A 113,517-nucleotide genomic window follows, 5' to 3' on the forward strand; every position below is an offset into this window, starting at 1 on the left:
CGCTTGCAGGGCCGGAGCCGCAGCGGAAGCCGATGCCGATGTGCCGGGGTGGCGCACCGTCAGGTTCCGCAATTCGTAAGTCGGCATGGAATACTTTTAAACCTTACTTCTTCAGCAGGCCGGCGTTTTGGGCCGCGGCTTCGATCGCGGTGTAGTTCTCGGCCTTGGTCGGGATGAACTTCGACGCGCGCTGCAGATCCATGATGATCTTGTCCTGCGGGTTCTTCGGATCGAGGGCCAGGAAGGCGTCGGTGATCTTCTTCTTCAGGTCCGCGCTCATGTCGGTGCGCACGCTCCAGTTGTAGTCGAAGTAGCCGGGGGTGGTGTAGAACACGCGCACCACGGCTGGATCGACCTTCTTCTCGGCGACCAGTTTTTCCCATACCGAGATATTCAGCGCGCCGGCATCGACCTTGCCGCCGGCGACAGCGGCGACGGTGGCGTCATGCGCGCCGGAGAAGGCGATGCGTTTCAGATCGCTGTCCGGATCGATTTTCGCGGCCAGCAGGTAGGAGCGCGGCATCAGGTGGCCGGAGGTTGACGACTCGGAACCGAAGCTCAGGGTGCGGCCTTTCAGGTCTTCCAGCTTGTTGATGTCCTTATTGGTGGTGATGAACACCGAGCGGAATTTCTCGTCCTCCGCGCGCTGCACCAGCGGCGTGACCTGGTTCTTGCTGCGGTCCTTGGCCTGCACGAAGGTGAAGCCGCCGAACCAGACCATGTCCACTTTTTTGTTGATCAGCGCTTCGACCGACGCCGCGTAATCGGTGACCGGGGTGAATTCGACCTTCATGCCGGTCTTCTTCTCCAGGTACTCGCCCAGCGGCTTGAACTTGCGCTGCAACTCCGTCGGCGCTTCGTCGGGGATGGCGGACACGCGCAACACGCGGTCGGCGGATTGCGCCTGGGAATGTGCAGCGGCCAGCAGCAGGCCGGCGGCCAGCAGGGATTTGAGCGTGTTCATCGGGGAAAATTTCATTGTCGGTGCCCTATGTAAAGAATTTATGTTTCTATTTATTACTTCAATGAGCTGTTAACTCGGCCGAAAGTGAAAAGCCGCACGGTCATCGGCCACGCGGCACTTCACAATGGATATTCAGCTATCATAACAAAAAGTTTGTCTACGGCAGGGGAGACCACTGGCGGGACACTCACCTTCAGTTAAAGGCAGAGTCACCATGCAAAAGTCCCGCCCTCACGGCAGCGATGCGGTCATCGCCGAAATCAGCGCCGGTCTGCTGGCTCCCGACGCGAATACCTCGCCCAAATACCTGTACGACGGCCTGGGCTCCAAGCTGTTCGAGGCGATTTGCGAGCTGCCGGAGTACTACCCGACGCGCACCGAGGCCGGCATCTTCGCCGCGCACGGCGCCGACATGGCGCGCGATATCGGCATCGGCACCTCGCTCATCGATCTGGGCGCCGGCAATTGCGCCAAGGCGGCCGGCCTGTTCCCGCTGCTGCAACCGGCGCAGTATGTGCCGGTCGATATCTCGCGCGATTTCCTGCTCGATGCGGTCTCGCGCTTGCAACAGCGCTTCCCGCACATCGACATGACGCCTCTGGGACTCGATTTTTCCAGCGGCTTCTCGTTGCCGGACAGCGTGCGCCATCGGCGCCGCCTGTTTTTCTATCCTGGTTCGTCGATCGGTAATTTTTCGCCGGAACAGGCCAAGACTTTCCTGCGCGGCCTGCACGCCAACGCGGGCGACGACGGCGGCCTGCTGATCGGCGTGGACCTGATCAAGGACAGCGCGGTGCTGGACGCGGCCTACGATGACGCGATCGGCGTCACGGCGGCCTTCAACCTGAACATGCTGCGGCACGTGAATCATTTGATCGGCGCCGATTTCGACGTGCGCCAGTGGCGGCACCTCGCTTTCTTCAATCCGGAGGAGAGCCGCATCGAGATGCACCTGGAGGCGCGCAGCGCGTTGACGGTGCATTGGCACGGTGGCGAGCGCCGCTTCGCCCAGGGCGAGCGCATACACACCGAAGACAGTTATAAATACACGCGGCAGTCCTTCGTCGGCTTGCTCGAGCAATCCGGGTTCGCCACCACCCGCGTCTGGACCGATCCGGCGGGCTGGTTCGCCGTCATCCACGCCCGCGTCATCCGCGACTGACAGGAAGAGACACGATATGGACATGCGTTTGCCGCAGCAGCCACGGTTCGCCCCACTCGGCGCCCGCTTTGACACCGTGCGTCAGCGCTCGCTGCTGCTGGCCGAGCCACTGACCGACGAGGATTGCGGCGCGCAGTCGATGCCGGACGCCAGCCCGATCAAGTGGCATCTGGCGCACACCACGTGGTTTTTCGAGACTTTTATCCTCGAGCGCATGGAGGCCGGCTTCCAGCCTTTCCATCCGGCGTTCCGGGTGCTGTTCAACTCTTATTACAACGGCGTCGGCGAAAAGCATCCGCGCGCCCAGCGCGGCCTGTTGACGCGGCCGGCCATGGCGCAGGTGCGCGCCTACCGGGCCGATGTCGACGCGCGCGTGGCGCGGTTGTTGGCGTCCGAACTCGATGCATCGCAACGGGGTCAGCTCGAGATGCTGATCACGCTGGGGTTGGAGCACGAGCAGCAGCACCAGGAACTGATGCTCACCGACGTCAAGCACCTGCTGGCCCAAAGCGCCTTGCTGCCCGCGTATATGGAGGCGCCCGCGCCTGCGGCGCTGGTTGCGCCGCAATTGTCGTGGGTGGACTTCGACGGCGGCCTGACCGAGATCGGCTACGACGGCGAGGACTTTTGCTTCGATAACGAGCAGCCCCGCCATAAGCAATATGTGGCGCCATTCCAGCTCGCGTCCCGCCTGGTGACCAATGGCGAGTACCTGGCGTTCATCGCCGCCGGCGGCTACTTCAACGCGGCGCTGTGGCTGGCCGAGGGCTGGGACTGGGTGCGCAGCCAGAATTTGAAGTGCCCGATCTACTGGCAGCAGGACGACAACGGCAACTGGCGGGAATTCACGCTGCGCGGCGACCATGCGCTGGACCCGAACCTGCCGGTGACCCATCTTTCACTGTTCGAGGCTGACGCCTACGCCCATTGGGCCGGGGCCCGCCTGCCCACCGAGGCGGAGTGGGAGCTCGCCGCCGAGCGGGCGCCGATCGACACCGGCGAACTGCATCCGGCCGCCGCCGCTGCCGCCTTCGATGAGGGACTTCTGCAGATGTTCGGACATTGCTGGCAGTGGACCAGCAGCAGCTACTCGCCGTATCCGGGCTACCAGACCGCGCCCGGCGCGCTGGGTGAATACAACGGCAAATTCATGCTGAACCAGTATGTGCTGCGCGGTTCGTCGTGCGCCACGCCAGCCGGGCACGCGCGCGCCAGCTACCGCAATTTTTTCCCGGCCGGCGCCCGCTGGCAGTTCACCGGCATCCGGCTGGCGCGGCAAGCCTGAGGGATAAAGCCTGTCATAAATGTCATACGAACGATCTTAATTACCATAAGCGGGTTAAGTTTCATCCGTGCGCCCCTATTCGCTTGCTATTGGTAGTGAGGTAAATGATAATTTATGCATCGTTCGATTCCACTTTTTTATCTTTCTCTATTATGCCTATCCTCATACGCCGATTAACTCCCGCAGACGCCGCAGCTTTCCAGTCATTGCGCCTTTCCGGCCTTCGTGAAACCCCAACTGCTTTTACCTCCAGCTACGAAGAGGAGTGCAATACGCCGATCCCCGTGACCGAGGCTTACTTCGAATCCGAGGCTGGCCGCAACCGTTTTGGCGCCTTCGACGGCGACCGCCTGGTCGGCATGGTCGGTGTCGGCCGCGAATCGCAGATCAAGCTGCGTCACAAAGCCTACATCCGTGGCATGCAGGTCGATGTCGCCTATCGCGGCACCGGCGTGGGCCGCCAGCTGATGGAACACGCGATGGAGTTCATCTCGACGCTGGAGGGCGTGACCAAGGTCACCCTGGCCGTCACTGTCGGTAACGCGGCGGCGATCACGTTGTACGAATCGATCGGCTTCAAGGTCTATGGACGCGAGCATTGCGCCCTGATCGTCGACGGCGTGCCGTACGACGATGTACTGATGGATATCCAGCTGTAAGCGCAGCTTACGACATAAAACCGTCAACGCCAGCGATGTATTCTTGCGTGCAGGATGAAAGTTAGGCTATTATTGAGAATAATTCTCATTCATTATGTCTAATGTTGGCCGCATCCATCCACTCCGAACAGGTCAAATCGATCTATGACGCCCATCACGGCTGGCTTGAGTGCTGGCTGCGCAAAAGGCTGGGCAATGCTTCGGATGCGGCGGATATCGCGCAGGATACCTTTCTGCGGGTGTTGGCCAGGGAGATGGCGATCCGCGAGCCGCGCGCGATGCTCACCACGATCGCGCAGGGCATGGTGGCCAATTTATACCGGCGCCGGGACATCGAGCTGGCGTACGAGCGGGCGCTGACCGCCTGGCCGGAGCAGCACGCGATGTCGCCCGAGACCCGCGCGATCATGCTCGAGACCCTGGTTGAAATCGACGCTTTGCTAGACAGCCTGCCGCCGCTGGTGCGCGAGGCGTTTCTGCTGTCGCAGCTCGATGGCATGGGGCAGGCCGATATCGCCGAACGGCTGGGCATCTCGCTGGCCACTGTCAAGCGCCACATCGCCAAGGCCATGCTGCACTGCTGTTTCGCCGACTGACATGACGACACCCCCGATTTCCTCCGAAGTGCGCGCCCAGGCCGTGGACTGGCTGGTGGAGCTGCAATCGGAGCCTGCCGACGATGACCTGCGCCTGCGCTGGCGCCTGTGGCGCGACGCCGATCCCGCGCACGCGCGGGCGTGGGCGCGCGTGGAGGCGTTCGGCGACAAGCTCCAGAGCCTGAATCCCGACATCGCGCACGCCACCCTGAACGGCGCCCGTTCGGAGCGGCGCAAAACGCTCAAAACGCTGGCGCTTCTGATGGGCGTGGGCGCCGCCGCCTGGATGGCGGAGGAGCAGACGCCATGGCGGGAATGGTCGGCCGACCATCGCACCCGTGTCGGCGAGCGCTCGGTGCTGATGCTCGACGACGGCACGCGGGTGCGCATGAACGCCGATACCGCGCTTAATATTCGTTACACCGGCAGCGCGCGCAAGCTGCAGCTGCTGCGCGGGGAAATTCTGGTTACCACCGCGCACGAACCCGTGTACGAGGGTGCTGCGGCGCGTCCCTTTTCGGTCGACACGGCAGAAGGCTCGGCGCTCGCGCTCGGAACCCACTTCCAGGTGCGCCGGCTGGACGGCCGTAGCGTGGTCTCCGTGTTGGACGGCGCCGTGGAGATCCGCCCGGCGGCCGGTGGCGCCGTCACCGCCGTCAGGCTGGACGCTGGCCGGCAGGCCGGCTTCACGCGTTCCGCCGTCGGCCCCGTGCAGGCGGTGGACGATGCCGTCACGGCCTGGATCGAAGGCATGCTGGTGGCGCAGGACATGCCGCTGCCCGAATTTCTGGCCGCGTTGAACCGCTATCGTCCCGGGAATTTGCGCTGCGCGCCATCTGCCGCGCACCTGTCGGTCAGCGGAACCTACCCGCTGGCGGACAGCGACAAAGTGCTCGACATCCTGCAAACCACGCTGCCGGTGAAGGTTGAGCGCTACACCCGCTACTGGGTCACGGTCGGCCTCAAAAAATAAATCACATTAGTTGAGCTGTTTTGGTTTCTCGCGGGGCAATGGGGATAAGAAGCCTTTTTATCCTAGCCATCCAGGAATCCAGATATGCACCAGAATTCACCCTCTTTAATCGAGAAAACCAAGCGCCGCGCCATCGCTTGCGCCATCGGCCACGCGCTGCATGCGTTCCCGGTCGGCGCGATCGCCGCCGCGCCGTTGGCCATGATCGCCGCCGCAGCGCATGCCCAGGAAGCCGACAGCCTGCGCAACTTCACCATCCCGGCCGGCCCGTTGGCCGGCACCTTGAACCGCTTCGGCCGCGAGGACGGCATCATGCTGTCGTTCTCGACCCAGGCCACCCAGGACATGCAAAGCCCGGGCCTGAGCGGCGTCCATACGCCTTCGTCAGGGCTGGCGGCGCTGTTGAAAGGGACCGGACTGGCCGCCACGCGCCAGTCCAACGGCGGCTACGTGATCGCCGTGTCTGGACCTTCTGCGGCGCAGGTCGAAAACGCCGCCGCGCTGCCGATGGTGCATGTGGTGGCGCAGACGCAGGGCGCGACCACCGAAAACTCCGGCTCCTATACGGGCCGCGCGACCACCATCGGCAAAATGGAACAGTCGATCCGCGATACGCCGCAATCGGTCAGCGTGATCACGCGCCAGTTCATGGACGATAAAAACCTGGTGACCCTGGACGAGGTGATGGCGCAGGCCACCGGCGCCACCCGCTCGCAACGCAATTTTGGATCTCACACCTTCACCATCCGTGGCTTTGCGATGGACACCTACCTGGTCGACGGCGTGGCCGGCACGGTGTTCGATCCCACCGGGTGGATGCCGACCGATATGGCGATCTACGACCGCGTGGAGGTGCTGCGCGGCGCCGCCGGCCTGATTGTCGGCGCCGGCGATCCAAGCGGCGCCGTGAATTTGGTGCGCAAGCGTCCGCGCAAGGAGGCGCATGTCGATGTCAACCTGAGCGCCGGCTCGTGGGACAACTACCGCACCGAAGTCGATGCCGGCGCGCCTCTCAGCGCCGATGGCACCTTGCGCGGCAGGGTGGTGGTGGCGTATCAGGACAAGCACACCTTCCAGGATGTGACGCGGTCGCGCGAGCCCTTGCTGTATGGCGTGATCGAGGCCGATCTGGGACGCGACACCACCTTGACCGTTGGTGCGCGCCGGCAGGAAAACACCATCGACGGGTACACCGTCTTCGGGCTATCGCGCTACAGCGACGGCGGCGCGCTCGATGTGCGTCGATCGACGTCGATGGCGCAGGACTGGAACCAGCATGACGCGACCTTCAACGACGTCTTCGCGGAGGTCGAACACCGCTTTGGCGCCGGCTGGAAGGCACGCCTGGCCGCCAACTACAACGACGGTGGTTTTGAGCAGAAGGTCGGCATCACGCGCGGCGCCGTCAACCGCGCCACCCTGCGTGGCGCCACGCTCTACGACCTGTATTTCAAGAATCTGGACGTGTCCAGCTACGGCGTGGACGCCAGCGTGAACGGCAGTTTTAGCGCGCTGGGTGGCCGGCACCAGGTGGCGGTGGGCGCCAACTGGTCCAAGCAGGAGCAGAACAACAAGACCGCCGACATCCGGACCAATATCCCGGTCAATATCTTCAACGTCAACCACGCGGCCGTGGCCGAGCCGGCGCGCCCGGCATGGACGGTCGATGCCGATACGCGGGACCAGCGCTACGGCGTCTACGCCAGCGCGCGGCTTGAACTGGCGGAACCACTGCACCTGCTGCTGGGCGGGCGCGTGAGCTGGCAGGATTATTTGCAGGTCAACCGCCTGACCGGCGCCAAGCTGGCCGATTATCGGCAGGACCACGAGTTCACGCCGTACGCGGGTCTGGTGTACGACTTGAACGCGCAATGGTCGCTCTACACCAGCTATGCCGACACCTTCCAGGTGCAGAGTACCTTTCTGAGCGCGGACGGCGCGCCGTTGAAGCCCGCCGTGGGCGCCAACTACGAGGCTGGGATCAAGGGCGAGCTGTATGACGGCCGTTTGAACCTGTCGCTGGCGGTGTTCAAGATCCGCAAGGACGATCTGGCGGTGCTCGACGAGGCCAACCTGGGCCTGTGTCCCGGCTCGCTGTCGACCAGCGATTGCTATCGCAACGGCAGCACCCTGCGCAGCAAGGGCGTGGAGCTGGAGGCGAGCGGCGAGCTGGCGCCGGGCTGGCAGGTATCGGCCGGCTACACCCATGTCACCAGCCGCGATGACGCGGGCGCCAGCATCAGTTCCGAGACCCCGCACCATTTGCTGCGCGCGTCCACCAGCTACCGCTTGCCGGGCCAGTTCAAGGCGGTGACCGTGGGCGGCGCGGTCTCCGCGCAAAGCGGCTATGCTTTCCCGGCGTCGGACAATACCGCCGTGACGATGGGCGAGGGCGGCCGCGCAGTCTGGGATATGAACGCGGCCTACCGCATCAACGACAAATGGACGGCGCAGCTGAACCTCAACAACCTGTTCGACCGCCGCTACTATTCGATGCTGGGCTCTCTGACGCGCGGTAACTACTACGGCGAACCGCGCAGCGTCGGCCTGATGCTGCGCGGCTCCCTGTAATCGCGGCGCGGTGGCGGTATGAGGGATAGTTGGCGTCTTTCGATGGGATGGCTGCACACGTGGGGTGGCCTGATAACGGGCTGGCTGCTGTGCGCCATCTTCCTGACCGGGACGCTGAGCGTGTTCCGCGAGCCGATCACGCGCTGGATGCAGGCCGCGCCGCAGGTCGCCGCGCCCGCGCAGCCGATTTCCGCAGGGGCGTCGGTCCAACAAGCGCTTGGCTATCTGGCGGTGCAGGCGCCCAAGGCCCGCTTCTGGCGCGTCGAGCTGCCCGCGCGTCCGGACGAGGCGCTGCGGCTGTTCTGGCGCGACAAAAGCGGCGAGCGGCAGCAGGCCATCGACCCCGCCAGCGGTGCGGTGCTGCCCGCGCCGTGGGGGCGTGAGACGCAGGGCGGCCGGTTCTTCATGACCTTTCACTATTCGCTGCAGGCCGGCCTGACCGGGTTCTGGATCGTCGGCGTGCTGTCGATGGGAATGCTGGTGGCATTGGTGTCGGGCGTGATCGTCCACAAGCGCATCTTCAGCGACTTCTTTACTTTTCGACCCGGCAAAGGGCAGCGCTCCTGGCTCGACGCGCACAATCTGTTTGGCGTATTGACCTTGCCGTTCCTGTTCATGATCACGCTCACCGGGCTGGCGATTTTTTATTCGAGCTTTATTCCGCTGCCGCTGCGCGCGGCCTACGGCAGCGACGAGCAGGCGTACGAACGGATGGAGCACGATCTGGCGGCGGAAGCGCCGGCGCCGCGCCGCAAGATGACGGGCACGCCGGCGCCGTTGCCGCAAATAGCGCCCTTGCTGGCAAAGGCGCGGGCGCTGCTGGGCGGAGAGGTGCGCATGCTGGTGATCGAACGGCCCGGCGACGCCAGCATGGCGGTCAGGGTGTTCGGCCGCGCGATGGACGACGGCGATACTGGCCGCGTCCTGAACCAGCCTGGCGTCGTCCTGTTCGATGGCGTCAGCGGCGCGGTGCTGCAACTGAAGAAACCAGACCCGGTGGAGGAATCGGTGGGACAAGCCACGCATCGCGTGATGGAACATCTGCATTACGCCCGCTTCGGCGGCTGGACCATGCGCTGGCTGTATTTCATGAGCGGCCTGGCAGGCACGGCGCTGATGGCGACGGGAACCATCCTGTATCTGATCAAGCGGCGTCAGAAGAGCGGCGCCGAGTTCGGTTCCGCGACGGCTGGCGTCTACCGCTGCATCGACGCTATCAATACCGCCTCAATCAGCGGCGCGATGCTGGCCTGCATCGGCTATTTTTACGCCAACCGGCTGATGCCGGCGGATCTGTCGGCGCGCTCCGGCTGGGAGATCGGCGCCTTCTTCATGGTGTGGCTGGCGACGCTGCTGCACGCGGCCCTGCGTCCGCGCGCGTCGGCGTGGATCGAGCAGCTGGCGCTGGGCGCCTTGCTGTGCGCCGGCCTGCCTGTGCTGAACGCGCTGACGACCGGGCGCCACGTTGGAAGCTATATCGCCGCAGCCGATTGGCAAAGCGCCGGCGTCGAGCTGACCGCCATCGGTTTCGGCGTGCTGCTGGCGACGGCGGCGCTCAAGGTCCACCGCAAGGGACGCAAAACATGACTGCAAAACGCAAGGGCGCCGTGACCGGGCGATATCGCTGGATGGTGGTATCGCGCTTGCTGGCGGCGACCGTCGGCGGCTACGTGGTGGCGTCGCTATTCGGCGCGCTGACGGCGTTCGGCCTGCCGATGCTGTCCGGCCTGACCCTGGCCGACGGCGTGGTGCTCGGCACCATGCTGGGCTTCGTGGTGCATGCGGGCTTGTTCGTGTTCGCGTTTTCACCCGTGCGCGCGGGCAGGGTGTGGGGATGGCTGCTGGGCGCAGCGCTGGTGATGGGCGTGATGCTGTGGGCGGCCGGCGGAAACGCGTTGTTCCCGCCGGCGCCACATTAAAAAAGCTTAGGCCGTTACCGCGCCTTTGGCTTGCGCCGCTTCGATAGTGTTCAGCTGGCGGTTGACCGCGCTGAGCACCGCCTTGAACGAGGCGGTCAGGATGTTGCTGTCGGTGGCCGCGCCGAACAGGGTCGGGCCGTTGGCCAGGCGCAGTTCCACATAGCAGGCCGCCTTGGCGTTGGCGCCCGAGCCGATCGAGTGCTCGTGGTAGTCCATCAGTTTGATGTCCAGGCCGAGCGCGTCGACGAAGGCGTCGATCGGGCCATTGCCGCCGCCTTGCAGCGCCATCGGCGCCTGGCGGTGGGTCAGGTTGATGTCGATCTGCACCGGCTCGTCGCTGCTGGTGTCTTCCACCATCTTGTGCGAGTTGTAGGCGTACGGCGAGTTCTGCTCGAAGTACTCCTTGTTGAAGATGTCGTAGATGCCATCGGCGGTGATTTCCAGGCCCGTGGCGTCGGCCACCGCCTGCACCGCGCGGCTGAACTCAATCTGCAGGCGGCGCGGCAGCACCAGGCCGTAGTCCTGCTCCAGCAAGTAGGCCATGCCGCCTTTGCCGGACTGGCTGTTGACGCGGATGACGGCGTCGTAGCTGCGACCCAGGTCGGCCGGATCGATAGGCAAGTACGGAATCTCCCAGATCGCGCCTTCCTTCTGCTGCGCGAAGCCCTTTTTGATCGCGTCCTGGTGCGAGCCGGAGAAGGCGGTGAACACCAAGTCACCGACGTACGGGTGGCGCGGATGCACCGGCAACTGGTTGCACTCTTCGACGCACTTGCGCACTTCGTCGATGTCGGAGAAGTCCAGGCCAGGATGCACGCCCTGGGTGTAGAGGTTCAAGGCCAGGGTGACCAGGTCGACATTGCCGGTGCGTTCGCCGTTGCCGAACAGGCAGCCCTCGACGCGGTCGGCGCCGGCCATCACGGCCATCTCGGCGGAGGCGACGGCGGTGCCGCGATCATTGTGCGGGTGGACGCTGATGAGCAGCGAATCGCGGCGCGCCAGCTTGCGCGACATCCATTCGATCTGGTCGGCGTAGACGTTCGGCGTGCTGCATTCGACCGTCGACGGCAGGTTGATGATCATCTTCTTGTTCGGCGTCGGCTCCCAGATCGCGGTGACGGCGTCGCAAATATGCTTGGAGAAATCGAGTTCGGTGGTGGAGAACGACTCCGGCGTGTACTCGAAGCCCCAGTCGGTTTGCGGGTGCTGCTTGATCAGCTCTTTGACCAGGGTGGTGCCGGTGGTGGCGATGTTGGTGATCTCTTCGCGCGACATGCCGAAGACGACCTTGCGGAACACCGGCGCGACCGAGTTATACAGGTGGACGATGGCGCGCTTGGCGCCGGCCGCCGCTTCCACCGTGCGGCGGATCAGTTCATCGCGCGACTGCGTCAGCACGATGATGGTGACGTCGTCCGGAATGCGGTTTTCCTCGACCAGTTTGCGCACGAAGTCGAAATCCGTCTGCGAAGCCGAAGGGAAGCCCACTTCGATTTCCTTAAGGCCGATCTTGACCAGCAATTCGAAGAAGCGCAGTTTTTTCTCGGGGCTCATCGGCTCGATCAGCGCCTGGTTGCCGTCGCGCAGATCGGTGCTCATCCAGATCGGCGGCTTGGAGATGATGTTGTTGGGCCACTGGCGATCGGACAATTGAACTGGTGGGAAGGCGCGGTACTTCGCTGCTGGGTTCTGCAACATCATGGGGTGCTCCTGGGTCTTTTAAATTGGGAAGTGCTGGGATGCCGGCGGGTGCTGGCGCTGCGTGTGGCGAAAGGCTGCCGGGCGGCCACGGAACGCTAGGCCAGGCAACCGATCGGTAGTTTTAGCAGTAGCAGTGCCGGGCCAAACGCACGCGCGTCAGCCAGCAGCGCGATCGAATCGCAGGTGCGGGATGGAGCATGGGTGGCCGTGGTGAGCATCGGTGCGGACTTTCCTGGGTTTTGAAGACGGGTGCGGCTTGTGGCCGGCACGGGGTGCGTTGAAAACGCGGCTGGAACGCGGATTAAGCGCGTGCTAGTAGGCGCGCTGCTAGCGATAGGCCAGCAGACGGCAGCAGGAAAGCGGATAGGTGCAGATGCGAAGTCATAGGCCTTAATGTACGAGATCGCCTGCATGGCTGTCAAGGGAATTGATGCGCCACGTGAAAACGCGCGGCTAGTTTGCCAAGTCGCTGGTCGAGTGTCCACAGCCTGGCGGCAGGGGTGAGCAGGGTGGATGCCAATAAAACCAAGTCAACCAGCCCGCATCCTAAGCCGTATAGCGTTTCGCGTTCAATGAACGCCGTCTTGGCGCAGCAGGATATCCAACGCGGCGTTACGGCGCCGGAAGTGGTCGACCCATACCGAAGTATCGACAAGCACGGCACTCATCAGGTCGGCTCGGCTGGGCGGCGGGGCACGTCGGCCATGTCTGGGGCGGCGCCGCCTAAAGCCGCCAATCGCTTGGCGGCTTGGACCCGCACAAAGGTTTTTATGGCCTCGCGAAACAGATCTGCCTTGTCCATGGCTGGGTCCGCGACCTCCAGAGCCCGCTTGTAAAGCTCGTCGTCAATCGTGACAGTGGTTCTCATGGCGCTCCTGAATCAATCGTGATGTTGAGCCGCATCTATTTTAGCATCGTTAAATCTAGACGATGGCTTGGTTCCAGGTCGGGCGGCTATGTTGATGTTTTTGCCATATTCCCATACTATCGACGTCTCATCTTTAAAGGATTCCCAATGTATCGATTTGTTCGCGCGGCAGTGTTGATGGTGTTGATTGGCGCGGGCAGCGCGCAGGCGGCGCCGCCCAAGCCGGTGGCGACGCCGGAGGACGCAGCAGCCATCGCGGCGGTGGCCGCCGACTTCCAGGCGGCGCTCAAGGCGAAGGATGCGCGCAAGCTGTCATCGTTGATGCTTAACTCGAACATCCTTTTCGCCTCGCCGGCGACCGACAAGCAAGTGTCCCGAATCCGCAAGGAGGTCGATCCGAACTTCGACGGCGTGCGCGCCGGCGGCTACAACGATTTTGTCCAATTCGTCAAAACAGAGAAGCGGCAGGTCGAAGAAAAGTTTTACGACTTGAAGATCACCCAGGACGGCGATCTAGCCTGGGTGATGTTCGATTACGAGTTCCTGTTCGACGGCGTGGTGCAGAACCACGGCGTCGAGGCCTGGCAGATGGTCAAGCGCGACGGGCTGTGGAAAATCTATTCCGTCACCTGGTCGGCCAATTACAGGGACAAGTAGGACAGATCAGAGCAGCAGGCCGCCCGAGGCTTCGATGCGCTGGCCGGTGATCCAGCCGGCGTCCCCCGTCAGCAGTGTCGCCACCACGCCGGCGATGTCGTCGGCGCTCGCGTTGCGGCCCAGCGCCGTCATGCTGGCCAGCTGCGCATTCATGGCGGCATCGTCGCGCACCTGGCCCCCGCCGAAGTCGGTCGTGGTCGGCCCCGGGGCGACGACGTTGACGCTGATGCCGCGCGGGCCCAGTTCCAGCGCCATGTAGCGCGTCAGCACATCGATCCCGCCTTTGGCCGACGCGTAGGCGGCGTAACCGCCGAAGGTGAAACGGGCCAGCCCCGACGAGGTGTTGATGATGCGGCCTCCGTCCGCAATCAACGGCAGCAGCTTCTGGGTCAGGAAGAAGGTGCCTTTCAGGTGGGTGTTGATCATCAGGTCGAATTGTTCCTCCGTGGTCTCGGCCAGGGAGGCGTGGATGCCGCCGCCGGCGTTGTTGACCAGGTAGTCCAAGCGCTCGCGCCCCCAGGTGGTTTTCAGCGCCGCGCGCACGCTGTCGGCGAAAGCAGCGAACGTGCCGGCGGCGCCGACGTCGAGGCGCAAAGCGACCGCGCGGCGGCCCAGCGCCTCGACCTCCTTGACCACGGCGGTGGCCTGTTCTTCGCCGTTCAGATAAGTGATGATCACATCGACGCCGCGCGCGGCCAGTTTCAGCGCGTGGCTGCGGCCGATGCCGCGGCTGGCGCCGGTGACGAGGGCGATGCGGTTTGCTTGGGTGATCGTGTTCATGGATGCTCCGGATGGATGAAAGAGGTCCCCCACTTTACCGTTCTGTTTATCGAAGATAAATCGTTATAAAATGAATGAACTGTTTCGTCAAAAAGAACAATCGCATGGATCTGGGTGAGTTGAGGGTATTTTGTCGCGTCGCCGAACTGGCGAGCTTCACCCGGGCGGCCGAGGAGCTGGGCCTGGCCAAGGGCCGGGTCTCGACCTTGGTGCAGGCGCTTGAGGCGGAGGTGGGCGGACGCCTGCTGCAGCGGACCACGCGCAGCGTGCGGCTCACGCCCGACGGCGAGGCCTTCCTGGCCCGTTGCCGGGAGCTGCTGACCGAGGCCGACCAGTTGCAGGGGATGTTCCGGCCCGCCGCCGGCGCGCTGCGCGGCAAGGTGCGCATCGACATGCCCGGCATGTTCGCGCAGGAGCTTGTGATGCCGCACCTGCAGTCGCTGCTGGCCGAGCATCCGCTGCTCGACCTGGGCATCAGCGTCAACGACCGCCGCATCGACATGGTGCGCGAAGGCTTCGACGCGCTGGTCAGGATCGGGCCGCTGCCCGATTCGGATATGGTGGCGCGGCCGTTGGGCGCGATGGCGATGTGTAACGTCGCCAGTCCGGCGTATCTGCGGCGGCACGGCATGCCGCGCACGCTGGCCGACCTCGCGGGCCATCGCATCGTCCATTACTCCGCCAGTCTGCGCAGCGACGGTGCGGCCTTTCGCTACGTGGCGGATGGTGCGGTGCGCGAGGTGCCGATGCGCGCGGCGCTGTCGGTCAACAGCTCGACGTTCATGCAGGCGGGCTGCCTGAACGGACTGGGGATCATGCAGGTGGCGCTGGCGACCAACCGCCGCCTGATCGACAGCGGCGAGTTGGTCGAAGTGTTGCCGGAATTTCGCGCGCCGCCGATGCAGGTGTCGTTGATGGTGCCGCAGCGGCGCCACATCGCACCGCGCGCGGAGGTGGTGTTCAACTGGATCGCCAGTATCACGCGGCCGCACCTGGCGCCGATGCAGGTGTAGGCCGCGTTCCCCGTTAATCGGGCAGGTCGGCGCAGGCGACCGGGTACTTGAGCATGCGCACTTGCCCCTTGACGCGCAACGGCGCGCTCTCGGCCTGCCTGCGCAGCGCGACGCTGGCGTCGAGCAGGGCCCCGGCCGGCGGCGAGCGGTCCTCGCAGCGGCTGAACAAATTGGCGGGTTGGTCCAAGATGGACCAGTGGGCGCGTCCGAGCGGAGACGCCGGCGCGGCCGCCAGCGCCGCGACGCCTTTGTAGCTTTGCGCCAGCTGCGCCATCATCCAATTGAACGGCGCTCCGGCCAGTTCGGGCGCATCGTCATAGCCACCGCCTATGTCGGCATGCGCGCCGGGGAACCACACCTCCCGCACGTCGGTGTGGGCCGGGGCGAGGGCCGGGCACAGCAGGATCGGCTGGAAGCGGGTGCGTTTTTCGTCCAGCGACACGGCGTGCGCCAGCCGGTGGATCGGCGGATAGGAGTCGGATTTATAACGGTCGCCGTTTTTGCGGTCCGCACGCTCCTTGCAGGCGTCGAACTCCTTGAAGGACGAACCGGGAACGGTGTCCCACACACCCAGGAAGGCGATTTCGACCGGGCGCATGGCGAGGCCCAGTTTGCGGTCGATGTCTTGCGCCAGCAGCGGCGCCTGGCCGGGTTGCCATGCCAGCCATTGTTGCGCATAGTCGGCGTCGTTTTTGTCCTTGACCAGTTCCAGGATGTGGTTGCCGGTGCGTAGTCCGCCGCCATCGGGCAGGCCTGCCGGCACGCCCGCGTAGGAGAGCAGGCCCGCCAGCGCCCTGGCCTGATGGGCGCCGCGACTATAGCCGATGATGAACAGGTCGTCGCCGGCGCGGTAGTTGCGCGCGATGAACTCGTAGCCGCGCAGGATGCGCGGCTCCATGCCGAATCCCAGCAGGGAGCCGAGCACCGGCGTCTCGGTCGTGCCTACCCCCTCGACGTAGATGCCGGTGGTTTGTGCCTGCTTGCCGCGCTGGATCGCCTCGAACGCCTTGCGGACATGGGTGCCGGAACCGTGGTCGTTGCGTGTGCCATCGAGGAAGACGAAGATGCTTTTGTGCTGGGTGGGATCGCCCTGTAACGGAATCTCCGCCACCGACGGGTCGCTCATTTCGGGCGCCGTGGCGCAGCCGCCGGCCAGGGCGGCCAGCGTGATGACGGTTGCACAGGATAGGCGGGTGCTACGACTGTTCATGATGTCTCCACGGTGGATGAGGTGGAAATTCACTATACAGTTATTTCATTTTTTACAAGAATAAAAGCGCTGGAATTGTTGAGCAACGTCAATAAACCCGCGCCGGGCTATCAAAAAAACAACGGAAGCGGCATGCGGGTCGGGCGATGCGCCCGACCCGCAGCCGATTAGTGGCCTTCGCCGGCTTTGAACATGGTTTTAGCGTAGATCAGGCCCAGGCCATAGCCGCCGTGCGCGATCGAGGTGGCCACGGTTTCGTTGTAGGTCTCGCCGCGCGCCCAGTCGCGCTGCAGTTCGAGCAGATACTGCAGCGAGGTCATTGGGCGGGCGCCCAATTGCACCATGCGTTCGACGGCGCGTTCGTGCGCTTCGTCGGAGACGTCGCCGCTGGCGTCGGTGATGACGTAGACTTCGAAGCCCTGGTCGAGCGCCGAGAGGGCCGGGCCGACGATGCACACTGACGTCCACAGGCCGGCCAGCACGATCTTGTCCTTGCCGATGGCGTTGACGCGGTCGGCGATGCGTGGATCTTCCCAAGTGTTCATGGTGGTGCGGTCGATCGCCACTTCGTCCGGGAAGACCGATTTGATTTCGTCGAAGATCGGACCGGAGAACGACTTTTCGGCGACCGTGGTCAGGATGGTCGGAACGGCGAAGCCTTTGGCCGCCTTGGCGACCAGCGCGACGTTGTTGCGCAGCTGGACCGGGTCGATCGACTTGGTGGCGAACGACATCTGCGACTGGTGATCGATCATGATCAGCGTGTGGTTGGTTGGGTTCAGCAGGGTGTTGCCTGGTTTGGCGATGGCGGTTGGCATGGTAAGCTCCTAAGTTATGTTGAATAATTTCGATAGAGTGGTTTGCGTTTTTCGCGGCTTTTATTTCGCGTTGCTCGCTGCTGGAATGAAGTATCCGCGACGACGGGGAAAAGTAAAAGCGGAAAAATTACGGGTCTATGTTCGAAAATATCGACAATGACTTCTGGAGCGGGATCGGGATGGTGAAACACGCGGCCAAGGCGGGCGCCCCGGCCGGTTTCAGGCGTGGTTACTCGACGCGCACGCGCGCCGCGCCTTCGGCCATGCGGCCGATGACGGCCGCTTCGCCGAAGCCTTCGCGGCGGAACAGTGCCAGTACCTCTTCGACGCTGCCTTCATCGCACGAAACCAGCAGCCCGCCCGAGGTCTGCGGGTCGGTCAGCAGCATGTGCTGCGCCTGCGATACGCCGGCGCCCAGCTCCACATCCTTGCCGTACGCTTCCCAGTTGCGGCCCGAGGCGCCGGTGAAGTAGCCGTCGTGCGCCAACTGCTCGACACCAGGCAGCAGCGGGATCTTGGCCATCTCCAGATGCGCTTCCAGCTTGGCGCCGCGCGCCAATTCCAGCAGGTGGCCCAGCAGGCCGAAACCGGTGACGTCGGTCAGCGCGTGCACGCCGGCCATCTCGGACAGCGCCTTGCCGGGCTTATTCAGCTTGGTGGTGTTGGCGATCATGGCCTTGTAGCCGTCGGCGTCCAGCTTGTCCTTTTTCAGCGCGGCCGACAGCACGCCCACGCCCAGCGGTTTGCCCAGCACCAGCACGTCGCCGGCCTTGGCGTCGGCGTTGCGTTTGACTTTGGACGGGTGCACGAGGCCCAGCACCACCAGGCCGTAGATCGGCTCGACCGAGTCGATGGTGTGGCCGCCGGCGATCGGGATGCCCGCTTCGGCGCAGATCGATTCGCCGCCCTTGATGATCTGGCCGATGGTTTCGATCGGCAGTTTGTTGATCGGCATACCCACCAGGGCCAGGGCCATGATCGGCGTGCCGCCCATGGCGTAGACGTCGGAGATGGCGTTGGTGGCGGCGATGCGGCCGAAGTCGAACGGGTCGTCGACGATGGGCATGAAGAAGTCGGTGGTGGCGATCAGCGCCTGTTCGTCATTGAGCTTGTAGACGGCGGCGTCGTCGGCAGTCTCGATGCCGACCATCAGTTCCTTCGGCACCGGGAAGCCGGTCGAATTTTTCAGGATCTCGGACAGCACGCCCGGCGCGATTTTGCAGCCGCAGCCGCCGCCGTGGGAGAAGGAGGTCAGTTTGATAGCGTCGTTGCTCATTTGTTCATTCCTTGGTTGGACTTGTTCGGTGCGCATTTGTTGATAAGCAGATTATCCACTAACTCCAGTAACGCCGCCCGTTCGGCGGCCGGCGCGAACAGCGGTGCGCGGGCGTCGCACTGGGCGCGCAGCAGTGCGTGAAAGGTCGGATCTTCGATGGAGCGGTCGATCAGGCGCGCCAGCGCGGCGGCATCGCCGGGCGGGAAGTAGCCGGCGTAATCGTCGCCCAGCATCCCGCGATTGCCATTGATGTCGCTCGCCAGCACCGGCACGCCGGCGCTCACCGCCTCGATGATGACGTTGGCGCCGCCCTCCATGTGCGACGTCAGCGCCATCGCGTGGCTGCGCTTGAGGCGCTGGCGCGTGGCGCCGTGCGGCATGGCGCCGAGCCAGTGATAGCGCGGCTCCTTGTTTGCGGTGACCTGGGCGGCGGTGGCCAGCGCCGGCTCCAGCGCGCCGCCGATGTGAATCAGGCGCGCGGCCGGCGACGTCACCAGCGCGGCGGCGCGCATGAAGGTGTCCGGGTCTTTTTCGGCGCGCAAGTGGCCGATCATGCAGATGTCCGCATGCCGCCTGGTTGCCGCAGGCGCCGGCCGCAGCGTGGCGGCCGACTGGTAGATGACGTGGGCCTTGGCGTGCAATGGCGCGGGCAGCACTTGCAGGCCTGCCGCTTGCAGCAGCACCAGCGCGCCGGCCTGCTCCAGCGAGCGCCGCGCGCTGGCGTCGCTGTCGATGTCGCGATACAGGTCGGTGCCGGTCAACAGCAGGATGGAGGGGCGGGCCGGCCACGCTTGGGTCCACGCGTCCAGCGACGCCGCCGAACGGCGCGCGTGTAGGGCGATCAACAGGTCGGGTGGTTCGCCATCGGGCGAGGGCGCCTCGGCGTCGGGCCAGTGCAGGCTGATTGTGACCCGGTAGCGCGTGCGCAGGAAACGCGCCCAGCGGCTGGCGCTTTGCCAGTTGCCGTTGTTGGCGCGGGCCGACGCCGGGCTGACGATCCAGATATGCTGTCGTGTCACTGGTGTTTTGCTTAAAAGTCGTTACAATCGCCCCATGAATTCCAGCCCAACCTCGTTCCGGAACGCCAGTCCGCAGCAATTGGCGCAGTCGCTGCGGCATGCGCGGGATTATACGCTGCTGCTGTTCGATTGCTTCGCCGCCGCCGGCATGGACGTGCCGTCCCGCGTGCCCCAACTGCGCATCCTCAATCCGCCGCTGTGGGAGCTGGGCCACATCGCCTGGTTCGCCGAATGGTTCATTTTGCGCGAGGCGACATCGAGCCACCCGGCTGACGGCAACGGCAACTGCCTGCTGAGCCGGGGCGACGACTGGTTCGATTCGGCGCTGGTGCCGCACCGCAGCCGCTGGACGCTCGACCTTCCTGCCACCGGCGCGCTGAAGACCTACTGCCACGAGGTGCTGGACCGGGTGCTCGACAAACTGTCGCGCGAGCCCAACACCGACGAGGCGCTGTATCCCTACCGGCTGGCGCTGGCGCACGAGGATATGCATGGCGAGGCGCTGCTCTACACCTTGCAAACGCTCGGATTGCCGGCGCCGGCGAAGGCCGCCGCGCCTGCACCGGCGCTGTTCGCGCCGTCCGAGATCGGCTTCCCCGGCGGGACCATCGAGATGGGCAGCGCGGGCGGCGGCTTCGTGTTCGACAACGAGCGCGCCGCGCATGCCGTGCGGGTGGCGCCGTTCACCATCGACAGCAGTCTGGTGACCAACACCCAGTATGCCGATTTCGTCGCCGACGGCGGTTACGACAACCGCCAGTTCTGGAGCAACGCCGGTGCGGAATGGCTGATGCGCCAGGAGCGCTCGGCGCCGCGCCATTGGCAGCGCGACGGCGGCGTATGGCGCACGATGCGCTTCGGCGAGCTGACCACGTTGGGCGGCGCGGAGCCGGTGCGCCATCTAAACCTGTACGAAGCGCAGGCCTACTGCGCATGGACCGGGCGGCGCCTGCCCACCGAGGCGGAGTGGGAGTATGCCGCGTTGTCGGGGCACCCGGCGTTCCGTTGGGGGCAGCTGTGGGAGTGGACCTCGACGCCGTTCGAGCCGTATCCGGACTTCGCGCCGGACCGCTACCGCGAATATTCGCAGCCTTGGTTCTCGACCCACCAGGCGCTGCGCGGCGCCTCGTTCGCGACGCAGCCGAGGATGGTCTCCCCCAAGTACCGCAACTTCTACATGCCCGAGCGCGACGATATGTTCGTCGGCCTGCGCACCTGCGCCTGGCAAAAGTAACTACGCGGTTGCAAGGTTGCTCTGCTATCCTTTTCTCTTTTTTTGAAAAGGGCGCACGCCATGAAGTTCAAGCATCTCCTGATCACCGGCAGCGTACTGGGCGCCCTCGGCGCGGCGGTATCGTCTTTTGCCGCCGACGCCAAGGCGGAAGCCAAGGTCGTCGTCATCCGGGCCGGCAAACTGGTGGACGTGGTGGCCGGCACGGTGCTCAAGGACCAGACCATCGTCATCACCGGCGAGCGTATCACCTCGGTCGGGCCGAGCGCCTCGGCCAAGGTGCCGAGTGGCGCGCAGGTGATCGACCTGTCGTCGCAGACGGTGCTGCCGGGCTTGATCGACATGCATACCCATTTGACCGCCAACGCCTACCTGGGCGGCTACAACGCGCTGGGCGTGTCCGACACGCGCGCGGCGTTGTACGGCGTGCGCTCGGCGCGCAAGACCTTGGAGGCGGGCTTTACCAGCGTGCGCAATGTGGGCGCGGGCGGCTTCGGCGACGTAGCGCTGCGCGACGCGATCGAGGAGGGCGATTTCATCGGACCTCGCATGCGCACCGCCGGTTATGCGATCGGCATCCAGGGCGGCCATTGCGACGAGAATTTGCTGCCGCCGGATATGAAGATCACCGGGCGCGGCGTGGCCGACGGACCGTGGGAAGCGCGCGCCAAGGTGCGCGAGATGGCCAAGTATGGCGCCGACGTGATCAAGATCTGCGCCTCGGGCGGCGTGCTGTCCAAGGGCGACGAGCCGGGCGCGCAGCAGTACACGCTGGAAGAGATGCAGGCCATCGTCGGCGAGGCGCACAAGCTTGGCCGCAAGGTGGCCGCGCACGCGCACGGCGCCAGCAGCATCCGCGATGCGATACTGGCGGGTGTAGATTCGGTCGAGCATGCGAGTTTGATCGACGACGAGGGCATCAAGCTGGCGCGGGAGAAGGGCACGTATCTGGTGATGGATATCTATAACGACGACTTCATTTTGCAGGAGGGCGAGAAGGCCGGCATGCTGCCGGAGTCGATCGCCAAGGAGAAGGTGATCGGTCAGCTGCAGCGCGATAACTTCCGCAAGGCGTTTACCGGCGGCGCGAAGATGGCGTTTGGTAGCGATTCGGGCGTTTATCCGCATGGCGACAACGCCAAACAGTTCGCGTACATGATCAAGTACGGCATGACGTCGATGCAGGCGATTCAGGCGGCGACGATCAACGCGGCGGATTTGTTGGGGTGGAAGGATCGTGTGGGGTCGATCAGCGCCGGTAAATTCGCCGACATCATCGCGGTCAAGGGCGATCCGGCCGAGAATGCGGCGGAGTTGACCAAGGTGTCGTTCGTGATGAAGGGCGGCGAGGTGATTCGCCGGTGACAGGGAAACCCGCAAAGCCAGGCGGGGACTCGGCGTCCCCGTCGTACCCAACAGGGTACGACCCCAGCGTCCGGGGTGCGGGTTCAGGTACTTCGATAGTCGCTTAGATCAGTGATTCGGCCAGGTCGGCCAGGTCGTTGGCGTAGTCGATCTCGATCAGCTCTTTACGCGCCACGCCGCTGCGGTAGGCGGCGGTGGCGATCTTCGGCGTGACGCCGCGCAGCAGGCGTGGGTCCAGCAAGCCAGGTACCACGTAGTCCTTGCCGAAGCGCGCGTCGGCGCGCGCCATGTCGGCCAGCGCCACCACGCAGGCGCGCTTCATCTCCTGGTTGATCGTCGAGGCGCCGCAGTCGAGCGCCGCGCGGAACAGATACGGGAAGCACAGCGCGTTGTTGATCTGGTTCGGATAGTCCGAGCGGCCGGTGGCGATGATGGCGTCGGGCGCCACTTCGCGCACCAGTTCCGGACGCAGTTCCGGCTCCGGATTGGCCAGCGTGAAGACGATCGGGTGCGCATTCATGCGCGTGATGTCGGCTTGCGATAGCACGCCCGGGCCGGAGACGCCCAGGAAGACGTCGGCGCCTTCCATCACGTCCGACAGTCTGGTGGCGGTGGTGTCCTGCGCCCACGCCGCTTTTTCGCCGTCCAGCGCGCGCACGGTGGTCAGCACGCCCTTGCTGTCGCAGACGAAGATGTTGTGCTTTTGCGCGCCCAGGTCGACCAGCAGGTCAAGACAGGCGATGGCCGCCGCGCCGGCGCCGGAGCAGACGATTTTCACGGTGGCGATGTCGCGGCCCGTCATTTCGATCGCGTTGAGCATCCCGGCGCCGACGACGATGGCGGTGCCGTGCTGGTCGTCATGGAAAACCGGAATCGACAGGCGCTCGCGCAGCTTGCGCTCGATGTAGAAGCATTCCGGCGCCTTGATGTCTTCGAGGTTGATGCCGCCGAAGGTCGGGTGCAGCGCGGCGATGATCTCGACCAGCTTGTCCGGGTCGGTCTCGTCGATCTCGATGTCGAAGGCGTCGATGCCGGCGAATTTTTTGAACAGAACCACTTTACCTTCCATCACCGGCTTGCCGGCGAGCGCGCCGATGTTGCCCAGGCCGAGCACCGCGGTGCCGTTGGTGATGACGCCCACCAGGTTGCCCTTTGCGGTGTACTCGTAGGCCTTGGCCGGCTCGCGCTGGATTTCCACGCAGGGGGCGGCGACGCCGGGCGAATACGCCAGCGCCAGGTCTTCCTGGGTGCCGACGCTCTTGGTTACTTCGATGGCGATCTTGCCGGCCTTGCCGGCGCGGTGGTAGGCCAGTGCTTTCTGTTCGATGGTGCTCATGTTGTCCTTATTTTTGGTGACGCTCTATATGCGAAAAACGCCCGCACGGGCCAAGGCCGGTGCAGGCGCAAATTGCTGGGATTCGTTACATCATGGGTACAGGCCGCGGACCTCGCGGGCTTGCAGCACGCGCGTGCACGCCAAAATGAAGGTGGCGGTGCGCAGCGTAACCTTCTTCTCTTGTGACACGGACCACACGGCGTTGAACGCCTCCTGCATGATGCGCGTCAGGCGGGCATTGATTTCGTCCTCGCTCCAGAAGAAGCTGGAAAAATCCTGCACCCATTCAAAGTATGACACAGTTACGCCGCCGGCGTTCGCCAGCACGTCCGGCACGATCAGCACGTCCTTGTCGGTCAGGATGTCGTCCGCTTCCGGCGTGGTCGGGCCGTTGGCGCCTTCCAGGATGATTTTGGTGCGGATGCGCTGCGCGTTGTCGGCCGTGATCTGCTGTTCCAGCGCGGCCGGGATCAGGATCTCGGTTTCGATGTCCCAGAAGGCGTCGCGGTCGAGGAAGGCCTCGGCGCCGGCGAAACCGGTGACGCTGCCGCATTCGGCCACGTGGTGGTGCAGGCGGGCGATATCGAGGCCGCCCAGGTGCACCACGGTGCCGGTGTGATCCTGCACGGCGACGACCTTGGCGCCGGCGTCGGCGAACATGGTGGCCGCCACGCCACCGACGTTGCCGAAGCCCTGGATGGCGACGCGGGCGCCTTCGATGGCGACGCCGCGCTTGATGGCCGCTTCCCGGCCGACCACGAACACGCCGCGGCCCGTCGCTTCGCGCCGGCCCAGCGAGCCGCCCAGCGAGATCGGTTTGCCGGTGACGACGCCGGTCGACAGGTTACCTTCGATCATGGCGTAGGAGTCCATCATCCATGCCATCACCTGTTCGTTGGTGTTGACGTCGGGCGCCGGGATGTCCTTGTTCGGTCCGATGATCAGGCTGATTTCGCTGGTGTAGCGGCGCGTCAGGCGTTGCAGCTCGCCGCGCGAGAGGGTCTTCGGGTCGACCCGGATGCCGCCTTTGGCGCCGCCGTACGGCACGTTGACCGCCGCGTTTTTGACCGTCATCCACGCCGACAGGGCCATCACTTCCGACAAGGTCACGTCCTGGTGGAAGCGCACGCCGCCCTTGCCCGGACCGCGCGACATGTTGTGCTGCACGCGGTAGCCTTCGTAGTGGGCGATCGAGCCGTCATCGCGCTCGATCGGCACGTCGACGGTGAGGATGCGCTTCGGGCGCTTGAGCGTTTCGACCCAGCGCGACAGGCTGCCCAGGTGGGGCGTGACGCGGTCGATCTGCTGCAGGTAGACGCCCCATGGACCCAGATCTTCCGGGTTGAGGTAGGAAGGCAGTGCGTGCTGTTGGTGTGCGGTGGTCATGCTCGGGCTCCGTTGGATTTTGTTTTGATGAGCGCTGCTTTTGGCGGCGATCAGTGCGACGAATCATAGGGCGGAGCCGTTCGAACGGGCCAATGCTGTATGCGCATTCGACTATGCGTTTCATGCATAGTTATTAAAAAATAATCAAAACCTCAACGCTCCGAGACGGCGATGCGGTGTTTGCGGCCGCTGTCGTTGTGCTGCCGTTCGAGGAAATCCCATAGCCGTTCGACGATGGCCTTGCCGCGCCGCTGCGGCGAGGGCCGCTCGCGATACAGGCGGATTTCCATTTCGATTTCCCACTCCGCGCTGTCGTTGTCGGCGCGCGCGAGCAGCTTTTGTTTGAGCTCGCGCGTGACGGCCGATTCGGGCAGGAAGGCGATGCCGCTGCCTTCGAGCGCCATCATCTTGAGGCCTTCGGCCATATCGGTTTCGTAGTGCGGCACCAGGTGGAGCGGGGTCTTGGCGTCGCCCAGGATCAGCTCCACCATGCGGCCAAGGTAGGCGTTGTTGGTGTACGATAAAAACGGCAGCGGGGCTTTTTTCGTGCCCGGCAAGGTGAAGGCGGGCACCTTGTTCTTGTCGCAGCGCGCGTAGGGGCGCAGCGATTCGCGGCCCAGCACCAGCATGTCGTAGCGGCCCGGGTCGAGCTGCACCGGCTGACGCGGATGGTGGTAGCACAGCAGCAGGTCGCAGCCGCCTTCGACCAGCTGCAGCACGGCGTTGTGCACGTTGAGCGCCATCAGGCGGCTGCTGATCGGCGCGAAGTCGCGGCCCAGCGCCGTGAGCCATTTGGGCACGAACGTCAGCGACAAGGTGTGCGGCACGGCCAGGTCGATGCTGGTCTGCGCGGCGGCGCGCTTGGAGCGCAGCATGTCGCGCGCGCCGTTGATCTGCGCGAGCATCTCGAGCGCCTGCTCGTAGAACACGGTGCCGGCCGGCGTCAGGCGGGTGGGGTAGGAGGTGCGGTCGACCAGGTCGGTGCCGAGCCAGTTCTCCAGCGACTGGATGCGGCGCGAGAAGGCCGGCTGCGTGACGTGGCGCAGCGCCGCCGAGCGGCTGAAGTTATTGGTCTCGACCAGGGAGATGAAGTCTTCCAGCCATTTGGTTTCCATTCGGGGTATCCCTTATTGCTTACTGCGGAGTCGACGTGATGCGGCGCATCGGCGTGCACACATACGCCAGCGCCGCGCACAGCACCAGTATCATGCCACCGCCGGCGAACAATTGCGACAGCGGGATCATCGTCAGCAGCCAGCCGGTGGCGCCGGCCGACAGCGGCGCGAGGCCCATGAAAATGAACATGAAGATGCTCATGGCGCGGCCCATCATATGCCCCGGCACGCGGCGCTGGATCCACGTGAAGACGTTGATCTGCATGAAGCCGGCCAGCACGCCGATGGCCAGCATCAGCAGCGCCGCCTGCCATACCGCGTCGACCGCGCCGAGCGGCATCACGAGCAGGCCGACGGCGCCGTCGATCAGCAGGATCAGGGTGCCGAAGGTGGCGAAGCGCAGGCGCGCGCCGCCCATGGCCGCCGCGCCCATGCCGAGCAGGGTGCCGGCGCCGTGCACGCCCATGAGCAGGCCAAGAGTGGCGGCGCCGTGCAGCGCGGCCGACAGCACCGGCAGCGCCACCTGCATGGTGCCGCCGATGAACAGCGAGATGGCGCCCCAGTAGATGAAGCAGGTGCGCAGCGGGACGTCGCGCCACACCATCGCCAGGCCGGCGCCGACGGCGCGCAGCACCGAGGCCGGCGCCTGCTCCGATGGCGGCGCGTCCAGCAGGCGCACTTTCGACAAGGTCCATGCCGATACCAGGAAGCTGAGGCAATCGAGGCCGAACGCCAGCGCCAGGCCGCGCGCGTCGGCCACCATCGGGCCGGCGCCGTGGCCTTGGACGTGGCCCTGGCCTTGGTCCGCGCCAATCGCCAGCAGGCCCGCCGCGATCAGGGGACCGATCAGCATCGACAGCTGGCGCAATCCCATCAGCATGCCGTTGGCCGCCTGCAGCTGCTCCGGCGCGATCGCCAGCGGCATGATCGAAGTGCCCGACGGGATGCCGAACGCCTGCGCCAGGCCGATGCCGAAGGCCAGTGCGTAGATGACCATCAAGGTCAGATGCGGCGTCATGACGACGGTGAGCGAGACCGCTGCGCCCACGTCCAAGGTGTGCGCGGGCTGGTGGTCGAGCACCAGCAAGGTGAGGACGGCGAGCAGCGCGGCGTTGGCGTACTTGCTGAGCATGAGCACGCGCTTGGGCGAGTGGCGGTCGACCAGCGCGCCGCCGACGAGGATGAAGACCGCGCGCGGAATGCTCATCAGCGCGATGACGAGGCCCAGCGCCACGGTGTCGCCGGTCAGCCTGAACACCAGCCAGGGCAGCGCGATCATCGTCAACTGGTCGCCCAGCATGGAGATCACGCCGCCGCGCAGCAGCCATTGGAAGTTGGGGTCGCGCATCAGCGCGGCACGCGGCGGGATCGGTTCGGACATCGTGAGCTCTTAAGAGTTGGAGGCGTTCATGCCGGCGATCAGGCCGAGCGCCTCGCTAAGGGCGTCGAATTGTTCGCGCGGGCAGTTGCGCAGCAAGTCTTTGCTGATCTGTTCGGCGACGACGACGGCGTTGTTGAGCAGTTCGCGGCCGGTGGCGGTGATGGCGGCGTAGGCGACGCGGGCGTCGCGCGGGTCTTGCTGGCGTTCGACCAGGCCGATTTTTTCCAGCGGCAGCAGGGTGCGGGTGACGCCGGACGCGGTCAGTCCCTGGCGTTCGGCCAGGTCGACCCGGCGCAGGCGGCCGCCGGGCGCGCGGTTCAGGTAGTGCAGCAGCATGAAGTCGCCGAAGCTGATGCCGTGGTAGCCGCCCAGCACCTGGTCAAGGCGGCGCACCAGGGTGGCTTGGGCGCGCGCCAGGCGCAGCGCGAACTCCAGGCTGGGGCTGACGGCGGCCGGGGCGGGCAGGTCGTTATCGGGATTGTCCATAATACATCCTTTAATTGTTGATTTATGCTTGATCGATAGTTGATTACGCAAGTATATACGTCTGCCGATGGAAAGCAAGCGCCGTTGTGGCGTTTACGACACGTTGCCCACGGAGTTGTTCCGGACTACACGGGCACGCGGCGCCCGGATGATGAAAAGATTAACTTGGCAGCGCTTCCATCGCCGCTTTGGCCATACAATATTGCCTAAAGTTATGGCTGGGCACGGCAGCATGGCTTTTACTCAAACTACAATAAGCAGGGGACATTTATGCATATGGGGACCACCGAGATCTTTTTGATCGCGATGTTAATTATCTTTAGCGTGCCGTATCTGATCTGGCGCTTCGGCCGCACCGACTACTACGCGCCGCTGGTGGTGGTGCAGATCATCACCGGCATCTTGCTCGGCCCGGGCATCATGGGCCGCGCCTATCCGGAATACTACAGTTTCGTCTTCAATCCGCAGGTGGTGCAGTCGCTCAACGGCATCGCCTGGTGGGCGGTGATGATCTTCGTGATGATCGCCGGCATCGAGCTCGATTTGCGAAAAGCCTGGGAGCACCGGCGCGAGAGCACCATCACGGCCGGCCTGGCGCTGGGCATGCCGCTGGTGTTCGGCTGCGTGGCCGCGCTCGGCATGCTCGGCTACGCCGGCTGGGTCGGACCGAAGGCGCAGGACTGGCAGTTCGTGCTCGGCGTGGGCATGGCGTGCGCCGTCACCGCGTTGCCGATCCTGATCCTGCTGATGGAAAAGCTGGAAATCCTGCGTCAGCCGATCGGCCAGCGCATCCTGCGCTACGCCAGCCTGGACGACATCGCCATCTGGGGCGTGCTGGCCGTGATCCTGCTCGACTGGGACCGGGTGGGGCGCCAGGCCGGCTTCCTGCTGGTGTTCGCGCTCACGACCAAGCTGTTCCGGGCGATGATGGTGCGGCTCGAGGAGCGCGACCGCTGGTACATCGCGTTCATCTGGCTGGCCGTGTGCGCCTTCGCGGCCGACTGGGCCGGCCTGCACTACATGGTCGGCGCCTTCCTGGCCGGCGCGGTCATGGATACGGACTGGTTCAACCAGGAGAAAATGGACTTCCTGCGCGCCAACGTGCTGATGGCCGTGATGCCGGTGTTCTTCCTCAGCACCGGCCTGCGCACCAACTGGGAGGTGGGCGGCTCGGCCGTGTTCGTGGCGGCGGCGGTGCTGCTGGCGGCGTCGGTCAGCGGCAAGCTGGCCGGGGTCCATCTGGCCGGGAAAATCCTCAAGTGGGGGCCGGGCGAGGCGTCGATCATCGGCTGGCTGCTGCAGACCAAGGCCTTGATCATGATCATCTTCGTCAACATCCTGCTCGACAAGGGCATCATCACCAACGGCACCTTCACGGCGCTGCTGTTGATGGCCATCGGCAGCACCATGCTGACGGTGCCGGTGGTGTATCCGAAATTGCAGCGCGTGGCGCAGCTGATCTTCAAAACCAGCTGATATAATGGCGCCATGAACGATACTACTCAACTCCCTCCGCTGCCCGATCGCCTGTCGATCGATCCGCGCAGCCCGCACCATGTCGCCGCCGTGTTCGAACACGACGTCGGCATCCGTTTCAACGACAAAGAGCGTCTGGACGTCGACGAATATTGCATCAGCGAAGGCTGGATCAAGGTTCCGGCCGGCAAAAGCCTGGACCGCAAGGGCAATCCGATGCTGATCAAGCTCAAAGGCAAGGTCGAAGCGTTTTACCGTTAATCGTTAATTCCACCGCTCTGAAAACAGCAAGGCCGCCTGGGTGCTCCCGGCGGCCTTTGTTTATTGCGGGCGGTGTTCGCTGCGCAGCTTGTCGAGCATCTGCAGCGTCGCCGGCACCAGGTTCATGATGCCGTGGTAGGCGCAGTACTCGCAAAATGCCTCTTCGGGGCTCATCGCGTTGATGCTGTTGTCGGAGTGTCCGCGGCGGCGCAGCGCCCGCAAACAGGCCGCGTCCATATTTCTGGCGTTCATGCAATTGCTCCCTTTGAGATGATTATCACTCCAGCCATTATAGTGTGAAAATAGTGCCTTGTGGCAACTATGTTGGATATTCTTAATGAGCTGGAGTTTGGTCAATATTAGGGACGCGCCAACATTTGACGCTGCAACTGCCACACCAGCCCCAGCGCCACCAGCGAGGTGGCCACGACCACGTAGCCGACCACGTCGAAGTGCTGCAGCTTGCCGTTCGGCGCCTGGGTCACGATGTGGCCGGCCACGACCGAGGCGATGCCGCCCGACAGTTGCTGCAGCGAGGCGCTGATGGCATTGAACGAGCCCCGTTGCGTTGCCGGCGGCACGGAGGCGGCCATCGCCTGGAACGGGATCATGCGCGAGAAGATGCCGACGAACATCAGGGCGTTGACCGCCACCAGCGCCCACATGGGAATGGTGCCCAGGTGGGTGTAGACCACCACCATCAGCATCGACAGCGCGGTGCCGAACACGAACACGGGGAACTTGCCGCGTTTGTCGGCGGCCCGGCCGATCAGCGGGCCGGCGAAGATGGTGCACACGCCGGTGATCAGGTAGACCGTGGGCAAGTGGTGCATGTCGATGCCGAGGTTGTTGACGATGTAGGCGCTGCTGAAGGGCATCAGCATGAAGCCGCCGGTGGTCAAGAGGGCGGTGATGGAAAAGGCCAGCAGGTGGCGCGGCACCGTCACCGTGCGGTACAGGTGGACCCACGGGCTGTGCTGCTGCGGCTGGTCGAGGTGGGCGTTGACCGGCTGCATTTTCCACGCGACCAGCAGGCCGCCGGCCAGGCCGAACGCGGCCATGGCGAGGAAGGGCACGTGCCAGTTCCATTGGTTCGACAAATAAATGCCGATCGGGATCCCGAGCACCTGGCTGGCGGCGAAGGCGGTCTGGATCAGGCCCATGACGCGGCCGCGCATCTGCGGCGGGAACAGGTCGGTCGAGATGGCCAGCACGATGGAGCCGATGACGCCGCCGAACAGGCCGGTGACCACGCGCGCGGCCAGCAGGCTCTCGAAGCTTTGCGCCAGCCCGCACCAGACGGTGCCGAGGATGAAGCCGGTATAGAAGAACAGCAGCAGTTTCTTGCGGTCGTAGCGGTCGGCGAAACCGGCCGTCAGCAGGCCGGAGGCGCCGGCGCTGAAGGCGTAGGCCGACACCACCAGGCCGAACTCCATCGGCCCGATATTCAGGGCCGGCATGATGACCGCGCCCAGCGGCGACATCAGCATGAAGTCGAGGATCACCGCGAACTGCAGGAAGGCCAGCATCGCGACGACGATTTTTTGGTACGGGGTGAAATTCGCCGCGACGGCGGCGTTGGTTTTCGTCATGTTTATTCCTTGATGTTTTCTTTCGTCCACTCCCGGCCGGGGCCCCAGAAGCGGCCTTTATGGGCGGCACGGAACTGTTCGCGTTCCTCCGGCGTCATCGCCTGCCAGCGCTGCCAGCGTTGCGCGCCGCCGTCGTGATGGTGGCGGCCGCCGAAGCCGCCGACCAGGATACGGCACAGTACCAGCAGTCCGAGCGCGCGCCAATAGTCCAGCGGCGTACTGCCGGCGAACAGATGGGGCACGATCCAGTTCCACAGCAGCATGACGATCCAGCCCAGCAGCGCCAGGATCACCAGCATCTTGGGGATGAGCAGCAGTTTGTATTTGATCATTTCAACTCTCCTTTCATTCGTTGTACAGGTCCTGCAGCCGCGCGCGCAGGTGCAGCACGGCGTAGCGTTTGCGCGCCAGCAGGGTGTTGACGGACACGCCGCTTTGCAGCGCCATCTCCTTGAAGCTCAGCCCGTCAAGCTCGTGGGCGATGAAGACGTCGCGTTGGTTGGGCGGCAGTTCTTCCAGCGCCGCCTGCAATTGTTCCAGCAGCATGGCGCGGTGGTAGGCGTGTTCGGGGCCGGCGTCGGCCGACGGCAGCAGCAGGTCGAGCCGGTAGGCTTCGCCATCCTCGTCGACCATGTCGTCCAGCGGCACCTCCTTCTTCTTGCGGAAGCGGTCGATGATGCGGTTGCGGGCGACGCGGTACAGCCAGGCGCTGACCTGCTCGATCGGCTCGGGCAGGCGGTGGGCCTGGGTGAATTCGTAAAAGACGTCTTGCAGGATGTCTTCGGCGTCGGTCTGGTCGGCCACCCGGCGGCGGATGAAGCTGCCCAGCTTGGAGCGCTCGCGCAACACCGTCGCGGTGATGGCTTGGTCCTGGTCGGCGGTGGTGGGGGATGGCGGCTGCATGGTAGTGTAGACGGCCCGCCGTCGCGGATATTGTGTGAACGATACAAATTGTTGCCTGCTGGGCTGCGAACTACTCGGCCGACACCGCCTTATTCGGTTCGATATACACCTTGCCGCCCTGATAGTCGAACAGGATGTTCAGCTGCCGCAAAATGCCGTTGCTGATGTTGCCGGCAAGGGTGGGGCTGTTCAGCGTGCCGCCGCCCCGGGTCGGCAGTTCCAGGGTCGGGTCGACGATTTGCACGCCGCCCATCTCGAACAGCTTGCCGCGCGTCTTCAGCACCTGGGTGGTGCCGCCGATGACTTGCGCGGTCTGCACCGTGTCGCCCGCGCGGTATTTTTCCACCAAGCCGTAGCGCTCGACGAACGGCTTGCTCATCGTCAGCGAAAAATCACTGCCGGTGTCGATGGTGAACTTGCCCGGCAGGCCGTCGAGCACGGCTTCGATCTGCGGCGTCTTGTCGTGGAACGACAGCGGCGTGGCGGCGGCCGCGCCCCGATAGACAAAGCTGTTCGGGTCGTGGAAGGTCAGCTGGCGCGCGGCGTAGTCGATCAACGTCGGGGTCAGCCACAGCCACTCGTAGCCGATGGTGCCGTCGATCGGCAGGTTGTCGAGCGTCGGACTGGTGAAGAAGGCCTGCCGGTCCACGGTCAGGCCGGCCATGCCGATTTGCTGCACCGTGGTCAGCACACCGCGCTCGGTCTGCTGGCCGAGGCCCGACAGCACGGCCACGCCTTGGGCGGGCAGGCGCAGGCGCCGGTACAGTTTGTCGCTGATGACGTTGCGGGCGCCGGTGTCGAGGATGAATTTGAACGGACCCTGTCCATTCAAGGTCAGCATCACGCAAATGTGCGCTTCGCACGGCTCGAACGGCACCGTCACCGCCGGCCGCTGGGCCGAAAAGCCCTGCATGACGGCCGGCTGCGGCAAGGAGAAGTCCATTTGCGCGGCGGGGCGGTTGAGCACGATGGTGGACACGCGCAGCGTTTCCTCGTCGGCCGCATCCTTGGCGTCGCGGATGCTTTCCTCGAAGGGCAGGGTGACCGCCCCCACACGGCGGAAATCGCGGTAGTCGATGGTGAAGGTTTTGCCGTCGACCACCTCCTGGCGGCGCTCGATGCGGTGGGTCTCGTCGTTGATCCAGTAATCGAAGGCGATGCCCGACGCGAGCTCGACGCGCACAACCGCGTAGTCGACGCCGGCGTGGCGGCGCGGCGCCTTCAGTTCCAGCCGGCGCGCCTTGCCGCCGCGCGCGAACCACCAGGCGTACGACTGGCGTCCCAGATGCAGCTCGGGATCGCGCGCCGCGCCTTCCTGTTTTTCCAGCTTGCCCATGCGCTGGCGCCAGAAGTTCTGGCCGTCCGAGCGCGACATCAGGCGCGCCACCGCCGACGTGGGGATGCGCTGCGCATAGCGGCCGCTGGTGAAGTCGATGTCGCTGCTGCCGGCCTCGTCGTGGTCGAGGTAGGTGCGCACGAACTGCGTATGCTGGGTCTTGACCTGCCGCCAGGCGTTGCCGCCGACCGCCTCGCGCGCCTGGGCGAGAAGCGCCGCCGCGCCCTCGGCCGCGACGGTCTGGAAGCCGGCGATGGCCAGGCAGAGGCCGGCGGCGAAGCGGATCACGACGCTGGCGCTGATCACGCGCATGGTGCGGAGGCTGCGGAGGGTGCGGAGGCGGCTGGTAAGCTGGCGAACTAGCAAAAATGAATCCTTGGTTTGGCGTCACCGGCGCCAAGCGCGCCGCTGCAAACAGCCATGTTAGCTGAAAAGCCATGCGCCGCGCCAGCCATCCGGCGCCCGGACGCAAAAGCGGCCACCAGATCGCTCTGGTGGCCGCCTTTATTGGTCGCTACGCGAAGCTAACGAGGACGATTAACGGTCGCCGTAGCTGCGGCGGGCGCCGTCGGTGCTGCGCGGGTTGCTGCCCTTGTAGCCGCCGCCGGTGCTGCCTTCCTTGCGCGGAGCGCTCGGCTTGCTGAACGTGCGCTGGCCCGGCTTGGCCGCGGTGCGGTTGTCGCCCGGCTTCCAGCCGCCTGGACGCGAGGTCGAACGGGCCGCCGAGGCGGTCTTCTTCGGCTCGTAGCCTTCGATGACGTTGACCGGGATCAGCTGCTTGGTGAAACGCTCGATGCGCTTGACGTTCATGCCTTCGGCGTGGTTCACCAGCGAGATCGCCAGGCCGTTGCGGCCGGCGCGGCCGGTGCGGCCGATGCGGTGGACGTAGTCCTCAGGGAACTTCGGCAGGTCGTAGTTGAACACGTGCGTGATCGTCGGCACGTCGATGCCGCGGGCGGCGACGTCGGTGGCGATCAGGATCTTGACCTGGCCGCGGCGCAGGCTGTCCAGGGTGCGGTTGCGGGCGCCCTGGTGCATGTCGCCATGCAGCGCGGCGGCCGAGAAGCCGGCGATGTTCAGACGGTCGGCGATGGTGTCGGCGTCGCGCTTGGTGGCGGTAAACACCACGGCCTGGTCGAGCGAGTCGTCGCGCAGCAGGTGGTCCAGCAGGCGGTTCTTGTGCGACAGGTCGTCGACGAAGTGCACGCGCTGGGTGATGTTTTCATGCTTGTTGGCGGCGCTGAGCACCTGGATCACTTGCGGATCCTTGGTGATGCGGCGCGCCATGTTGCCGACGACGCCGTCGAGCGTGGCCGAGAACAGCATGGTTTGACGGGTCGACGGCGTCGCGTCGACGATTTTTTCGATGTCGTCGATGAAACCCATGTCCAGCATGCGGTCGGCTTCGTCGAGCACCAGGATTTCCAGCTGCGAGAAGTCGATCTTGCCCGATTCCATGTGGTCGATCAGACGGCCGGGGGTGGCGACCAGGATCTCGGGATTCTTGGCCAGCAATTGCATCTGTTTCGGGTAAGGCATACCGCCCAGGATCGACACGGCCTTCAAACGGCGCAGGTTGACACTGTACTTGTCGGTATTGGAGGTCACTTGCAGGGCCAGTTCGCGGGTTGGGGTCAACACCAGCATTTTTGGCTGTGCGGCTTTGAAACGGGGACGCTCGCCACGGGCGCGGGCGGCCTGCATTTCTTGATTGGGAGTCTTGCCGGCGGCGGCCGGGTCGATCTCGGACAAACGGTGCAGCGACGGCAGCATAAATGCGGCGGTCTTGCCGGAACCGGTTTGCGAGGAAACCAACAAGTCCTTGCCTGCGATGGCGGCAGGAATGGCCTGCTGCTGAACCGGGGTCGGCGCGGTGTAGCCGGCGTCGGTCAGGGCTTTGATGATGGACGTGTTGAGACCTAGTGCTTCAAATGTCATGCTGTTCTTTCGTAAAAAACCTGCGCCCGTGCAAACGCCGAACGCGAAATAGCAACGCCTACCAAAACGAAATGACTCAATCAAAATCGAAAGAAATTTCGGCACAAAAGCTTTGCGCCGGGACGGTGTCAGGTGCGACACCAAAGGCGGGAGGGCTTCATAAGCGACATCAGGAAGATGCGCTAAGGCTTGCGTAGCTGCTAGTAATACCTGGCTGATCAATCGGCGCCGCTGGTTATCGCGGCGCGCTCACTGCAGCGCACAGGCGACACTATACAGTAGTTTCGCCCCGCCTGTACAGTTAATTGCCCGTTTGCGTGTGCGCCGCAGCAAAACCGCTCCGGGGTCAGGTCCACCATTTCTACACGGACCCGGCCGTAGGCGGCGCCGGCGGTGTTTTAGTGCAGAGCTTGTGTAGAAAAAGTGGACCTGACCCCGGAGTTGTCGCCGGCGTTGCCGGGCGGCGCCAGCGACGGGGTAAGCGAGAATACGCCAACCACGCGCGCCAGGTGGCTGGCCTGCTCGTGCAGCAGGGCGGCGGCCGCGCCGGCCTGTTCGACCAGCGCGGCGTTTTGCTGCGTGGCCTGGTCCATGCCGCCGACGGCCGCGCCGATGCGGGCGATGCCGTCGGTCTGCTCGCCGCTGGCGGTGGCGATCTGGCCCATGATGTCGGTCACCCGCGCCACGCTGGCGACGATCTCGGTCATCGTCGCGCCGGCCCGGTCGACCAGCGCGGCGCCGGTGTCGACCTGCTCGACCGATTCCTCGATCAAGCCCTTGATCTCGCGCGCGGCCGCCGCGCTGCGCTGGGCCAGGTTGCGCACCTCGCCGGCGACCACGGCGAAGCCGCGCCCCTGCTCGCCGGCGCGCGCCGCCTCCACCGCCGCGTTCAGGGCCAGGATGTTGGTCTGGAAGGCGATGCCGTCGATCACGCCGATGATGTCGGCGATGCGCCGCGAGGCGCGGTTGATCGCGCCCATCGTGTCGACCACCTGGGTGACGACGGCGCCGCCCTGCGCCGCCACGTCCGAGGCCGACAGCGCCAGCGCGTTGGCGCGGCGGGCGTTGTCGGCGTTGCGCTGGACCGCGCCGTTGAGCGCGCCGATGGCCTCGGTGGTGGCTTCGAGCGAGCTGCTTTGCTGCGCCGTGCGGGTCGACAGGTCCTCGTTGCCGGCGGCGATCTGGCCGGATGCCGAGGCCACCGCGTCGGTGCCGGTGCGCACCTGGGTGACGATGCTGCCGAGCTGGTCGCGCATGTCGCGCATCGCGTGCAACAGGCTGGCCTGGTCGCCGGCGGCCAGCTGGACGTCGACGGCCAGGTCGCCGGCGGCGATGCGGCGGGCGATGCCGGCCGCCAGCGCCGGCTCGCCGCCGAGCTGGCGGCGCAAGCCGCGCATGATCAGGTTGGCGGCGGCCACGCTGGCGGCCAGCGCGGCGGCCAGGATGAGCGCGCACTGCCACTGCGCGGCGGCGATGCGTTCGCGCGCGGCCGCCTCGTCGAGGGTGGACTGGGCGGTGGCCAGCTGGACCACCTGGTCGATGACCTTGCGGTGCGTCTCGTACAGGCCGGCCAGGCGCTTGAGCGCGGCCGCCGCGCCGTCCTGGTCGCCCCTGGCCAGCGCCGGGACGAAGGTGTCGAAGGCGGTGGCGTAAAAGGCCAGCGCCGGCGCGTGGGCCTGCTCCAGCATCAGCGGTCCCATCTGCCCGGGCAGTGTCTGGCCTTGCCAGTAGGTGTGGCGGGTATCGTAGTCGGCCTTGAGCGCGCGCAGGCGCTGGGCCAGCGCCTCGCGCGCCGCCGGGGCGCCGTCAGCCTGGCCGAGGTTGGCCATCTGCAGGCACACCAGATAGGATTCGATGATGTATTCGGGCGGCGGCAGGATGTCGGCGATCAAATCCTTGCTCTGCACGATGCGCTGGTAGATCGGGCCGTTGACCTGGATCTCGTTGAGGGCCTTGAACGACCACGCGCCGTAGACGGCGAAGCCGGCCACGAAGCAGCCGATGAGGATGAGAAAACGCGTCCTGACGTTGACCTGGTCGAGCATGGTGTTCCCCGTGATCCCGGGCCGCTTGTGGCCGCGCCGGTTCTGTGAAAATGGATGAATTGTTCTGGTGGGAAAGACAATAGCAACAAACGGCCGCGAACCATAGCAGCTTGCATCCTGATTGCATCAATTGTTGCGCGATGACATCTAAATGTTGTCGGAAACGTTAACGGCGGCGGGCTGCGGACGTGAAAACGCCCCGCATGCGGGGCGTTCGGTGGCGGGGGGGCTGCGGGAAGGGTTACAGGTAATCTTCCGCGTTCAGGCCCATCACGTGCGAGAAGCCGCCGTCGACGTAGGTGATCTCGCCGGTGATGCCCGAGGCCAAGTCCGACAGCATGAAGGCGGCGGTGTTGCCCACTTCCTCGATGGTGACGTTGCGGCGCAGCGGCGCGTGCGACGAGGCGAAGCCGAGCAGCTTGCCGAAGTCCTTGATGCCGGACGCGGCCAAGGTCTTGATCGGGCCGGCCGAAATGCCGTTGGCGCGGATGCCGTGCTTGCCCAGGTTCTCGGCCAGGTAGCGCACCGACGCCTCCAGCGACGCCTTGGCCAGGCCCATGGTGTTGTAGTACGGAATGGCGCGCACGGCGCCCAGGTACGACAGGGTCAGCAGCGACGAGCCTTCCTTGAGCAGCGGCAGCGCCGCCTTGGCCATGGCCGGGAAGCTGTAGGCCGAGATGTCGTGGGCGATGCGGAAGTTCTCGCGCGTCAGGCCGTCGAGGAAGTCGCCGGCGATCGCCTCGCGCGGGGCGAAGCCGATTGCGTGCACCAGGCCGTCGAGCTGCGGCCAGTGCTGGCCCAGGTCGGCGAACACGGCGGCGATCTGCTCGTCGCTCGAGACGTCGCAGTCGAATACCAGGGTGCTGTCGAATTCGGCGGCGAACTCGGTGATGCGGTCTTTAAAACGTTCGCCGACGTAGGTGAACGCCAGTTCGGCGCCCTCGCGGTGGCAAGCCTTGGCGATGCCGTAGGCGATGGAACGGTTCGACAGCAAACCGGTGATGAGGATTTTTTTGCCTTGCAAGAACGCCATGTTGACTCCGATTGCGACTGCGCGCCGGCGCCGGCTCGGACAGCGGGCGGGACGACGTCAGTAGGGGTTGTTTTTAGGGTGTGAGGCCGTTCGCCTGCCACGCAAGTGCGAGATTGTAGGACGAGTGCGCCGCGACTGCAACCTTTGATCGCCGCCGCCCGAAACCCGCAGGACCGTGCGGGGGCTCGGCGCCCCCGTCGACCCCTGGGGGTACGACCCCTATGTGGCGAAGCCGGCATCGCGGTGAATGCTGGCCGGGTTTAGTTCCTAATTGCTGGTTTTGCGGACCGATTTGCCCTTGGCGGCGTCGCGCGGCACGCGCGCCTTGACCAGCGAGACGGGACCGCCCTTGCTGGCCTTGGTGGCGCCGGCGCGCTTGTAGCCCGACTTGGAGACGGCGCGCTCGGCCTCGAAGGCCATGGTGGCGTTGTCGGCCACCTCCGGCGCGATGTCCAGGTAGGCCGAGGTCGACACCTTGGGCACCAGGATGGTCGAACCGGCCTTGAGCATGGAGCGCTGCGGGATGTTGTTGGCCTGGCGGATCACGTCCGGCGTGGTGTGGAAGCGCGACGCCAGCGCGCCGATGCTTTCGCGCGCGCTGGTGATCTTGTGCGTGGTCCAGGTCGACAGGTCCTTGCCCCATTGCGCCAGGTTCAGCTGGAACTTGGCGGCGTTTTCCTTGGGCAACAGGATCTTGGTCTGCTCGTCGCCGGTGATGACCGGGCGCTTGAACTGCGGGTTGAGCGCCTTGAACTCGGCCACCGACAGCTCGGCCAGGTGGGCGGCGATGGTCAGATCGATGTCGCTGGTCTTGTCGACGGCGGTGAAATACGGCGTGTTGTCGACCGGCGGCAGGCTCACGCCGAACTGGGTCGGGTTGCCGATGATGTTTTTGACCGCTTGCAACTTTGGCACGTACTCGCGCGTCTCGGTCGGCATCAGCTCCGACAGGCTCTGGAAGTCCGTCGGCTTGCCGGCGGCCTGGTTTTTGGCGATGGCGCGCTGCACCGAACCTTCGCCCCAGTTATAGGCGGCCAGCGCCAGTTGCCAGTCGCCGAACATGTCGTACAGGCGCTGCAGGTAGGTCAGCGCGGCGTCGGTCGAGGCCAGGATGCCGCGGCGCTCGTCCTTGAAGGCGTCCTGCTTGAGGTTGAAGTCGCGGCCGGTGCCGGGCACGAACTGCCACATGCCGGCGGCGTTGGCGTGCGACAGCGCCTCCGGGTTGAAGGCCGACTCGATGAACGGCAGCAACGCCAGCTCGGTCGGCATGCCGCGCTTTTCCAGCTCTGTGACCACGTGGAACAGGTAGCGCGAGGCGCGCCCGGTGGTGATGGCCATGTGGTCGGGACGGGCCGTGTACCACTTGGTGTGCTTGGCCACCAGTTCGTTGTTAATGTCCGGAATGGCGTAGCCGCTGCGGATGCGGCCCCACACGTCCTTCTCGCGGAACGCATCGTCGTCGGCCGCTTTGGCCGGCTTGTTGATTTTCAGGGAGGACAGGTCGAGGGCGGGGGACTTCGGCAGGGCGGCAAGCGGGACTGGCGCGGACGGCGGCAGGCTGGCCGCCTCGTCGTAGGCGTGGCTGGCGCCCGGCGCCAGCAGCGCGACGGTGGCGGCCAGCGAGGCCATCAGGGGCGCCGACAGCGCGGCGCGTTTAAGAATTCGAGGATGCATAGTTTTCCATTGTTGTCGACTGTGAAACATCGAACCGACCATGAATAAACGTGGAGTGTACGAAGCTCAACTTGATGAGTCAAGGATTATGTCAGGCATGTGACCTTTATTTTGTGCAATAGTTCCCGGCAGATAAGCAGAAGATGGCCGCAAAATGCGCGGAGTATGAGATGGCGCAAAGAATGCGTACAATTCCGCCTTTAAGAGCGTCTTCAAGGAATCGCATCATGAGTAGTCACGCCACCGATCACGACGCCGTCGTCGCCAACACCGTCGACTGGCTGGAAAAGGCCGTCATCGGCCTGAACCTGTGCCCGTTCGCCAAGGCCGTCCACGTCAAGGGCCAGATCCGTTACGTGGTGTCGGACGCCGACACGCCGGAGGCATTGCTGGAAAAGCTGATGGAAGAGCTGGAATACCTGGCCGAAGCCGACCCGGAAAAAGTCGACACGACCTTGCTGATCCACCCGCACGTGCTGGCCGACTTCGAGGACTACAACGAGTTCCTCGACGTCGCCGACGCCGCGCTGGAGGATATGCAGCTCGACGGCGAGCTGCAGGTGGCCAGCTTCCACCCCGACTACCAGTTCGCCGACACGCACAAGAACGACATCGAAAACTACACCAACCGCTCGCCGTACCCGACCTTGCACCTGCTGCGCGAGGACAGCGTCGAGCGCGCGGTCGAAGCGTTCCCGGAGGCATCTGACATTTTCGAAAAGAACATCGCCACCTTGCGCGCGCTTGGGCACGACGCCTGGGACAAGTTGCTGCAGGTGAAGGGATGAGCGAAGGCAAGGGCGAGCCTCCGGTGCGGCCGGACACGCCGTGCGTGGCCGTGTGCTCGACCACCTTCGACGAGATCTGCCGCGGCTGCGGACGCAGCGTGGTGGAGGTGGCGCACTGGGTGTCGATGAGCGCCGAGCAGAAGGAAGTGGTCTGGCAGCGCATCCTGGCGCAGGGCTACCCGCGCCGGAATAAATAACGGCCACGATTGCGATGGTCACGGCAAACACGTAGGGCGGATTAGGCGGAACGCCGTAATTCGCCATCTGTGAGCCGCCGACGGCGCATGCATGGCGGATTACGCTACGCTAATCCGCCCTACGTGGTTCAGACGACGCCGGATTCCCGGGCCTGTATCAATACGTACCGATGAAGTTCTTCTTGCCGATCTCGATGCCGTTGTGGCGCAGGATGTCGTAGGCGGTGGTGGCGTGGAAGAAGAAGTGCGGCAGCGCGTAGTGGAACAAATACGTCTGGCCGGTGAAATGCTTGGTCTTCTCGCCGCTGCCGGTGGTGATGGCGCGCTCCTCGCTGCCCTCGATCGAGGCCTGCGGCACGCTATCGATGTAAGCGAGCGTCTTGACGATGCGCGCCTTCAGGTCGGCGAAGCTCACTTCGGTGTCTTCGTACGACGGCACGTCCAGGCCGCCCAGGCGCGCGGCGGCGCCCTTGGCGAAGTCGCAGGCGATCTGGATCTGGCGCGTGAACGGCAGCATGTCCGGGAACAGACGGAACTGCAGCAGCGCGGCCGGCTCGATCTTTTTCTCGGTGGCATGGGCTTCGGCCTTGTCCAGGATGGCCAGCAGGCTGTTGAGAATCTGCTTGAACACAGGAATCGAGGCGGAATACATGGAAAAAGTGGTCATGGCGTGGTCCTATTTGGCGATCTAATTGGAGGTCTGGGTGAAGTCTATGTGGAAATTGAGCCGCGATAATAGCCCGCCCCGAGGTTTTTTGCTTGGCGTGTGACTTGCAGGGCAATTTTCCGTGCATAATTCCACTAAGTAATTTTGTGACACGACCCCGACGACGATGCGACCTTTCCCCCTGCCGCGATTTTGTTCGCCCCTCGATGACTAGCGTGAGGACTAGCGTGATTCACCGTCTGCGAACCAGGCTGGGGGCGCTGTACGGGCTGTCGATCTACGGCGCCCTGCTGCTGGTCGTGTTTGGCGGCCTGGTGATCCCGGCCATCATCGGCAGTTATTTGCTCATCGGCGTGCACGAGCAGCAGTCGGCCCGCGTGGCGCTCGACGAGTCGCTCCAGCGCAACGCCGACATCCTGGCGCTGGGCATGCAGGAATCGTTGTGGAACATGAATTCGGAATCGGCCCATTCGCTGGTCGAATCGGTCATGCGCGACCGCTCGGTGCTGCAGGTGCAGGTGGTCGGCCAGGCCGACGCCCAGTTCATGCACGTGCGCTCGCCGCGCCAGGCGACCGGCAACGTCTATCGCGCCGAACGCGAGATCCTGGTGCGCGGCGAAAAGATCGGCCGCATCATGGTCGAAATGGACGACGCCCGCAGCCAGCAGGAATTGCGCGAAAAGCAATGGTCCTATGTGTTCGTGCTGGCCGCGCAGCTGACCGTGTCGCTGCTGCTGATCGTGCTGTTCCTCAATTCGCGCCTGATCAAGCCGCTGCGCAAGCTGATGCGCTTTTCCGACCGCCTCTCGCGCGGCGACTTCGAGACCCGGCTCGACCTGGCCGGCAGCGACGAGCTGGGCCGCCTGGCCCAGCAGCTCGAGCAGATGCGCGTGGCCATCAAGCGCCTGTTCGAGGACGTCGGCCAGCGCGAGGAGCGCTTCCGCACCATCGTCACGCAGGTGCCCGGCGCGGTGTTCCGCTTCCGTCCGGACGGGCCGATCGATTTCGTCTCGGACGCCATCGAGGACATCTCCGGCTATCCGGCCGCCCAGTTCATGCTGGGCAACACCGACGCCTGGACCAACCTGATCGCGCCGCAGGACCGCAAGCGCCACCGCCGCGCGGTCGCCCAGGCGCTCGGCGACGGCCTGCCGTACGAGATCGAATACCGCATCGTCGACGCCGCCGGCACCGAGCGCTGGCTGGCCGAGAACGGCCAGCCGCAGCCGCGCGGCGCCGACGGCAGCTCGCCGTGGGTCGACGGCATCATCGCCGACATCAGCCAGCGCAAGCACAACGAGATGCGCATCGAGGGCCTGCTGGCCGAGCAGAGCGCCATCCTCGACAACGTCATGTTCGGCGTCATGTTCGTGCGCAACCGGCACATCGTCTCGGTCAACCGCCGCTGCGAGGAGTTGTTCGGCTACGAGCCGGGCGCGATGACGGGCGCCTCGACGGCCATCCTGTTCCCCGACCCGTTTGAGTACGAGGCGGCCGGCGCGCGCCAGTACCCGTCGCTGGCCGAGGGCGATTACTTCAACGAGGAGCGCAACTACCGGCGCCCGGACGGCTCCACCTTCTGGTGCATGGTCAGCGGCTACGCGCTCGACAAGCACCGCGCCAACGAGGGCAGCATCTGGGTCTACGCCGACATCAGCGCCCGCAAGGAGGCCGAGGAAAAGCTGCGCCTGTCGGCCACCGTCATCGAGCACATCGCCGACGGCGTGGTGGTGCTCGACAGGGACGGCACGATCGTCGCCATCAACCCGGCCTTCAGCCAGATCACCGGCTATTCCGAGGCCGAGGCGCTGGGCCGGCACTACACCTTGACGCGCTCGGGCCGCCACGAGCAGCAGTTCTACGACGCCATGTGGCAGGAACAGGTCGACACCGGCTTCTGGCGCGGCGAGTTGTGGAGCCGGCGCAAGAACGGCGAGATGTACCTCGAATGGCTGACGGTGAGCGCGGTGCGCGACAGCCGTGGCGTGGGCACGCACTACGTCGGCGTCTTCAGCGACATCACGAAGGCCAAGGAATCGCAGGAAAAGCTCGACCACCTGGCCCACCACGACCCGCTGACGGCGCTGCCGAACCGGCTGCTGTTCCACGACCGCCTGCAGCACGCGCTGCTGCGCGCGGCGCGCGACGGCGAGCAGCTGGCGCTATTGTTCATCGACCTCGATCGCTTCAAGAACGTCAACGACACCCTCGGCCACCACATCGGCGACGAGCTGCTCAAGCAGGTCGCCAACGCGCTGCTCGAGCGCCTGCGCGAGGGCGACACCCTGGCGCGCCTGGGCGGCGACGAATTCATCGTGCTGCTCGAGGATATCGACAACCAGTTCGGCGCCAGCCAGGTGGCCGAAAAGCTGGTGCAGATGTTCGACCAGCCGTTCATGGTGGCCGGCCACGAACTGTTCGTCACCTGCAGCGTGGGCATCAGCCTGTTCCCGGACGACGCCACCGACCTCAATATGCTGATCCGCAACGCCGACGTGGCGATGTACCAGGCCAAGGCGCGCGGGCGCAACGGCTACAGCTTCTACGCGCCGTCGATGACGGGCGAGGGCGTCGAGCGCCTGCGCCTGGAGACCTTCCTGCGCCGCTCGATCGAAAAGGACGAGGTCTTCCTCAATTATCAACCGCAGGTGGAGATCGACAGCGGGCGCCTGATCGGTGTCGAGGCGCTGGTGCGCTGGAACCATCCGGAGCTGGGCCTGATCCCGCCGATCCGCTTCATTCCGCTGGCCGAGGACACGGGCTTCATCAACCAGCTGGGCAAGTGGGTGCTGGAGGAGGCCTGCCGGCAGATGGTGCGCTGGCAGGCGGCCGGGCTGCACGTGCCCAAGATCGCCGTCAACCTGTCGGCCAAGCAGTTCGAGCGTGGCAGCATCGTCAACATGGTGGCCGACATCCTGCGCGAGACGGGACTCGAACCCCAGCGCCTGCAACTGGAAGTGACCGAATCGGTGATCATGAACACCGGCGACGCCATGGTCTTCATCAACGACCTGCACTCGATCGGCGTCGGCCTGGCGATCGACGATTTCGGCACCGGCTACTCGTCGCTGGCTTACCTGAAGCAGCTGCCGGTGCAGACGCTCAAGATCGACCGCTCCTTCATCAAGGACATCTCGACCGACGCCAACGACGAGGCGATCGCCATCGCCATCATCCAGCTGGGCAAGAGCATGAATTTGTCGGTCATCGCCGAGGGCGTGGAGACCGAGGAGCAGGCCGCCTTCCTGCTGCGCCACGGCTGCCACCTGGCCCAGGGCTACTTCTACAGCAAGCCGCTGGCCGCCGCCGACATGCTGGCGCGCTGGCGCCCATAAAATCGGAGACCTCCAATGCATGGAGATAGAAAAAGTTCGCGCCGCCGCTTCCTGTTCGGCGGCGTGGCCGCTGCCGGCGCGCTGGTGGTCGGCTGGGGCGTGCTGCCGGCGCGCCAGCGCCTCGACAGCGCGCATCCGCTGCCGCTGACGGGCGGCGCGCTGGCGCTCAACGGCTGGGTGGGGCTGGCGCCGGACGGCACGGTGACCGTCGCCATGCCGCGCAGCGAAATGGGGCAGGGCGTGCACACGGCGCTGCCGATGCTGGTGGCCGAGGAGATGGACGTGCCGCTGTCGGCCATCCGCCTGGTGCAGGCGCCGATGGATAAAATTTTCGGCAACGTCGCCATGCTGCGCGACGGCCTGCCGTTCCACCCCGACGACGACGGCCGCCTGAAGGCGGTCGCGCAATGGACCGTCGGCAAGGTCGCGCGCGAGCTTGGCCTCATCATCACCGGCGGTTCGTCGAGCGTCAAGGACGCCTGGGGACCGATGCGCGAGGCCGGCGCCACCGCGCGCGCGATGCTGGTGGCCGCCGCCGCCGACCTGTGGAAGGCGCGCGCGGCCGACTGCCGCACCGAGGACGGCCACGTGGTGCACACCGATGGCCGGCGCGTGGCTTACGGCACGCTGGCCGCCGCCGCAGCCACCTCGCGGCCCGGCGAGGTGCGCCTCAAGACGCCGCAGGAATTCCGCCTGATCGGCCGCCCGCAACCGCGCCGCGATACCCCTGCGAAGGTCAACGGACGCGCGGTGTTCGGCATCGACGTGCGCCCCGAAGGCCTGTTGTACGCCGCCGTGCGCATGTCGCCGGTGATCGGCGGCGCCGTCGCCGGTGTCGACACAAACGCCGTGCTGACCATGCCCGGCGTGCTGCGCGTGGTCGATTTTTCCGGCGCGTTGGGGCCGCACGCGGGCGCTGGCGCCGGCGTTGCGGTGGTCGCCAAGACCTGGTGGCAAGCCAGGACGGCGGCACAAGCCTTGCCGGTGCGCTGGGCCGGCGGCCAGAACGCGGGCCTGTCCAGCGCCGGCGTCTACGCCCAATTCGCGGCCCTGCTGGACAAGGAATCCGGCTACGCCTACCACCAGAGCGGCGACATGGACGCCGTCGAAGGGCAGGTTGCCGGCATCGCCAGGACCATCAGCGCCGAGTACCGCGCCCCGTACCTGGCGCATGCCGCCATGGAGCCGGTCAACTGCACCGCGCAGATCAAGGACGGCAAGGTGTACGTGTGGGCGCCGACGCAGTCGCCGGGCTTCGCGGTGCGGGCGGCGGCCACCGCCGGCGGCGTGGAAGTGGAGGACGTGGTGCTGCAAGTGACGATGCTGGGCGGCGGCTTCGGACGCCGGCTCGACGTCGACATGGTCGCGCAGTGCGTGGCGGTGGCGCGCCAGTGCGGCGGCGCGCCGGTGCAGATGATCTGGTCGCGCGAGGACGACACCACGCACGACGTCTATCGGCCGGCCGCGCTGGCGCGCTTTGTCGCCACCCTGGACGCGGCGGGCAATGTGCTCGGCTACGATAATAAATCGGCCAGCGGCTCGGTGTCGCACCAGTTCTTCAAGCGCAACCTGGGCCTGCCGGCCGGTGGCCCGGACAAAACCACCGCCGAAGGCGAATTCGATATGCAGTACGAGTTCGTCAACCAGCGCATCCGCCACGTGATCGTCGACAGCCCGGTGCCGCTGGGGTACTGGCGCTCGGTCGGCCACTCGCACAACGCCTTTTTCAAAGAGAGCTTCATCGACGAACTGGCGCACGCCGCCGGCAAGGACGGCGTCGCGTTCCGGCGCGGCCTGTTGAAGCGCCACCCGCGCCACCTGGCGGTGCTCGACGCCGCCGTGGCCCGGGCCGGCGCCGCGCCCGAGGGCCGCGCGCACGGCGTGGCGCTGCACCAGTCGTTCGGCACCATCGTCGCCCAGGTGGCCGAGGTGTCGGTCGAGGGCACGGAGATCCGCGTGCACCGCGTGGTGTGCGCGATCGACTGCGGCATCGCCGTCAACCCCAACATCATCGCCCAGCAGGCCGAATCGGGCGTGGTGTTCGGCCTGTCGGCGGCGCTGTACGGCGCGGTCACGATCAAGGACGGCAAGGTCGAACAAACCAACTTCCACGACTACCCGGTCGCACGAATGAACCAGGCTCCGGTCGTCGAAACGATTATCATGCCGAGTGCGGAGCATCCCGAAGGCATGGGCGAGCCGGCCACGCCGCCGATCGCGCCGGCGGTGGCCAACGCCGTATTCAAATTAACCGGCAAGCGCTTGCGCAGCTTGCCGCTGACGTTATAGGAGAGTTGGATGAGGACAGCGTTATTGTTGGGAGCATGGTTGGTATCGGCGGTGGCCGGCGCCGCCGAGGTGACGGAAACCGGCAGCTTCACGGTCGGCACGACCGAGGTGGTGGGCTACCGTTTGAGCCAGGAGGGCGCGCCCGATGTCGAGTACTTCATCTCCAAGACCAAGGAACCGGCGCCGCTGGTGCTGCTGATCCAGGGCTCCGGCTGCGCGCCGGTGTTCAGCGGCCTGGATACCTCGCGCCGTTCGTCCAACGTGTTCGGCTACATCGATCTGGCGCAGCAGGGCAAATACGCGGTCATGGTCGTCAACAAGCCGTACGCGCCGAAGGATGCGCCGAACGGCGGCGGCATCATCGCCTGTCCGACCGAATTCAATGACTACTTCACCCTGGAGAACTGGGTGCGCGACCTGGGACGCGCCTACGACCACGCCGCGCAGCAGCCGTGGGTGCGCGCCGGCTCGTCGCTGGTGCTGGGCGCGTCGGAAGGCGCCACCGCCGCCGCCGGCCTGGCCGAAAAAGAGGGCCGCGTGACCGACGTCGCCATCGTCTCAGGCAGCGGCCCGTCGCAGTACTACGACTTCGTCGCCGGCGCCTACGCCGCCGGTGGCGGCGACGAGCAAATCAAGCTGCGCCTGGATGAACTGGAGGCGACGCGCCAGAAAATCGCCGCCGATCCGGATAACGCCAAAATGCTGGCCTGGGGCCACCCGTACAAGCGCTGGAGCAGTTTCTTCCGCGCGTCGTCGACGCAATCGCTGTTGAAATCGCAGGCGCGGGTCTACATCGTCGGCGGCATGAAGGACACCAGCGTGCCGATCCTGTCGGGCGAGGCGATGGCCGCCGAACTCCTGGGCGCCGGCCACGATGTAACGCTGCGCCGCATCCCCAACGCCGGCCACAATCTGCTGCCCGCCGGCGCGGCCGCCGGCAACATGTGGCCCGAGTACCAGCGCATTGTCGAATGGTACGGACGCGACTTGTCCAAGCCGATCGGGTCGCGATAGCGAGCGCCGAGCACACGCTCGGCAAAAAAAATGTTGACATCGCCGCCCGTTCGTTTATTCTTACTGCATCGTTACAGTAAATCGATACAGTATTCACTGAAAGACACGTAGGGCGGATTAGCGCAGCGTAATCCGCCATGCATGCGCCATCGACGGCTCACGGCGGATTACGGCTTCGCCTAATCCGCCCTACGTGATTTAGAAATATTGGCAGCAAGCATGCAACGGGGTTCGCCCCCTATTTTTTAGCGGTTTACTGTAACGTTACAGTAAACCGTTGCAGTACCAAGAAGATAAATATAAGATACGGAGACAATGATGACTGGAACAACCATGCCCGGCGCGACGCGCTGCCGGCCCACCCCGATCGCCGCAGCCGTGGCGCTGCTGTGGATCGGCGCCTTGCCCGCGCAGGCGCAACAAGCCGCCGGCCAAGCCAGCGCGGACACCCCCGCCCAGCCCAAACTGGAATCGGTGGTCGTGACCGCCAACCGCCGCGTCGAAAAACTCGAAGACGTGCCCGCCTCGATCTCGGTGCTGGGCGAGGAATACATGCAGCGCAACAACGTGCGCGAACTGGTCGACATCATCAACCTGTCGCCCGCGCTGTCGATGTCGGTCGGCACCCAGGTCGGCACCAACAGCATCAACATGCGCGGCATCGGCACCACCTCGAACAACCTCGGCATCGAGGGCGACGTCGCCATCATGGTCGACGACATCCCTTACGCGCAAACCCAGCAAGCGTTCCGCGACATGTCCGACATGGCCCGCGTCGAAGTGCTCAAGGGCCCGCAAAGCACCTTGTTTGGCAAGAGCGCGATCGCCGGCGCGGTGGTGATGACGACCAAGCCGATCGGCGCAGGCCCGATGCAGACCAAGGTAAGTCTCTATCACACCAGCGACCAGGAATACCGCGCCTCGGCCTCGCTCAGCGGCCGCCTGTCGGACACGGTCGGCCTGCGCCTCTACGCCAGCAAGACCAACTTTCCCGGCTTGCTGCACAACCTGACCAATGACTCGATGCAAAACGGTTCCGGCGGCAAGACCTTCATGGCCAAGCTGCAGTGGAAGATCTCGCCGGACCTCGACGTATTGATCACGCCGCGTTACGACCACTCCCGCGCGACCGGCAACACGGAAGCCATCACGTCGATCGGCGAGGGCGTCGGTTATCTGTACAACCGCAAATACACAGCGCTGTCGAACACCGAAATTCTGCGCGGCATAAACGTCAGCCGCTGGAACCGCCAGATCCGCAACGACTCGCCGACCGGTCTGGACGCGACCGATCGCGCCATCGGCGTGCGCGTCAACTACGCCTTCCCGGACAGCTCGCCGCTGGCCGGCCACGCGCTGACGTCGATCACGTCGGTCGACAACAACCTGTCCGACGACTTCCGCGACAACGACAACATCGACCTGATCTCCACCTTCTACCAGGTCGACGCCAGCGGCAAGCCGTCCGGCATCGCCGAGCCGCCGATGATCAACGGCACCATCGCCAGCAAAACGTCGACCCAGGAGTTCCGCCTGACGTCGCCGGATGGCGGCGACTTCCGCTACCTGGTCGGCGTATGGATCGCGCGCAATTCGCTGTATCGCACCTACCTGCGCGGCAACGCCTTCGTCAAGGAAACCAATTACACCAACTACGACACCAACTCGGGCAGCCTGACGCACGCGATCTATGCCAACACCAATTGGGATTTCGCGCCGAAGCAGAGCCTGAGCGCCGGCTTGCGCTTCAACCGCGAGGCCAACGACTACCTGTTCCACACCGTCGACAGCCTGTCGTCGAGCGCGCCGGACAACGTGCACACCGGCGAGCACCTGTACATCGCGCCGCAAAACAAGGAAAACGCCGTCACCGGAAAACTCGGCTACACCTACCATCTGAACGACGAGATGATGGTGTACGGCACCACCTCCACCGGCCACAAGGGCGTTGCCTACGACATGACCAGCGGCGCCAACAACGTCAACGTGTTTTCCCGCCTGCCGCTGGCGCCGGAGAAGGCCACCAGTTTCGAGGCCGGCTTCAAGGCCAACCTGTGGAACAACCGCGCCACCTTCAACGCGGCCATTTTCCAGACCCGCTTCCGCGACTACCAGACCTCGGCCACCGAGCGCTTCACCGACGGCAGCCAGGCCAGCGTGTTGTACAGCATTCCATCGCTGCAAACGCGCGGCTTCGAGGCCGACGCCACGGTGCTGGCGACGCGCTCGCTGCTGCTCAACGCCAGCATGGCCTACACGCGCGCCGTGGTGCGCGACTGGAACCAGGGGCCGTGCTACAGCGGCGCCACCGATTGCACCGTGCCCAACGAGCTGGTGCCCGGCTCCTTCCTGCGCGACGCCAGCGGCGGCATGATGCCGAACGCGCCCAAGTGGAAACTCAACCTGGGCGGCGAATACACGCTGCCGCGCCTGGCCGGCTTGCCGGTGGTGGCCGCGATCAACGCCCAGTGGCGCACGCAGTCGACGGTGCAGGGCGCGATCAGCCAGGACCCGTCGCTGGTGCGGCCCGGTTATGGTATTTTCGACCTCGGCGCCTCGTTCAAGGACGTCAAAGGCCTCTATAAACTGTCGATCGGCGTGAAAAACCTGTTCGACCACCATTACGAATCGGGCAGCAGCGGTTCCTTCCTCAACTTCAAGCGGGCCGGCGGCGGCCCCGACATCCGGTCCTATGGCTGGAAGCCGGCCCGCGACGCGTTCCGCTACGCCACCATCCGTCTGGATGTGGCGTTCTGAACGCATAACACTTCACAAGGACATCATGAGCGAATCCAAGATTCAGGACGTAGCGAGACTGGCCGGCGTATCGACCACCAGCGTCTCGAATTTCCTGAACAACCGTATGGGGCAGATGCGGCCCGATACCCAGCGCAAGATCCAGCAGGCGATCGAGCAGCTGGGCTACCGGCCCAACAACGCCGCGCGCCAGTTGAAGACCGGGGTCGCCTCCATGGTCGGACTGCTGGTGCCGTCGCTGGCCAATCAGTTCTTCGGTTCGCTGGCCTGCGCGGTGGAGACGGCCGCCGCGCGCCACCAGTGCCACGTGATGACCTTCAGCACCTTCCGCGATCCGGAGCGCGAGCGCGCCGTCATGGCCGATCTGCTGGCCTACGGCGCGCAGGGCATCATCACCGGCTCCGCGCTCAACGACACCGGCCACCTGGTCGGCATGACGGCGCGCTGCCCGGTGGTGGCGTTCGACATCAAGCGCTCCGACGACAGCCATGAGCGCATCACCACGATCTCGGTCGACAACGTCGCCGCCACCACCATGGCGGTCGAGCATCTGGTGGCGCTGGGCCACCGCGCCATCGCGCTGGTGACGCCTCCGCCATACACCCTGAATCGCCAGGACCGTGTCAAGGGCTTCGAGCAGGCGGTGGCGGCGGCCGGCATCAGCGGCGAGCTGGTGATCGCCGACGCCACCGACGCCCCGGCCGACCTGCACGGCGACACCCGGCTGTTCGAGCTGGGACGCAGCGCGGCGTCGCTGTTGCTGGCCGCGCGCAGCAAGCCGACGGCGGCCATCGCCATCAACGACATGATGGCGATCGGGATCGGCATCGGCCTCAAACAGCTGGGCAAGCGGCTGCCGCAGGATTTTTCGCTGATCGGCATCGACGATATTTTCTTCTCCGCCGCCAACGACCCGCCATTGACGACGTTGCGCCAGCCGATACAAGCCATGGCCGACGCCGCCGTCCAGCGCATCCTGGCGCCGGGCGCGGCCGGCGTCGGCGGCGAGTTGTTCGCGCCGGAGCTGATCGTCCGGGCGTCGACGGCGGCGCCACCCAAATAATTCACTCCCCAACCACTCATTAGAAAGAACATCGCCATGGAACTTATCGGAAAACGCGCTCTCGTCATGGGCGGCGCCTCGGGCATTGGTAAAGCCAGCTCGCTGGCGCTGGCGCAGGCCGGCGCCGACGTCGTGCTGACCTATTGGAGCAGCGCCGACGAAGCACAGGAAGTCGTCGCGCAAATCCGCGCCCTCGGCCGCCAGGCCCAGGCGATCAAGGCCGACCTGACCGACGGCGCCATCGCCGAACGCGTGTTCGCCGAAGCCGAAGGCGCCATCGGCGAGGTCGACATCCTGTTCGCCAACATCGGCGGCTTGATCCAGCGCTGCCGCGTGGCGGACATGCCGCTGACCTTGTGGAACGAGGCCATGAACCTCAACCTCACCAGCACCTTCCTGATCTGCCAGGCGGCGGTCAAGCGCATGGAGCCGCGCGGGCGGGGCGCGATCATCACCATGTCGTCGCTGGCCGCGTTCGACGGCGGCGGTCCCGGTTCGGCGCACTACGCCGCGTCCAAGGCGGCCGTCGCCACCTTCACGCGCGCGCTGGCCAAGGAGGTCGGCCCGGCGGGCGTGCGCGTCAACGGCGTCTCGCCGGGGTTGATCGCCACGCGCTTCCACGACACGTTTAACACTCCGGCCAACCGTCAGGCCATCGCCGAGCGCACGCCGGCCCGCCGCGAAGGCGCGCCCGAGGACGTGGCCAACGTGGTCGTGTTCCTGGCGTCCGAGCGCGCCGCCTTCCTGGCTGGCGAAATCGTCCAGGTCAACGGTGGCCTGGGCCTCTACTGATTCCTTTCGGAGCAATCGATGAACCAAACCCTTTCACGGCGCCGCTTCCTCGGCGCCGCGGCCCTCTCTTTGCCCGCGTTTTCGTTGACGGACGCGCTGGCGCAGGACGCGCTCGAATCGCTGGGCACCATGCAGGGCAAGGCGGGCGCCGGTCCGCATCCGCTGGAAACGCTGATGAAGGCGCATCCGGCGGCGTTGCGCGCCGAACTGCGCGGCGTCCATCCGCGCGTCTACACCACCAAGGCCGGCCTGGACGCGTTGCGCCAGCGCGCGCAAGGCGAGGGGCGCGACAAGTGGCAGCAGGCGCTGGCCGGCCTGACCGCGCTGCGCACCGCGCCGGCCGCCGCGCCGGCGCAAAAACGGCGCGCCCAGAACAACACCGCCATCGGCATCATCGGCGCCGCGCTGGCCTACCAGATCGAGGGTGACGCCAAATACCTGGAGGCGGCCAAGCGCTACATGGACGCGGCGGTCAGCTACGAGGTATGGGGCTACACCTACAGCAAGCCGGATATCGACCTCGCCGCCGGCCATCTGCTGTACGGCCTGGGCGCCGGCTACGACCTGCTGTACGACGCGCTGACGGAAGAAGAACGCAAACGCTATCGCGACAAACTCATACGCCAGGCGACCATCCTCGCCAAACACTTCACGCCCAAGCCAGGCAAATCGTATTCATACAGCCAAAACCACTGCTTCATCCCGATCGCCGGGCTGGCGGTGGCCGCCTACGCGGTCTGGGACGACACGCCGGAAGCGGCCAATTGGGCGGCGCTGTCGCGCGCCATCTTCAGCCGGGTGCTGGAAGTGGCGTCGCCGGACGGCTATTTCTACGAGGGCGTGGAGTACTGGATCTTCTCGATGCCGTGGATTATCCACGCGCTTGACGCCTTCGCCCACGCCGCCGGCGACGATATGTACGACACGCCGGCCCTGAGCAAGGCGTACTTGTATATGGCCCATTCGATCACGCCCAACGGCCAGGACATCTACGACTTCGGCGACGCCTTCGAAGGCGCCATCACCCGCTCGCGCGTAGGCGAGGAGCCGGCCCGCACGCACCCGGGCGGCAAGCTCAATTCGAACTACAACCTGCTATACCGGCTGGCCGCGCGCTTCAAGAGCTCCGAGGCGCAAGGCGTGGCCGACTGGATGGCATCGCTGGGCCACGTTTGCGCCGAAGACTTTTGGACCTTGCTTTGGCGAGATCCGGCGCTGAAGTCGTCGCCGATGTCGGCACTGACGCCGCACCATCACTTCGACGACCTGGGCACGGTCTACTGGCGCAGCGACTGGACGCCGAAGGCCACCGCCTTCGCCTTCCGCGCGGGACCGCCGGAGGGCCACCATGTCGCCGCCATTCTCGACAAGCTGCCGGACTGGCATCTGGAGATGGGTCACGCGCATCCGGACGCCGGCAGCTTCATTCTGTACGGCGGCGGCACCTACCTGACCGGGCCGATGGGCTATGCGGGCATCCCCAAGAGCGACCTGAGCAACACCTTGCTGATCGACGGCCAGGGCCAGGCCAACGAAGGCGGCGGGCATGACGCCTTCCGTGGCTACCCGTACGCGCGCCTCGACGCCATCCAAATTGTCAACGCAAAGCTGGAGCGCGGCCGCGCCGACATCGTCGCCCAACTGGCCGGCGCCTACCGGCCGGAACTCGGCGTGGAGAAACTGGAGCGCCGCTTCAGCTACGCGGGTGGCGTCTGGACCGTGACCGACACGCTGCGCGCCAGCAAACCGGTGGTGCTGACGGCGCTGGTGCACGGCGACCGCGACATCGCCAAGACCGGTGCGCGCAGTTTCGTCGTGGCGGGCAAGCCCAAGTCGCTGAAGGTCGCCGTGGCGACGACCACGGCGCGCGCCGAGATCGCGCCTGGCGTGCTGGTGGCGGCGGGGCCGCCGGGCAATGTCGACAAGGGGCCGAGGGAGGAACGCGGCACGGTGCTGAAGCTGTCGCTGCCGGCCGCCAAAGACGCCACCCTGACCACCACCCTGACGTTCTGAAGAGGCTGCGCATGGGAATCCCCGATGTCGTAACGGTGGGCGAAGCGATGGCCCTGATGATCGCCCGCGAGCCCGGCCCGCTGGAGGCGGTGCGCGAGTTCGAACGTGCCACCGCCGGCGCCGAGTTGAATGTGGCGGTGGGGCTGAGCCGGCTGGGCTTCAAGGTCGGATATCTGAGCCGGCTGGGGCAGGACAGCCTGGGACGCCACTTGCGCGCGTTCATGGAGGCCGAGGGGCTGGATCTGCGCCACCTGCGCATGGATGAAGACAGCCCCACCGGCTTCATGCTCAAGCAGATGGCGGAGGACGGCGCCGATCCGCAGGTCGAGTACTTCCGGCGCGGGTCGGCCGCCAGCCGCCTGTCGACTTTGGACATGCCGGAGCAGGGCGACGACTTCCAGCAGGCTCGCGTGCTGCACCTTACCGGGATATCGCCGGCGCTGTCGGCCGGCTGCCGCGAGCTGGTGTTGGCCATGGCAAGGCAGGCGCGCGCCGACGGGCGCCTGGTCTGCTTCGACCCCAACCTGCGGCCGCGCCTGTGGCGCTCGCAGGCGGAGATGGTCGCCACCGTCAACGCGCTCGCCAGCCAGGCCGACGTGGTGATGCCGGGCCTGGCCGAGGGCCGGCTGCTGACGGGCCGGCAGGACGCCGTCGAAATTGCCGCCTACTACCTGGAACGGGGCGCACGGCAGGTGGTGGTCAAGCTCGGGCCGGAGGGCGCTTACGCCGCCGACGCGAACGGGCGCGCCGACACTGTTCCCGGCTGCCCGGTGCGCACGGTGGTCGATACGGTCGGCGCAGGCGACGGCTTCGCAGTCGGCGTCATCAGCGCGCTGCTCGACGGTTTGCCGCTGCACCAGGCGGCCGCGCGCGGCAACGCCATCGGCGCGCGGGTGGTGCAGTTTCGCGGCGACTGCGAAGGCTTGCCGACGCGCGTCCAACTCGCGGCAGCCTGACAGGCGCTGACATAAAAAATAATGGAGACAATCGCATGACAACAATCAAAGGTTTGCGCTGGCTGGTCATTACCCTGGTCGCCATCGCCACCATCATCAACTACATCGACCGCTCGGCGCTGGCGGTGATGTGGCCCGGCATCGCGTCCGAGCTGGGCATGGACAAACGCGACTACGCCAACATCGTCACCGTGTTCCTGATCGGCTACGCCATCGGCCAGTCGCTGTTCGGCAAACTGTTCGACGCGCTGGGCACCCGGATCGGCTTCCTGCTGTCGATCCTCGTATGGTCCGGCGCCATCGCGCTGCACTTCGTGGCCCGCTCGGCGATGACGTTCGGCCTGTTCCGCGTGCTGCTGGGCGTGGGCGAGGCGGGCAACTGGCCCGGCGCCACCAAGGCCATCGCCGAATGGTTCCCGGTGCGCGAGCGGGCGCTGGGGCAGGGCATCTTCGGCGCCGGCGCCTCGCTGGGATCGGTCATCGCGCCGCCGCTGGTGGCCTTCCTGTACGCTTATGTGGGCTGGAAAACCACCTTTCTGCTGATCGGTTCACTGGGCTTTTTGTGGATCGTACCGTGGCTGATCGTCTACAAGTCCGGTCCCGGCACGCATCCGTGGGTCAGCGCCGAGGAGCGCGAGTACATCCTCACCGGCCAGCGCCCCGGCACAGCGGCCGCGCAGGACGACTATGTGCCGACCCTGCGCCAGCTGCTGCGCCATCGCCAGAGCTGGAGCGTGATCGCCGCGCGCTTTTTCATCGATCCGGTGTGGTGGCTGTTCGTCAGCTGGCTGCCGCTGTACCTGAACGAGCGTTTCCACTTCGACGTCAAGGAAATCGGCATGTTCGCCTGGGTGCCGTATGTGGGCGCGGCGGTCGGCGCCTTGTCCGGCGGCTGGTTCTGCGGGCACCTGCTGGCGCGCGGCTGGAGTGTCAACCGCGCGCGCAAGTTCGTCATCGGCCTGGGGCTGGTGATCATGCTGCCGGCGTTGTTGTTCAGCGCGGCCGCCGAGACGCCGCTGCTGGCGGTGCTGTCGATCGGCGTGATCCTGTTCGGCTTCCAGGCCGCCATCACCAACATCCAGACCTTGCCGAGTGATTTCTTCTCGGGCAAGACGGTCGGCTCCCTGGCCGGCTTGAGCGGCACCTCGGCGGTGCTGGGCGTGATCATCTGCATGCAGCTGGTGCCGGTGTTGACGACCGGTGGCGACTACACCCCGTTTTTCATTCTCGGCGCGATGCTGCTGCCGCTGGTTTTCCTCTCGATCTGGCTGGGCGGTCCCGTGGTCCGCGTACAGCCGAAACACTAACCCGGAGACATGCATGAAAAAATCGATTTACATCAGATTGCTGCTGGCCGCGCTGTTGACGGTAGGGCAGGTCGGCGCGCACGCCGCCGGCGCCAAGGTCAGCGCCTCGGAAGCCGTTGAGAAACAGGACAATGGCGTGTTCCTCAAGAAGCACGAAGCCATCCTCGCGCGCGGCAAAAGCGGGCCGGTCGGTCTGCTGTTCCTGGGCGACTCCATCACCGAGCGCTGGCGCATTGCGCCGGAAATATGGGAGAAGTACTACGGCGCTTACCAGCCGGCCAACTTCGGCATCGGCGGCGATCGCACGCAGCACGTCATCTGGCGCATCGAGCACGGCGAACTGGATGGGCTATCGCCCAAGGTCACGGTGCTGATGCTAGGGACCAATAACAGCCTCGATTACACGGCCGAGGAAATCGCCGCCGCCGACCGTAAGATCGTCGGCATGATACGCGCCAAGCTGCCGGAGACGAAGATCCTGGTGCTGGGTATCTTCCCGCGCGGCCCGCGCGAGCGCGACGGCTCGCCGGTGACTGAAAAGAGCGTTGCCGAGGCGGCCAAGCGGATGCAAACCATCGACGCCGTCAACCGTGATCTGGCCGCGCTGGACGATGGCAAGACGATCCGCTTCCTGAATATTAATTCCGTCTTTACGGACAAGGACGGCCGCATTCCGTCGGCCATCATGCCCGACCAGCTGCACCCCGGACCTGCCGGTTACCAATTGTGTGCCGACGCCATGCAACCTATGCTCAAGGAGATGTTGAAATGATCGCCGCCATCCGATACACCGCAGTAGCCTTGCTCGCAGCCGCGCTGTCGCCGGCCGGCGCGCAAGGGTTCACGCCGGAAGCCACGTTGCAACGCCTGTTCGCGCTCGAGGGTAATTCGCCTTATCCGTCGCCGTATACGGGCACGCTGAACTTCAGCGCTCTCAACTCGAAATACGCCTCGCCCAACGGCCATGGCTATCGCAACGAATTGAAGGTCACCGATCGCGAGCGCCTGAGTTTAGCCGACACGCGCGAACACTTCGCGGCCCGCATCACGGCCACTTTGCCGAACGTCGCCAAGACCATCGTCGCGCAGTACCACGTGGAGGGACTGGACACGATACTCAAGGTGTACGTGCAGGACACCGCAGACAAGCAGGGACTCGACGGCAAGAGCGGCAACGGCGTGTTCGACATCCTGGTGCGCATTCTCGGCGTCGACGGCAAGGAAGCGACGACCGCGCTGGGCACGGTGCGCTCCGGCGAGAGCTTCGACCTCGATATCGTGCTAAATGCCGGCGAGACGCAAGTCATCGCCCGCACGGCCAACGGCGGTACCTTGAAGACCCCGCTCACACGCATCCGGCCGGACACGCGCAAGATCTACTTCAAGTTCGGTGACTATCTGCAGGCGCGCGACCCGGTCACCGGGGAGCACACCAGCAGCCCGGAAAAATGGGACGAATACTACCGTCAGAATCACATCGACAGCAGCCATATCCGCTTCAGCCAAACCATCTTCGAACGCCAGGGAGTGCAGCCATGACCACCACAGTCTCCCCACAAACGCTGGCGACGTTGAAAACCATCGCCACCTCCACCATCACGACGCTGCTGTACAAGCGCGGATTCCGTAACGTGTTCATCCAGGGCGCGCGGCCGTTGAAGCCGGGGCAGCGCCTGGCCGGTCCGGCGTTCACCTTGCGCTACATTCCGGCGCGCGAGGATCTCGACGGGCTTGACGCCTTTCTCGACCCGCGCCATCCGCAGCGGGTGGCGGTCGAGGAAATCCCGGCCGGTGCGGTGCTGGTGATGGATTGCCGGGGCGATGTCACGGTGGCCGCGGCCGGCAGCATCCTGGCAACCCGCATGCAGGTGCGCGGCGTGGCCGGCATCGTCGCCGACGGCGGCCTGCGCGACGCCACCGGCATCGCAAAACTGGAGATTCCGGCCTGGTGCTCGGGGCCGTCGGCGCCGACCAACCTGATTCGGCACCACGCGCTCGACCTGAACGCCCCCATCGGCTGCGGCGGGGTGGCGGTCTACCCGGGCGACATCATGGTCGGCGACGACGACGGCGTCGTTTGTATCCCGTCCCACCTGGCGGAGGAGATTGCGCGCGACGCCGTGCCGATGGAGCGGTACGAAGACTTTGTGCTGGAGCGGGTGCGCGGCGGCGCCAGCATCACCGGGCTGTACCCGCTCACCCAGCCGGAGAACCGCGCGCTGTTCGAGGCGTGGCTAGAGCGCCAGAGCGCAGAGGAGTAGGTGTCTGGAATCGGTAGTTGTTACAAAGTGCGTATATTGGGGGCGATCTGATCGGGTATAGTTTTTCATCTGAACAAGATTGCTTTCCAAATGAGCTTTGAATCCCGCCGCGCGAAAGCGCTGGAACTGTTGAAAGCAACCGCCATGTGGCCCAGCAACTACGAGCCGCCGATATTGCGGGCCTTATGGAAACTCGGGTTCAAGATTCCGCCACCGCACTTTGTGCCGTTTTGGAAGATAACCCTGTTTGCGTCCCTGTGGTTCGGCGGCGCTTGGGGCGTCGTCATGTGGCTGACAGTGTGGTCGCGGCAAGGCGTCGCCTTTAACGCCGCGCTCTGGATCGCCGCTGCGGCGGGGCTATGCTTCGGCCTGTGCATGTCGCTCTACTACGCCCATGGCCGGCGCAAGCACCGTTTGCCCGAATGGTCGTCGCTCGATTGAATGGATAAGTGATGCCAGCTGGTTCGACGGTGCTAACGTCTCTACTCTTGCTCGTTCTCGGCCAGACGGCTGGGGACGCGGCCGGCACAAGCGCCGACGCGCCCGCGTTCGGCCCTCTGCCCGGCACCGTCTGCACCGCAGTCGGGAAAGCCGTCGACGAAAAAGGTTTTGTTCGCATTGGTGGCATAGAACAATGGGTGCGGATCAAGGGCGCCAGCTGCGCCAAGCCTGTCGTTGTGATCGTCCACGGCGGTCCCGGCAACCCTAACACCCCTTTCGCCGACAACCTCTTCAAAGCCTGGGAAAAAGACTACACCGTGGTCCAATGGGACCAGCGTGGCGCCGGCATGACCTTCGGCCGCAATCCCGTGACGGACGATGAGCCGTTGGTGCCAGAGCGTCTGCGCGACGATGGCGTCGAGGTCGCGCGGTATGCGGCCAAGCGCTTCGGCAAGCAAAAGGTGATCCTGATGGGAGGATCGTGGGGCTCGGTGATCGGGACGTACATGGCCAAGTCCCATCCAGAGGTGTTTTGTGCCTACGTCAGCACCGGACAGGTGGTGAACCGGTCCGGCGAGCGCGCCAGCTACCAAGCTACGCTGGCGCTGGCGCGCGCCGCCAACGACGCCGACTCGGTGGCCAAGCTCGAAGCGCTGGGGCCGCCGCCATGGACCAATCCCCGCAACCTCGGCATCCTGCGCCGCGTGATGCGCAAGCAGGAAGCGCTGCGCACCGAGCCGGCGCCGAAAACGTGGTGGGTTTTCTCGCCGGAGTACACGACCGCCAAGGCGGAGGCCGACTACACGGCGGGCGAGGACTACTCCTGGCTGCAATACGTCGGCATGAAGGGCGACGGGATCGCCTCGAAGATCGATCTCTATAAACTGGGACCGAAATTCGGCGTGCCTTTCTACATGATGCAGGGCCAGGAGGATCTCCTGACGATGCCGGAGCCGAGCAAGCGCTATTTCGACTTCATCGAGGCGCCGAATAAGGAGTTCGTGCTGGTGCCGCGCGCGGGGCATGATCCGAACCAGCTGATGCTGGATGCGCAATACGGGGTGCTTAGGGAGCGAGTTGGCGATTGTCATTGAGCACGGGCGCGTCGGTCTGTTCGATGTGCATGCCCCGGCAACTTAGAGTGGGTTTCGCGACGCCCATATTCGGCCAGAACCGACACTATAGAAGATTTAAGAGAGAGTGGAGACTGATTTGATTTCGTTATTGTTCGCCTTTGCGGTAGGGTACGCGCTAGGCAGGTTTGTCACTCGGAAATGGCGCCCTTTCGTGCTTTGCTTACCTGCCAGCACGGTGGCCTATCTAGTCAGCAAGGTTGTTCTGACAGCCTTGACGTCAGAAGGCATCCAGCTTCTCACTCTTGGGATGTTTGTTATGGTAGGTTTGATGCAGACTCCGATTTTGATGTTCGGGACGTACTGGGCTCGGCGCACGCAAAAGCGCATTGGCTATGAAGCGTGAACCGACCGCACCCGGCCATAAACGGACGGTTGAAATTCTGCATATCTAACAATCTAACTATGTTGCACCTAAGATTTAAAGCGTAGATTGGAAGATAAAATTTTAGAGTTTTCATCCCAAAAATTTAAGGAAAAAAATGTCACGCTGGGACGATGAATTTCGCAATCACCCTTTTCAGTCCCATTGGGAGGCCCTTAAGTCCGAGGTACCTAAATTGACTGTTGACGACATGACTATAGCGACGAATACTCAGGAAGTCGCGCGCCTGCGAAAAGTCATAGCATATTTAGATACTGTAATAGAAGCGGTTGATCCTGAATTGGTACCTCCGTCAACGTGGAGCAACTTTGTCGGACAAGCAGAGGGGTGTCTGCAACAGGTCCGAGCCTATATAAGTAATCGCGATATCGGCCATATCAATAATGCGAATGCCAACGCTGATAATTTGTTAAGTTACGTTAAGCCATATATGGTCACCCCATCAGATGCGGCGAAGGCGGCAAACGCCGCCTTGCTTGCCTATCAACAGCAGGTTGAGTCGCATCTAAGGGCGGTATCTGTGATGGCTGCAAAAATTGGCGATGCCTCCCGAACAGAATTATACTCACTGAAGGAAAGCGCACAATTTGCGCGAGACAGAGCTGATGAGATTCGGGCATTAAGGGTTGTGCTCCTGGAAGGTACTGGCGAACAGCCGTCGGCGGCAGCAGAAATTGAATCACTGCGCAGCAAAGTGCAAGCGGCAGAGGGCGAGATTCAGTCGTATCATCGACGACTCTTTCTTGAGAGCGATCAACCGTCAATTAAGTCTGCAGTAGATCAAGTGGTCAATGCGATCAATCGCGATGTTGAGACAATCCAGAAGACGCTTTTGCTAAATCAAGGAAAAGTCAACGAGTTGGACGTTTTCTATACCCAAATATTTGGTGAATTCGATGCGACCGGCAACCCTATCAGTGGATTGAAGTTGGAGTTAGATCAGCGTACTAAGCAGTTGGGCTTATTTGAAAGCACTCAGTCAGAAAAATATAACGCAATGTATACGCGGATTGAGACTCTATTGCCAGGCGCTACCAGCGCAGGTCTTGCGACAGCTTATCGGGCACTTACACGTTCCTTCAGTACTAAGATCAAAACGAATACAAGGTTTTTTTTTGCTGCGGTTATCGCAATTCCAGTTGTTGCAATGTTATTCTCTGTTGAGAACTTCGCGATATGGCCGCTGTCGGTTTCGTTCACACCGATCAAGACCTACGACGAGTTACTCCGATTTTCTCTTGCTAAAATTCCATTCGTCGCACCCCTAGTTTGGCTGGCTATTTTTGCTTCAATGCGACGAAGCCAGTACGAACGACTTCAGCAAGAATATGCTCATAAGGAAGCACTAGCAAAATCTTATGAGAGCTACAAAAGACAGCTGGACGCCCTTCAGGTTCCGGATGTCGATTCGCTGAAGAAAGAACTTATAGCTAAGGCGGTTGAGGCGGTAGCCTTCAACGCCTCCACAACGCTAAATGGAAATCATAGAGAGGCCTTGCCAGCTGAAGCACTTTTTGATTTCATTCGGGACGAGAAGAACGTAGGCGTTATTGAACGACTGAAAGGCTTAGTTTTTCCTGAGAAGAAGTAATTTTTTAAGAGCGGCCGTTACCTGTTGCAACATGTTCTTAAATTAGCTCTCGAGAGTTTTATCGCAATCTAAACGACATAGCTCGGACGTCCCCAGCGGGGCAAATTCGGTAACAAATGCGAAGGTCCGAAACGAGGCGAATCCGGTTAGTGGCGACTGCGACCGGCTATTCGGAAACGCTCTCCCGAAGAGCAGCTAGCGGCATTCTTTGAATAGCCCGCCCAGGCCTACCACGAGTACCGGTGGCCTAGCGTAGACCGGAAAACTTGGTCGATATTCAATGAGAATAGTTGTCTGGCTTTGAACTGGAATGCATGGCTAAACTAACGAGGAATGCGCGCTAATTTGAGCGTATTGCATTGTTGTAGTAATTAACTTCACGAGGATAGTAACTTTGAATTGGTTAGTGGATGGTGTGGCTCTAGATGAAAAACCTAGACAAGGAGGTGCCCACGCTCTGAAAGGGTTCAGCTTTCAAGCAGGCATAGCATTGGTTCGTCTGACTTGGTTGTTGACCTGCCGCCATAGGATCATTCGATTACGCTACGATGGCGCGCAGGACATCGACCTCAAGTTTGTTGGGGGGGAAGAAGTCTATATTCAAGCCAAGAACTATGGGCAAGGGAACTTCACTCTTCGGCATTTCTATCAAACACTTGCGGGTTTTTCGCGAGACGTTGTCAGTGCACAGAAATTTAATAGCAAGTCTCCCCAGCCGAGCTTTCATTTAATGCTAACCGCAATACCTACACAAGATAGCGCCTTGGAGCTGATTCGCCGGAAGCGTCTATCGGTACACGGTCGGAAAGTGGTCGAAAATATATCGATCAAATACAGGGGAGGGCTTAAGGATGACGAACTGCTTAGGATTGCTGAGGGGCTACTCAAGGAAACCCAATATTTCATAAGCGATATGGGGAATCCGAACGATACACTTCTTGCAATCGCAGGAATGGAATTGGTTAGTTTTGGCATTCTCCCGGAACATGTTGATGCTGCATTAGATCATCTATTGCAGCGGCTGCAAGCGGGCGAGTCTTACTATATCGAAGACGTTGCTGAGTCAATAAATGCATACGTTCCTCCAGCCCATCCGGCCCATCCATTTGGGGCCATGCGGCTATTGCCAGGAAAGGCGCATTTGCCGCCGTTGTCTACCATCAGAAATGACTTTTTCCAAGGCCAGCCAGTCCTCTGGCATGCGATCGCGCACGACTTGGATGTGCTTCGACCGGAGCTGAAGGCAGTTCAGCAAGATGTACTTTCGCATATGCACATTGGGGGCATGGTTGTTGTTGCTGGCCCGACAGGTTCTGGCAAGTCAAGCCTGATTCACAGGGCCGCTTGGAACTTGCACCATGAAGGACAGATAATTGCAATCCACGTTAAGTTCCCTGACAGAGCGGGAAAAGACGAATGGCAGAATATTAGAAGGCTGCGTCAACTGACGAAACGCCCTATATTGTTAATTGTTGATGACGTTTGGCGGCATACATCGTTTCTAGATGTATTTGAAACGTACTCTAGCGATGGGATATTTTTGTTGGGTTCCTCGCGCCCAAACGAATTCCCTGTATCCCTGCCCTCATATGGCCTTTGGCGCCACAATCTAGGGACATTGAGTCCCAGTGTTGCACTTGAGCTGGCTCTTAAGCTTGGAGTACCTGAGCGACCTGTCGGAAAAGGATTGAGCGGGTTCCTCGCGTCCGGCCAGATTTTCGCCTTGTCGCTACACCTTCAGAATTCATCTTTGACGGCTCTAGCCACCAATACTCTCAACTCCCTTGGCACGAGCGGCGTGGAGCTATATCTCGATCTATGCCTGGGCGGCATGTTCGATTTGCCTACACCCAAAGCGCTCATGATTTTGCGCGCGAAAACTTTTTCAGCTAGTTGGCCGGAGAAGAGCTTGCAGGGATTGGTATTTAATAGAGAAGGCAAGAACGATCTGCTGCAAGTTGGCCATGCGCTGCTCGCCAATGCAGTAATCGAACATGCAGAAGATGATCCAATTGCTCGCGCACTTGATCTGGCTGAGCTATGCACGCACGAAAATAACGCAAGCCGCAGTTATGCAATTAAGTTGTTGAGGTTCATAACAAATAAATTTAGTGCAAGCGCCACCACAAGCGTTGATCGAATTATTTATCAGGCCAAGCGCTTGGCGGAAAAGGCTGAATTCGCGGATTCATATCTTCTTGAGGCTATGCTAATCTCAGTAGGTGCAAAAGACGCGGCTGATGCTATTATTTCGAAGACAAACTTTAGCGAAGCACATACGGTGCGCGATGTCTCGTTGCTAATTTCGTTAGCGGAAAAAGATAATTTCGAAGCTGCTTACCCCATCTTGATCTCATACTATCGAAAGAAGCAAAGTCTGGCCGGATTCAAGAGATTTATCTACTTGGTGCGCCGACATGGCGGTGAACAAGAGCTTGATGAATTAGCGGAATTAGCCAACAAGTGGTTAGCGGCGCTGGATTTTCCAGTCCATGAGACCATTGCGACTTTTGACATGTTGGCACTTGGACCAAAATCTGTGCTCAGGAAGCACGTTTACATGGTGAATGAATATATAAGGCGTTGCAAACTCAAGAATAGAGACTTGACGCTAGCGGTAATTCGATTGAGTATCACAGCCAAAATCGAGACGATTGCTATCGCGGTATTTGATGCCGCTCTTGAGGCTGTCAACTCAGGGCAACTGATGCATGATCAGAATGTAGTTCATCAACTTGCGAAATTGGCGAGCACCCGGCTCTCGCATGATATGGCGAGGTGCTCTGCTTCGTATAAATTGCTTCTTAAAAATATGCCGTTGAATGGCTCGGAGATCGACCATTTCTTAGTCCGGACTCTAGCCCACAGTACTCCGAAAGCGGAAATAGAGAAACTTCTGAAAACAATTAATACTTGGCCTGTTACCGGTCTGAACAAGCGAAAGCGTTCGAATATCGAGCATACACTTCATGTGCTCGCCCGGCGCAATGCAAGCGATGACAAGTGACCAATTGACTGTAGACGTTTATGCCACTGATTGAATCCGCAGCCACTAGCGGACGGATTTTGCGTATTCACCCGACGGCAACTAATGGCACTTGGTAGTTGGGATACCGGGATACTCATTAAGAGAGAGAATGCTACTCTCACGTTGGGTGATTTTTCCGAAACCAATGTCTGCAACGGGGCGGAAGAAGCCGTTCATCTTTCGCCGCTAAGGCATTACCCCAACGCATTCCGCATCAACGTCCGCAAATTGCAATCATTCTGCCAGCGCGCCCGCTCCTCGCTGTTGAGCGCCAGCGCCTTCAACTCCTCGTCGCTTTGCTGCGTCTGCGACTGCACCAGACGGTGCGCCAGTCCGCCGTCCGGCAGCATTGTGCCGAAGAAGGTGACCAGCTCGTGATGCTGGATCAATAGGGTAGGGAAGTTCTCCACGTCCAGGTCGCCCACCACATCCGCGTGGTCCTCGATGTCGATCCAGACGAAGAACTTGTCCGGATGGCGCGCGGCCAGTTCCTCGAACGTGGCGCGGTAGGATTCGCACGTGCCGCACCACGCCGCGCACAGGCACGCGACGATCCAGCGGTCGCCCGACAGGGCGGCGGCGACTTGTTGGCGATTGGCGGAATTTAAGGTCAAACTATGCATAGGATCGTCGAATGACAGCGTTCTCAGCGCCCAAAGGAGACATTCTACATGCCCGCGCGGGGTCGCGCCTGCCACCGGGCCGGGTTAAAATACGGGATGCCTATTATTCTTGCCATTGAAACCTCGTCCGAACTGGCCTCCTGCGCGCTGCTGCGGGGCGAAACCGTCATCAGCCGCGTGTCGTCCGGCGTGCGTACCCATTCCCAATCGATCTTGCCGATGATCCAGGAATTGCTGGCCGAAGCCGGCATCGCGCTGAAGGATTGCGACGCGATCGCCTTCGGCTCCGGTCCCGGCTCGTTCACCGGCGTGCGCACCGCCTGCGGCATTGCCCAGGGGCTCGCGTTCGGCGCCAGCCTGCCGGTGGTTCCGGTCGTCACGCTCGATGCGATGGCGCTCGCTTGCCGCCAGCGCCACGGCGCCGCCGACGTGCTGGCCGTGCTGGACGCGCGCATGGGCGAAGTGTATTGGGCGCAATACCGGTTCGAGGCCGATGCGGCCAATATCGCCGAGCCGGCCGCCGTGCTGCCGCCGGCCTTGTCGGCGCCCGATGGAGTGATCCCGCAGGGCGCCCCGGCCGCTTGCGGCAACGGCTTGTCGGCCTATGCCGAAGCGTTCCCCGCCGGCGGCCACGCCGAGGTGATGCCGCACGCGGAGCAAATCGCGCAATTGGCGAGCATCGCCTTCGCCGCCGGCAAGACGGTGACGGCGGCCGAGGCGCAACCGCTGTATCTGCGTAACAAGATCGCCTACACCCAGGCCGAGCGCCGCGATATGGCGCTCGCCAAGGCGGCGGAAGGCGTGGCATGAAGCAGCTGTGGGATCTGGCGCGCTTGAACTACGAGCCGATGCAGAAGACCGACCTGGCCGAGGTGCTTGCGCTGGAGGAGAGTGTCTATCCGCATCCCTGGAGCATGGGCAATTTCGCCGATTCGCTGAGCAGCAATTACGAGGCGTGGGTCTTGCGCGACCAGACCGGCGTGTTGCTGGGCTATTTCCTGCTGATGGCGATTGTCGACGAGGCGCATCTGCTGAACGTGGCGGTGTCGGCCGAGCGCCAGGGGCAGGGACTGGGACGCTTGCTGCTGAACCAGGCGGTGGCCTGCGCGCGCGGGCTGGGCATGACGTCGGTGCTGTTGGAAGTACGGCCATCGAATGAGCGTGCATTGAAGATTTACGAACGCTATGGATTTAAACAGATCGGACGGCGCAAGGGATACTACCCGGCGGCCGATCAGCAACGCGAGGACGCCATCGTTATGCGGTTCGAAATATGAGTCAGACAGCAACCCGCAGCGCGATTTTCCTTGAGGAGATGGGCGTCGGCGCGCATTGGTCTTTGCGCAACCGTCCGGCCGCCCCGGCGCCCGTCGATGCCGCCGAGCCAGCCGCCGAGCCGTCAGTGGATGCCGAGGCTGAGCAGTCTGCGTTCACGCGGGCGGTGATGCAGGCGGTGATGGAACCTCCGGTGGTCGAACAACCGGTTCGCGCGCAGCCAGTCAACGAACAGCCTGTCCGTGCGCAGCCGGTCCACGAGCAGCCGGCCCCGGTAACAGCCCGCGCGCCGATGCCGGAAGTACCTCCTGCCAGCGTTCCGCACGCTGCTCCGGTCGCGACCCCCTCCGCCCCGCGCGCCGACATGGCCGCCGACGACTCGACCGCCTGGTTCGACGAGGCGCCTGTGCCAACCCGCGCCGCGCCGGTCAGCGACGAGGCGATCGCCGCGATGGACTGGGCGCAACTGCGCACCGCCGTCGCCACTTGCACCCGCTGCCAGTTGTGCGCGACGCGGCGCAACGCCGTCAACGGCCGTGGCGCGACCGATGCCTCCTGGATCGCCTTGGCCGCCGGCCCGTCGCGCCTGGACGAGAAAGACAACCAGCCCGTCGCGGGCGAGGCCGGCCAACTGCTCGACAACATGCTCAAAGCCATCGCGCTCAAGCCCGACGCGGACGTGTACGTGACGAATCTGGTCAAATGCCGCCCGGCCGCCGAGGACGGCGCCGACCGCCCGCCGACCATCGACGAGCTGACCGCCTGTCGTCCCTACCTGCACCGAGAGCTGCAACTGACCGGCGCGTCCATGGCGATGACGTTCGGCCAGCACGCCGCCAAGGGCATGATGATGGGGCCGGCCGCGCGCGGCAAGGTGATGCGCTACGGCGCCGCCGAGCTGCCGGTGGTGGCGACCTACCATCCGGACGACCTGCTGCGCCGCCCGGAAGACAAGGCCAAGGCCTGGGGCGATTTGTGTCTGGCGAAGGTGGCCCGTGACTAGGCAGCCACCCACGCCGCCCGACACCGCGCCCGCGAGCTATCAGGCGCGGTTCGAGCAGCGCTGGGGCCACCTGACCCGTCCCCACGTGCGCGCGCTGGCCTGGCTGCTGGACGCGCCCGACCTGCTCGATCCCGCTTCGCCGCACTGGCAGGGCCGCATCGCCACTGTGGGCGCGATGACGCAGGACACCGCCGATTGGCTGGCCGCGCTGGAGCAGGACCCGATCCCGCTGGAAGCGGCGCTTGGCGCCCGGCACTACTCCCGCCTGGGCTTGTATGCGGAAAAGCTGATGGCCTTCTACTTCGCCGAGCACGGCAAGCTGGTCGCGCATGGCTTGCAGGTGCGTGCCAACCGCAACGACACCGTCGGCGAGTTCGATTTCCTGCTGCGCGACGGCGACGACCTGGTCCACCTGGAATTCGCCACCAAGTTCTACCTGCTCGACGCCAACAGCGCCGGCGAGGGCTTTAACGGCTTGATCGGCCCCAACCTGGCCGATACGCTTGGCGCGAAGATGCGCAAGATTTTCGACAAGCAGCTGTCGCTGGCGCGGCATCCGGCCGCGCAGCCGCTGTTGCCGCAACCGGTGGCGCGGGCGCTGGCGCTGGTCAAAGGCTGGCTGTTCTATCCCGGCGACGAGGCCGGGCGCGGCATGGCCGGAATCTCCCAACCCCACTGCAACGGTTTCTGGATGTCGATGGCGCGGGCGCAAAGCTTGCCGGGGGAGCGTTTCATCATCATGCATCGCCTGCTGTGGCTGGCGCCGTTGAAGGCGGCCGACGGCGCGCTGGACCGGAACGGATTGCTGGCCGCGCTCGACGAGCAAATGGCCAAGGTCAGCGCGCCGATGATGGTGGCGGTGATGCGGGAAGAGGGCGGTTGGCTGGTGGAGGAGCGGCGCGGATTTGTCGTGCCCGACGATTGGCAGGCGCAGGCCGCCCAACGCCGGCAGGATGGCATCCTGCCGGCGTAATTCAAACTATTAATGTTTGGCTTCGCCGATCAGGCTGACCGAATCGAACTCGCGCTGGTTGGCGTGGTGCCTGCGCATGATGAAGAACATGGTGCCGGCCAGGAACAGGCCGAAGATCAGGATGATGATGTTCAGGTTCAGGTGGCCGCGCAGCATCAGCGAGTAGGCCGCCAGCATCACCAGGATCGACAGATTCTCATTGAAGTTCTGCACGGCGATCGAGTGGCCGGCGCTCATCAGCACGTGGCCGCGGTGCTGCAGCAGCGCGTTCATCGGCACCAGGAAGAAGCCGCCCAACAAGCCGACCAGCACCAGCAGCGGATACGCCAGCATTACCGAATTGACCAGGGTCATGCCCATGACGATGACGCCCATGGCGATGCCGACCGGGATCACCGTCAAAGACTTGCGCAGGGTGATCGAGCGGGCCGAGATGACGGCACCCGCCGCGACGCCGATCGCGACCACGCCCACCAAACTGGTCGACTGCTCGTAGGTCAGCTTGAGCGTGCGGTTGGCCCACTCCAGCACGATAAACTGCAAGGTCTGCGCGGCGCCCCAGAACAAGGTGGTGACCGCCAGCGAGATCTGGCCCAGCTTGTCTTTCCACAGCAGGTTGTAGCAGTTGGCGAAATCGGTAACCAGTTTGATCGGGTTGCGTTCCTGGTGGCCATAGCGGCAACCGGTGTCGGGGATGCGGGTATTGAATATCGCGGCGATGACATAGATGCCGACCACCACACATAGCGCCGATTGGGTCGGCGTGGTGATGCCGGTGTCGATCATCGGCATGTCGAAGCCGAGCAGGTAGGACGAGACCCGGTCGCCGACCAGCGCGCCGCCCATGACGGTACCGAAGATGATCGACATCACGGTCAAACCTTCCACCCAGCCGTTGGCGGCGACGAGTTTCTCGGCCGGCAGCAGTTCGGTCAGGATGCCGTATTTGGCCGGCGAATAGACAGCGGCGCCGAAGCCGACGATGGCGTACGCGAGCAAGGGATGGACATTGGCGAAAATCAGCATGCAACCGCCAACCTTGATCAGGTTGGAGATGAACATGACTTTACCTTTTGGCATCGAATCGGCGAAGGCGCCGACAAATGCGGCCAACAGCACGTAAAAGAGCGTAAATGAAAGCTTCAACAGGGGCGTGATCCACCCCGGCGAGTTCATATTGATCAGCAGGTCAATCGCAACAAAGAGCAACGCATTATCCGCCAGCGACGAAAAGAATTGCGCTGCCATGATGGTATAGAAACCACGATTCATTCTGGGATGCCTGAAAGCTTGTATTGGCTTGCTTTATACCACGCTTTGATCGGAACCCCCAAGAATTGAGCAGTGCTCCTCCACGCGTTAACTGCGGGCACACGGTAAAATACGGCTCCCGTATTTATAATAAAGATAGCACTATGCCAAGGCCAATTGTCGCGACCATCCACATTGCATCACTGCAGCATAATTTGGCGCGCGCCAAGGCCGGCTCGCCCGGCGCCAAGGTGTGGGGCGTGCTCAAGGCCAATGGCTACGGGCACGGGCTGGAGCGCGCGATGCGCGGCTTCGCCGACGCCGATGGCCTGGCGCTGGTTGAGGTCGACAACGCCGTGCGGCTGCGCGAGATGGGCTGGAAGAAACCGATACTATTACTAGAGGGTTTCTTCGGTCCCGACGATCTGAACACTATGGCCGGCTACAACCTGGAGGCGGCTGTTCATTGCAACGAGCAGCTCGCGTGGCTGGAGGCGGCCCAGGAGGCGTTGACCGCCCGCGGCATCAAGCTCAATCTGCATCTGAAAATGAATAGCGGCATGAACCGGCTCGGTTTCATGCCCGACGTCTTTGCCGCCGCCCACGCGCGGCTGGTGGCCATTTCCTGCGCCGGCAGCATCACCCTGATGACCCACTTCGCCAACGCCGACGACGCCAAGCATCTGCTGTTGCCGATCGGCGAGCAGATCCGCCGTTTCGAGGCGGCGGCAGCGGGCCTGCCGGGCATGCGCAGCCTGTCGAATTCGGCCGGCGTGCTGCGCTCGGACGAGCTGGTCGATATTCTGCGCAACGACTGGGTGCGGCCCGGCATCATGCTGTACGGCGGCACGCCGGGCGGCAAGTCGGCCGAGGAATACGGCCTGCTGCCGGCCATGACGCTGACGAGCGAGATCATCGGCGTGCAGCAGATCGCTGCCGGCGACGTGGTCGGCTACGGCAGCCGCTTCCAGGCCGAGGGGCCGATGCGGGTCGGCGTGGTCGCCTGCGGCTATGCCGACGGCTATCCGCGCCACGCGCCGGTCGATACGCCGGTGCTGGTCGACGGCGTGCGCACCCGTCTGGTCGGACGCGTGTCGATGGACTTGCTGACGGTCGACCTGACCGATTTGCCGGACGTCAAAATCGGCAGCAAAGTGACGTTGTGGGGCAAGGGGATGCCGATCGACGAGGTTGCCAACGCGGCCGGCACCATCGGCTATGAGTTGATGTGCGCGCTGGGGCAGCGCGTTGCCGTGGTCGAGGACTGAGCGGATGGCCAAGGCGAAAACCAATTACACCTGCACCGAGTGCGGCGCCACCTCCACCAAGTGGACCGGGCAATGTTCCTCGTGCCAGCAGTGGAACACGATGGTGGAAACGCTGATCGAAACCGGCGGCAATAACCGCTATTCGCAGCCGCAGCACATGGCGCTGGCGCAGACCGCGCCGGTGCTGTCGCTGTCCGACATCGACGCCATCGACGTGCCGCGCTTCGGCACCGGCATCGAGGAGTTCGACCGCGTGCTCGGCGGCGGGCTGGTGGCCGGCGGCGTGGTGCTGATCGGCGGCGATCCCGGCATCGGCAAGTCGACCTTGCTGCTGCAGGCGCTGGCCAATCTGTCGCATTTGAAGAAAGTTTTATATGTCAGCGGCGAGGAGTCCGGCGCCCAGATCGCGCTGCGCGCCAAGCGCTTGCAAGTCGACGCCCGCGATCTGAAACTGCAGGCCGAGATCCAGCTGGAAAAAATCCTCGGCACGCTGGCCGACCTGAAGCCGGACGTGGCGGTCATCGACTCGATCCAGACCGTCTATTCCGACGCGCTGAGCTCGGCGCCGGGATCGGTGGCGCAGGTGCGCGAATGCGCGGCCCAGCTGACCCGCGTGGCCAAGCAGACCGGCATCACCATCATTCTGGTGGGCCACGTGACGAAGGAGGGCGCGCTGGCCGGTCCGCGCGTGCTCGAGCACATCGTCGATACCGTGCTGTATTTCGAAGGCGACAACCACTCGAGCTTCCGCCTGGTGCGGGCGATCAAGAACCGCTTTGGCGCCGTCAACGAGCTCGGCGTGTTCGCCATGACCGAGAAGGGGCTCAAGGGCGTGTCGAACCCGTCGGCGCTGTTCCTGTCCCAGCATGACAACCAGGTGCCCGGTTCCTGCGTGATGGTGACGCAGGAGGGCACGCGGCCGCTGCTGGTGGAGATCCAGGCGCTGGTCGACGCCAGCCACCTGCCCAACGCGCGCCGTTTGTCTGTCGGCCTGGAGCAGAACCGGCTGGCGATGTTGTTGGCGGTCTTGCACCGCCACGCCGGCATCGCCGCCTTCGACCAGGACGTGTTCATTAACGCCGTCGGCGGGGTCAAGATCACCGAGCCCGCCGCCGACCTGGCGGTGCTGCTGGCAATTAATTCGTCGATGCGCAACAAGCCCTTGCCGCGCGGCTTCGTGGTGTTCGGCGAGGTCGGCCTGGCGGGCGAGATCCGTCCGGCGCCGCGCGGCCAGGAGCGTCTGCGCGAGGCGGCCAAGCTGGGTTTCTCGATGGCGATGATCCCGACCTCCAACGCGCCCAAGCAACCGATCGAGGGTATGACGATTATTGCCGTCGATCGCATCGATGATGCCTTCAATAAGCTGCGCGAAATCCAATAAGGATGTATTGTTATGTGTTGTAATCAGCAATAGTGCTTAACACGTAACATTATGTAACTAAAGGATGGAATAAATTGTTAGTCGATCAACGGTCAGTCGCGCGCAAGATCGTACGCGCCAAAGCAGTCGTGGTGATGGATGGTATGCCGCCTCAGCAGGGGCGCACCATCGACCTCTGCGCCACCGGGTTGTCGCTCACGTTCGACCACAAGCTGGCGGTCGGACATACGGGGCTGGTGACGTTTGAGCTTTTCCTGGACGGCAAGGGCCAGCTGGTCAGCTCCCGCGCCAAGGTCACGTATTGCATCTTCAGCGGCGATCATTTCAAGATCGGCTACCAGTTCGTCAATCCGGACGCCGCCACCACCAGCGTCGTGAGCAAGTTCATCCGCTAAGTCGTTCGACTTGGTTCCTCCGACAGGCCGGCCCCGACGTACCGGGCGCGCGGCCTGATCGGCCGGTTGGCTTGCACCTGCTCCAACGCATGGGCAAGCCAGCCGACACATCTTCCCAACGCAAACAAGACAAACGGCGCCTCGTCCGGCAGGCCGCAGGCCGCCGCCGGCGCCGGCAGCGCGAAGTCGATCGTGGGCAGCTCGCCGGCCTGTGCCTCGGCCTCGGCGGCCAGATCCGCGTAGGGTTGCAATTTCGGCAGCACATTCAGCATGGCCCGGGCGCGCGGGTCGCCTTCGGGATAGAGCTGGTGGCCGAAGCCGGGCAGCGGCCGGGCGTTTGCCAGCCAGTGCGCGACCGCGTCGTGGGCGCCGGCCTGTGTCGCGAGGGCGAGCAGCCGGGCGAACTGCGCCGGCGCGCCGCCGTGCAACGGACCGCTGAGCGTGGCGAAGCCGGCCAGCACGCCGGCCGCCAGCGAGGCGCCGGTCGATACCGCGACGCGGGTGGCGAAGGTGGACGCGTTGAGCTCGTGGTCGGCCATCAGCACCAGCGCGCGGCGGATCGGGTCTTCTCGTTGCGGGCAGTGCCAGGCGTGGGCCAGGCGGGCGCTGATGGTCAGGCCGGCAGTGCTGTCTGGTAGCGGGCCGGTGATGGCGGCGGTGAGCGTGGACAGGATGGCGGCCGCGTCGGCATGCAGATCTTCCGGCGATCGTGCCAGCGAGGGTGGGGCCTTGCCGGCAAGCGTGGCCAGGGTGAGCAGGCCGATGGCGAGGGCGCCGGGTTCGGCCGTCGCGTTGGCAGAGGCTCGGCGCGCAGCCCTTGTCGCGGCATTGGCGGGCCGGGCGGAATGAATGGTCGATGGCGCGCATTGCCACAGTAAAACGGCGATATCTTCCAGTGTCGCCGAGTTGGCCAGCATGGCGGCGTCCTGTCCCCGATAGAGCAGCTTGCCGTCGGCCGCCGTCGAGATCGATGATGGCAGCACCGGATCGCCCCACTGCATGGCTTGCGCCGAGACCGCGTCGATCTTGCGGCGGCCGTTGGCGCGCCTTGCCATGCGCAGAATGTCATCGCGGTGGTACAGGCTGCGGCGCGGGTCGGCTTCGTCGGCCTTGGCGCGGATTTTGCCCCGGCTGACGTTGGCGTACAGTGTTTGCGGGCGCACGTTCAGGATGTTCAGGGCTTCGGTGGCGGTCATCCAGACCATGGTCGCTTCCTATGTTGACGGTTCAAGTCAAGATTGACGCGTGATGCGTACGGGTTCAAGCTTGCCAGCATATCAAGTTATGGAGCTTTCATGTCTGCTCATATGTTTGCTATTTCTCGGCACATGCTGCAAGCGGCGGCGTCGGCGCTGGCGCTGCCGGACAACGCGCCGGAGGCGCTGCGCTTTGAGGGCGAGGGCGCGCTGCCGTCCTGGTACGCCGTCACCGATCTGGCGGCCGCGTCGGTCGGCGCGGCGGCGCTGGCGCTGCGCGAGGTGATCGGCGCGCTCGGTGGCGAGGCGGCGCCGGTGCGGGTGGACCGCCGCCTGGCGTCGTTGTGGTTCGGCTGGTCGATCCATCCGATCGGCTGGGAGCGTCCGCCGCTGTGGGACGCGGTGGCCGGCGACTACGCCACCGCCGACGGCTGGATACGCCTGCACACGAATGCCATCCACCACCGCGACGCGGCGCTTGCGGTGCTGGGCTGCGCGGTGGATCGCGACGCTGTGGCGCGTGCGGTCACGGCCTGGCGCGGCGAAGAACTGGAGGCGGCGGTGGTGGGCAACGGCGGTTGTGCGGCCATGATGCGCTCGGCGGCGGAGTGGGCGACGCATCCGCAGGGCGTCGCCGTCGCCGCCGAACCGCTGGTCGCGTTCGAAACGCGGCCGCTCGGCGGTAGTGCCGCCACGTGCGCTTGGCGCGGCGCCGCCACCCCTGCGCGTCCGCTGGCCGGATTGAAAGTGCTGGACCTGACGCGTGTGCTCGCCGGTCCGGTCGCCACCCGTTTCCTGGCCGGCTATGGCGCCGACGTGCTGCGCATCGATCCGCCCGATTGGAATGAGCCCGGCGTGATTCCCGAGGTGACGCCGGGCAAGCGCTGCGCACGGCTGGACCTGCGCCGGCCGTCCGACCGCGACGTCTTCGAGGCCTTGCTTGCCGAGGCCGATGTGCTGGTGCACGGCTATCGTCCGGCCGCGCTGGAGCGGTTGGGTTATGGCGAGCATTTCCGCCGCGCGCTCAACCCCGGATTGATCGACGTTTGCCTGGACGCGTACGGCTGGACCGGTCCGCTGGCCGGCCGGCGCGGGTTCGATAGCCTGGTGCAAATGAGCGCGGGCATCGCCGAGCATGGCATGCGGATGCAGGGCGCCGGCAAACCGGTGCCGCTGCCAGTGCAGGCGCTGGACCACGCCACCGGCTACCTGACGGCGGCTGCCGTGCTGCGGGGCTTGCTTTACCGCTTGGCCGACAACCGCGCAATGAGCGCTCGCCTGTCGCTGGCGCGCACCGCCAAATTGCTGACCGATTACGCGAGCGAGGCCGGCGTGCCGCCCTTGGCCGCCGCCGGCCAGGCCGATCTGTCGCCGGACATCGAACAGACGGAGTGGGGCCAGGCGCGACGCTTGTTGCCGCCTGTGGTTATTGCCGGCGCGTCAATGGCGTGGGAGCGGCCGGCGTCCTCGCTCGGTTCGTCGACGCCGGGATTTTTGAATCGTTGAATGTTTCAAACTGTTGCAATATAGATTGGGCGGTAAATCCTGTTCTGTTCGCCCGATCGGTTATCCTGACCATGTTGCATACTATGTAATCATCCAGGCAGGAACACATCATGGCGACCTCCATCAATTCCGCGACCAGCGCCGCCAGCACGGCCGTCTCGAGCGACATCTACAAACGCGTCGAGCAGACCATGACGGCGCAGAACGGCGCCGCGACCAAGCTCAACGCAACGCTGGTGCGCGACCAGACCAAGCTGTCCGGCCTGGGCCAGCTGCAAAGCTTGCTGGCCGACTTCCAGACGCTCGCCGCCGGCCTGGCCGGTAGCGGCTTGAGCACCAGCGCCGCCAGCTCGGCCAAAACTGTTTTGACGGCGACGTCGACCGGCGCGGCCAAGGCCGGCACGTATGCGATCGACGTCAAGCAGCTGGCGCAGGGCCAGTTCTTGACCAGCGAGGAGTTCACCTCCGCCACCACAAAGATCGGCGCCGGCGCCACCACCACCGTCAAGATCGACTTCGGCACCGCCGGCGGCGCCAAGGGCTTTGTCACCAACGGCACGGCCAGCAGCAAGACCATCACCATCGACAGCACCAACAACACGCTCGAGGGTATGGCCGCCGCGTTCAAGGCGGCCGGCGTGGACGTCAAGGTGGTCAAGGGCGACGACGGCAAGTTTTCGCTGGGCATCGCCGGCCAGAGCGGCGAGGCCAACGGCATGCGCATCAGCGTGAGCGGCGACGCCGCGCTCAAGGGCTTGCTGGCGTTCGATCCCGACGGCGGGCAAAAGGGACTGAAGCAAACCACGGCGGCGCAAAACGCCATCCTGACCGTCGACGGCAAGGACGTCACCAGCCCGACCAACACGCTTGCCAAGGACAACGGCATCGCCGGCGCCACCCTGACGTTGACCGGCACCGGCAAATCCGACGTGACGATCACACAGGATTCGAGCCAGATCGGCGCCAACCTGAAGTCCTTCGTGGCCGCCTACAACGACCTGAACAAGAAGTTGCAGACGCTGCAGCAGGGCGCGCTGAAGAGCGACACCGCCATCGGCCAGGTGGTCAGCCAGATGAGCATGCTGCTGAAGACGGGCGGCGGCAGCGTGTCGGTCGCGGCGCTCGGCGCGGCCGGCGTCAGCCAGGACGCCAAGGGCAATATGGTGGTCGACGACAAGAAGCTGCAGGCGGCGTTGACGGCCGATTCGTCGTCGGTGGCCAAGCTGTTCACCAACGACGGCAAAGGTATTGCCGATTTGATGTCGGCCAAGGCATCGACGTTCACCGCCTCGACCAGCGTGATCAGCAAGGAAGCCAAGCAAATGAACACCGAAATCGCCAGCATCAACGGCAAGCGCGCCGTGCTGACCAAGGCGCTGACGGCGCAGGCCAACGCCCTGGTTGCGCTGTACTCGGCCCAGGCCCAGACCGGCGCCGGCAGCGCCATCAACGGCTCAGGCGGCGGCACCGGCACCTTGTTCGATATGCTGGGCTGACGATCGCGGTCTATTTCTAACGAACTCCTTGCGTCGAAACGGTGGATGCCCGATCATCACGGGTTGTGTATGAATCCACTTTTCGGAGGTGCTATGGCAGGGAAGTTCGTTGGCGCGGCGCTGGTCGCCGCAGGTTTGATGGCCGCCGTGGGGCAGGTCGCCGCCCAGGCGCCCGAGGAAAAAGTCCTCAACATCTATAACTGGTCCGATTACATCGCGGAAGACACGGTTAAAAACTTCGAAAAAGAAACGGGCATCAAGGTCCGTTATGATGTTTTCGACAACAACGAGATTCTCAATTCCAAGCTGGTGGCCGGCAAGTCCGGTTACGATATCGTGGTGCCGACGGCGCCATGGGCGCGCCTGCAAATCGAAGGCAAGTTGCTGCGCAAGCTGGACAAGTCCAAGCTGCCGAACCTGAAGAACCTCGATCCGGCGATCCAGGCCAAGCTGGCCAGCATCGACCCGGCCAACGAATATCTGGTCGACTGGCTGTGGGGCTATACCACGGTCGGTATCAATGTCAACAAGGTCAAGGCCGCGCTGGGCAACCTGCCGATGCCGGAGAATGCCTGGGACCTGCTGTTCAAGCCTGAGTATGTGTCCAAGCTGAAATCGTGCGGGGTGTCGTTCCTGGATTCGCCATCGGAGGTGTTGCCTGCCGCGCTGATGTACCTCGGCAAGCCGGCGTACTCGAAAAACGCCGGCGACTACGCCGAGGCGGGCAAGCTGCTGACGGCGATTCGTCCCAGCGTAACGTTGTTCAGCTCGTCGGGCTATATCAACGACCTGGCCAACGGCGCGGTCTGCGTGTCGCTGGGCTGGTCTGGCGACATCAACATCGCCCGCCAGCGCGCGGTCGACGCCAAGAACGGCAATGTGATCGAAGCGCTGATACCGAAGACGCCGGCGGCGTTGATGTTCGACACGATGGCGATTCCGGCCGACGCGCCGCATCCGAACAACGCGCATTTGTGGATCAACTACATCATGCGTCCCGAAGTGCATGCCAGCCTGACCAACAAGGTGTTTTACGCCAACCCGAACACGGCCAGTCTGAAATTCGTGCGCAAGGACATCGCCGCCAACAAGACGATTTTCCTGTCGGAGGCCGACAAGCAGCGCATGGCCGCGCCGGAGGCGGTGCCGGCGGATATCCGCCGCGTGATCACCCGCACCTATACCAAGTTCAAAACCGGCCGGTAAGACCGGACCGGCCGTAAACGAACATCGGCGCCAATCGGCGCCGAGCGGGCTTCGTACGAAGCGAGATGCTATTCGTGATAGCGGTCGGTCAGTTTCTGTTTGCTGCCTGCGGTTTCCTGCACTATTTCGTAGACAACAAGGGCGATCATTCCTCCGAAGATCCCCATCGTGAGCAAGGCAAACATCGTATCCCCCTCTGGTTGGTACGATTTCACTTTAGCAGATCATTGCCGCTTTGCAAGCTCGACCGTGATCGCGCCGTCGTTATTTCACCACCAGGTCGGCCGCCATCACCGCTTTCAGATATACGCTCATGGCATTGCCCGGATCGCGCTGCGCGAACCACCAGGCGCTGGCCTTGCGGATGTCCCATTCCAGGTCGTCGCCCGTCAACAGCATCGAGGCGACTTGGCCCAGGGTTGGCTGATGGCCGACCACCAGCACCGACTCCTTGCCGCCGGGCCAATTGGCCGCCTTCAGGATATCGGACGGATCGGCGCCCGGCGCCAGATCGGTATGGATTTTGTATTTGCGTCCCAGCGCCTCGACCGTCTGCAAGGTGCGTACGGAAGGGCTGGCCAGGATGCGGCAGCTGTCGGGCAACTGGGAATTGAGCCATTGTCCCATGCGGCGCGCCTGCTTGACGCCCTTGGTCGTCAGCGCCCGTTCCAGATCGGACATGCCGGGCACCGCATCCTCGGCTTCCGCATGCCGCCATAAAATGAGATCCATGCTTTTCTCCTGATATTAGAAAAAGATCCCAGCGGCGAACCTTCCGGCCCGCCGTGCATTATTTTTATTAACTGTCGCCGAGGCTGGTCCCCGGCGTGCCCAGCGTGTCCATCAAATGCTGCTGCGCGCTGAAACCAACCTGCTTGGCGCGCGTCTTGCGCCGTGTGTAATGACCGTCCGCCTCCAGCTCCCACGCGTTGACGTTGTCCTTCAGATACGGATTCAAGCCCTCGGCCAGCACGCGCCGCTTGAGGGTTTTGTCCAGGATCGGGAAGGCCACCTCGATGCGGCGGAACAGGTTGCGGCTCATCCAGTCCGCGCTCGACAGCATCACGTCGTGCGCCAGATCGTTGCGGAAGTAGTAAATACGGCTGTGCTCGAGGAAGCGGCCGATGATCGAGCGCACGCGGATGTTTTCCGACAGTCCCGGCACACCAGGCTTCAAGGTGCACGCGCCGCGCACGATCAGATCGATCTTGACGCCGTCCTTGGACGCCGCGTACAGCGCGCGGATCACCGATTCGTCCACCAGCGCGTTCATCTTAACAATAATACGTCCCGGGCGGCCGGCGCGCGCGATACGCGCCTCGTTGCGGATGGCCTTGATGATCTCGTTTTGCAGCGCGAACGGCGCCAGCCACAAATGCGTCAGGCGGTGCGGCTTGGTCAGGCTGGTCAGGTGGATGAACACCTCGTTGACCTCCTGGCTGATGCCCGGATGGCAGGTCAGCAGGCCGAAGTCGGTATAAAACTTGGTCGTCGTCGGGTGATAGTTTCCGGTGCCGAGGTGGGCGTAGAAGCGCAGCTTGCCTTCCTCGCGGCGGATCACCAGCGCCACCTTGGCGTGGGTTTTCAGGCCGACCACGCCGTACACCACCTGGGCGCCGGCCTGTTCGAGTTTATCCGCCCAGTTGATGTTGGCTTCCTCGTCGAAGCGCGCCTTGAGCTCGACGATGACGGTCACTTCCTTGCCCATGCGCGCGGCCGTGATCAGCGACTCCATCAGGTCCGAGTTCATGCCGGTGCGGTAAATGGTTTGCTTGATCGCCACCACGGCCGGGTCGAGCGCGGCACTGCGGATGAAGTCGATCACCGTCTGGAACGACTGGAACGGGTGGTGCAGCAGGATGTCACCCTTGCGCAGCGCGGCGAAGATGTCGGCGCTGCCTGGTTTTTGCGCGATGCCGGGGAAGAACGGCGGGAAGCGCAGCGCCGGATTGTCGACGTGGTCCATGATTTCGGTCAGGCGCACCAGGTTGACCGGGCCGTTGACCGCGTACAGGCGGCTTTGATGCAGGCCGAACTGGTCGAGCAGGAACTGCGACAGTTCCGGCGGGCAGTTCTTGGCCACTTCCAGCCGCACAGAGGTGCCGAACTGGCGGCCCTGCAACTCGCCCTTGAGCGCCTGGCGCAGGTTCTTGACCTCGTCCTCGTCGACCCACAGGTCGCTGTCGCGGGTGACGCGAAATTGCGAATAGGCGATCACTTCGCGCCCGGCGAACAGGTCGGAGATGTGCGCGTGGATGATCGACGACAGCAGGCAGAACGACACGCCGCCGCTGTCTGACAGCTCGTCGGGCAAGCGGATCACGCGCGGCAGCACGCGCGGCGCCTTGACGATGGCGATCGCCGTGCCGCGGCCGAACGCGTCCTTGCCGTTCAGCGAGACGATGAAATTGAGACTTTTATTGACGACCTGCGGGAAAGGGTGGGCCGGATCGAGGCCGATCGGCGTCAGCAGCGGGCGCACCTCGGTGTCGAAGTATTCCTTGACCCAGGCGCGCTGGGCTTCGTTGCGCTCGTTGTGGCGCACCAGGTGGACGCCGTTGGCGGCCAGTTCGGGCAGCACTTCCTGGTTGAGGATTTCGTATTGGTGCTCCACCAATATATGGCATTCCTCGCAAATGCGCGACAGCGTGGCGACCAGGGCGGGGTGGTTGGCCAGCGAGCCGTCGACACTGCCGGCGGCCAGCAGGCTGGCTACGCGCACCTCGAAAAACTCGTCCAGGTTGCTGCTGGCGATGCACAGATAACGCAGGCGCTCTAATAAAGGAATGTTTTTGTCTTCGGCTTGCGCCAGAACCCGCCGGTTGAACATCAGTTGCGACAGTTCCCGGTCCAGAAACGCAGAGTTCTTGTTTACTTCAGCTTGCAAGTCAGGCTTCATGTCTTTTTAATCACTTTGCAGATGGTGTAATTCTAGCCTGTATCGACAGAATAATGATTGCAACAGTGTAAATACAAAATATGACAACTCTGTGACAAGGCCTGTCATAAATGACGTCGACGCTTGTCACAATTGTGACAAGAGGGCGTAACATTGGCCAGTCCGTTTATGACATATTAGGCTTTCTCATAGGGAGAAGGGTGTAAAAAACATGGACACATGGTTATTTCCGAGATTTTTTTGGCATGTCATAAACCTGTCATATTGCCCCGGTAGACTGCGCAACATCCTAACCTGTCATAACAAAGGACTTGAAATGCGAATCAAACAATTGATCTCTTCCCTGGTAGTGGGCGTGTCTGCCGTGATGGCATTCTCGTCGGCCGCCACCGCCGCCGATATGACCGGCGCGGGCGCCACCTTCCCGTACCCGATCTACGCCAAGTGGGCCGAGCAGTACAAAGCCGCCACCGGCAATGGCCTGAACTATCAGTCCGTCGGTTCGGGCGCTGGCATCAAGCAGATCAAAGCCAAGACCGTCGACTTCGGCGCGTCGGACATGCCACTGAAAGCGGAAGACCTGGACGCCGAAGGCCTGATGCAGTTCCCGGCCATCATGGGCGGCGTGGTCACCATCGTCAACCTCGACGGCATCACCCCTGGCCAGCTGAAGATGACCGGCCAGATCGTTGGCGACATCTACCTGGGCAAGATCACCAAATGGAACGCGCCTGAAATCGCCGCCGTCAACCCGGGCGTCAAGCTGCCAGCGGAAGACATCACCGTCGTGCACCGCGCCGACGGTTCGGGCACCTCGTTCCTGTTCACCGACTTCCTGTCGAAAACCAACGCCGAATTCAAGACCAAAATCGGTTCGGGCACCGCTGTGAAGTGGGTCGTCGGCGTGGGCGGCAAGGGCAACGAAGGCGTCGCCGCCAACGTTCAGCGCATCAAGGGTTCGATCGGCTACGTCGAGTGGGCTTACGCTAAGAAGAACAAGATGTCGCACACCCAGCTGAAGAACAAGGACGGCAACTTCATGCAGCCTGACGACGAGTTCTTCAAGGCCGCCGCCGCCAATGCCGAGTGGACCAAGACCCCGGGCTTCGGCGTCGTGCTGACCGACCAGGCTGGTAAAAACTCGTGGCCGATCACCGGCGTGTCGTTCATCCTGATGCACAAGGTGCAGGCTGACGCGGCCAAAGGCAAGGAAGTCGTCAAGTTCTTCGACTGGGCCTTCAAATCGGGCGGCAACGCTGCCGTCGAACTGGACTACGTTCCACTGCCGGCTTCGGTGATCAAACTGGTGCAGGACTCCTGGAAAGCCAACCTGAAAGACGCTTCGGGCAAGGCCATCTACTAATCCTGACTCCCTTCGCCGCCCGGCAAGTTCAAGGCGGCGAGGGGGTTAGCCTGCGGCGCCCAACCGGACGCCGCAGGCTAGCCTACATCAACGAGATAACAATATGAGCGCTGATATCACTTCCACGCCACTTCCAAAACCGGAGCAGTCGATGCACACCAGCACAGCCCAGTCGAACCAGACGACCGCTGCCGAGCAAGCTGCCATGCAGGCGATGCACCGCACCATGCGCAACCAGCGCATCCAGGATTTCTTCTTCCATAAAGTGACGATGACGTTCGCGCTGTCCGTGCTGGCGGTGCTGCTTGGCATCATCATCTCGCTGATGGTCGGCGCCTGGCCGGCCTTCAAGGAGTTCGGCCCGGCCTTCATCACCACTGTCGAATGGGATCCGGTCAACGATAAATATGGCGCGTTGATCGCCATCGTCGGCACGCTGGCCACGTCCGGCATCGCGCTGCTGATCGCCTTCCCGGTCAGCTTCGGCATCGCCCTGTTCCTTACCGAAATTTGCCCAGCCTCGCTGCGCCGCCCGCTGGGCACCGCCGTCGAGCTGCTGGCCGGCGTACCGTCGATCATCTACGGCATGTGGGGCTTGTTCGTGTTCGCGCCGCTGTTCGGCGACCACGTGCAGCCATTGCTCAAAGCCGTGCTGGGCCCGCTGCCGATCATCGGCCCGTTCTTCAGCGGCCCGACCATGGGCATCGGCATCCTGACCGCCGCGCTGATCCTGGCCGTGATGATCATCCCGTTCATCTCGTCGGTGATGCGCGACGTGTTCGAGATCGTGCCGGCCGTGCTGAAGGAGTCCGCATACGGCCTCGGCTGCACCCGCTGGGAAGTGGTGCGCAAGATCGTGCTGCCTTACACCAAGACCGGCGTCGTCGGCGGTGTCATGCTCGGCCTGGGCCGCGCGCTTGGCGAGACGATGGCCGTCACCTTCGTCATCGGTAACGCCAACAAGCTGTCGTTTTCCTTGTTCGCTGCCGGTAACTCGATCGCCTCGACCCTGGCCAACGAATTCGCCGAGTCGGACACCGTGCTGCACACGTCGTCGCTGTTCGCACTGGCACTGATCCTGTTCGTTATCACGTTTATCGTTCTGTCCGCCGCCAAACTGATGTTGGCCGGCATGTCCCGCAAGGAAGGCGTCAAATGAACCAAGCCGTCATCAACTCCGCCGCAAGCATCCCCGCCCCGGTCAACAAGGTCTACCGCAAGCGCCTGCTGCAGCACCGCATCGGCATCGCGTTGTCGGTGTTCGCCATGACCATCGGCCTGGCCGTGCTGGCCTGGATACTGGTCACCCTGATCATCAAGGGCTTCGGCGCCCTGAGCGTGAACATGTTCACCGAAACCACGCCGGCCCCTGGCAGCGAGGGCGGCGGTCTGGCCAACGCCATCTTCGGCAGCTTCATGATCGTCGGCCTGTCGACGTTGTTGAGCACGCCGATCGGCATCCTGGCCGGCATTTACCTGGCCGAGTACGGCGAAGAGAACAAGATCGCGTCGATCACCCGTTTCGTCACCGACATCATGCTGTCGGCGCCATCGATCGTGATCGGTATGTTCGTCTGGGCCATGTACGTGGCCACCACCAAGCACTATTCCGGTTACGCCGGGTCGATCGCGCTGGCGCTGATCGCCATCCCGGTCGTGGTGCGCACCACCGACAACATGCTGCGCCTGGTGCCGAACAGCCTGCTCGAAGCGGCCTTCGCCCTCGGCGCGCCGCGCTGGAAAGTGGCCATGCTGGTGCGCCTGCGCGCCGTCAAGGCCGGCGTCATCACCGGCGTGCTGCTGGCCGTGGCCCGCATCTCCGGCGAAACCGCGCCGCTGCTGTTCACCGCCTTGAACAACCAGTTCTTCAGCAAGGACATGAATGGCCCGATGGCCAACCTGCCGGTGGTGATCTACGGCTTCGCGATGAGCCCTTACGACAACTGGCGCGACCTGGCCTGGGGCGGCGCGCTGCTGGTGACCTTCAGTGTGTTGGCGCTGAATATCATCTCGCGCACCCTGTTCAGCCAAAAAATCCCGAATTAAATCTCATCGACCACTAGAAAAGCGATCGAAAATGAATACGCAACTGAGCCCGGAAAACACCGCCGTCATGACTGGCAACAAACGCAAGACCATCGAAATCAGCGGCCTGAATTTCTTCTACGGTAAGACCCAGAGCCTGACCAACGTCAACCTCGACATCCACGAGCGCCAGGTGACGGCCTTCATCGGCCCGTCCGGCTGCGGCAAGTCGACCCTGCTGCGCACCCTGAACCGGATGTACGACCTGTATCCGGGCCAGCGCGCCGAAGGTTCGATCATGTACCGCGGCCGTAACATCCTCGAAGAAGGCCAGGACGTCAACATGCTGCGCGCCAAGGTCGGCATGGTGTTCCAGAAGCCGACGCCGTTCCCGATGTCGATCTACGACAACATCGCCTTCGGCGTTCGCCTGTATGAAGACCTGTCGAAGGGCGAGATGGACGAGCGCGTCGAATGGGCGCTGAAAAAAGCCGCGCTGTGGGGCGAGGTCAAGGACAAGCTGACCAAGAGCGGCCTGTCGCTGTCGGGCGGCCAGCAACAGCGCCTGTGCATCGCGCGCGGCGTTGCCGTCAAACCGGACGTGCTGCTGCTGGACGAGCCGACCTCCGCGCTGGACCCGATCTCGACCTCGAAAGTGGAAGAGCTGATCAGCGAACTGAAGCAGGATTACACGATCGCCATCGTCACCCACAACATGCAGCAGGCCGCGCGTTGCTCTGACTACACCGCCTATATGTACCTGGGCGAGCTGGTCGAATTCGGCGAAACCGATCAGATTTTCATGAATCCGGCCCGCAAGGAAACCCAGGATTACATCACCGGCCGCTTCGGCTGATCGCACTTATAATATCAACCGGATACGGAGAAGAACATGATCGGTGAGCACTCATCCAAACAGTACGACAACGAATTAGAAGCCATCCGCTCCAAGGTGTTGCTGATGGGCGGCATCGTCGAGACGCAATTCCTCGACGCCATGACCTGCTTCCGCATCGGCAACCCGGAGCGCGCCGACCGCGTGATGCGCGAGGACGACACCGTCAACCAGCTGGAAGTGTCGCTGGACGACGCCTGCAGCCACCTGATCGTGCGCCGCCAGCCGGCCGCCAACGACCTGCGCACCATCATGGCGACGATCAAGGTCATCACCGATCTCGAGCGCATCGGCGACGAAGCGACCAAGATCGCCCGCACCGCCAAGGCGCTGCATGCGCGCGGCGCGGTCACCGTCAACCATTACGAAATGGTGCGAGGCATCGCCAACAACACCAGCGACATGCTGCACGACGCCCTCGACGCGTTCGCCCGCAACGACGGAAAGCAGGCCTTGCAGCTGATCGCCCAGGACGCCGTGATCGACCACGAATTCCGTTCGATCATGCGCAACCTGATCACCTTCATGATGGAAGATCCGCGCACCATCTCGGCCGCGCTGGACACGCTGTGGGTCGCCAAGGCGATCGAGCGCATCGGCGATCACGCCAAGAACATCGCCGAATACGTTATCTACGTCGTCGAAGGCAAGGATATCCGTCACACCAAAACCGTGCAGCCGATCCCCGACGACGTCCCGGCGCAAAGCGAGTAAAACAAGAAAATGGCATCTGATAAAACCACAGTACTGATCGTTGAAGATGAACCGGCGATTGTCGAACTGGTGACGTTCTCGCTGCGTGAAGCTGGCTGGAACTGCTGCGCGGTGCAAAGCGTGGGCGAGGCCTGGGATTTCATCCAGACCCGCACCCCGCAATTGATTTTGCTCGACTGGATGCTGCCTGACCAGACCGGCTTGCGCCTGCTGGCGCGCATCCGCTCGGACCGCCAGTTCAACGAGATCCCGGTGATCATGTTGACGGCCAAGAGCATGGAAGAAGACAAGCTGGCCGGCCTGAACAGCGGCGCCGACGACTACGTCACCAAGCCGTTCTCGCCGCGCGAGCTGCTGGCGCGCGCCAAAGCGCTGTTGCGCCGCAAGAGTCCGGAGCATGCGCAAGCGACGATGCGCGCCGCCAACGTCATGCTGGACCCGGTCAGCTGCACCGTCTCCATGGACGAGCAGAAGATCGACATCGGCCACGCCGAGTACAAATTGCTCAAGTTCCTGCTGGCGCATCCGGAGCGCGTGTTCTCGCGCAGCCAGCTGCTCGACAAGGTCTGGGGCGACCACGTCGTCATCGAAGAACGCACGGTCGACGTGCATGTCCTGCGCCTGCGCAAGGCCCTGAAGGAAGCGGAACATTTGATTAAGACCGTTCGTAGTGTAGGCTACATGCTTTCGGAAAAATAAGTCTTAAAAACATGAATCCAAAACTGGTGTTCTGGGTGCCGGCAGCATTGCGCACCGCTCTTATTTTGGCGGTGTGCGCCTTGCTGGGCTGGATGTTCGGATGGATGACCGGCCTGGTGGTCGCCCTGGTGGCGATGCTGGTGATGGTGTTCGTGCAGCTGTCCTACCTGTACCAGCTGAGCAATTGGATGGACGACCCGCAAAGCGCCAAGCTGCCCGACGGCTGGGGCGCCTGGACCAACATCTTCTCGCGCCTGTACCGCATGCGCCGCGACGACGAAAAGAACCAGGCTGAGCTGACCGAATGGCTGGCGCGCTTCCGCCAGGCCATGCACCTGCTGCCGGACGGCGTGGTCATCATGGACGACGTGCTGTTCCTTGAGTGGTGCAATCCGGCCGCCGAAAAACACCTGGGCCTCACGCACGAGCGCGACAAGGGCATGCGCGTGACCAACCTGGTGCGCAATCCCGACTTCATGGATTACATCATCCTCGGCCGCTACGAGCAGCCGTTGACGATCAGCTTTCGCGAGCGCAAGCTGATCGTGCACATCATTCCGTTCGAGAACCGCCGCCAGATCCTCGTCACGCACGACGCCACCGAGACCGAGCGCATCGAAGAGATGCGCCGCGACTTCATCGCCAACGCCTCGCACGAGCTGCGCACGCCGCTCACGGTGATCGTCGGCTTCCTGGAGATCGCCGCGTCGGAGGGGCTGGACGTGGCCACGCGCTCGGCGCACCTGAAGCTGATGACGGAGCAGGGCCACCGCATGCAACACTTGATCGAAGACATGCTGACGTTGTCGCGGCTGGAATCGGTGGATTACCCGATGCGGCCCGAGCAGATCGACGTGCGCAAGCTGATGGAGCAAGTGCTGCGCGACGCCCGCGCGCTGTCGGCAGGCAAGCATGAGATCACGATGGAGTTCGACGGCCCGGACATCATGGGCAGCTACGAGGAATTGCACAGCGCCTTCGGCAACCTCGCTTCGAACGCGGTGCGCTACACGCCGGCCGGCGGCAGGATCAATCTGGTCTGGCGCGAGTTCGACAGCGGCGTCAAGTTCAAGGTCGAGGATACTGGCATCGGCATCAGTCCGGAGCATATCTCGCGGCTGACGGAGCGTTTCTACCGGGTCGACAAGAGCCGCTCGCGCGAAACGCAAGGCACCGGGCTGGGCCTGGCGATCGTCAAGCACGTGCTGCTGCGCCACGGCAGCACCCTGCAGATCAAATCGGAAGCGGGCAAGGGCAGCAGCTTCATCGTGTGCCTGCCGAAGACGGCGATTGTGCAGCGCCAGCCGGAGTTGATGCTCAACTAGGCCCGGGGCTGAACAAATGCCCACAGATACACGTAGGGCGGATTAGCGCAGCGTAATCCGCCATGCATGCGTCACCGGCGGCGCCCGAGCACTGGCGCGATGAAAAGATACCATGCCTACTTTTTTGTGTCGAAGTACGGTCTGAATGCCTCTCGTAACTCGGGAGGCAAGGCTTCGAAATCTACACGCTGAGCCTTGAGTTCCGCGATGAGCCTGTCACGACCGCCGAATGCTTTCACCGTTCGTGCCGCGAGATCGACTGCAAGCATTTTTAACACTCGATCAGGCACGTTCCCGTTATTGTCGGCGTTCGGGTCATGTGACTCAAAAGTCTCATCTGCACCATCACCGCCGCACTTGTCGCCTGTTACGGTGAACACTGTGCCTTGCTCGGAAAACTCGTATTTTTGTCTGCCAAGGCCAGGACTAATCCGCTTGTAATAACCTGCTAGAACATAATACGAACTTGCCGCGTCTCTTGCTTGACCAAATATCCACATATGGGCCGTGTATCGTTGCTCATCATAAAGCTGCGGACACTTTTCCCGTATATGCTCTGGAAGTGGCTCGACGCTTATCTGTTCGAGCGGCACACGCAGGCCCAATACTGGGACCGTCAGGAATTGCGGCGGCTTATCACTCCCGGTTGCCGACGCTGCCGTGCTGATTGCAAAGAGAGCCGTAGTGGCGATTCGCTTAATAGCGGTAGACGGCATATTGAGGCCTCTCGCTCCGGTATTTTTTGCCCGCCCAAAAGTCTCGCTGGACAAAATCTGAGATCCATTTCTGACCGTCATAACCCGCAACGTGCCCTGCAATGCTGCTCTTGTGGGATTGCATCACCATCACGTCGCCGCGAATAAAATTGTATTTATCCGGATCATCGACCTTAATTTCGTGAAAGCCGAGCCGTTCGAAGGTCAGGCAATAAAGCTTTCCGTAATGAGGAGGGCTGAATTCGTTAAAATGCGCGCCGGCTGCTTGAAGTGCTTTTCTGACGTATTCGCCGCACTTCCCGTGTCCCGGCGGGCCATCGTCAGCCGCATCACGCAAATGTTTAATGAATTTTTCGATATTTACCGGCATGGCGCACCCCTTAGGCGATCTTGTTAGCTCCGGTAAGTATTGCATTCTGGCATGGACGCGCATTGTGTGAGGTCAAGCGTATGGCACCGTCGGCGACGATGGCCATCCTGGGAGGCCGCCGTAGTGATGCTCAACTGAGGCATGCCTTCATCTGACCCCTGATGTCATGTACCCTTGTTGATTTTCCAAGGTACACCGAAACGGTCGACCACAATTGCATAGCATGGCGACCAGAATGTTTTCTGCGGCGAGAGCACGATATGCCCTCCGGTTTGTAAGGCGTCGAAGAAGGATCTGACCTTCGCCTCGGAGTCGACACCGAGCAGCACATATAATCCTCTCGGCTTCTCGTAGCGGCTCGGGTCGACGTCCGCACCAGCCAACTCAACACCATCGATACTGATATTCGCATGGACGATTTTATCGCCATGCGACGCCGATGACGCAGGCATAGGGGCGTCTTTCGCCCGGAGCATCGTGCCGATCGTTCCACCAAGGTGCTTGGCGTAGAAATTAAACGCTTCCTCACACTGCCCGTTGTAATCAATATGAAATGACAAGCTCATGTTGGATACGTCCTCAAATGGTTATGCCGTTTTGCTTTGCAAGCGTTACCTGCGGCTGAGTTAAAAATCGACATATTTAGCCCATAACATTCCGAAGTAGCCGAGCCCGGCGCCCAAGAGACCTGCGAGCACAATAGCTTCGAGCGGCAAGTGCCATAGTACGGATAGCATCATCAGGGCCGCAGCGCCAAACGAGACTCTACCGATAAAACTCGCCCTGATCTTGATGTCGCTTTCCGGGTCAAATGCCAGTATGCCGCCCAGCAAAAATCCAAAGCAGCAAGCCGACGCAAACCAGCGGAGTAATGATTGCCATGATCCGCCGGTCCAGGGCGCTGCGTGAAGCAGTGCCGCGAATCCGCAAATTAAGGCAAACAGCGCCGCAAGGGAAAAGGCTTTGATTGAGTCGCGCATATGCCTCCCACAGTAGTCATTCAGGTAAGCGAGAAATGAACTGTGATAAATAGTATAAATCGTTTATATAGTATATGAAATCTTGAGGGGGAATTCATCAGATCATATCGGGATCGAGACTGAGTTCGTCAATAAAAACCTCAAAGGTGGGCGCGACCTCAATTAACCGCATTCCCTCGTCATGCCGGCATAGCTTCACACTAGCCGGATTGTCCGACAAGTCGATAAAAAATTGGTCGCCCCCGCCAGTGTTGGCAAATGGAACAGCGTGCTCGCCCAAGATCGGGCGCCAATGAGACATTGCATGCCATATGCTTTCTGTTCCTTTGTCATTCGCGGCGAGATGGTAAAAGCGATTGACCGCGTATCGTCCATCCGGGCCTGCAACGGAATCGAATTCCGGATGACCTCCGTTCGAGGTCTGCAGAAGAAAATATAATCCGGGCGGCAGCGACACTCCAAACGCTTGTTCAATTCAGCAATGTCTTCCCTGGAGGGCGCCGGACGATTTACGGCCTTCCCACACTCATTTATGTTCAGTTCAGCCAAGTTTCTCATTATTTATTTGGTCATGATTACTTCACCCGCTTGACTTGGTTAGACCAACACAGGCCCGATGCCTTCCGCAGCGGCGACCGGCGACGCGAGGGGAAGCGCGACGGAAGCGATTGCTAACAAAGAGAAAAGTTTCATGGACTTGTCCTTATAGCTCCTGAAAAATACAATTTACACAAGACTATTTTTTCTTGTCGCTCTGCTGTTAAACCTCTGCATCGAACATTATGGAAAATTTTCCTTGAGTTGCAACGCCTTCAAGCAGCTCTGCAACGCATCTTCGAACGAATAGGCCACATGGTCGGCCTGGTCGAACGTGCACTCGCGTAGATCTGGATTTTCAAAAGGACTCGGCAACAGCACTGCGAACTGCTTGCAGTGCGGCAGACTTTCGCGGAACTTTTGTATCGCCTGCTTCATCTTGTCGCGGTCGTTGAGCGGATCGATACTGACCAGGCAGACGATGGACACCAACTCCGGCGACGCTTCAGGCGGCGCCGGTTCGTCCAGATCCTCCATGCTCATGCTGCGGGCGTCGATCTTCTGCTCGCGCAGCACGCGCACCAGGATCTCCGTGGCCAGTTCGTCGAACTGGCCGTCGAGGCCGATCGTGAGCACCAGGCTGCCGGGCGGCACGTCGAAGGATCCCTGCCACTCGCCGGTGGCGGAAATGCGGCTGTCGCGCAGCTGGCGGCCGATGCCGACCCCCGCCAGCGCCGACACGCTCTTGCGCCGCTTCCACCACTTCGGATTGCCGCTCAGCGCCTCGATGACGGCGATCACGGCCGTGCTGACCTTGACTTCCTCCTCCGGCGTGATGGCGTTGTCCTTCAGGTCGAAATGGGCCAGATGCAGCGCCGGCACCAGCACGCCGTCGCAATACGCCGCCAGCGACTTGTGCTGCATGTAGCGCTTGGCGCTGGCGACGATCTCGTGGGCATCGCCGGACAGGATGCGTTGATAGAAATTCTGCGGCATCGTCAGCGCGGGCAATTCGCCGAACATGATCTCCAGCACCTTGAGCGCGCGGATATAGCGGCCCGCCACCACCAGGCACAAGGTTAGCGGCGTCGACAGCACCAGCCCGACCGGCCCCCAGATCGCGCTCCAGAAGATCGCCGCCACCACCACCGACAGCGGCGACAGTCCCGTGGTGTGGCCGTACAGTTTGGGCTCGATGGTCTGGGCGACGATGATGTCGACCACCAGGAACCAGCCGAACGTCATCAACGCCAGCGACCAGCCGGGATCGATGGCGGCCGCCAGCAAGGTGGCGCAGAACGCGGACATCCAGAAGCCGACGTAAGGGATGAAGCGCAGTACGGCGGTCATCGTGCCCCACAGCAGCGCCTGCGACAGGCCGATCACGCTCAGGCCGATCCAGATGGCGATGCCGGTGCAGGCGTTGACGGCGAATTGCGAGATGAAGAAGCGCGATAGCCGCTCGCCGGCGTCGTTGACGGCAATGGTCGTGGCGCGCAAGTCGGCGCCGCCGGCCAGTCGGATGAAGCGGTCGCGCAGCGCCTCATGTTCCAGCAGCACGAAGATCAGCACGATGAAGACGATGCCGGCCATCTCCAGCGGCGGCCAGACCGAGGCGATGATTTTGCCCAGCAACTGCAAAGGTTTGAGCGCGGGTTCGTGGATTTCAACCGGCACCGGCATGCGGCTCGATGCAGGCAAGCCAGGACGCGCTTCAAGCGGCGTGCCCGGCACATCTTGCGTGAAGTGTTCGATCAACTGGCCGGCCGGGCCGCCGAGGCTGCCGATGGTGCCGCGCGTGAGACTGTCAAGCGCTTCGACCTTGGCGGCGATGGTGTCCTGGTATAACGGCAGGCTGGCACCGAGGCGGCTCACTTGCGAAATGATCACCGCGCCTATCATCAGCAGCGCGGCGGTGACGAGCAGCACGCCGGTGAGCACGGAGGCGGTCTGGCCCAGGCCGATGCGGCGCAGCGAGCGCACGAACGGCGCGATCAAAAAGCTGAAGATGAAGGCCAGCGTGATGGGGATGAGCACGTCGCGGCCGAAGTACAGCAGGCCCAGCACTGTGGCCGTACCGACCAGGCCGACGACGGCGTTGGGCAATGCGCGGGCGGGGAGTGAGTCTGACACGTGTTCCTTGTGGGTAGTCTGCGGAGGCAGGCTGCACGCGCCTGCTTTCCGAGCCTAAATTAAGGGCTATCGTGTGTCAATGCTTCTTACCTACTTTGATGCAAGCCGCCGGGCGATTTTGGGGCGCCGGCGGGCATGTCTGGCGGATGGGTTTCAGGTCGTGCTGCGACGCAGGTAGTTGGCCGGTGTGGAAATCGGCAGGTCGGAGACGGTGACCGAGCTGGCCAGGGCCAGCTGGTCCGCTTCGCGCAACTTGGCGTCGGGGGCGAGGACGCGCGCGATGACTTGCGGGTTGATATTAATGCTTTGCAAAAACTCGACCGCGCTTGGCGTGCCGATATCGCGTTGGACTTCCAGCGCTTGCCGGACGATGAATTCCAACGAATGCCAACCCGCCGTTTCCGACGTCTCCGGCGGGCGGCTCTGACGTCTGTCGTGCTCTGGACTCATGTCGTGCTCCTTGCAACGGGGATGAAAAAAGATCGGAAGAAATTTGAATGAGCCCAATTGTAGCCTAACTGGCGGCCCCGCAACACCATCCATCACGACGATTTCCGCGTCACTCAAACTAGTCGCTTACTAGTCGCCGAACCATTGTTTCAGCGTGTCCCGTGCTTTCTGCACATGCTCGTCCTTGATGTGCGCGGCCACGGCGGTGGCGGCAGCGATCAGCACGCCGATATCGTCGGTATAGCCCAAGGCCGGCAGCAGGTCCGGTATCGCGTCGATCGGCGAAATGAAATAGCCGAGCGCGCCGTAGATGGTCGTCTTCGCCCACAGCGGCGTGTCCGGGTCGGTGGCGGAGTAATACATCTTCAGCGCCTGTTCCAGCACTTTTTGCCCGGCGCTCTTCGCGTGGGTCTTTACCTTGTTCCAGAAGCCGGCATCGGAATAGTGCGATGCGTATTCGGTCTTGGCCATATCTGCTCTCCCTGAAGCCCAACATTGACGTGCGAGACAGCCAGTGTAGCTTGCCACGACGTAAAGCTCAAAACAACAGGGAAAATCGATCTCAGCGCAGGGCGGGGTAGCTGAAGGCGATGAAATGGGCGGCGTTGAGCGCAATGTGCAGGAAGATCGGCGCCTCGATGCGCTGCGTCACGTGATAGGCGTAGGCGTAGCCGAAACCGGCGATGGTGGCCAGTAGCGCGTACGGCGCGCCGCCCGGCAGATGGACCAGGCCGAACAGCAGCGCCGAGCAGGCCAGCGCGATCCACTTGCCGCAGCGCCAGCGCGCCAGCGACGCGGCCAGGCGGTGCTGTAGGAAGCCCCGGAAAAAGGCTTCCTCCGCCGCCACGGTGAAGAACAGATTGACGGCGATAAACTGCATTGTCAGCTGCGACAGCTTGAGGTCTGGACGCACCGCGCCGACGGCCGTGGCCAGGCCGAGCACCGCCACCAAAGTGGCCAGCAGCACCGGCAACGACTGCTTGAGCACGCCGCCGAACTCGTTCCACGAACGGGCCCGGCTGCACAGGAAGGCCAGCAAAATCAGACCGACCGCGCCTTTGTCGAAGTTCGCATACTGCGTGAACGGCGCGGCGCCGGGTGAGATCGTGACGGCGTCGATCACCACCGCGTTGTTAAAGCCGGGCAGTTTGTGGATCGCCAGCGCCAGTGCCAACACCGCCGTGACCACACCGAAAATCACGCGCACAGAGCGCTGCGGCGCGCGTGCCGTCATATAGGCCGTGCCGGTCAGCGCCACCAGCGCGACGATGGCCGGCGACCGCAGCACCCCGGCCGCCATGCCCAACACGAGCGCGGCGGCAAAGAACGCCATCCACGGCGCGACGCTCACGCGTCCGAGGGCGACCGGTTTGGCCCACGCGGCGCAAATCGCGGCGGCAAGCAGGATATAAGTGGCGATGGTGGTGTCGGAGATCATGGCGAGAGGTATTTAACTTCGCGCAATAATATCACCTGGGCAACCCCGATCAAAACTTGTAGCTGATACCCGTCATCAGCATCGGCGTCGTCTTGCGCTTGGTCAGCGGGCTGTCGGCGGCGTCACCCAGCAGTCGCGTGAAGCCGACGGCGGTATGGGCCGACCAGCGTTTGTCGATCACGTGGTCCCAGCTGACTGCGGCGCTGACGGCCTCGAAGCCGGACTTGGCCTGGTAGGCCTTGTAACCTGAGCGCGCGCTTTGCGCGCCGGTGACGCCGAAGTAGGTTTGCATGTGCTTGTTGTCGCCGTAGACCGCCGAGCCGCCCAGGCTGACCTGGTCGTTGGTGCCGCTGTACAGTGGCACCGAGGCGCCGAGGGTGTAGGTGGAGCCGTTCTCGCGCTTGCCGACGGCTTGCGTGGTGCCGACGCTCAGGCCGACCTTGCCGAGCTGGTAGCTGGCCGTCAGCACGGCCTGCAAACCGCCGTCGATGTCGCCCATGCCCCGCAGCGCGTCGGAACCGGCGGCGAAGGTGCGTTTTTTCTCGTCGCGCGCGCCGCCGTAGGTCAGCGCGCCGCTCAGGTTGACCGCGCCGACGTTGGTTTGGTAGCCCAGGCCGCGCCGGGTGCTGATGAAGAAGCCGTTGGCGTAGCTGCGTTCCAGGAAAGGCACCGGCACCACGCGGCTGTCGTCGCTGCCGGCGTATTCCGGCACCCAGGCCGCGCCCAGGCCCACCATCAGGCTGTCGCCGTCGGGCGCGTCGGCGGCGCTGCTGTTGGCGCCGAGGGCGCACAGGGTGGTCAGGGCGAAGGCGAGCTTGAGTTGGATGGCGTGGCGCATGGTGGTTATCCTGTCAGTGGTGGTTCGAGGTCCGCCGGTGCGTGATTGCCCGGCTCGGAACGGGCTGAAGTGTGGCAACATTTGCGGTCCGCCGCTATCGGCTTGGCTGAAGTATCATTTGCTGAATTCTCAGGTATCGCGTGGCGATGCCGGCACCCAGGAGCTGACATGTCTTTGACCCTTTACTACCATCCGCTGGCCTCGTTCTGCCACAAGGTGCTGATCGCGCTCTACGAGAACGGCACGCCGTTCGACAAGCGCATCATCAATCTGGGGGAGGAGAGCGACCGCGCCGAACTGCAGGCGATGTGGCCGCCGTGCAAGTTTCCCGTCATCCGCGACCATCAGCGCACCCGCGACGTGCCAGAGACCTCGGTCATCATCGAGTATCTGGACCGCTACTTCCCCGGAGAAAAGCCGTTGATTCCGGCCGACTGGGACGCGGCGCTGGATGTGCGCCTGTGGGACCGCTTCTTCGATAACTATGTGCAGGAGCCGATGCAAACCATCGTCAACGGCCACCTGACCGGATTGCAGTGCGACCAGACCAAGGAGCGCACCAAGCTCAAGACGGCCTACAAGATGATCGAAAAACGCATGACGAGCAGGATATGGATGTGCGGCGACGACTTCAGCATGGCCGACTGCGCGGCGGCGCCGGCGCTGTTTTACGCCAGCACGATCTTGCCGTTCCCGGAGGAGTACAGCCAGTTGCAGGCGTACTTCGAGCGCCTGGTGATGCGGCCGTCGTTCAAGCAGGTGTTGGAGGAGGCGAAACCGTACTTCTCGATGTATCCGTTTGTGCAGGATATTCCGGACCGGTTTTTGTGAGATTTGTAGGGCGGATTAGCGCGCAGCGCGTAATCCGCCATGAGCCGCCGACGGCGCTGGCGGATTACGCTACGCTAATCCGCCCTACGGCTTAGCTCTTGTTGCCTTTGTTCTCGTCGCTTTGCATCGAGGCCGGCTGCTGCATCGCGCGATTCTGCGACGCGACCTGGGCGAACTGGGTGGCCTGGTCGAGGATTTCCTTGCCGGCGGCTTTCTGCATGCGCAGTTGCTGGTCGGTCTGTGCGGCGGCCTTTTGGGTCACCACGTCGGCCAGCTCGGTGGCGGTACGCGCCGTCTGCGGCACGTGCTGTTGCGCGACCTGGTTGATGTTGGTCTGGAAGTCGCTGGTGATCTTCACCAGTTGCTGTTGATAGGTCTGCAGTTTCTGTGCGACCGCCTCGACGGACGGGCTGGCATCGGCGCGCTCGGTGGGCGGCGTCAGCATTGCCGTTTGCAGCATTTGCGTGGAATCCTGCATCCAGCTGCGGCTGAACTGCAGGTTCACTTCTGCAAGTTCGCGCATTGTCTGCACCATGGCAAGCGACACATCGTTAAAGTAAGCGATACGTGCCTCGATGTGATTTTTTGCTGCTGGCGATATGGTTTCCACAAACGAATTCATGTTGATCTCCTCATTCAAATAGCGGCCAAAATGTGAGACGATCCTGGCGCTTTGGCCGGACGCCGGAAGCGATATTCTCTCAGGTGTGCAGAAAAATTGACACACCAGAGCCTGCCGGCATTATTCGTTTTGCGGAGTCAACTCATGCTATCTGTTGCTCAATTGACGGGAGCCGCGCCGCCAGCGGCACGCGGGATCAAATACATGGATTTTTGCCGGCCGTCCAGGTATCGGATGCCCGACTCGTCGAAGAGCGCGTCCTCTTCCAACATGATATTCACCGGCGCCGGCCAGCCCGGCAAAACCGACGCCGCGCTCAGTTCGATCGAATAGGCGGTGCGGTGGCGCAACGCCTCGTCGCCGCTACCCGGCACGCCGTTTTGCATGTCCCACATGCCGATGGCCGGGCCGGCGGCGTGGCCGTGGTAGCCCAGCGGATGGCTGTAAATGGTCGGTTTGATGCCTTCGGCGCGCGCCTGCGCCAGCGCCCCGGCCAGCATCTGGTTGCCGGTGCGTCCCTCCTTGAATTGCGCCAGCAGGATGTCCTGCAACCGGTTGGCCTGGCCGAAGGCCTGCGTCAGTGCAGCCGGCGCGGCGTTCTCGCCCGGTTTGAGGACGTATGCGTGCTGCTGCACGTCGGTGTTCAGGCGCAGGTAGGTGATGCCGATATCGACGTGCAGCAGGTCGCCGGGGATGATCACGGTCGGATCGGCCAGGCCTTTGCCGGCGCGCTGGATTTCCACCGACGGGTGGAACCAGGTGTCGTAGCCGAGGTCGCGGATCTTCTGGCGGAACCACCACACGACGTCGTCGGTGGTGGTGATGCCCGGCGTGATGACGCGCTCGGAAAAGCCTTCGTCGATGATCCTGTGGGTGGCGTTGACCAGTTGCGGGTAGATCTGCATTTCGCGCTGGCTGCGCGTTTCGAGCCAGCGGATCGCCAACGGCTCGGCCGAGACGACCTTTAGCCTGGCCTCGGCCGGCAGCGCCTGCAGCAGTTCTACGTAGTCGGTATGGTCGATGCCGTCGGCGTGGCCGAAATTGCGCGAGGTGTTCAGTGCTATCTTGGCCGGATTGCGGGTTTTGATGATGTCGGCCAGCGCCTCCCACTGGTCGGGGAATTTCTTCATGTCCCAGGCGGCGGCGATGCTTTTGCCGACCGCGTAGCGCGCCACCGCCAGCTTTTCCAGCGTCTTTTTGACCGGATCGCGGTAAAACACAATGATCGTGCGGCGGCGGGCGTTGAGCCATTCGGCCGGCAGCATGGTTTTGAGCACCGGGTCCTCGTTGTACTCGCGCGAGACCAGCACCCACATGTCGATGCCGGTCTGCTCCATCATCCCCGGCAGCAGGTTGTCCAGCCGGTCGGCCAGAAGTTCGTTGACGGCGGCGGCCTGGCCGCGCGGCGAGAGCGCGGCGGCTTGGCAGGCGGTGGAGATAAACAAGGGGAGGGCGAGCGCCAGCAGATATTTTTTCATGCTCAGATGTTGACGGCAGATTACAATGAAGTCAACGATTTGGATACCAACCAACCAACTAACCTGGAGGATCACCGAGTGCAGCCACCAACGATATTCTATTTGCATGGCGGGCCGGGTCTCGGCACGGCGTTCGAGCGCCAGCGCTATCCGGACGCCGACAACGTGCACTGGTGGCAGCAGCCGTCGGCCGTGTCCTGCGCCACGCGCCCGTACCAGAATTTGCTGGCCGCGACCTTGGCCGAGTTCCGGCTCAGCGTCGACATGCTGGGCGGGCCGATGACGATCATGGCCAGCTCCTTCGGCGCCCATCTGGCGGTGCACCTGGCGCGCCAGATGCCGGAATCGATCGCCCGCATCGTGCTGCTGGCGCCGACCTTCAATCCGGAGGAGGCCGCGCTGCGCCTGGCGCGGCACGGCCTGGCGCTGCACGCGCAAGACGCCAACGCCGGCAAGCTGGTGGCGGCGCTGGCGGACTACGAGGCCGCGCCGGGCCGCGCGCGCTTCTGGGACGTGATGGGCGCGTTGTGGCTGCTGCCGAATGTGACGTCGCTGTACTTCGGTCCGAACTCGGGGGATGAGCCGCAGGTGTTCGCCTATCTGCTGCAGCAGCCCGGCGTGTTCGACGGCCCGTCGTCGGTGGCGACGTCGGACGATTTCGCCGCCAGCCCGCCGGAGCCCGTGCGCAGCCCGTATCAGGGGCCGGTGTCGGTGATTTTCGGCGAGTTCGATCCGATGATCGATCCGGTGGTCGATTGTGCGATCTGGAAGGAAGTGTTTCCGCAGGCCGCCGTGCATACGCTGCCGACGGGGCATTTCCCGTTGCTGGAATTGTCGATCGAGGCGTGTCTGAACCCTTAATTGGAAGGGGGATACGGTTCGACGGCGCATCGATGGCGGATTACGGCGTTCCGCCTAATCCGCCCTACGTGTTTGTACGATTATTCGGGTTTTTTGGCCGCCGGCGCGATGTTTTCATCGATGTCGCTCGACGCCGACCGCACGCGCTGATACGTTACCGCACCGCCGTTTTCCGGCAGCGCCGGGCCGGTGTAGAGCAGCGCCAGTTCGGCGATGGCGGCGGTGTTGTCGCTGCCGAAGCCACTGAGCGCGGTGAAACGCAGCTGGCGCGCGCTGACGTTCTTGCCGAATTCGATGCGCTGCTGATCGTAGGTTGAAACCAGCGCGCCGCGTTTGATCTCCTTCCAGGTGTCGCCATCGTCGCTGGCTTCGATCAGGTAGTCGCGGACATCGCCTTCGTGGTCTCGATGGTTCTGGCGCGGCATCAGCAGCAAGCCGGAGAAGGATGCAGGGGCTGGAAAGCTCAGCGTCAACGTCTGCGGCGTGCGCACAGCCGCCTGCGTGCCGGCGGTCCAGAAGGTGTTCGGATCGCCGTCGATGGCGTTGGCCGGGTTGTTTCCGCCGCTGGCCTTGGCGCCCAGCTTCTTCATCACCAGCGTATCAAACAGCGCCTTGCGCACCTCGGCGGCGCAGATGGACATCTGCGGATTGAAGCTGTCGCTGGCCATGTAGTCGAGCACCGATTTGCGCAACTGGCGCGCGACGATGCGCTGATCCAGGTTGGTCTCCAGGTCCGGACTGGCGACCATCAGCCGGCCCTTGCCGACTTTCGCCTCCAGCAGCAAACCCAGTTTGAAGTTGCGGTTCCAGTCGTCGACCGGTTGCACGATCGGTTGCAGCGCCGGTGGCAGCTTGTCCAGGTTGATCGTGCGCGCGCCTTTGATCAGCTCCGACCATTGCCAGTCGTTGAAGCGGTCGGTGGGGAATTGCGTCAACGCCGGGTGCTTGTTGTCGATCCAGACGCCGAGCGTGCGGCTCCAGGCGGGATTCATCAGACGGTTCCAGAATACCGGCACGCTGTCGAGCGGCGGGCCGCTCCAGTCCAGATCCGACGCCAGCGGCAGGAACAGCACCTTGCCACCGGCCGCAAGGGCGGCTTCGGCGGCCGCCCAGTGGTGCGTGACCAGTACGTCGGCCGGTTCCGGCGCGGTGATGTTGGCGGGATAGAGCCAGATGTTCCAGTCGTTTTCAGCCAGCGGTTCGATGCCTGCGCCGACGCCGACCTGCAGCCGGTACGCCTGCGGCGCCGCCAGATCCTTGAGGGACAGCCGGATTTGTCCGAGCGGGATGTTCTTGCCGATGTCGATCGTCCGGCGCGCGAATTCGCCGCCGGCGGCGACGCGGCCGGTGGCGTCGATCAGCTTCCACCAGGGCTGCGCATCGGTCAGCGCGGCGGCGCCGAAGTGGGCGATCTCCACGTCCGCCGTCAGCGTTTCGTTGGTGCCGTATGTGCGTTTGAGCAGGCGCGCCAGCGGCACCGTCTGGCCATTGAAGCGCCGGAATTCCTCGGCGGTCGCATAGCCTTTGGGCTCCCAGAACGTGTCCAGAATGCCTACCAGCGCCGTGCCCTGGCCCAGATAGTCATGCAGGTCGAGCAGCTGGTAGCCCATCAGGCCGGGCGTGCGCAGGTTCGCTTCGATTTCCTCCTTATAGGCCTGGACCTGGAATTTGCCAGAAGCCCAGGCGAAGTCCTTGTTGCGGGCCGCCATGCCGTGGCGCGCCAGCGAGTCACGGAAAATCTCGTAGTTCCCCGGCCGCAGATAACCCCTGAATTTGCGGATGACGTCGTAGTCGGGATAAGCCGCCCACTGGCCCGTTTCGTGCGACACCACCGGCACGTTGACGCCGGCCAGCGAGGCGCCGTAGTCGCGGCCGAACCAGCCTTTTTCTCCGCGTAGTGGCTTGGGGCCGATGCGCTGCATCGACAGGAAATCGGTGCCGTCGGCCAGGCCGGAAACTTCCTTTTCAGTGTGGCCGGTGCCGTTGGAGTAGAGCCGGCGCGGGTCGGCCTTGCGGTAGTGGGCGATCCAGGCGTCGAAGGCTTCTTTCCAGCGGCCTTTCGGCTCGTTGGCGGGGCTGAGCAGAATGAAGGATGGATGATTGCCGTAGGCTTTGATCATGCGCCCGGTCTCTTCATACAGCATCTTGTCCATCGCGGTGCCCGGCGATATCTCGTTCCACATGCCCGGTTCCGGTTGCAGGTAAACGCCCAGTTCATCGGCGGCCTGGAACGCCGCCTCCGGTGGGCAGAAGGAGTGGAAGCGTATGTGGTTGATGCCCCAGTCCTTGTTGATCTGGATGATCTTGCGCCAGTAGGCGACGTCGGTTGGCGGATAGCCGGTCAGCGGAAAGTCGCCGCCGTGATGCGTGCCGCGCAAAAACAGCGTGCGGCCGTTCAGCTGGAACTGGTTGCCCTTGGCGGCGATCTGCGCGAAGCCGAAGCTGACGTCGCGCGTGTCTGCGGCGCCGGCGCCATTGAGCTGGAGTCGGATGTTCTGCAGCGCGGGGTTGAACTCATCCCAGGTTTGCGTGTTCGCCGGGAAGCGCACCTTGATCTCGGCGCTGCCGCCTTGCGCGCTCCATTTGACCTTATGCGCGACGCCGTTGGCGGTGACGGTGCCGCTGCCGGCGCGGCCGCCGGCATTGCCGATGCTGATTTTGATGCGTGCCGTTTTGCTCTGCACATCCGGGTAGACCTGGACGTCGTCCAGCCATACCGGCGAGGTGGCGCGCAGCTCCATTTTGCCGACGATGCCGTTCCAGCTCATGCCGAGCGAATCGGATACGCTGTGGGCGTCGGGCCGGTAGGCCATCAACATGCGGTTGTCGACGCGGATGGAGATCCGATGCCGCCCGGGCGCCAGCAGGCCCAGATCGTATTCGTGTTCGGCCACCAGACTCAGATTGCTGCCGACCTTGCGTTCGTCGATCCACAAAGTGGAGCCCCAGCGCGGACGTTCCAGGAGCAGGGCGACGCGCTTGCCGCGCCAGGCCGCCGGCACGTCGATGTCGCGCTGGTACCAGGCGGCGCCGAGGTAGTGCTTGGGCGGCTGCGACAGGAAAGGGACCTTGACGTTGCCGGCGGCGGTGTGGGTTTTGTAGTCTTCGCGCTGGTCCCAGTTCTTATCGTACAGCGACAGCACCCAAGGCGTTTTGGCGGTGATGTCGTCGCCGTAACCCTGCGCCTGGAGGATGCCGGGGAGGGCGATGCCGTCCTTCAGGTCGCGCGTGAACCAGGCCTGGCTCTCGCCTTCGTCGTTGCGGTCCATGGCGAAACGCCACTCGCCCGAAAGGTCGCGCGATTCGGCCGCGTTGAGGATGCCGCTGGCGCAGGTGGAGACGCAAAGGAGGGCGATGGCGAGGAGGCGGAACATGGAGTGCCTTGCAAAACGAGGGTAGTGAGATTATCGGCCAATCCACATGCGGCTTTCACTCAAATGCGTGCGCGTTTGGCGTCGTTTGGGCCTATTCAGTTACAATCTGCTGCGCCAAATCAGCCACTATAGCCACTATACCAACACATGCAACTACGCCGTCTTACCCTTGCCGCTCTAGCCATCTTTGCCGCAACCGCCATCGTCGGCTGCAAGACCACGCCAGTGATTGAGACGCCGGCCCAGCCGATCGCCGTGCCGGAGCCGCTACCGCCGCGCAAAATCAAAATCGGCCTGGCGCTGGGAGGCGGCGCCGCGCGCGGCTTCGCCCACATCGGCGTGATCAAGGCGCTCGAGGCGCAGGGGATTTATCCGGATATCGTGGTCGGCACCAGCGCCGGCAGCGTGGTCGGCGCGCTGTACGCGGCCGGGAACACCGGCTTCCAGCTGCAAAAGCTCGCCTTCGACATGGACGAAGCGGCGATCTCCGATTGGGCCATGCCGCTGTTCGGCAAAAGTACCGGTGTGTTGAAGGGGGAGGCGCTACAGGCTTACGTCAACAAGGCGGTCAACAACCAGCCGATGGAGAAGCTGAAGGTGCCGTTCGGCGCCGTGGCGACGGATTTGAAGACCGGCCAGCCGATTCTTTTCCAGCGCGGGAATACCGGCATGGCGGTGCGGGCATCGTCGTCGGTGCCGGGCGTGTTCCAGCCGGTGACGATCAGCGGCCGCTCCTATGTCGACGGTGGGTTGGTGGCGCCGGTGCCGGTGCGTTTCGCGCGCGACATGGGGGCGGACTTTGTCATCGCCGTCAATATCTCCACACAGGCCGACGTGCAGGCGACCGTCAGTTCGGTCGACGTGATCATGCAGACCTTCAGCATCATGGGCCAGCGCATCAACCAGTATGAATTGAAGGACGCCGACATCGTCATCGCGCCGAGCCTGGGCAAGATGGCCGGCAACGACTTCGCCGGCCGCAACCAGGCGATCCTGGCCGGCGAGCAGGCCGCCGCGCTGGCGATGCCGCAGATCAAACAGAAACTCGAAGCGCGGCGCAAGCCGTAGGCTTTAGCGCATCCTCTATATTACCGTTACGACAATAAGCAATAACCAAGGAAAAACCATGCAAACCAAACCGTATCTGTCGCTTGCCGACGTCAAGAAAATCGCCGCCGCCGCTGAAGCCGAGGCTGTCGCCAACAAATGGGCGGTCGTGATCGCCATCGTCGATGACGGCGGCCACCTGCTGTGGCTGCAACGCCAGGATGGCGCCGCGCCGTTGTCGTCGCACATCGCGCCGGCCAAGGCGCGCGTGTCGGCGCTGGGCCGCCGCGAATCGAAGATTTATGAAGACATGATCAACAACGGCCGCGTCTCGTTCCTGAGCGCGCCGGCGCCGCAGACCGACGGCATGCTCGAAGGCGGCGTGCCGATCATCGTTGACGGCCACATCATTGGTGCTGTCGGCGTTTCAGGTGTCAAATCGGCGGAAGACGCGCAAGTCGCCAAGGCCGGCATCGCCGCGCTGAACTAAGCTCCGGGGTCAGGTCCACCATTTCTACACGGGCTCGGCACTGGGGTGCAAATGCATGCTTTGTGACGGCTCGCGGATGGCGTGAACTGGCCCACGGATCAGCCCGTGTAGAAATAGTGGACCTGACCCCGGAGTGTTACATGCTGATCTGGCAAGGAAAAGAAATCGTCCGCTCAGGGCGATTTTTTTTGCCGGGATTTCGGTGCCTCTCCATTGCCAAGCAGGGTGGATTTGGTTATAATTCAAAGGTTTAGCCAATCTCACCCTACCGTAGCCGACCACCACTCACTCCATATTCAATCTGACCTTCCACCCCGGCCTGCGACGGCCTTGGGTACACGACGGTCGTCTGACGTGGCGCAGCTACGGTAACTTTATCAGGAGTTACCCTTGCCGCCATTTTTTTCTGGCCCCGCCGTTCCAGCCATACTGGCCCTCGCCGACGGAACCATTTTTAAAGGTTTTTCAATCGGCGCTGCCGGCCACACTACCGGCGAAGTCGTTTTCAATACCTCCATGACCGGCTATCAGGAAATCCTGACCGATCCCAGCTATTGCCGCCAGATCGTTACGCTGACGTATCCACACATCGGCAACACCGGCGTCAATCCAGAAGACGTCGAGTCCTCCAAAGTCCACGCGGCCGGCCTAATCATCCGTGACCTGCCGCTGATGGCGTCGAACTTCCGCTCCACCCAGTCGCTGGCCGATTACCTGAAGGCCGAGAACATCGTCGCCATCGCCGGTATCGACACCCGCAAACTGACCCGCATCCTGCGCGAAAAAGGCGCCCAATCCGGCGCCATCCTGGTCGGCACCCAGGGCAACGAGCCGTCCACCGCGCAAGCGCTGGAACTGGCCCGCTCCTTCCCCGGCCTGGCCGGCATGGACCTGGCCAAAGTCGTCTCGACCAAGACCGCCTACGAGTTCACCGAAGCGGAATGGGAACTGGGCGAGGGCTACGGCAAACTGAAGGAGCCCAAATTCCACGTGGTCGCCTACGACTACGGCGTCAAGCGCAACATCCTGCGCATGCTGGTGGAACGCGGCTGCAAAGTAACCGTGCTGCCGGCGCAAGCCACCGCCGCCGACGCCCTGGCCCTGAACCCGGACGGCGTGTTCCTGTCGAACGGTCCTGGCGATCCTGAGCCATGCGACTACGCGATCCAGGCCACCAAGGAATTGATCGACAAGGGCATCCCGGTGTTCGGCATTTGCCTGGGCCACCAGATCATGGCGCTGGCTTCCGGCGCGAAAACGCTGAAGATGAAGTTCGGCCACCACGGCGCCAACCACCCGGTGCAGGACCTGGACAGCAAGAAGGTGATGATCACCTCGCAGAACCACGGTTTCGCCGTGGACGCCGCGACCCTGCCGGCCAACACCCGCGTAACCCATAGCTCGTTGTTCGACGGCTCGCTGCAGGGCTTCGCCCGCACCGACAAACCGGCGTTCTGCTTCCAGGGCCACCCTGAAGCGTCGCCCGGCCCGACTGACGTCGCTTACCTGTTTGACCGCTTCATCGGCATGATGGAAGCAACGGAGAAAAAATAAGATGCCTAAACGTACAGACATTAAAAGTATTCTGATTATTGGCGCTGGCCCGATCATTATCGGCCAGGCTTGCGAGTTCGATTATTCCGGCGCCCAGGCCTGCAAGGCCCTGCGCGAAGAAGGCTACAAAGTCATCCTGGTCAACAGCAATCCGGCGACCATCATGACCGACCCTGAAATGGCCGATGTGACCTACATCGAGCCAATCACCTGGCAAGTCGTCGAGAAGATCATCGCCAAGGAAAAGCCGGACGCGATCCTGCCGACCATGGGCGGCCAGACGGCGCTGAACTGCGCGCTGGACCTGCATCGCCACGGCATCCTGGACAAGTACAAGGTCGAGCTGATCGGCGCCACGCCGGAAGCCATCGACAAGGCCGAGGACCGCTCCAAGTTCAAGGACGCGATGACCAAGATCGGCCTGGGTTCGGCACGCTCGGGTGTTGCGCACTCGCTGGACGAGGCGTGGGCCGTGCAGCGCGACGTCGGCTTCCCGACCATCATCCGTCCATCGTTCACGATGGGCGGCAGCGGCGGCGGCATCGCCTACAACGAAGAAGAATTCGAAGCGATCTGCAAACGCGGCCTGGAAGCATCGCCGACCAACGAGCTGCTGATCGAGGAATCGCTGCTGGGCTGGAAAGAGTACGAGATGGAAGTGGTGCGCGACAAGGCGGACAACTGCATCATCATCTGCTCGATCGAAAACCTGGACCCGATGGGCGTGCACACCGGCGACTCGATCACCGTGGCGCCGGCGCAGACCCTGACCGACAAGGAATACCAGATCATGCGCAACGCCTCGCTGGCGGTGCTGCGTGAAATCGGCGTAGACACTGGCGGTTCGAACGTGCAGTTCTCGATCAACCCTGCCGACGGCCGCATGATCGTCATCGAAATGAATCCGCGCGTATCGCGTTCGTCGGCGTTGGCCTCCAAGGCCACCGGCTTCCCGATCGCCAAGGTCGCGGCCAAGCTGGCTGTTGGTTTTACTTTAGATGAGCTGCGCAACGAGATCACCGGCGGCGCGACCCCGGCCTCGTTCGAGCCTTCGATCGACTACGTCGTCACCAAGATCCCGCGCTTCACGTTCGAGAAGTTCCCGACCGCCGACCACCACCTGACCACGCAGATGAAATCCGTCGGCGAAGTGATGGCGATCGGCCGCACCTTCCAGGAATCGTTCCAGAAAGCCTTGCGCGGCCTGGAAGTGGGCGTCGATGGCCTGAACGAGAAAACCAAGGACCGCGAGAAGATCGAAGAGGAACTGGGCGAGCCGGGTCCGGAGCGTATCTGGTACGTGGGCGACGCGTTCGCCCAGGGCTTCACGCTGGAAGAAGTGCACCAGCTGACCAAGATCGACCCATGGTTCCTGATCCAGATTAAAGAGATCGTCGACCTGGAACTGTGGATGGACACGCAGAAGCTGGAACAGCTGGACAAGACCGTGCTGTACAAGCTGAAGCAAAAAGGCTTCTCGGACCGCCGTCTGGCCTTCCTGCTGCAGACCGATGCCAAGGCCGTGCGCGCCCGTCGCCATGAGCTGAACATCCGTCCGGTGTACAAGCGCGTCGACACCTGCGCCGCCGAGTTCTCGACCAACACCGCGTACATGTACTCGACCTACGATGAAGAGTGCGAGGCCAATCCGACCGACAAAAAGAAGATCATGGTGCTGGGCGGTGGCCCGAACCGTATCGGCCAGGGTATCGAATTCGATTACTGCTGCGTACACGCGGCGCTGGCGATGCGCGAAGACGGCTACGAGACCATCATGGTCAACTGCAATCCGGAGACCGTGTCGACCGACTACGATACCTCCGACCGTCTGTACTTCGAGTCGCTGACCCTGGAAGATGTGCTGGAAATCGTCGACCTGGAAAAGCCGGTCGGCGTGATCGTCCAATACGGCGGTCAGACTCCATTGAAACTGGCGCTGGACCTGGAAGCCAACGGCGTGCCGATCGTCGGCACCTCGCCGGACATGATCGACGCCGCCGAAGACCGCGAGCGTTTCCAGAAGATGCTGCAAAAGCTGGACCTGCGCCAGCCGCCCAACCGCACCGCGCGCACCGAGGCCGACGCCCTGGCGCTGGCGCAGGAAATCGGCTACCCGCTGGTGGTGCGTCCTTCGTACGTGCTGGGCGGACGCGCGATGGAGATCGTCCACGAGCAGCGCGACCTGGAACGCTATATGCGCGAAGCGGTCAAGGTATCGCACGATTCGCCGGTGCTGCTGGACCGCTTCCTGAACGACGCCATCGAGTGCGACGTCGATTGCATCTCCGACGGCGAGACCACCTTCATCGGCGGCGTGATGGAACACATCGAACAAGCGGGCGTCCACTCGGGCGACTCGGCGTGCTCGCTGCCACCGTACTCGCTGGCGCAGGAAACCATCGATGAACTGAAGCGTCAAACCTCGCTGATGGCCAAGGGCCTGAACGTGGTCGGCCTGATGAACGTGCAGTTCGCGATCCAGAAGCAGGATGTGGATGGCGAATCGAAGGACGTGGTCTACGTGCTGGAAGTGAATCCGCGCGCCTCGCGCACGGTGCCATTCGTGTCCAAGGCGACCGGCCTGCAACTGGCCAAGATCGCGGCGCGCTGCATGGTCGGCCAGACCCTGGCGCAGCAGGGCATCACGACCGAAGTCGTGCCGCCTTACTACAGCGTCAAGGAAGCCGTGTTCCCGTTCGTGAAATTCCCGGGCGTCGACACCATCCTCGGACCGGAGATGAAGTCGACCGGCGAAGTCATGGGCGTCGGCAAGACCTTCGGCGAAGCGTTCGTCAAGTCGCAGATGGGCGCCGGCGTCAAGCTGCCGAAGTCGGGCAAGGTGTTCCTGTCGGTGAAATCGTCCGACAAGCCGCGCGCCGTGAAAGTGGCGCGCGACCTGGTGGAGATCGGCTTCTCGCTGGTGGCCACCAAGGGCACCGCCGCCGTGATCTCGGCCGCCGGCATTCCGGTGAGCGCGGTCAACAAGGTGGTCGAGGGCCGTCCGCACATCGTCGACATGATCAAGAACCACGAGATCGTGCTGGTGATCAATACCGTCGAAGAGAAGCGCAACGCCATCACCGACTCGCGCGCGATCCGCACCTCGTCGCTGGCCTCGCGCGTGACGACGTACACCACCATCGCCGGCGCCGAAGCGGCGGTCGAGGGCATTCGTCATTTGGACGAACTGCAAGTGTACGATTTACAAGGGCTGCATAAAACCTTACACTAAGGCTTAGCAGTACTTTTGAACCACAGAGCTCGCGCTGCAGTTGGCGTGGCCTCTGTGGTTTTCCATTGTAAAACCAGAGTAAATAAACAACATGACTTCAGTTCCACTTACCAAGTACGGCGCCGAGCTCTTGAAAGAAGAGTTGCACCAGTTGAAGACCAAAGAACGCCGTATCGTGATCGACGCGATTGCTGAAGCGCGTTCCCATGGCGACCTGTCTGAAAACGCCGAGTACGATGCCGCCAAGGAACGCCAAGCGTTCGTCGAAGGCCGCATCGCGGAATTGGAAGGTAAGCTGAGCGCGGCGCAGATCATCGATCCGACCACCTTGGACGCCGAAGGCCGCGTCGTGTTCGCCTCGACCGTCGACCTGGAAGACCTGGAATCGGGCGCGAAAGTGACCTACCAGATCGTCGGCCTGGACGAGGCGGATTTGAAATTGAGCAAAGTGTCGGTGACCTCGCCGATCGCCCGCGCGCTGATCGGCAAGTCCGCCGGCGACGTGGTGGAAGTGCAGGCGCCGTCGGGCCCGCGCGAATACGAAATTCTGGAAGTGCGTTACATCTGATGCTACTTGCGCGTATCCGTTTGCTGGTCGCGACCTTGTGGGCGGGCAGTTTGTGGGCGATCGGCTATCTGGCCGCCCCGACCTTGTTCGCCACCTTGGCCGACCGCGTGCTGGCAGGCACGATTGCCGCCAGCCTCTTCAACAACCTCGCGTGGCTGTCCATGGCCTGCGCGGCGATCATGCTGGTGCTGGTGTGGGTGAGCAAGGGCACCGAGACGGCCGGGATCTTTGCCGGGTCGGCCCGCAATTCCGAGGTCAAGTCGCGCCGCACGTTGATGGCGGTGATCCTGGTGATGCTGGGGTGTACGTTGGTGTCGCATTTCGGCCTGCAGCCGATGATGGGCGCGCTGCGTGCCGCGGCGGGGCCGGGCGGTGTGATGGAGTCGGCTGCCAAGAACGAGTTCGGCATCCTGCACGGCATTTCCAGCGGTCTGTTTTTGGTGCAGAGTTTGCTGGCCGCGTGGCTGGTGATCAAGCAATAACCCCAAACCTAAGGGGTCTGACCCCCTGGGGTCAGACCCCGGGCCAACGGGGTGCGGGTTTCAGCGGTGCCGCAAGCGCCGCGTTATTTCGAGCCTAACGCGCTCTTCTTCGAGGATTTCTGCTGTGGCTTGGCGCGCTTGATGTTGCCGCCCTGGGTCACGCGTTCATTCCCTTTCAACAGCACCTTGGTCACGGACGGACGTTTGGTGCCGCTCGGGCTAGGCTTGACGATGGTCACTTCGCGCAGGCCCTTGCCGGACGTCGAGCGTTCCTTCGTGGTTTCCACTTTCGGGCGGTACAGGACCAGCAGCTTGCCGATGTGTTGCACCGGCGCGGCGTCGAGTTGCTCGCAGATGGTGTCGTACATGGCGGCGCGGGCTTCGCGGTCGTCGCCGAACACGCGAACCTTGATCAGGCCGTGCGAATCGAGGCCCAAGGCGATTTCCTTGAGGACGTTGGCGGTCAATCCCGCTTCGCCGATCAGAACGATGGGCTTCAGCGCGTGAGCTTCGGCGCGCAGGGCGCTGCGCTCAACGGGTGTAAGTTTTTGCATAATATATTTTTAGTGGTTCCCTTAAAGGCAGTATTCTACGCGAATGAAGAAGAAGAAATTAAACAAAAACTGGTTGCACGACCACATTAACGACCCTTACGTGAAATTAGCGCAAAAAGAGGGCTACCGCGCCCGCGCCGCTTTCAAGCTCAAGGAGATCGACGAGGACGAGCACCTGATCAAGCCCGACCAGGTCATCGTCGACCTCGGCTGCACTCCCGGCAGCTGGGGCCAATACGTGCGCCGCAAGTTGGCCGGCAAGGATGGCGGCGGCATCAACGGCACCCTGATCGGCCTCGACATGCTGCCGATGGAGCCGATCGCCGACTTCCATTTCATCCAGGGCGATTTCCGCGAGCCGGAGGTGTTGCAGCAACTGGAAGATCTCGTGAAGGGCCGCAAAGTTGACGTTGTGTTATCGGATATGGCGCCCAACCTGTCCGGCATCGCCAGCGCCGACGCCGCGCGCATGGAACATCTGATCGATCTGGCAATAGAATTCTCGCAGGCGCATTTGAAACCTAGTGGTTCCTTGCTGGTCAAATGTTTTAAGGACATGGGTTTTAACGATATCGTGTTGAAGTTTCGCCAAGAGTTTAAAACGGTGGTGCAGAAAAAGCCGAAAGCCAGCCGCGACAAATCGTCCGAGATTTTCCTGCTCGGCCGTGGTTTGAAAAACCCCACCGACGGCATGGCGTCGGCGCAACCGCTCGAATCCGACCAATTCCGTCCTTGATCGCTCTTGTTTTTTACCGTACGGGCCGCACATCCAGCAAGGAAGCGTACTTTTGTCTTGATCCGCAGCAGAATTTGATCAAATAATGTGCCTTTCTGCTGGGTTTACACCCCCGCGCACGGGTGGGCTTCTGGCACCGCCTGCTTATTACGAGTAAAATCGGGTTTCTAGCCCTAGGTTAAAAGATGCGCCCCGCATCCAAGGAGTTTTCGTGAATAACATGTTTTCCAAATCAGCCATCTGGGTAGTCGTCGTACTGCTCCTGCTCATGCTGTACAAGCAGTTCGATAGCCATGGCGTTGCAGGCGGCGCCAAACCCATCGCTTACTCCGATTTGCTGGATGACGTGAAAGCCAAGCGCATCAAGGATGTCGTGATCGAGGGTGGCAACATCACCGCGACCCGCACCGATGACACCAAGGTCCGCACCACCGCCACGATCCTCGATCGCGGCCTGGTTGGCGACCTGCGCGACAACGGCATCCGTTTCGACGTGAAACCGCCCGAGGAGCCATCGTTCCTGCAGCAAGTGTTCGTGTCGTGGTTCCCGATGCTGTTGCTGATCGGCGTATGGATCTTCTTCATGCGGCAGATGCAGGGCGGCGGCAAGGGCGGCGCGTTCTCCTTCGGCAAGTCGAAGGCGCGCATGATGGACGAGACGAACAACACCGTCACCTTCGCCGACGT

102 protein-coding genes and 1 pseudogene (2 of these 103 running past the window's edge) are annotated in these 113,517 nt (G+C 63.2%); 59 read left to right on the plus strand and 44 right to left on the minus strand.

Features of this window, described 5'->3' with window-relative positions; genetic code table 11:
- Both AC0IYS_RS11035 and AC0IYS_RS11040 read right to left on the minus strand, forming a co-directional pair.
- Positions 1 to 87 carry the 5' portion of a phosphonate ABC transporter ATP-binding protein gene (locus AC0IYS_RS11035; protein ID WP_471705179.1) on the minus strand. It extends 747 nt beyond the left edge of the window, so the window shows 87 of its 834 coding nt (coding positions 1-87); it begins with the start codon at positions 85 to 87; its stop codon lies beyond the left edge, outside the window.
- 16 nt (positions 88 to 103) lie between these two features.
- On the minus strand, positions 104 to 979 hold the full coding sequence (locus tag AC0IYS_RS11040) for a putative selenate ABC transporter substrate-binding protein (protein WP_471705180.1): 876 nt from the start codon (positions 977 to 979) through the stop codon (positions 104 to 106).
- 199 nt (positions 980 to 1,178) lie between these two features.
- Between AC0IYS_RS11040 and egtD the strand changes: the two genes are divergently transcribed.
- The 8 genes from egtD (at position 1,179) to AC0IYS_RS11080 (ending at position 10,129) form a co-directional block, all read left to right on the plus strand.
- Positions 1,179 to 2,126: an L-histidine N(alpha)-methyltransferase gene (gene egtD / locus AC0IYS_RS11045; protein ID WP_471705181.1), complete on the plus strand. Its 948-nt coding sequence runs from the start codon at positions 1,179 to 1,181 to the stop codon at positions 2,124 to 2,126.
- 16 nt (positions 2,127 to 2,142) lie between these two features.
- Entirely contained in the window at positions 2,143 to 3,411 is a 1,269-nt protein-coding gene (egtB, locus tag AC0IYS_RS11050) for an ergothioneine biosynthesis protein EgtB (protein ID WP_471705182.1), read from the plus strand.
- A 152-nt stretch (positions 3,412 to 3,563) separates the two neighbouring features.
- Positions 3,564 to 4,070 carry a GNAT family N-acetyltransferase gene (locus tag AC0IYS_RS11055; RefSeq protein ID WP_471705183.1) on the plus strand — a complete coding sequence of 169 codons (507 nt, stop codon included), beginning with the start codon at positions 3,564 to 3,566 and terminating at the stop codon, positions 4,068 to 4,070.
- Positions 4,071 to 4,171: 101 nt separating this feature from the next.
- Positions 4,172 to 4,666: a sigma-70 family RNA polymerase sigma factor gene (locus AC0IYS_RS11060; protein ID WP_471705184.1), complete on the plus strand. Its 495-nt coding sequence runs from the start codon at positions 4,172 to 4,174 to the stop codon at positions 4,664 to 4,666.
- A 1-nt stretch (position 4,667) separates the two neighbouring features.
- Positions 4,668 to 5,639, plus strand: a complete 972-nt coding sequence (locus AC0IYS_RS11065) for a FecR domain-containing protein (RefSeq protein ID WP_471705185.1) — start codon at positions 4,668 to 4,670, stop codon at positions 5,637 to 5,639.
- A gap of 84 nt (positions 5,640 to 5,723) precedes the next feature.
- On the plus strand, positions 5,724 to 8,210 hold the full coding sequence (locus tag AC0IYS_RS11070; RefSeq protein WP_471705186.1) for a TonB-dependent siderophore receptor: 2,487 nt from the start codon (positions 5,724 to 5,726) through the stop codon (positions 8,208 to 8,210).
- Positions 8,211 to 8,252: 42 nt separating this feature from the next.
- Positions 8,253 to 9,797, plus strand: coding sequence for a PepSY-associated TM helix domain-containing protein (locus AC0IYS_RS11075; protein ID WP_471705187.1), 1,545 nt, complete (start codon positions 8,253 to 8,255; stop codon positions 9,795 to 9,797).
- A complete protein-coding gene (locus AC0IYS_RS11080) occupies positions 9,794 to 10,129 on the plus strand; it encodes an iron transporter (protein WP_471705188.1) in 336 nt (111 codons plus the stop codon). The genes AC0IYS_RS11075 and AC0IYS_RS11080 overlap by 4 nt, the downstream gene beginning before the upstream one ends.
- Positions 10,130 to 10,135: 6 nt before the next feature.
- On the opposite strand, the gene leuA is transcribed toward AC0IYS_RS11080, so the two are convergent.
- The 3 genes and pseudogenes from leuA to AC0IYS_RS11095 form a co-directional block, all read right to left on the minus strand.
- Positions 10,136 to 11,830 carry a 2-isopropylmalate synthase gene (gene leuA / locus AC0IYS_RS11085; RefSeq protein ID WP_471705189.1) on the minus strand — a complete coding sequence of 565 codons (1,695 nt, stop codon included), beginning with the start codon at positions 11,828 to 11,830 and terminating at the stop codon, positions 10,136 to 10,138.
- 418 nt (positions 11,831 to 12,248) lie between these two features.
- Positions 12,249 to 12,498, minus strand: a pseudogene (locus tag AC0IYS_RS11090) (hypothetical protein).
- Positions 12,498 to 12,698, minus strand: coding sequence for a type II toxin-antitoxin system VapB family antitoxin (locus AC0IYS_RS11095; protein ID WP_471705190.1), 201 nt, complete (start codon positions 12,696 to 12,698; stop codon positions 12,498 to 12,500). Before AC0IYS_RS11095 ends, AC0IYS_RS11090 begins: the two are co-directional and overlap by 1 nt.
- 147 nt (positions 12,699 to 12,845) lie before the next feature.
- On the opposite strand from AC0IYS_RS11095, the gene AC0IYS_RS11100 reads away from it, so the two are divergent.
- The gene (locus AC0IYS_RS11100; RefSeq protein WP_471705191.1) at positions 12,846 to 13,355 is read left to right on the plus strand and encodes a hypothetical protein; all 510 of its coding nucleotides are present in this window, start codon (positions 12,846 to 12,848) and stop codon (positions 13,353 to 13,355) included.
- 6 nt (positions 13,356 to 13,361) lie between these two features.
- Here the strand turns inward: AC0IYS_RS11100 and AC0IYS_RS11105 are convergent, their stop codons facing one another.
- Positions 13,362 to 14,135: an SDR family NAD(P)-dependent oxidoreductase gene (locus tag AC0IYS_RS11105; RefSeq protein ID WP_471705192.1), complete on the minus strand. Its 774-nt coding sequence runs from the start codon at positions 14,133 to 14,135 to the stop codon at positions 13,362 to 13,364.
- A 119-nt stretch (positions 14,136 to 14,254) separates the two neighbouring features.
- On the opposite strand from AC0IYS_RS11105, the gene AC0IYS_RS11110 reads away from it, so the two are divergent.
- Entirely contained in the window at positions 14,255 to 15,148 is an 894-nt protein-coding gene (locus AC0IYS_RS11110; RefSeq protein ID WP_471705193.1) for a LysR family transcriptional regulator, read from the plus strand.
- Between the two features lie 13 nt (positions 15,149 to 15,161).
- On the opposite strand, the gene AC0IYS_RS11115 is transcribed toward AC0IYS_RS11110, so the two are convergent.
- The 4 genes from AC0IYS_RS11115 to senB form a co-directional block, all read right to left on the minus strand.
- Positions 15,162 to 16,358, minus strand: a complete 1,197-nt coding sequence (locus AC0IYS_RS11115) for a phospholipase effector Tle1 domain-containing protein (protein ID WP_471705194.1) — start codon at positions 16,356 to 16,358, stop codon at positions 15,162 to 15,164.
- A 167-nt stretch (positions 16,359 to 16,525) separates the two neighbouring features.
- Positions 16,526 to 17,176 carry a hydrolase gene (locus AC0IYS_RS11120; RefSeq protein WP_471705195.1) on the minus strand — a complete coding sequence of 217 codons (651 nt, stop codon included), beginning with the start codon at positions 17,174 to 17,176 and terminating at the stop codon, positions 16,526 to 16,528.
- Between the two features lie 229 nt (positions 17,177 to 17,405).
- A complete protein-coding gene (gene selD / locus AC0IYS_RS11125) occupies positions 17,406 to 18,452 on the minus strand; it encodes a selenide, water dikinase SelD (protein ID WP_471705196.1) in 1,047 nt (348 codons plus the stop codon).
- Complete coding sequence (senB, locus tag AC0IYS_RS11130) at positions 18,449 to 19,471, minus strand: selenoneine biosynthesis selenosugar synthase SenB (RefSeq protein ID WP_471705197.1); 1,023 nt, start codon at positions 19,469 to 19,471, stop codon at positions 18,449 to 18,451. The genes selD and senB overlap by 4 nt, the downstream gene beginning before the upstream one ends.
- Before the next feature lie 34 nt (positions 19,472 to 19,505).
- On the opposite strand from senB, the gene senA reads away from it, so the two are divergent.
- Complete coding sequence (gene senA / locus AC0IYS_RS11135) at positions 19,506 to 20,705, plus strand: selenoneine synthase SenA (protein ID WP_471705198.1); 1,200 nt, start codon at positions 19,506 to 19,508, stop codon at positions 20,703 to 20,705.
- A 60-nt stretch (positions 20,706 to 20,765) separates the two neighbouring features.
- A complete protein-coding gene (locus tag AC0IYS_RS11140) occupies positions 20,766 to 22,067 on the plus strand; it encodes a Xaa-Pro dipeptidase (protein WP_471705199.1) in 1,302 nt (433 codons plus the stop codon).
- Between the two features lie 103 nt (positions 22,068 to 22,170).
- Here AC0IYS_RS11140 and AC0IYS_RS11145 read toward each other — a convergent pair whose 3' ends face one another.
- From AC0IYS_RS11145 to AC0IYS_RS11165, 5 genes are all read right to left on the minus strand, one after another.
- Positions 22,171 to 23,403: a malic enzyme-like NAD(P)-binding protein gene (locus AC0IYS_RS11145; protein ID WP_471705200.1), complete on the minus strand. Its 1,233-nt coding sequence runs from the start codon at positions 23,401 to 23,403 to the stop codon at positions 22,171 to 22,173.
- 90 nt (positions 23,404 to 23,493) lie between these two features.
- On the minus strand, positions 23,494 to 24,789 hold the full coding sequence (locus AC0IYS_RS11150) for a Glu/Leu/Phe/Val family dehydrogenase (RefSeq protein WP_471705201.1): 1,296 nt from the start codon (positions 24,787 to 24,789) through the stop codon (positions 23,494 to 23,496).
- A gap of 152 nt (positions 24,790 to 24,941) precedes the next feature.
- Entirely contained in the window at positions 24,942 to 25,904 is a 963-nt protein-coding gene (locus tag AC0IYS_RS11155) for a LysR family transcriptional regulator (protein WP_471705202.1), read from the minus strand.
- 19 nt (positions 25,905 to 25,923) lie between these two features.
- Positions 25,924 to 27,285, minus strand: a complete 1,362-nt coding sequence (locus AC0IYS_RS11160; protein ID WP_471705203.1) for an MFS transporter — start codon at positions 27,283 to 27,285, stop codon at positions 25,924 to 25,926.
- A gap of 9 nt (positions 27,286 to 27,294) precedes the next feature.
- A complete protein-coding gene (locus AC0IYS_RS11165; protein WP_471705204.1) occupies positions 27,295 to 27,771 on the minus strand; it encodes a MarR family winged helix-turn-helix transcriptional regulator in 477 nt (158 codons plus the stop codon).
- A gap of 270 nt (positions 27,772 to 28,041) precedes the next feature.
- Between AC0IYS_RS11165 and AC0IYS_RS11170 the strand changes: the two genes are divergently transcribed.
- Together AC0IYS_RS11170 and AC0IYS_RS11175 are read left to right on the plus strand one after the other, a co-directional pair.
- Positions 28,042 to 29,247, plus strand: coding sequence for a cation:proton antiporter (locus AC0IYS_RS11170; protein WP_471705205.1), 1,206 nt, complete (start codon positions 28,042 to 28,044; stop codon positions 29,245 to 29,247).
- Between the two features lie 12 nt (positions 29,248 to 29,259).
- On the plus strand, positions 29,260 to 29,508 hold the full coding sequence (locus AC0IYS_RS11175) for a DUF3297 family protein (RefSeq protein WP_090320741.1): 249 nt from the start codon (positions 29,260 to 29,262) through the stop codon (positions 29,506 to 29,508).
- A gap of 60 nt (positions 29,509 to 29,568) precedes the next feature.
- On the opposite strand, the gene AC0IYS_RS11180 is transcribed toward AC0IYS_RS11175, so the two are convergent.
- From AC0IYS_RS11180 to AC0IYS_RS11220, 9 genes are all read right to left on the minus strand, one after another.
- Positions 29,569 to 29,760, minus strand: coding sequence for a hypothetical protein (locus AC0IYS_RS11180; RefSeq protein WP_143068017.1), 192 nt, complete (start codon positions 29,758 to 29,760; stop codon positions 29,569 to 29,571).
- A gap of 107 nt (positions 29,761 to 29,867) precedes the next feature.
- The gene (locus tag AC0IYS_RS11185) at positions 29,868 to 31,100 is read right to left on the minus strand and encodes an MFS transporter (RefSeq protein WP_471705206.1); all 1,233 of its coding nucleotides are present in this window, start codon (positions 31,098 to 31,100) and stop codon (positions 29,868 to 29,870) included.
- A 2-nt stretch (positions 31,101 to 31,102) separates the two neighbouring features.
- On the minus strand, positions 31,103 to 31,432 hold the full coding sequence (locus tag AC0IYS_RS11190) for a hypothetical protein (RefSeq protein ID WP_471705207.1): 330 nt from the start codon (positions 31,430 to 31,432) through the stop codon (positions 31,103 to 31,105).
- Between the two features lie 13 nt (positions 31,433 to 31,445).
- Positions 31,446 to 32,003 (minus strand): RNA polymerase sigma factor, encoded by a 558-nt coding sequence (locus tag AC0IYS_RS11195; RefSeq protein ID WP_471705208.1) that lies wholly within the window; start codon positions 32,001 to 32,003, stop codon positions 31,446 to 31,448.
- A 70-nt stretch (positions 32,004 to 32,073) separates the two neighbouring features.
- Positions 32,074 to 33,651, minus strand: a complete 1,578-nt coding sequence (locus AC0IYS_RS11200) for a retropepsin-like aspartic protease (protein ID WP_471705209.1) — start codon at positions 33,649 to 33,651, stop codon at positions 32,074 to 32,076.
- Positions 33,652 to 33,876: 225 nt separating this feature from the next.
- Positions 33,877 to 35,277: a DEAD/DEAH box helicase gene (locus AC0IYS_RS11205; protein WP_471705210.1), complete on the minus strand. Its 1,401-nt coding sequence runs from the start codon at positions 35,275 to 35,277 to the stop codon at positions 33,877 to 33,879.
- A gap of 398 nt (positions 35,278 to 35,675) precedes the next feature.
- The gene (locus tag AC0IYS_RS11210; RefSeq protein ID WP_471705211.1) at positions 35,676 to 37,322 is read right to left on the minus strand and encodes a methyl-accepting chemotaxis protein; all 1,647 of its coding nucleotides are present in this window, start codon (positions 37,320 to 37,322) and stop codon (positions 35,676 to 35,678) included.
- A gap of 241 nt (positions 37,323 to 37,563) precedes the next feature.
- Positions 37,564 to 38,355: an enoyl-ACP reductase FabI gene (gene fabI / locus AC0IYS_RS11215; protein WP_471705212.1), complete on the minus strand. Its 792-nt coding sequence runs from the start codon at positions 38,353 to 38,355 to the stop codon at positions 37,564 to 37,566.
- A 267-nt stretch (positions 38,356 to 38,622) separates the two neighbouring features.
- Positions 38,623 to 40,029 carry a transglycosylase SLT domain-containing protein gene (locus tag AC0IYS_RS11220; protein ID WP_471705213.1) on the minus strand — a complete coding sequence of 469 codons (1,407 nt, stop codon included), beginning with the start codon at positions 40,027 to 40,029 and terminating at the stop codon, positions 38,623 to 38,625.
- Positions 40,030 to 40,256: 227 nt separating this feature from the next.
- Here AC0IYS_RS11220 and AC0IYS_RS11225 point away from each other — a divergent pair, with 227 nt between their 5' ends.
- Both AC0IYS_RS11225 and AC0IYS_RS11230 read left to right on the plus strand, forming a co-directional pair.
- The gene (locus tag AC0IYS_RS11225; protein WP_471705214.1) at positions 40,257 to 40,817 is read left to right on the plus strand and encodes a DUF1415 domain-containing protein; all 561 of its coding nucleotides are present in this window, start codon (positions 40,257 to 40,259) and stop codon (positions 40,815 to 40,817) included.
- Positions 40,814 to 41,014, plus strand: coding sequence for a DUF1289 domain-containing protein (locus AC0IYS_RS11230; RefSeq protein ID WP_471705215.1), 201 nt, complete (start codon positions 40,814 to 40,816; stop codon positions 41,012 to 41,014). The genes AC0IYS_RS11225 and AC0IYS_RS11230 overlap by 4 nt, the downstream gene beginning before the upstream one ends.
- Positions 41,015 to 41,171: 157 nt before the next feature.
- Here AC0IYS_RS11230 and AC0IYS_RS11235 read toward each other — a convergent pair whose 3' ends face one another.
- Positions 41,172 to 41,681, minus strand: coding sequence for a DUF1993 domain-containing protein (locus AC0IYS_RS11235; RefSeq protein WP_471705216.1), 510 nt, complete (start codon positions 41,679 to 41,681; stop codon positions 41,172 to 41,174).
- Positions 41,682 to 41,887: 206 nt separating this feature from the next.
- Here AC0IYS_RS11235 and AC0IYS_RS11240 point away from each other — a divergent pair, with 206 nt between their 5' ends.
- The 16 genes from AC0IYS_RS11240 to AC0IYS_RS11315 all read left to right on the plus strand — a co-directional run bounded on the left by AC0IYS_RS11240 (position 41,888) and on the right by AC0IYS_RS11315 (position 66,025).
- Positions 41,888 to 45,016 (plus strand): bifunctional diguanylate cyclase/phosphodiesterase, encoded by a 3,129-nt coding sequence (locus AC0IYS_RS11240; protein WP_471705217.1) that lies wholly within the window; start codon positions 41,888 to 41,890, stop codon positions 45,014 to 45,016.
- Positions 45,017 to 45,031: 15 nt separating this feature from the next.
- Entirely contained in the window at positions 45,032 to 47,305 is a 2,274-nt protein-coding gene (locus tag AC0IYS_RS11245) for a xanthine dehydrogenase family protein molybdopterin-binding subunit (RefSeq protein ID WP_471705218.1), read from the plus strand.
- 9 nt (positions 47,306 to 47,314) lie between these two features.
- On the plus strand, positions 47,315 to 48,319 hold the full coding sequence (locus AC0IYS_RS11250) for an alpha/beta hydrolase family protein (protein ID WP_471705219.1): 1,005 nt from the start codon (positions 47,315 to 47,317) through the stop codon (positions 48,317 to 48,319).
- Positions 48,320 to 48,637: 318 nt separating this feature from the next.
- On the plus strand, positions 48,638 to 51,076 hold the full coding sequence (locus tag AC0IYS_RS11255) for a TonB-dependent receptor (protein ID WP_471705220.1): 2,439 nt from the start codon (positions 48,638 to 48,640) through the stop codon (positions 51,074 to 51,076).
- Positions 51,077 to 51,101: 25 nt separating this feature from the next.
- Complete coding sequence (locus AC0IYS_RS11260) at positions 51,102 to 52,139, plus strand: LacI family DNA-binding transcriptional regulator (RefSeq protein ID WP_471705221.1); 1,038 nt, start codon at positions 51,102 to 51,104, stop codon at positions 52,137 to 52,139.
- A gap of 36 nt (positions 52,140 to 52,175) precedes the next feature.
- Positions 52,176 to 52,931, plus strand: coding sequence for an SDR family NAD(P)-dependent oxidoreductase (locus tag AC0IYS_RS11265; protein WP_471705222.1), 756 nt, complete (start codon positions 52,176 to 52,178; stop codon positions 52,929 to 52,931).
- Between the two features lie 18 nt (positions 52,932 to 52,949).
- Complete coding sequence (locus tag AC0IYS_RS11270; RefSeq protein ID WP_471705223.1) at positions 52,950 to 54,944, plus strand: DUF4962 domain-containing protein; 1,995 nt, start codon at positions 52,950 to 52,952, stop codon at positions 54,942 to 54,944.
- An 11-nt stretch (positions 54,945 to 54,955) separates the two neighbouring features.
- The gene (locus AC0IYS_RS11275; RefSeq protein ID WP_471705224.1) at positions 54,956 to 55,900 is read left to right on the plus strand and encodes a sugar kinase; all 945 of its coding nucleotides are present in this window, start codon (positions 54,956 to 54,958) and stop codon (positions 55,898 to 55,900) included.
- Positions 55,901 to 55,935: 35 nt separating this feature from the next.
- Positions 55,936 to 57,207 carry an MFS transporter gene (locus AC0IYS_RS11280; protein ID WP_471705225.1) on the plus strand — a complete coding sequence of 424 codons (1,272 nt, stop codon included), beginning with the start codon at positions 55,936 to 55,938 and terminating at the stop codon, positions 57,205 to 57,207.
- A 13-nt stretch (positions 57,208 to 57,220) separates the two neighbouring features.
- Complete coding sequence (locus AC0IYS_RS11285; RefSeq protein ID WP_471705226.1) at positions 57,221 to 57,979, plus strand: GDSL-type esterase/lipase family protein; 759 nt, start codon at positions 57,221 to 57,223, stop codon at positions 57,977 to 57,979.
- Positions 57,976 to 58,746 carry a polysaccharide lyase family 7 protein gene (locus AC0IYS_RS11290; RefSeq protein WP_471705227.1) on the plus strand — a complete coding sequence of 257 codons (771 nt, stop codon included), beginning with the start codon at positions 57,976 to 57,978 and terminating at the stop codon, positions 58,744 to 58,746. The genes AC0IYS_RS11285 and AC0IYS_RS11290 overlap by 4 nt, the downstream gene beginning before the upstream one ends.
- Positions 58,743 to 59,468 carry a ribonuclease activity regulator RraA gene (locus tag AC0IYS_RS11295; protein ID WP_471705228.1) on the plus strand — a complete coding sequence of 242 codons (726 nt, stop codon included), beginning with the start codon at positions 58,743 to 58,745 and terminating at the stop codon, positions 59,466 to 59,468. Before AC0IYS_RS11290 ends, AC0IYS_RS11295 begins: the two co-directional genes overlap by 4 nt.
- A 90-nt stretch (positions 59,469 to 59,558) precedes the next feature.
- The gene (locus AC0IYS_RS11300) at positions 59,559 to 59,909 is read left to right on the plus strand and encodes a DUF6404 family protein (protein WP_471705229.1); all 351 of its coding nucleotides are present in this window, start codon (positions 59,559 to 59,561) and stop codon (positions 59,907 to 59,909) included.
- Between the two features lie 11 nt (positions 59,910 to 59,920).
- Entirely contained in the window at positions 59,921 to 61,003 is a 1,083-nt protein-coding gene (locus AC0IYS_RS11305) for an alpha/beta fold hydrolase (protein ID WP_471705230.1), read from the plus strand.
- Between the two features lie 521 nt (positions 61,004 to 61,524).
- A complete protein-coding gene (locus AC0IYS_RS11310; protein ID WP_471705231.1) occupies positions 61,525 to 63,018 on the plus strand; it encodes a hypothetical protein in 1,494 nt (497 codons plus the stop codon).
- Positions 63,019 to 63,412: 394 nt separating this feature from the next.
- On the plus strand, positions 63,413 to 66,025 hold the full coding sequence (locus AC0IYS_RS11315; protein ID WP_471705232.1) for a P-loop NTPase: 2,613 nt from the start codon (positions 63,413 to 63,415) through the stop codon (positions 66,023 to 66,025).
- Between the two features lie 215 nt (positions 66,026 to 66,240).
- Here AC0IYS_RS11315 and AC0IYS_RS11320 read toward each other — a convergent pair whose 3' ends face one another.
- Positions 66,241 to 66,669, minus strand: coding sequence for a thioredoxin family protein (locus AC0IYS_RS11320; protein ID WP_471705233.1), 429 nt, complete (start codon positions 66,667 to 66,669; stop codon positions 66,241 to 66,243).
- A 96-nt stretch (positions 66,670 to 66,765) separates the two neighbouring features.
- On the opposite strand from AC0IYS_RS11320, the gene tsaB reads away from it, so the two are divergent.
- The 4 genes from tsaB to AC0IYS_RS11340 are packed head-to-tail and all read left to right on the plus strand — an operon-like array spanning position 66,766 to position 69,920.
- On the plus strand, positions 66,766 to 67,479 hold the full coding sequence (gene tsaB, locus AC0IYS_RS11325; RefSeq protein ID WP_471705234.1) for a tRNA (adenosine(37)-N6)-threonylcarbamoyltransferase complex dimerization subunit type 1 TsaB: 714 nt from the start codon (positions 66,766 to 66,768) through the stop codon (positions 67,477 to 67,479).
- Positions 67,476 to 67,946 (plus strand): ribosomal protein S18-alanine N-acetyltransferase, encoded by a 471-nt coding sequence (gene rimI / locus AC0IYS_RS11330; protein ID WP_471705235.1) that lies wholly within the window; start codon positions 67,476 to 67,478, stop codon positions 67,944 to 67,946. The genes tsaB and rimI overlap by 4 nt, the downstream gene beginning before the upstream one ends.
- Complete coding sequence (locus AC0IYS_RS11335; protein WP_471705236.1) at positions 67,943 to 68,947, plus strand: uracil-DNA glycosylase; 1,005 nt, start codon at positions 67,943 to 67,945, stop codon at positions 68,945 to 68,947. Before rimI ends, AC0IYS_RS11335 begins: the two co-directional genes overlap by 4 nt.
- Complete coding sequence (locus AC0IYS_RS11340) at positions 68,940 to 69,920, plus strand: DUF1853 family protein (RefSeq protein WP_471705237.1); 981 nt, start codon at positions 68,940 to 68,942, stop codon at positions 69,918 to 69,920. Before AC0IYS_RS11335 ends, AC0IYS_RS11340 begins: the two co-directional genes overlap by 8 nt.
- A gap of 9 nt (positions 69,921 to 69,929) precedes the next feature.
- Here AC0IYS_RS11340 and lplT read toward each other — a convergent pair whose 3' ends face one another.
- Positions 69,930 to 71,192, minus strand: coding sequence for a lysophospholipid transporter LplT (lplT, locus tag AC0IYS_RS11345; protein ID WP_471705238.1), 1,263 nt, complete (start codon positions 71,190 to 71,192; stop codon positions 69,930 to 69,932).
- Positions 71,193 to 71,335: 143 nt separating this feature from the next.
- Between lplT and alr the strand changes: the two genes are divergently transcribed.
- From alr to AC0IYS_RS11360, 3 genes are all read left to right on the plus strand, one after another.
- Positions 71,336 to 72,439: an alanine racemase gene (gene alr / locus AC0IYS_RS11350; protein ID WP_471705239.1), complete on the plus strand. Its 1,104-nt coding sequence runs from the start codon at positions 71,336 to 71,338 to the stop codon at positions 72,437 to 72,439.
- Between the two features lie 4 nt (positions 72,440 to 72,443).
- Complete coding sequence (radA, locus tag AC0IYS_RS11355; RefSeq protein WP_471705240.1) at positions 72,444 to 73,820, plus strand: DNA repair protein RadA; 1,377 nt, start codon at positions 72,444 to 72,446, stop codon at positions 73,818 to 73,820.
- A gap of 134 nt (positions 73,821 to 73,954) precedes the next feature.
- Positions 73,955 to 74,215 carry a PilZ domain-containing protein gene (locus AC0IYS_RS11360; RefSeq protein WP_471708844.1) on the plus strand — a complete coding sequence of 87 codons (261 nt, stop codon included), beginning with the start codon at positions 73,955 to 73,957 and terminating at the stop codon, positions 74,213 to 74,215.
- Here AC0IYS_RS11360 and AC0IYS_RS11365 read toward each other — a convergent pair.
- Positions 74,212 to 75,420 carry a citrate synthase family protein gene (locus tag AC0IYS_RS11365; protein ID WP_471705241.1) on the minus strand — a complete coding sequence of 403 codons (1,209 nt, stop codon included), beginning with the start codon at positions 75,418 to 75,420 and terminating at the stop codon, positions 74,212 to 74,214. The two genes, AC0IYS_RS11360 and AC0IYS_RS11365, sit on opposite strands and share 4 nt — an antisense overlap.
- Positions 75,421 to 75,510: 90 nt before the next feature.
- On the opposite strand from AC0IYS_RS11365, the gene AC0IYS_RS11370 reads away from it, so the two are divergent.
- The 3 genes from AC0IYS_RS11370 (at position 75,511) to AC0IYS_RS11380 (ending at position 79,619) form a co-directional block, all read left to right on the plus strand.
- Entirely contained in the window at positions 75,511 to 76,917 is a 1,407-nt protein-coding gene (locus AC0IYS_RS11370) for a CoA transferase (RefSeq protein WP_471705242.1), read from the plus strand.
- Between the two features lie 110 nt (positions 76,918 to 77,027).
- Positions 77,028 to 78,413 (plus strand): flagellar filament capping protein FliD, encoded by a 1,386-nt coding sequence (gene fliD, locus AC0IYS_RS11375; RefSeq protein WP_471705243.1) that lies wholly within the window; start codon positions 77,028 to 77,030, stop codon positions 78,411 to 78,413.
- Between the two features lie 93 nt (positions 78,414 to 78,506).
- Complete coding sequence (locus AC0IYS_RS11380) at positions 78,507 to 79,619, plus strand: polyamine ABC transporter substrate-binding protein (RefSeq protein ID WP_471705244.1); 1,113 nt, start codon at positions 78,507 to 78,509, stop codon at positions 79,617 to 79,619.
- A gap of 264 nt (positions 79,620 to 79,883) precedes the next feature.
- Here the strand turns inward: AC0IYS_RS11380 and sixA are convergent, their stop codons facing one another.
- On the minus strand, positions 79,884 to 80,351 hold the full coding sequence (sixA, locus tag AC0IYS_RS11385; RefSeq protein ID WP_471705245.1) for a phosphohistidine phosphatase SixA: 468 nt from the start codon (positions 80,349 to 80,351) through the stop codon (positions 79,884 to 79,886).
- 67 nt (positions 80,352 to 80,418) lie between these two features.
- Complete coding sequence (gene ppk1 / locus AC0IYS_RS11390) at positions 80,419 to 82,518, minus strand: polyphosphate kinase 1 (RefSeq protein ID WP_471705246.1); 2,100 nt, start codon at positions 82,516 to 82,518, stop codon at positions 80,419 to 80,421.
- 316 nt (positions 82,519 to 82,834) lie between these two features.
- Here ppk1 and pstS point away from each other — a divergent pair, with 316 nt between their 5' ends.
- From pstS to phoR, 7 genes are all read left to right on the plus strand, one after another.
- On the plus strand, positions 82,835 to 83,881 hold the full coding sequence (gene pstS, locus AC0IYS_RS11395) for a phosphate ABC transporter substrate-binding protein PstS (protein WP_471705247.1): 1,047 nt from the start codon (positions 82,835 to 82,837) through the stop codon (positions 83,879 to 83,881).
- A 151-nt stretch (positions 83,882 to 84,032) separates the two neighbouring features.
- A complete protein-coding gene (gene pstC / locus AC0IYS_RS11400) occupies positions 84,033 to 85,040 on the plus strand; it encodes a phosphate ABC transporter permease subunit PstC (RefSeq protein ID WP_471705248.1) in 1,008 nt (335 codons plus the stop codon).
- Positions 85,037 to 85,927, plus strand: coding sequence for a phosphate ABC transporter permease PstA (gene pstA / locus AC0IYS_RS11405; RefSeq protein ID WP_471705249.1), 891 nt, complete (start codon positions 85,037 to 85,039; stop codon positions 85,925 to 85,927). Before pstC ends, pstA begins: the two co-directional genes overlap by 4 nt.
- 31 nt (positions 85,928 to 85,958) lie before the next feature.
- Complete coding sequence (pstB, locus tag AC0IYS_RS11410) at positions 85,959 to 86,762, plus strand: phosphate ABC transporter ATP-binding protein PstB (protein WP_209718996.1); 804 nt, start codon at positions 85,959 to 85,961, stop codon at positions 86,760 to 86,762.
- A gap of 36 nt (positions 86,763 to 86,798) precedes the next feature.
- Complete coding sequence (gene phoU / locus AC0IYS_RS11415) at positions 86,799 to 87,515, plus strand: phosphate signaling complex protein PhoU (RefSeq protein ID WP_090320873.1); 717 nt, start codon at positions 86,799 to 86,801, stop codon at positions 87,513 to 87,515.
- A gap of 9 nt (positions 87,516 to 87,524) precedes the next feature.
- Complete coding sequence (locus tag AC0IYS_RS11420) at positions 87,525 to 88,214, plus strand: response regulator (protein WP_090320876.1); 690 nt, start codon at positions 87,525 to 87,527, stop codon at positions 88,212 to 88,214.
- Between the two features lie 11 nt (positions 88,215 to 88,225).
- Positions 88,226 to 89,539 (plus strand): phosphate regulon sensor histidine kinase PhoR, encoded by a 1,314-nt coding sequence (gene phoR, locus AC0IYS_RS11425; RefSeq protein ID WP_471705250.1) that lies wholly within the window; start codon positions 88,226 to 88,228, stop codon positions 89,537 to 89,539.
- A gap of 116 nt (positions 89,540 to 89,655) precedes the next feature.
- Here the strand turns inward: phoR and AC0IYS_RS11430 are convergent, their stop codons facing one another.
- The 10 genes from AC0IYS_RS11430 to AC0IYS_RS11475 all read right to left on the minus strand — a co-directional run bounded on the left by AC0IYS_RS11430 (position 89,656) and on the right by AC0IYS_RS11475 (position 97,001).
- Positions 89,656 to 90,255 carry a hypothetical protein gene (locus AC0IYS_RS11430; protein WP_471705251.1) on the minus strand — a complete coding sequence of 200 codons (600 nt, stop codon included), beginning with the start codon at positions 90,253 to 90,255 and terminating at the stop codon, positions 89,656 to 89,658.
- Positions 90,236 to 90,625: a CHAP domain-containing protein gene (locus AC0IYS_RS11435; RefSeq protein ID WP_471705252.1), complete on the minus strand. Its 390-nt coding sequence runs from the start codon at positions 90,623 to 90,625 to the stop codon at positions 90,236 to 90,238. Before AC0IYS_RS11435 ends, AC0IYS_RS11430 begins: the two co-directional genes overlap by 20 nt.
- Positions 90,626 to 90,789: 164 nt before the next feature.
- Positions 90,790 to 91,191 (minus strand): VOC family protein, encoded by a 402-nt coding sequence (locus AC0IYS_RS11440; RefSeq protein WP_471705253.1) that lies wholly within the window; start codon positions 91,189 to 91,191, stop codon positions 90,790 to 90,792.
- A gap of 60 nt (positions 91,192 to 91,251) precedes the next feature.
- Positions 91,252 to 91,605, minus strand: coding sequence for a hypothetical protein (locus tag AC0IYS_RS11445; RefSeq protein ID WP_471705254.1), 354 nt, complete (start codon positions 91,603 to 91,605; stop codon positions 91,252 to 91,254).
- A gap of 97 nt (positions 91,606 to 91,702) precedes the next feature.
- Complete coding sequence (locus tag AC0IYS_RS11450) at positions 91,703 to 92,080, minus strand: SMI1/KNR4 family protein (protein ID WP_471708845.1); 378 nt, start codon at positions 92,078 to 92,080, stop codon at positions 91,703 to 91,705.
- A 305-nt stretch (positions 92,081 to 92,385) separates the two neighbouring features.
- The gene (locus AC0IYS_RS11455) at positions 92,386 to 94,275 is read right to left on the minus strand and encodes an AI-2E family transporter (protein WP_471705255.1); all 1,890 of its coding nucleotides are present in this window, start codon (positions 94,273 to 94,275) and stop codon (positions 92,386 to 92,388) included.
- 153 nt (positions 94,276 to 94,428) lie between these two features.
- Complete coding sequence (locus tag AC0IYS_RS11460) at positions 94,429 to 94,725, minus strand: hypothetical protein (RefSeq protein ID WP_471705256.1); 297 nt, start codon at positions 94,723 to 94,725, stop codon at positions 94,429 to 94,431.
- A gap of 129 nt (positions 94,726 to 94,854) precedes the next feature.
- Positions 94,855 to 95,196, minus strand: coding sequence for a YkvA family protein (locus AC0IYS_RS11465; RefSeq protein ID WP_471705257.1), 342 nt, complete (start codon positions 95,194 to 95,196; stop codon positions 94,855 to 94,857).
- Between the two features lie 91 nt (positions 95,197 to 95,287).
- Complete coding sequence (locus tag AC0IYS_RS11470; protein ID WP_471705258.1) at positions 95,288 to 96,163, minus strand: lysostaphin resistance A-like protein; 876 nt, start codon at positions 96,161 to 96,163, stop codon at positions 95,288 to 95,290.
- A gap of 49 nt (positions 96,164 to 96,212) precedes the next feature.
- Positions 96,213 to 97,001 (minus strand): MipA/OmpV family protein, encoded by a 789-nt coding sequence (locus AC0IYS_RS11475; protein ID WP_471705259.1) that lies wholly within the window; start codon positions 96,999 to 97,001, stop codon positions 96,213 to 96,215.
- 168 nt (positions 97,002 to 97,169) lie between these two features.
- Between AC0IYS_RS11475 and AC0IYS_RS11480 the strand changes: the two genes are divergently transcribed.
- The gene (locus tag AC0IYS_RS11480; RefSeq protein ID WP_471705260.1) at positions 97,170 to 97,832 is read left to right on the plus strand and encodes a glutathione S-transferase family protein; all 663 of its coding nucleotides are present in this window, start codon (positions 97,170 to 97,172) and stop codon (positions 97,830 to 97,832) included.
- Between the two features lie 91 nt (positions 97,833 to 97,923).
- Here AC0IYS_RS11480 and AC0IYS_RS11485 read toward each other — a convergent pair whose 3' ends face one another.
- Positions 97,924 to 98,454, minus strand: coding sequence for a phasin family protein (locus AC0IYS_RS11485; RefSeq protein ID WP_471705261.1), 531 nt, complete (start codon positions 98,452 to 98,454; stop codon positions 97,924 to 97,926).
- Between the two features lie 158 nt (positions 98,455 to 98,612).
- Positions 98,613 to 99,932, minus strand: coding sequence for a M24 family metallopeptidase (locus AC0IYS_RS11490; RefSeq protein ID WP_471705262.1), 1,320 nt, complete (start codon positions 99,930 to 99,932; stop codon positions 98,613 to 98,615).
- Positions 99,933 to 100,010: 78 nt separating this feature from the next.
- Here AC0IYS_RS11490 and AC0IYS_RS11495 point away from each other — a divergent pair, with 78 nt between their 5' ends.
- Positions 100,011 to 100,793 carry an alpha/beta fold hydrolase gene (locus tag AC0IYS_RS11495; protein WP_471705263.1) on the plus strand — a complete coding sequence of 261 codons (783 nt, stop codon included), beginning with the start codon at positions 100,011 to 100,013 and terminating at the stop codon, positions 100,791 to 100,793.
- A gap of 80 nt (positions 100,794 to 100,873) precedes the next feature.
- Here the strand turns inward: AC0IYS_RS11495 and AC0IYS_RS11500 are convergent, their stop codons facing one another.
- Positions 100,874 to 104,167, minus strand: a complete 3,294-nt coding sequence (locus AC0IYS_RS11500; RefSeq protein ID WP_471705264.1) for a discoidin domain-containing protein — start codon at positions 104,165 to 104,167, stop codon at positions 100,874 to 100,876.
- A gap of 147 nt (positions 104,168 to 104,314) precedes the next feature.
- Here AC0IYS_RS11500 and AC0IYS_RS11505 point away from each other — a divergent pair, with 147 nt between their 5' ends.
- From AC0IYS_RS11505 to AC0IYS_RS11530, 6 genes are all read left to right on the plus strand, one after another.
- Positions 104,315 to 105,235 (plus strand): patatin-like phospholipase family protein, encoded by a 921-nt coding sequence (locus tag AC0IYS_RS11505; RefSeq protein WP_471705265.1) that lies wholly within the window; start codon positions 104,315 to 104,317, stop codon positions 105,233 to 105,235.
- A 58-nt stretch (positions 105,236 to 105,293) separates the two neighbouring features.
- Complete coding sequence (locus AC0IYS_RS11510; protein ID WP_471705266.1) at positions 105,294 to 105,704, plus strand: GlcG/HbpS family heme-binding protein; 411 nt, start codon at positions 105,294 to 105,296, stop codon at positions 105,702 to 105,704.
- A gap of 390 nt (positions 105,705 to 106,094) precedes the next feature.
- Positions 106,095 to 107,258, plus strand: a complete 1,164-nt coding sequence (gene carA, locus AC0IYS_RS11515; RefSeq protein WP_471705267.1) for a glutamine-hydrolyzing carbamoyl-phosphate synthase small subunit — start codon at positions 106,095 to 106,097, stop codon at positions 107,256 to 107,258.
- Between the two features lies 1 nt (position 107,259).
- Entirely contained in the window at positions 107,260 to 110,490 is a 3,231-nt protein-coding gene (gene carB, locus AC0IYS_RS11520) for a carbamoyl-phosphate synthase large subunit (RefSeq protein ID WP_471705268.1), read from the plus strand.
- A 91-nt stretch (positions 110,491 to 110,581) separates the two neighbouring features.
- Positions 110,582 to 111,058, plus strand: a complete 477-nt coding sequence (greA, locus tag AC0IYS_RS11525; protein ID WP_090320927.1) for a transcription elongation factor GreA — start codon at positions 110,582 to 110,584, stop codon at positions 111,056 to 111,058.
- Positions 111,058 to 111,540, plus strand: a complete 483-nt coding sequence (locus AC0IYS_RS11530) for a DUF4149 domain-containing protein (protein WP_471705269.1) — start codon at positions 111,058 to 111,060, stop codon at positions 111,538 to 111,540. Before greA ends, AC0IYS_RS11530 begins: the two co-directional genes overlap by 1 nt.
- 83 nt (positions 111,541 to 111,623) lie before the next feature.
- On the opposite strand, the gene AC0IYS_RS11535 is transcribed toward AC0IYS_RS11530, so the two are convergent.
- Positions 111,624 to 112,094, minus strand: a complete 471-nt coding sequence (locus tag AC0IYS_RS11535; RefSeq protein ID WP_090320933.1) for a YhbY family RNA-binding protein — start codon at positions 112,092 to 112,094, stop codon at positions 111,624 to 111,626.
- Positions 112,095 to 112,137: 43 nt separating this feature from the next.
- On the opposite strand from AC0IYS_RS11535, the gene AC0IYS_RS11540 reads away from it, so the two are divergent.
- Entirely contained in the window at positions 112,138 to 112,830 is a 693-nt protein-coding gene (locus AC0IYS_RS11540) for an RlmE family RNA methyltransferase (RefSeq protein WP_471705270.1), read from the plus strand.
- A 211-nt stretch (positions 112,831 to 113,041) separates the two neighbouring features.
- A protein-coding gene (gene ftsH, locus AC0IYS_RS11545; RefSeq protein WP_471705271.1) for an ATP-dependent zinc metalloprotease FtsH crosses the window boundary here: on the plus strand, positions 113,042 to 113,517 show its start. The gene runs 1,408 nt beyond the window's last position; the window shows 476 of its 1,884 coding nt (coding positions 1-476); its start codon is at positions 113,042 to 113,044; its stop codon lies off the right edge, out of view.

This window comes from Duganella sp. AC237 (assembly GCF_979254035.1).

What these genes read in the sequence shown, in the direction of transcription:
- AC0IYS_RS11040 (WP_471705180.1), bottom strand. Translation starts at nt 979, where the DNA reads ATGAAATTTTCCCCGATGAACACGCTCAAATCCCTGCTGGCCGCCGGC.
- egtD (WP_471705181.1), top strand. Translation starts at nt 1,179, where the DNA reads ATGCAAAAGTCCCGCCCTCACGGCAGCGATGCGGTCATCGCCGAAATC.
- egtB (WP_471705182.1), top strand. Translation starts at nt 2,143, where the DNA reads ATGGACATGCGTTTGCCGCAGCAGCCACGGTTCGCCCCACTCGGCGCC.
- AC0IYS_RS11055 (WP_471705183.1), top strand. Translation starts at nt 3,564, where the DNA reads ATGCCTATCCTCATACGCCGATTAACTCCCGCAGACGCCGCAGCTTTC.
- AC0IYS_RS11060 (WP_471705184.1), top strand. Translation starts at nt 4,172, where the DNA reads ATGTTGGCCGCATCCATCCACTCCGAACAGGTCAAATCGATCTATGAC.
- AC0IYS_RS11065 (WP_471705185.1), top strand. Translation starts at nt 4,668, where the DNA reads ATGACGACACCCCCGATTTCCTCCGAAGTGCGCGCCCAGGCCGTGGAC.
- AC0IYS_RS11070 (WP_471705186.1), top strand. Translation starts at nt 5,724, where the DNA reads ATGCACCAGAATTCACCCTCTTTAATCGAGAAAACCAAGCGCCGCGCC.
- AC0IYS_RS11075 (WP_471705187.1), top strand. Translation starts at nt 8,253, where the DNA reads ATGGGATGGCTGCACACGTGGGGTGGCCTGATAACGGGCTGGCTGCTG.
- AC0IYS_RS11080 (WP_471705188.1), top strand. Translation starts at nt 9,794, where the DNA reads ATGACTGCAAAACGCAAGGGCGCCGTGACCGGGCGATATCGCTGGATG.
- leuA (WP_471705189.1), bottom strand. Translation starts at nt 11,830, where the DNA reads ATGATGTTGCAGAACCCAGCAGCGAAGTACCGCGCCTTCCCACCAGTT.
- AC0IYS_RS11095 (WP_471705190.1), bottom strand. Translation starts at nt 12,698, where the DNA reads ATGAGAACCACTGTCACGATTGACGACGAGCTTTACAAGCGGGCTCTG.
- AC0IYS_RS11100 (WP_471705191.1), top strand. Translation starts at nt 12,846, where the DNA reads ATGTATCGATTTGTTCGCGCGGCAGTGTTGATGGTGTTGATTGGCGCG.
- AC0IYS_RS11105 (WP_471705192.1), bottom strand. Translation starts at nt 14,135, where the DNA reads ATGAACACGATCACCCAAGCAAACCGCATCGCCCTCGTCACCGGCGCC.
- AC0IYS_RS11115 (WP_471705194.1), bottom strand. Translation starts at nt 16,358, where the DNA reads ATGAACAGTCGTAGCACCCGCCTATCCTGTGCAACCGTCATCACGCTG.
- AC0IYS_RS11120 (WP_471705195.1), bottom strand. Translation starts at nt 17,176, where the DNA reads ATGCCAACCGCCATCGCCAAACCAGGCAACACCCTGCTGAACCCAACC.
- selD (WP_471705196.1), bottom strand. Translation starts at nt 18,452, where the DNA reads ATGAGCAACGACGCTATCAAACTGACCTCCTTCTCCCACGGCGGCGGC.
- senA (WP_471705198.1), top strand. Translation starts at nt 19,506, where the DNA reads ATGAATTCCAGCCCAACCTCGTTCCGGAACGCCAGTCCGCAGCAATTG.
- AC0IYS_RS11140 (WP_471705199.1), top strand. Translation starts at nt 20,766, where the DNA reads ATGAAGTTCAAGCATCTCCTGATCACCGGCAGCGTACTGGGCGCCCTC.
- AC0IYS_RS11145 (WP_471705200.1), bottom strand. Translation starts at nt 23,403, where the DNA reads ATGAGCACCATCGAACAGAAAGCACTGGCCTACCACCGCGCCGGCAAG.
- AC0IYS_RS11150 (WP_471705201.1), bottom strand. Translation starts at nt 24,789, where the DNA reads ATGACCACCGCACACCAACAGCACGCACTGCCTTCCTACCTCAACCCG.
- AC0IYS_RS11155 (WP_471705202.1), bottom strand. Translation starts at nt 25,904, where the DNA reads ATGGAAACCAAATGGCTGGAAGACTTCATCTCCCTGGTCGAGACCAAT.
- AC0IYS_RS11160 (WP_471705203.1), bottom strand. Translation starts at nt 27,285, where the DNA reads ATGTCCGAACCGATCCCGCCGCGTGCCGCGCTGATGCGCGACCCCAAC.
- AC0IYS_RS11165 (WP_471705204.1), bottom strand. Translation starts at nt 27,771, where the DNA reads ATGGACAATCCCGATAACGACCTGCCCGCCCCGGCCGCCGTCAGCCCC.
- AC0IYS_RS11170 (WP_471705205.1), top strand. Translation starts at nt 28,042, where the DNA reads ATGCATATGGGGACCACCGAGATCTTTTTGATCGCGATGTTAATTATC.
- AC0IYS_RS11175 (WP_090320741.1), top strand. Translation starts at nt 29,260, where the DNA reads ATGAACGATACTACTCAACTCCCTCCGCTGCCCGATCGCCTGTCGATC.
- AC0IYS_RS11180 (WP_143068017.1), bottom strand. Translation starts at nt 29,760, where the DNA reads ATGAACGCCAGAAATATGGACGCGGCCTGTTTGCGGGCGCTGCGCCGC.
- AC0IYS_RS11185 (WP_471705206.1), bottom strand. Translation starts at nt 31,100, where the DNA reads ATGACGAAAACCAACGCCGCCGTCGCGGCGAATTTCACCCCGTACCAA.
- AC0IYS_RS11190 (WP_471705207.1), bottom strand. Translation starts at nt 31,432, where the DNA reads ATGATCAAATACAAACTGCTGCTCATCCCCAAGATGCTGGTGATCCTG.
- AC0IYS_RS11195 (WP_471705208.1), bottom strand. Translation starts at nt 32,003, where the DNA reads ATGCAGCCGCCATCCCCCACCACCGCCGACCAGGACCAAGCCATCACC.
- AC0IYS_RS11200 (WP_471705209.1), bottom strand. Translation starts at nt 33,651, where the DNA reads ATGCGCGTGATCAGCGCCAGCGTCGTGATCCGCTTCGCCGCCGGCCTC.
- AC0IYS_RS11205 (WP_471705210.1), bottom strand. Translation starts at nt 35,277, where the DNA reads ATGACATTTGAAGCACTAGGTCTCAACACGTCCATCATCAAAGCCCTG.
- AC0IYS_RS11210 (WP_471705211.1), bottom strand. Translation starts at nt 37,322, where the DNA reads ATGCTCGACCAGGTCAACGTCAGGACGCGTTTTCTCATCCTCATCGGC.
- fabI (WP_471705212.1), bottom strand. Translation starts at nt 38,355, where the DNA reads ATGGCGTTCTTGCAAGGCAAAAAAATCCTCATCACCGGTTTGCTGTCG.
- AC0IYS_RS11220 (WP_471705213.1), bottom strand. Translation starts at nt 40,029, where the DNA reads ATGCATCCTCGAATTCTTAAACGCGCCGCGCTGTCGGCGCCCCTGATG.
- AC0IYS_RS11225 (WP_471705214.1), top strand. Translation starts at nt 40,257, where the DNA reads ATGAGTAGTCACGCCACCGATCACGACGCCGTCGTCGCCAACACCGTC.
- AC0IYS_RS11230 (WP_471705215.1), top strand. Translation starts at nt 40,814, where the DNA reads ATGAGCGAAGGCAAGGGCGAGCCTCCGGTGCGGCCGGACACGCCGTGC.
- AC0IYS_RS11235 (WP_471705216.1), bottom strand. Translation starts at nt 41,681, where the DNA reads ATGACCACTTTTTCCATGTATTCCGCCTCGATTCCTGTGTTCAAGCAG.
- AC0IYS_RS11240 (WP_471705217.1), top strand. Translation starts at nt 41,888, where the DNA reads ATGACTAGCGTGAGGACTAGCGTGATTCACCGTCTGCGAACCAGGCTG.
- AC0IYS_RS11245 (WP_471705218.1), top strand. Translation starts at nt 45,032, where the DNA reads ATGCATGGAGATAGAAAAAGTTCGCGCCGCCGCTTCCTGTTCGGCGGC.
- AC0IYS_RS11250 (WP_471705219.1), top strand. Translation starts at nt 47,315, where the DNA reads ATGAGGACAGCGTTATTGTTGGGAGCATGGTTGGTATCGGCGGTGGCC.
- AC0IYS_RS11255 (WP_471705220.1), top strand. Translation starts at nt 48,638, where the DNA reads ATGACTGGAACAACCATGCCCGGCGCGACGCGCTGCCGGCCCACCCCG.
- AC0IYS_RS11260 (WP_471705221.1), top strand. Translation starts at nt 51,102, where the DNA reads ATGAGCGAATCCAAGATTCAGGACGTAGCGAGACTGGCCGGCGTATCG.
- AC0IYS_RS11265 (WP_471705222.1), top strand. Translation starts at nt 52,176, where the DNA reads ATGGAACTTATCGGAAAACGCGCTCTCGTCATGGGCGGCGCCTCGGGC.
- AC0IYS_RS11270 (WP_471705223.1), top strand. Translation starts at nt 52,950, where the DNA reads ATGAACCAAACCCTTTCACGGCGCCGCTTCCTCGGCGCCGCGGCCCTC.
- AC0IYS_RS11275 (WP_471705224.1), top strand. Translation starts at nt 54,956, where the DNA reads ATGGGAATCCCCGATGTCGTAACGGTGGGCGAAGCGATGGCCCTGATG.
- AC0IYS_RS11280 (WP_471705225.1), top strand. Translation starts at nt 55,936, where the DNA reads ATGACAACAATCAAAGGTTTGCGCTGGCTGGTCATTACCCTGGTCGCC.
- AC0IYS_RS11285 (WP_471705226.1), top strand. Translation starts at nt 57,221, where the DNA reads ATGAAAAAATCGATTTACATCAGATTGCTGCTGGCCGCGCTGTTGACG.
- AC0IYS_RS11290 (WP_471705227.1), top strand. Translation starts at nt 57,976, where the DNA reads ATGATCGCCGCCATCCGATACACCGCAGTAGCCTTGCTCGCAGCCGCG.
- AC0IYS_RS11295 (WP_471705228.1), top strand. Translation starts at nt 58,743, where the DNA reads ATGACCACCACAGTCTCCCCACAAACGCTGGCGACGTTGAAAACCATC.
- AC0IYS_RS11300 (WP_471705229.1), top strand. Translation starts at nt 59,559, where the DNA reads ATGAGCTTTGAATCCCGCCGCGCGAAAGCGCTGGAACTGTTGAAAGCA.
- AC0IYS_RS11305 (WP_471705230.1), top strand. Translation starts at nt 59,921, where the DNA reads ATGCCAGCTGGTTCGACGGTGCTAACGTCTCTACTCTTGCTCGTTCTC.
- AC0IYS_RS11310 (WP_471705231.1), top strand. Translation starts at nt 61,525, where the DNA reads ATGTCACGCTGGGACGATGAATTTCGCAATCACCCTTTTCAGTCCCAT.
- AC0IYS_RS11320 (WP_471705233.1), bottom strand. Translation starts at nt 66,669, where the DNA reads ATGCATAGTTTGACCTTAAATTCCGCCAATCGCCAACAAGTCGCCGCC.
- tsaB (WP_471705234.1), top strand. Translation starts at nt 66,766, where the DNA reads ATGCCTATTATTCTTGCCATTGAAACCTCGTCCGAACTGGCCTCCTGC.
- rimI (WP_471705235.1), top strand. Translation starts at nt 67,476, where the DNA reads ATGAAGCAGCTGTGGGATCTGGCGCGCTTGAACTACGAGCCGATGCAG.
- AC0IYS_RS11335 (WP_471705236.1), top strand. Translation starts at nt 67,943, where the DNA reads ATGAGTCAGACAGCAACCCGCAGCGCGATTTTCCTTGAGGAGATGGGC.
- lplT (WP_471705238.1), bottom strand. Translation starts at nt 71,192, where the DNA reads ATGAATCGTGGTTTCTATACCATCATGGCAGCGCAATTCTTTTCGTCG.
- alr (WP_471705239.1), top strand. Translation starts at nt 71,336, where the DNA reads ATGCCAAGGCCAATTGTCGCGACCATCCACATTGCATCACTGCAGCAT.
- radA (WP_471705240.1), top strand. Translation starts at nt 72,444, where the DNA reads ATGGCCAAGGCGAAAACCAATTACACCTGCACCGAGTGCGGCGCCACC.
- AC0IYS_RS11360 (WP_471708844.1), top strand. Translation starts at nt 73,955, where the DNA reads ATGGATGGTATGCCGCCTCAGCAGGGGCGCACCATCGACCTCTGCGCC.
- AC0IYS_RS11365 (WP_471705241.1), bottom strand. Translation starts at nt 75,420, where the DNA reads ATGGTCTGGATGACCGCCACCGAAGCCCTGAACATCCTGAACGTGCGC.
- AC0IYS_RS11370 (WP_471705242.1), top strand. Translation starts at nt 75,511, where the DNA reads ATGTCTGCTCATATGTTTGCTATTTCTCGGCACATGCTGCAAGCGGCG.
- fliD (WP_471705243.1), top strand. Translation starts at nt 77,028, where the DNA reads ATGGCGACCTCCATCAATTCCGCGACCAGCGCCGCCAGCACGGCCGTC.
- AC0IYS_RS11380 (WP_471705244.1), top strand. Translation starts at nt 78,507, where the DNA reads ATGGCAGGGAAGTTCGTTGGCGCGGCGCTGGTCGCCGCAGGTTTGATG.
- sixA (WP_471705245.1), bottom strand. Translation starts at nt 80,351, where the DNA reads ATGGATCTCATTTTATGGCGGCATGCGGAAGCCGAGGATGCGGTGCCC.
- ppk1 (WP_471705246.1), bottom strand. Translation starts at nt 82,518, where the DNA reads ATGAAGCCTGACTTGCAAGCTGAAGTAAACAAGAACTCTGCGTTTCTG.
- pstS (WP_471705247.1), top strand. Translation starts at nt 82,835, where the DNA reads ATGCGAATCAAACAATTGATCTCTTCCCTGGTAGTGGGCGTGTCTGCC.
- pstC (WP_471705248.1), top strand. Translation starts at nt 84,033, where the DNA reads ATGCACACCAGCACAGCCCAGTCGAACCAGACGACCGCTGCCGAGCAA.
- pstA (WP_471705249.1), top strand. Translation starts at nt 85,037, where the DNA reads ATGAACCAAGCCGTCATCAACTCCGCCGCAAGCATCCCCGCCCCGGTC.
- pstB (WP_209718996.1), top strand. Translation starts at nt 85,959, where the DNA reads ATGAATACGCAACTGAGCCCGGAAAACACCGCCGTCATGACTGGCAAC.
- phoU (WP_090320873.1), top strand. Translation starts at nt 86,799, where the DNA reads ATGATCGGTGAGCACTCATCCAAACAGTACGACAACGAATTAGAAGCC.
- AC0IYS_RS11420 (WP_090320876.1), top strand. Translation starts at nt 87,525, where the DNA reads ATGGCATCTGATAAAACCACAGTACTGATCGTTGAAGATGAACCGGCG.
- phoR (WP_471705250.1), top strand. Translation starts at nt 88,226, where the DNA reads ATGAATCCAAAACTGGTGTTCTGGGTGCCGGCAGCATTGCGCACCGCT.
- AC0IYS_RS11430 (WP_471705251.1), bottom strand. Translation starts at nt 90,255, where the DNA reads ATGCCGTCTACCGCTATTAAGCGAATCGCCACTACGGCTCTCTTTGCA.
- AC0IYS_RS11435 (WP_471705252.1), bottom strand. Translation starts at nt 90,625, where the DNA reads ATGCCGGTAAATATCGAAAAATTCATTAAACATTTGCGTGATGCGGCT.
- AC0IYS_RS11440 (WP_471705253.1), bottom strand. Translation starts at nt 91,191, where the DNA reads ATGAGCTTGTCATTTCATATTGATTACAACGGGCAGTGTGAGGAAGCG.
- AC0IYS_RS11445 (WP_471705254.1), bottom strand. Translation starts at nt 91,605, where the DNA reads ATGCGCGACTCAATCAAAGCCTTTTCCCTTGCGGCGCTGTTTGCCTTA.
- AC0IYS_RS11460 (WP_471705256.1), bottom strand. Translation starts at nt 94,725, where the DNA reads ATGAGTCCAGAGCACGACAGACGTCAGAGCCGCCCGCCGGAGACGTCG.
- AC0IYS_RS11465 (WP_471705257.1), bottom strand. Translation starts at nt 95,196, where the DNA reads ATGGCCAAGACCGAATACGCATCGCACTATTCCGATGCCGGCTTCTGG.
- AC0IYS_RS11470 (WP_471705258.1), bottom strand. Translation starts at nt 96,163, where the DNA reads ATGATCTCCGACACCACCATCGCCACTTATATCCTGCTTGCCGCCGCG.
- AC0IYS_RS11475 (WP_471705259.1), bottom strand. Translation starts at nt 97,001, where the DNA reads ATGCGCCACGCCATCCAACTCAAGCTCGCCTTCGCCCTGACCACCCTG.
- AC0IYS_RS11480 (WP_471705260.1), top strand. Translation starts at nt 97,170, where the DNA reads ATGTCTTTGACCCTTTACTACCATCCGCTGGCCTCGTTCTGCCACAAG.
- AC0IYS_RS11485 (WP_471705261.1), bottom strand. Translation starts at nt 98,454, where the DNA reads ATGAATTCGTTTGTGGAAACCATATCGCCAGCAGCAAAAAATCACATC.
- AC0IYS_RS11490 (WP_471705262.1), bottom strand. Translation starts at nt 99,932, where the DNA reads ATGAAAAAATATCTGCTGGCGCTCGCCCTCCCCTTGTTTATCTCCACC.
- AC0IYS_RS11500 (WP_471705264.1), bottom strand. Translation starts at nt 104,167, where the DNA reads ATGTTCCGCCTCCTCGCCATCGCCCTCCTTTGCGTCTCCACCTGCGCC.
- AC0IYS_RS11505 (WP_471705265.1), top strand. Translation starts at nt 104,315, where the DNA reads ATGCAACTACGCCGTCTTACCCTTGCCGCTCTAGCCATCTTTGCCGCA.
- AC0IYS_RS11510 (WP_471705266.1), top strand. Translation starts at nt 105,294, where the DNA reads ATGCAAACCAAACCGTATCTGTCGCTTGCCGACGTCAAGAAAATCGCC.
- carB (WP_471705268.1), top strand. Translation starts at nt 107,260, where the DNA reads ATGCCTAAACGTACAGACATTAAAAGTATTCTGATTATTGGCGCTGGC.
- greA (WP_090320927.1), top strand. Translation starts at nt 110,582, where the DNA reads ATGACTTCAGTTCCACTTACCAAGTACGGCGCCGAGCTCTTGAAAGAA.
- AC0IYS_RS11530 (WP_471705269.1), top strand. Translation starts at nt 111,058, where the DNA reads ATGCTACTTGCGCGTATCCGTTTGCTGGTCGCGACCTTGTGGGCGGGC.
- AC0IYS_RS11535 (WP_090320933.1), bottom strand. Translation starts at nt 112,094, where the DNA reads ATGCAAAAACTTACACCCGTTGAGCGCAGCGCCCTGCGCGCCGAAGCT.
- AC0IYS_RS11540 (WP_471705270.1), top strand. Translation starts at nt 112,138, where the DNA reads ATGAAGAAGAAGAAATTAAACAAAAACTGGTTGCACGACCACATTAAC.